This is a genomic window from Carboxylicivirga marina, assembly GCF_016612505.1.
Classification (GTDB): Bacteria; Bacteroidota; Bacteroidia; order Bacteroidales; family Marinilabiliaceae; genus Carboxylicivirga; species Carboxylicivirga marina.
This window is the reverse complement of record NZ_JAENRR010000016.1, coordinates 1-93,564: the sequence shown is the minus strand read 5'-3', so window position 1 is coordinate 93,564 and position 93,564 is coordinate 1. Positions and strand designations below refer to the sequence as shown.

Annotated in this window: 80 protein-coding genes; 36 read left to right on the top strand and 44 right to left on the bottom strand. The window is 38.6% G+C overall.

Going from position 1 to position 93,564, the window contains the following annotated elements:
- Window positions 1-65: 65 nt before the first annotated feature.
- The 7 genes from JIV24_RS22405 (at window position 66) to JIV24_RS09080 (ending at window position 7,523) form a co-directional block, all read left to right on the top strand.
- Window positions 66-170, top strand: coding sequence for a DUF4162 domain-containing protein (locus tag JIV24_RS22405; protein WP_234445766.1), 105 nt, complete (start codon window positions 66-68; stop codon window positions 168-170).
- Between the two features lie 6 nt (window positions 171-176).
- Complete coding sequence (locus JIV24_RS09105) at window positions 177-1,526, top strand: ABC transporter permease (RefSeq protein ID WP_200464721.1); 1,350 nt, start codon at window positions 177-179, stop codon at window positions 1,524-1,526.
- Window positions 1,527-1,635: 109 nt separating this feature from the next.
- The gene (locus JIV24_RS09100; RefSeq protein ID WP_200464720.1) at window positions 1,636-2,565 is read left to right on the top strand and encodes a Ppx/GppA phosphatase family protein; all 930 of its coding nucleotides are present in this window, start codon (window positions 1,636-1,638) and stop codon (window positions 2,563-2,565) included.
- A gap of 9 nt (window positions 2,566-2,574) precedes the next feature.
- Window positions 2,575-3,738 (top strand): sigma-54-dependent transcriptional regulator, encoded by a 1,164-nt coding sequence (locus JIV24_RS09095; protein ID WP_200464719.1) that lies wholly within the window; start codon window positions 2,575-2,577, stop codon window positions 3,736-3,738.
- A 4-nt stretch (window positions 3,739-3,742) separates the two neighbouring features.
- Complete coding sequence (locus JIV24_RS09090; protein WP_200464718.1) at window positions 3,743-5,212, top strand: lyase family protein; 1,470 nt, start codon at window positions 3,743-3,745, stop codon at window positions 5,210-5,212.
- An 81-nt stretch (window positions 5,213-5,293) separates the two neighbouring features.
- Complete coding sequence (locus JIV24_RS09085) at window positions 5,294-5,893, top strand: hypothetical protein (RefSeq protein WP_200464717.1); 600 nt, start codon at window positions 5,294-5,296, stop codon at window positions 5,891-5,893.
- A 91-nt stretch (window positions 5,894-5,984) separates the two neighbouring features.
- Window positions 5,985-7,523 (top strand): PAS domain-containing hybrid sensor histidine kinase/response regulator, encoded by a 1,539-nt coding sequence (locus tag JIV24_RS09080; RefSeq protein WP_200464716.1) that lies wholly within the window; start codon window positions 5,985-5,987, stop codon window positions 7,521-7,523.
- Between the two features lies 1 nt (window position 7,524).
- On the opposite strand, the gene JIV24_RS09075 is transcribed toward JIV24_RS09080, so the two are convergent.
- The 11 genes from JIV24_RS09075 to JIV24_RS09025 all read right to left on the bottom strand — a co-directional run bounded on the left by JIV24_RS09075 (window position 7,525) and on the right by JIV24_RS09025 (window position 22,443).
- The gene (locus JIV24_RS09075) at window positions 7,525-9,996 is read right to left on the bottom strand and encodes an AMP-binding protein (RefSeq protein WP_200464715.1); all 2,472 of its coding nucleotides are present in this window, start codon (window positions 9,994-9,996) and stop codon (window positions 7,525-7,527) included.
- A 103-nt stretch (window positions 9,997-10,099) separates the two neighbouring features.
- Complete coding sequence (gene hydF / locus JIV24_RS09070) at window positions 10,100-11,323, bottom strand: [FeFe] hydrogenase H-cluster maturation GTPase HydF (protein ID WP_200464714.1); 1,224 nt, start codon at window positions 11,321-11,323, stop codon at window positions 10,100-10,102.
- A 403-nt stretch (window positions 11,324-11,726) separates the two neighbouring features.
- Entirely contained in the window at window positions 11,727-12,074 is a 348-nt protein-coding gene (locus tag JIV24_RS09065; RefSeq protein WP_200464713.1) for a VHS/ENTH/ANTH domain-containing protein, read from the bottom strand.
- 136 nt (window positions 12,075-12,210) lie between these two features.
- Window positions 12,211-15,411: a two-component regulator propeller domain-containing protein gene (locus tag JIV24_RS09060; RefSeq protein ID WP_200464712.1), complete on the bottom strand. Its 3,201-nt coding sequence runs from the start codon at window positions 15,409-15,411 to the stop codon at window positions 12,211-12,213.
- An 80-nt stretch (window positions 15,412-15,491) separates the two neighbouring features.
- Complete coding sequence (locus JIV24_RS09055; protein ID WP_200464711.1) at window positions 15,492-16,460, bottom strand: hypothetical protein; 969 nt, start codon at window positions 16,458-16,460, stop codon at window positions 15,492-15,494.
- 2 nt (window positions 16,461-16,462) lie between these two features.
- The gene (locus JIV24_RS09050) at window positions 16,463-17,845 is read right to left on the bottom strand and encodes a PKD domain-containing protein (protein ID WP_200464710.1); all 1,383 of its coding nucleotides are present in this window, start codon (window positions 17,843-17,845) and stop codon (window positions 16,463-16,465) included.
- Between the two features lie 9 nt (window positions 17,846-17,854).
- Window positions 17,855-18,796 carry a PorP/SprF family type IX secretion system membrane protein gene (locus JIV24_RS09045; RefSeq protein ID WP_200464709.1) on the bottom strand — a complete coding sequence of 314 codons (942 nt, stop codon included), beginning with the start codon at window positions 18,794-18,796 and terminating at the stop codon, window positions 17,855-17,857.
- Window positions 18,793-20,529, bottom strand: coding sequence for a T9SS type B sorting domain-containing protein (locus tag JIV24_RS09040; protein WP_200464708.1), 1,737 nt, complete (start codon window positions 20,527-20,529; stop codon window positions 18,793-18,795). Before JIV24_RS09040 ends, JIV24_RS09045 begins: the two co-directional genes overlap by 4 nt.
- Before the next feature lie 371 nt (window positions 20,530-20,900).
- Window positions 20,901-21,293, bottom strand: a complete 393-nt coding sequence (locus tag JIV24_RS09035; RefSeq protein ID WP_200464707.1) for an HIT family protein — start codon at window positions 21,291-21,293, stop codon at window positions 20,901-20,903.
- Window positions 21,294-21,303: 10 nt separating this feature from the next.
- Complete coding sequence (gene greA / locus JIV24_RS09030) at window positions 21,304-21,768, bottom strand: transcription elongation factor GreA (protein ID WP_200464706.1); 465 nt, start codon at window positions 21,766-21,768, stop codon at window positions 21,304-21,306.
- A 255-nt stretch (window positions 21,769-22,023) separates the two neighbouring features.
- Window positions 22,024-22,443: a hypothetical protein gene (locus tag JIV24_RS09025; protein WP_200464705.1), complete on the bottom strand. Its 420-nt coding sequence runs from the start codon at window positions 22,441-22,443 to the stop codon at window positions 22,024-22,026.
- Between the two features lie 182 nt (window positions 22,444-22,625).
- Between JIV24_RS09025 and JIV24_RS09020 the strand changes: the two genes are divergently transcribed.
- Complete coding sequence (locus tag JIV24_RS09020) at window positions 22,626-23,063, top strand: Rieske (2Fe-2S) protein (protein WP_200464704.1); 438 nt, start codon at window positions 22,626-22,628, stop codon at window positions 23,061-23,063.
- 167 nt (window positions 23,064-23,230) lie between these two features.
- Here JIV24_RS09020 and JIV24_RS09015 read toward each other — a convergent pair whose 3' ends face one another.
- The 20 genes from JIV24_RS09015 to argR all read right to left on the bottom strand — a co-directional run bounded on the left by JIV24_RS09015 (window position 23,231) and on the right by argR (window position 43,457).
- Window positions 23,231-24,175: a pyridoxal-phosphate dependent enzyme gene (locus tag JIV24_RS09015; RefSeq protein WP_200464703.1), complete on the bottom strand. Its 945-nt coding sequence runs from the start codon at window positions 24,173-24,175 to the stop codon at window positions 23,231-23,233.
- 5 nt (window positions 24,176-24,180) lie between these two features.
- On the bottom strand, window positions 24,181-24,411 hold the full coding sequence (locus JIV24_RS09010; RefSeq protein WP_200464702.1) for a putative signal transducing protein: 231 nt from the start codon (window positions 24,409-24,411) through the stop codon (window positions 24,181-24,183).
- Window positions 24,412-24,706: 295 nt separating this feature from the next.
- Complete coding sequence (locus JIV24_RS09005) at window positions 24,707-25,135, bottom strand: AraC family transcriptional regulator (protein WP_200464701.1); 429 nt, start codon at window positions 25,133-25,135, stop codon at window positions 24,707-24,709.
- Window positions 25,136-25,633: a helix-turn-helix domain-containing protein gene (locus JIV24_RS09000; protein WP_200464700.1), complete on the bottom strand. Its 498-nt coding sequence runs from the start codon at window positions 25,631-25,633 to the stop codon at window positions 25,136-25,138.
- A 12-nt stretch (window positions 25,634-25,645) separates the two neighbouring features.
- Window positions 25,646-27,559 carry a TonB family protein gene (locus tag JIV24_RS08995; RefSeq protein WP_200464699.1) on the bottom strand — a complete coding sequence of 638 codons (1,914 nt, stop codon included), beginning with the start codon at window positions 27,557-27,559 and terminating at the stop codon, window positions 25,646-25,648.
- A gap of 80 nt (window positions 27,560-27,639) precedes the next feature.
- Window positions 27,640-28,719: a glutamine-hydrolyzing carbamoyl-phosphate synthase small subunit gene (carA, locus tag JIV24_RS08990; protein WP_200464698.1), complete on the bottom strand. Its 1,080-nt coding sequence runs from the start codon at window positions 28,717-28,719 to the stop codon at window positions 27,640-27,642.
- Between the two features lie 476 nt (window positions 28,720-29,195).
- Complete coding sequence (locus tag JIV24_RS08985; RefSeq protein ID WP_200464697.1) at window positions 29,196-30,536, bottom strand: citrate/2-methylcitrate synthase; 1,341 nt, start codon at window positions 30,534-30,536, stop codon at window positions 29,196-29,198.
- Window positions 30,537-30,543: 7 nt separating this feature from the next.
- Window positions 30,544-31,875, bottom strand: coding sequence for an argininosuccinate lyase (gene argH, locus JIV24_RS08980; protein ID WP_200464696.1), 1,332 nt, complete (start codon window positions 31,873-31,875; stop codon window positions 30,544-30,546).
- 190 nt (window positions 31,876-32,065) lie between these two features.
- Window positions 32,066-33,136, bottom strand: a complete 1,071-nt coding sequence (locus JIV24_RS08975; protein WP_200464695.1) for a M20 family metallo-hydrolase — start codon at window positions 33,134-33,136, stop codon at window positions 32,066-32,068.
- 4 nt (window positions 33,137-33,140) lie between these two features.
- Complete coding sequence (argB, locus tag JIV24_RS08970) at window positions 33,141-33,923, bottom strand: acetylglutamate kinase (RefSeq protein ID WP_200464694.1); 783 nt, start codon at window positions 33,921-33,923, stop codon at window positions 33,141-33,143.
- 4 nt (window positions 33,924-33,927) lie between these two features.
- Window positions 33,928-34,878 carry an N-acetylornithine carbamoyltransferase gene (locus tag JIV24_RS08965; protein ID WP_200464693.1) on the bottom strand — a complete coding sequence of 317 codons (951 nt, stop codon included), beginning with the start codon at window positions 34,876-34,878 and terminating at the stop codon, window positions 33,928-33,930.
- A gap of 48 nt (window positions 34,879-34,926) precedes the next feature.
- Complete coding sequence (locus JIV24_RS08960) at window positions 34,927-36,174, bottom strand: glutamate-5-semialdehyde dehydrogenase (RefSeq protein WP_200464692.1); 1,248 nt, start codon at window positions 36,172-36,174, stop codon at window positions 34,927-34,929.
- 18 nt (window positions 36,175-36,192) lie between these two features.
- Window positions 36,193-37,281, bottom strand: coding sequence for a glutamate 5-kinase (proB, locus tag JIV24_RS08955; protein ID WP_200464691.1), 1,089 nt, complete (start codon window positions 37,279-37,281; stop codon window positions 36,193-36,195).
- A 5-nt stretch (window positions 37,282-37,286) separates the two neighbouring features.
- Window positions 37,287-38,087, bottom strand: a complete 801-nt coding sequence (gene proC / locus JIV24_RS08950) for a pyrroline-5-carboxylate reductase (protein ID WP_200464690.1) — start codon at window positions 38,085-38,087, stop codon at window positions 37,287-37,289.
- 102 nt (window positions 38,088-38,189) lie between these two features.
- Window positions 38,190-38,777: an HNH endonuclease gene (locus JIV24_RS08945; RefSeq protein ID WP_200464689.1), complete on the bottom strand. Its 588-nt coding sequence runs from the start codon at window positions 38,775-38,777 to the stop codon at window positions 38,190-38,192.
- A gap of 12 nt (window positions 38,778-38,789) precedes the next feature.
- On the bottom strand, window positions 38,790-39,920 hold the full coding sequence (locus JIV24_RS08940; protein ID WP_200464688.1) for an aspartate aminotransferase family protein: 1,131 nt from the start codon (window positions 39,918-39,920) through the stop codon (window positions 38,790-38,792).
- A gap of 159 nt (window positions 39,921-40,079) precedes the next feature.
- Window positions 40,080-41,042: an N-acetyl-gamma-glutamyl-phosphate reductase gene (gene argC, locus JIV24_RS08935; protein WP_200464687.1), complete on the bottom strand. Its 963-nt coding sequence runs from the start codon at window positions 41,040-41,042 to the stop codon at window positions 40,080-40,082.
- A complete protein-coding gene (locus tag JIV24_RS08930; protein WP_200464686.1) occupies window positions 41,035-42,252 on the bottom strand; it encodes an argininosuccinate synthase in 1,218 nt (405 codons plus the stop codon). Before JIV24_RS08930 ends, argC begins: the two co-directional genes overlap by 8 nt.
- 24 nt (window positions 42,253-42,276) lie before the next feature.
- On the bottom strand, window positions 42,277-42,927 hold the full coding sequence (locus tag JIV24_RS08925; protein WP_200464685.1) for a GNAT family N-acetyltransferase: 651 nt from the start codon (window positions 42,925-42,927) through the stop codon (window positions 42,277-42,279).
- A gap of 50 nt (window positions 42,928-42,977) precedes the next feature.
- A complete protein-coding gene (gene argR / locus JIV24_RS08920; RefSeq protein WP_200464684.1) occupies window positions 42,978-43,457 on the bottom strand; it encodes an arginine repressor in 480 nt (159 codons plus the stop codon).
- A gap of 485 nt (window positions 43,458-43,942) precedes the next feature.
- Here argR and carB point away from each other — a divergent pair, with 485 nt between their 5' ends.
- From carB to JIV24_RS08900, 4 genes are all read left to right on the top strand, one after another.
- Window positions 43,943-47,158, top strand: a complete 3,216-nt coding sequence (gene carB / locus JIV24_RS08915) for a carbamoyl-phosphate synthase (glutamine-hydrolyzing) large subunit (RefSeq protein WP_200464683.1) — start codon at window positions 43,943-43,945, stop codon at window positions 47,156-47,158.
- 236 nt (window positions 47,159-47,394) lie between these two features.
- On the top strand, window positions 47,395-47,790 hold the full coding sequence (locus JIV24_RS08910; protein ID WP_200464682.1) for a hypothetical protein: 396 nt from the start codon (window positions 47,395-47,397) through the stop codon (window positions 47,788-47,790).
- A 213-nt stretch (window positions 47,791-48,003) separates the two neighbouring features.
- On the top strand, window positions 48,004-48,678 hold the full coding sequence (locus tag JIV24_RS08905; protein WP_200464681.1) for a hypothetical protein: 675 nt from the start codon (window positions 48,004-48,006) through the stop codon (window positions 48,676-48,678).
- Window positions 48,679-48,800: 122 nt separating this feature from the next.
- A complete protein-coding gene (locus tag JIV24_RS08900; RefSeq protein ID WP_200464680.1) occupies window positions 48,801-49,592 on the top strand; it encodes a hypothetical protein in 792 nt (263 codons plus the stop codon).
- A 549-nt stretch (window positions 49,593-50,141) separates the two neighbouring features.
- On the opposite strand, the gene JIV24_RS08895 is transcribed toward JIV24_RS08900, so the two are convergent.
- Both JIV24_RS08895 and JIV24_RS08890 read right to left on the bottom strand, forming a co-directional pair.
- Window positions 50,142-52,010, bottom strand: a complete 1,869-nt coding sequence (locus JIV24_RS08895; RefSeq protein WP_200464679.1) for a glycoside hydrolase family 13 protein — start codon at window positions 52,008-52,010, stop codon at window positions 50,142-50,144.
- 24 nt (window positions 52,011-52,034) lie between these two features.
- Window positions 52,035-52,931 (bottom strand): alpha/beta hydrolase, encoded by an 897-nt coding sequence (locus JIV24_RS08890; protein ID WP_200464678.1) that lies wholly within the window; start codon window positions 52,929-52,931, stop codon window positions 52,035-52,037.
- Window positions 52,932-53,250: 319 nt separating this feature from the next.
- Here JIV24_RS08890 and JIV24_RS08885 point away from each other — a divergent pair, with 319 nt between their 5' ends.
- The gene (locus JIV24_RS08885) at window positions 53,251-54,318 is read left to right on the top strand and encodes a sensor histidine kinase (protein WP_200464677.1); all 1,068 of its coding nucleotides are present in this window, start codon (window positions 53,251-53,253) and stop codon (window positions 54,316-54,318) included.
- Window positions 54,315-55,040, top strand: coding sequence for a LytR/AlgR family response regulator transcription factor (locus JIV24_RS08880; protein WP_200464676.1), 726 nt, complete (start codon window positions 54,315-54,317; stop codon window positions 55,038-55,040). The genes JIV24_RS08885 and JIV24_RS08880 overlap by 4 nt, the downstream gene beginning before the upstream one ends.
- A 3-nt stretch (window positions 55,041-55,043) precedes the next feature.
- On the opposite strand, the gene JIV24_RS08875 is transcribed toward JIV24_RS08880, so the two are convergent.
- Window positions 55,044-55,613, bottom strand: a complete 570-nt coding sequence (locus tag JIV24_RS08875) for a FecR family protein (protein WP_200464675.1) — start codon at window positions 55,611-55,613, stop codon at window positions 55,044-55,046.
- A 78-nt stretch (window positions 55,614-55,691) separates the two neighbouring features.
- On the opposite strand from JIV24_RS08875, the gene JIV24_RS08870 reads away from it, so the two are divergent.
- From JIV24_RS08870 to JIV24_RS08820, 11 genes are all read left to right on the top strand, one after another.
- Window positions 55,692-57,035, top strand: a complete 1,344-nt coding sequence (locus JIV24_RS08870; RefSeq protein ID WP_200464674.1) for a DUF1800 domain-containing protein — start codon at window positions 55,692-55,694, stop codon at window positions 57,033-57,035.
- A 17-nt stretch (window positions 57,036-57,052) separates the two neighbouring features.
- Window positions 57,053-58,228 (top strand): DUF1501 domain-containing protein, encoded by a 1,176-nt coding sequence (locus tag JIV24_RS08865; protein ID WP_200464673.1) that lies wholly within the window; start codon window positions 57,053-57,055, stop codon window positions 58,226-58,228.
- Window positions 58,229-58,296: 68 nt separating this feature from the next.
- Complete coding sequence (locus JIV24_RS08860; RefSeq protein ID WP_200464672.1) at window positions 58,297-59,295, top strand: bifunctional heptose 7-phosphate kinase/heptose 1-phosphate adenyltransferase; 999 nt, start codon at window positions 58,297-58,299, stop codon at window positions 59,293-59,295.
- A 137-nt stretch (window positions 59,296-59,432) separates the two neighbouring features.
- Window positions 59,433-60,212, top strand: coding sequence for a ParA family protein (locus JIV24_RS08855; protein WP_200464671.1), 780 nt, complete (start codon window positions 59,433-59,435; stop codon window positions 60,210-60,212).
- Between the two features lie 51 nt (window positions 60,213-60,263).
- Window positions 60,264-61,148 carry a ParB/RepB/Spo0J family partition protein gene (locus tag JIV24_RS08850; protein WP_200464670.1) on the top strand — a complete coding sequence of 295 codons (885 nt, stop codon included), beginning with the start codon at window positions 60,264-60,266 and terminating at the stop codon, window positions 61,146-61,148.
- Window positions 61,149-61,180: 32 nt separating this feature from the next.
- Window positions 61,181-61,837 carry a DUF5683 domain-containing protein gene (locus tag JIV24_RS08845; protein ID WP_200464669.1) on the top strand — a complete coding sequence of 219 codons (657 nt, stop codon included), beginning with the start codon at window positions 61,181-61,183 and terminating at the stop codon, window positions 61,835-61,837.
- A 7-nt stretch (window positions 61,838-61,844) separates the two neighbouring features.
- A complete protein-coding gene (locus JIV24_RS08840; RefSeq protein WP_200464668.1) occupies window positions 61,845-63,386 on the top strand; it encodes a lytic transglycosylase domain-containing protein in 1,542 nt (513 codons plus the stop codon).
- A 111-nt stretch (window positions 63,387-63,497) separates the two neighbouring features.
- On the top strand, window positions 63,498-64,895 hold the full coding sequence (locus JIV24_RS08835; RefSeq protein WP_200464667.1) for a GDSL-type esterase/lipase family protein: 1,398 nt from the start codon (window positions 63,498-63,500) through the stop codon (window positions 64,893-64,895).
- Complete coding sequence (locus JIV24_RS08830) at window positions 64,892-66,394, top strand: MBOAT family O-acyltransferase (RefSeq protein ID WP_234445765.1); 1,503 nt, start codon at window positions 64,892-64,894, stop codon at window positions 66,392-66,394. The genes JIV24_RS08835 and JIV24_RS08830 overlap by 4 nt, the downstream gene beginning before the upstream one ends.
- A 110-nt stretch (window positions 66,395-66,504) precedes the next feature.
- Window positions 66,505-70,290, top strand: coding sequence for a sensor histidine kinase (locus JIV24_RS08825; RefSeq protein WP_200464666.1), 3,786 nt, complete (start codon window positions 66,505-66,507; stop codon window positions 70,288-70,290).
- 45 nt (window positions 70,291-70,335) lie between these two features.
- Entirely contained in the window at window positions 70,336-71,043 is a 708-nt protein-coding gene (locus JIV24_RS08820; protein ID WP_200464665.1) for a zinc metallopeptidase, read from the top strand.
- A 53-nt stretch (window positions 71,044-71,096) separates the two neighbouring features.
- Here JIV24_RS08820 and JIV24_RS08815 read toward each other — a convergent pair whose 3' ends face one another.
- Window positions 71,097-71,822, bottom strand: a complete 726-nt coding sequence (locus JIV24_RS08815) for an RDD family protein (protein WP_200464664.1) — start codon at window positions 71,820-71,822, stop codon at window positions 71,097-71,099.
- A 110-nt stretch (window positions 71,823-71,932) separates the two neighbouring features.
- Between JIV24_RS08815 and JIV24_RS08810 the strand changes: the two genes are divergently transcribed.
- The 9 genes from JIV24_RS08810 to JIV24_RS08770 all read left to right on the top strand — a co-directional run bounded on the left by JIV24_RS08810 (window position 71,933) and on the right by JIV24_RS08770 (window position 81,149).
- Window positions 71,933-72,907 carry a stage II sporulation protein M gene (locus JIV24_RS08810; RefSeq protein WP_200464663.1) on the top strand — a complete coding sequence of 325 codons (975 nt, stop codon included), beginning with the start codon at window positions 71,933-71,935 and terminating at the stop codon, window positions 72,905-72,907.
- 2 nt (window positions 72,908-72,909) lie between these two features.
- The gene (locus JIV24_RS08805; RefSeq protein WP_200464662.1) at window positions 72,910-73,782 is read left to right on the top strand and encodes a hypothetical protein; all 873 of its coding nucleotides are present in this window, start codon (window positions 72,910-72,912) and stop codon (window positions 73,780-73,782) included.
- 3 nt (window positions 73,783-73,785) lie between these two features.
- On the top strand, window positions 73,786-74,520 hold the full coding sequence (locus JIV24_RS08800; RefSeq protein ID WP_200464661.1) for a DUF4129 domain-containing protein: 735 nt from the start codon (window positions 73,786-73,788) through the stop codon (window positions 74,518-74,520).
- Window positions 74,520-75,710 carry a DUF4350 domain-containing protein gene (locus tag JIV24_RS08795; protein ID WP_200464660.1) on the top strand — a complete coding sequence of 397 codons (1,191 nt, stop codon included), beginning with the start codon at window positions 74,520-74,522 and terminating at the stop codon, window positions 75,708-75,710. Before JIV24_RS08800 ends, JIV24_RS08795 begins: the two co-directional genes overlap by 1 nt.
- Window positions 75,711-75,721: 11 nt before the next feature.
- Entirely contained in the window at window positions 75,722-76,708 is a 987-nt protein-coding gene (locus tag JIV24_RS08790; protein WP_200464659.1) for an AAA family ATPase, read from the top strand.
- A gap of 14 nt (window positions 76,709-76,722) precedes the next feature.
- Window positions 76,723-78,063, top strand: a complete 1,341-nt coding sequence (locus JIV24_RS08785; protein WP_200464658.1) for a DUF58 domain-containing protein — start codon at window positions 76,723-76,725, stop codon at window positions 78,061-78,063.
- Between the two features lie 331 nt (window positions 78,064-78,394).
- Entirely contained in the window at window positions 78,395-79,081 is a 687-nt protein-coding gene (locus tag JIV24_RS08780; RefSeq protein WP_200464657.1) for a hypothetical protein, read from the top strand.
- A 175-nt stretch (window positions 79,082-79,256) separates the two neighbouring features.
- Window positions 79,257-80,099, top strand: a complete 843-nt coding sequence (locus tag JIV24_RS08775) for a UDP-2,3-diacylglucosamine diphosphatase (RefSeq protein ID WP_200464656.1) — start codon at window positions 79,257-79,259, stop codon at window positions 80,097-80,099.
- Between the two features lie 33 nt (window positions 80,100-80,132).
- Window positions 80,133-81,149, top strand: a complete 1,017-nt coding sequence (locus tag JIV24_RS08770) for a glycosyltransferase family protein (protein ID WP_200464655.1) — start codon at window positions 80,133-80,135, stop codon at window positions 81,147-81,149.
- A 36-nt stretch (window positions 81,150-81,185) separates the two neighbouring features.
- Here the strand turns inward: JIV24_RS08770 and JIV24_RS08765 are convergent, their stop codons facing one another.
- From JIV24_RS08765 to JIV24_RS08730, 8 genes are all read right to left on the bottom strand, one after another.
- A complete protein-coding gene (locus tag JIV24_RS08765) occupies window positions 81,186-81,677 on the bottom strand; it encodes a dihydrofolate reductase (RefSeq protein WP_200464654.1) in 492 nt (163 codons plus the stop codon).
- 81 nt (window positions 81,678-81,758) lie between these two features.
- Window positions 81,759-82,553: a thymidylate synthase gene (locus JIV24_RS08760; protein WP_200464653.1), complete on the bottom strand. Its 795-nt coding sequence runs from the start codon at window positions 82,551-82,553 to the stop codon at window positions 81,759-81,761.
- A 356-nt stretch (window positions 82,554-82,909) separates the two neighbouring features.
- Complete coding sequence (locus JIV24_RS08755) at window positions 82,910-84,019, bottom strand: endonuclease/exonuclease/phosphatase family protein (protein ID WP_200464652.1); 1,110 nt, start codon at window positions 84,017-84,019, stop codon at window positions 82,910-82,912.
- A gap of 6 nt (window positions 84,020-84,025) precedes the next feature.
- On the bottom strand, window positions 84,026-84,913 hold the full coding sequence (locus tag JIV24_RS08750) for a rhomboid family protein (protein WP_200464651.1): 888 nt from the start codon (window positions 84,911-84,913) through the stop codon (window positions 84,026-84,028).
- A gap of 93 nt (window positions 84,914-85,006) precedes the next feature.
- Window positions 85,007-85,744, bottom strand: a complete 738-nt coding sequence (locus JIV24_RS08745; RefSeq protein WP_200464650.1) for a rhomboid family intramembrane serine protease — start codon at window positions 85,742-85,744, stop codon at window positions 85,007-85,009.
- A gap of 128 nt (window positions 85,745-85,872) precedes the next feature.
- Window positions 85,873-87,786 (bottom strand): DNA mismatch repair endonuclease MutL, encoded by a 1,914-nt coding sequence (gene mutL, locus JIV24_RS08740; RefSeq protein ID WP_200464649.1) that lies wholly within the window; start codon window positions 87,784-87,786, stop codon window positions 85,873-85,875.
- Between the two features lie 55 nt (window positions 87,787-87,841).
- On the bottom strand, window positions 87,842-88,171 hold the full coding sequence (locus JIV24_RS08735; RefSeq protein WP_200464648.1) for a hypothetical protein: 330 nt from the start codon (window positions 88,169-88,171) through the stop codon (window positions 87,842-87,844).
- 232 nt (window positions 88,172-88,403) lie between these two features.
- A complete protein-coding gene (locus JIV24_RS08730) occupies window positions 88,404-89,210 on the bottom strand; it encodes an ion transporter (protein ID WP_200464647.1) in 807 nt (268 codons plus the stop codon).
- A 101-nt stretch (window positions 89,211-89,311) separates the two neighbouring features.
- Here JIV24_RS08730 and lpcA point away from each other — a divergent pair, with 101 nt between their 5' ends.
- Window positions 89,312-89,890, top strand: a complete 579-nt coding sequence (gene lpcA / locus JIV24_RS08725; RefSeq protein WP_200464646.1) for a D-sedoheptulose 7-phosphate isomerase — start codon at window positions 89,312-89,314, stop codon at window positions 89,888-89,890.
- Window positions 89,891-89,947: 57 nt separating this feature from the next.
- Here the strand turns inward: lpcA and priA are convergent, their stop codons facing one another.
- Window positions 89,948-92,419 (bottom strand): replication restart helicase PriA, encoded by a 2,472-nt coding sequence (priA, locus tag JIV24_RS08720; protein ID WP_200464645.1) that lies wholly within the window; start codon window positions 92,417-92,419, stop codon window positions 89,948-89,950.
- Window positions 92,420-92,537: 118 nt separating this feature from the next.
- Between priA and JIV24_RS08715 the strand changes: the two genes are divergently transcribed.
- The gene (locus JIV24_RS08715) at window positions 92,538-93,356 is read left to right on the top strand and encodes an MBL fold metallo-hydrolase (protein ID WP_200464644.1); all 819 of its coding nucleotides are present in this window, start codon (window positions 92,538-92,540) and stop codon (window positions 93,354-93,356) included.
- Window positions 93,357-93,564: the final 208 nt, after the last annotated feature.

Below are 93,564 nucleotides of genomic sequence, written 5' to 3'. Positions count from 1 at the left end.
TCTACACCTTAATGCAGCTAATAATAATGAAGCTGTTTGCTTAATCTAGAAGAATACAATAGTACGTGAGTAGTTACGAAATACATGGATTGCAAGAAGTATTGCCAACCATGAATGACATCTTCATTAAAGTAGTTGAACAAAGCAATCTGTCTAATCCTGAAAAATAAGCCCTTATGAGTAAGATTTCACTTATTATACAACGCGAATACACCACAAGAGTTAAAAAGAAGAGCTTTATTGTAATGACCATTATTGGTCCTATTTTATTTGGTGCCATGATGGTATTGCCAGGCTGGTTCGCTTCAATGGAAAACACGGGTGAAAAAACAATTGCCATTGTTGACCAAACTTCTAAATATACCAACCAAGTAAAAGACACCGAATATTTGAAGTTTCATTGGTTAGATAATTCAAACTCTGAAGCCATTGGTTCATCATTCAAAGATGATGGCTACGATGCCTATGTCATGATAGAAGATGATTTGTTAGCCAATCCGGATGCTATCAAGATATATTCAGACAAACAAGTAACCATTGATGTAAAAGAATATATATCCCGAAACCTCGAAAGGCATCTGGAGAAAGAAAAACTCAATAGTTATGAAATAGATGGGCTTGACAACATTATCCAAACCATTCATGATGTGCGCGTTAACATTAAGATGATTAAGATAGGAAAAGATGGAGAAGAGAAAGAAAGCTCTGAAATTGTCGTTATGATTGCGGCCATCTTTTTTGCGATGCTCATCTATATGTTCGTTTTAGTATACGGCATGCAAGTTATGCGAGGCGTAATGGAAGAGAAGACTAACCGCATTGTGGAAGTTATCGTTTCTTCTGTCAAACCTTTTCAGTTGATGATGGGTAAAATAATAGGTATAGCACTTGTTGCATTAACCCAGTTTATGCTTTGGGTTATTTTAACACTTATGATAGCTACTGGAATAAATGCAATATTCTCGGGCTCGTCAAACCAAAACAATTCTCAATCAGCAATTGGCATAGAACAGACTATAGGTGATCAACAAATGGCCGATGATAGAGTGGCAGAGATAGGAGAAAGTATCAATAATATTTTTGATAAAATACTAACCCTGGACCTTTGGGCTAATTTATTATCCTTTGTCTTTTATTTCCTTGGCGGATACCTGCTGTATGCCAGCCTGTTCGCCGCACTGGGTGCTGCTTTAGACAATGAGGCAGATAGTCAGCAATTTGTGATGCCTGTAATGATGCCACTTATTTTATCTATTTATGTGGCAATGGCCGCCTTTCGCAGCCCCGATGGCGACCTCGCATTTTGGTTTTCAATGATTCCATTTACATCACCAGTTGTTATGATGGCAAGAATACCTTTCGATCCACCCGTATGGCAACTCATTTTATCGATGATAATTTTAGTTGGCACCTTTGTATTCACTACATGGTTTGCTGGCCGAATTTATCGCACTGGCATACTTATGTACGGTAAAAAAGTGTCATATAAAGAGCTTTGGAAATGGTTCCGCTATTCTGGTAAATAAAAGAACTAAACATATACTCTAGGAGGTTGTTTCTTATATTTTGAAACAACCTCTTTTCGTTTGTGCTGCCTATTTTATGTAATTTAGGCCTCCCAAAGAAACGCAATTTATGAGAATAGCCATTATAGACTTAGGAACCAACACTTTTAACCTGCTTATTGCCGAACAAAAAGATGATAGCTACACGATATTAACAGAGAATAAATACCCGGCCAAGTTGGGCAAAGGAGGCATCAACGATAAAAGAATTCTGCCTGAAGCCATGGAGCGAGGCATAAAAGCCCTCGAAACCCATTTGACAACCATCAAACAATACAATGCAGATAAAGTCATTTGCATGGCCACAGCTGCCATACGTAGCGCCAAAAATGGTCAGGAATTTGTTGAAAAAGTTAAGCACGAACTTGAGCTTGACATTAATGTGATTGACGGTCAAAAAGAGGCTGAACTAATTTTTGATGGCGTAAAACAAGTTATCCCAATAGGCAATGAACGAGTAATTATTTTGGATATTGGCGGTGGTTCCAATGAGTTTATAATAGCCAATAAAGATGGCGTTCTCTGGAAACATAGTTTTGACCTCGGTATAGCCCGACTTCTGGATCGTTTTCAGCCATCAGATCCAATAACTGATGAAGAGATAAAAGAAGTTGAGGAGTACATCAAATCAGAGCTTACATTGCTTTACAAAGCAATAGAAAGATATCCAACGAAAACACTCATCGGTTCATCTGGTTCATTTGACACGATTTCAGGTATGATTGCGGCTGAGCACCACCCTCATTTAGATATGAAAAAGGTAATGAGTTACTTCATTCCGCTTTCCTATGCTGAAAAAATGCACAAGCTCTTCTTAAAATCTAATGCAAAGCAACGTAAAGAAATGAAGCGCATGGATTTACATCGTGTAGAAATGATTGTTTTAGCCAGTATTTTTATTAACTTCATCGTTAAAGAATTTGACATTAAAGAAATATGGCAATGTGCCTTTGCATTAAAGGAAGGCACCATTTTACAGATTATAAAAAACCAACTATAACTCATAATCATGGCAAAAATATTAGTAATTGATGACCAACGGAGCATCAGAAATACGCTTAAAGATATACTCGAATACGAAAATCACTCAGTTGATTTAGCCGAGGACGGAGAACTTGGACTGGAACAATTTAAGGCTGACAAATATGACATTGTACTTTGCGATATAAAAATGCCAAATATGGATGGCATGGAAGTACTCGACAAATTACATCAACTAAACCCGGATACACCAGTCATCATGATTTCTGGTCATGGCAATATTGATACTGCTGTTGAAGCCATTAAAAAAGGCGCATACGATTTTATTGAAAAACCACTCGACCTAAATCGCATGTTGGTAACGATTCGTAATGCCAATGAAAAGAAAGATTTGGTTACCGAAACTAAGGTATTAAAACGGAAAGTGAGCAAGACCTTTGACATGATTGGCGAATCGGAGCCCATTGCGAAAGTGAAGGAAATGATTGACAAAGTAGCACTAACCGATGCCCGTGTACTAATAACTGGTGAAAACGGAACCGGCAAAGAGTTAGTTGCTCGTTGGTTACATGAAAAAAGCAATCGGGCCGGACAACCTTTTATTGAGGTCAACTGTGCCGCCATCCCATCCGAACTAATTGAAAGTGAATTGTTTGGACACGAAAAAGGTGCTTTTACATCGGCACATAAACAACGCAAAGGTAAGTTCGAACAAGCCAACGGTGGTACCATCTTTTTAGATGAAATTGGCGACATGAGCCTTCCGGCACAGGCTAAAGTATTACGCGCTTTGCAAGAAAACATCGTGAGCCGTGTGGGTAGCGATAAAGATATAAAAGTAGATGTAAGAGTATTAGCAGCAACTAACAAAAGCTTAAAGGAAGAAATTGCCAATAGCAATTTCCGTGAGGATTTATACCATCGATTAAGTGTTATTCTTATACATGTACCAGCCCTTAATGATCGTAAAGAGGATATTCCTTTACTAACCGAACATTTTAAAAATATTATCTGCGATGAACTTGGCATGGGCATTAAAACTTTTACCGAAGATGCCATTGACGAACTTAAGACCATCAACTGGACTGGCAACATCCGTGAGTTCAGAAATGTAATTGAACGCCTGATTATTCTTAGTCAGGAAACAATTACCAAAGATGATGTATTGGCCTATGCGCGCCCGATGAACTGATAGAATGAGAATAGAGAAAGACTTTATAGGAGAACAATCTCTTCCGGATGAAGCAATGTATGGTATTCATTCGGTGCGGGCAGTTGAGAATTTTCCAAACAACACAGCCTTTTCTGTTGAATGGTACAAAGCCGTTGGCACTGTTAAACTGGCTTGCTACAAGACTTACCAAAAGTTTAAATTGGCTGCCAATGACAAATTTGAAATGGAAAGTTTGCCAATAAAGTTTATCGATGATAATATTATTGGTGCATTAACTGCGAGTGCACTTGAGGTAGATGCTGGCAAATATTTTGAGCATTTCATTGTTCCGGCTATCCAAGGCGGTGCCGGAACTTCAATTAACATGAATGTAAATGAGATAATCGCCAATGCTTCTCTCAAGAAATTAGAGCGTCCATTAGGTAATTATGAGATCATTGACCCGTTTGAGCATGCTAACATCTATCAGTCTACCAATGATGTAATTCCAACTGCCCTCACGGTTGCAGCTATGCAGTTACTCAATACGTTAGAAGATTCAATAAATAACCTTCGCCATGAAGTAGAACGTCAGGAAAGCTCCTGTAGAAATACGATTCGCCAAGGATATACACAAATGCAAGCTGCTGTACCAAGCACTTACGATAAATTGTTTAGCAATTACAACAATGCCCTTTCACGCGATTGGTGGCGCGTATCAAAATGCCAGGAACGAATCAAAGAAGTGAACATGGGTGGTGGCGCCATAGGTACAGGTATCAGCATTCCCCGTTATTTCATAATGCAGGTGGTAAATGAGCTTCAGCAACTCACTAGCTTGCCAATTACGCGCAGTGAAAACCTAAGTGATGCAACATCAAACCTCGACAGGTTTGTTGAAGTACATGCAACCCTAAAAGCGCACGCCGTCAACCTGGAGAAAATGGTTAACGACCTGAGGTTATTAAGTTCTGATTTATTTGTTAATAAAGAACTATCGATTCCACAACGGCAAGTAGGAAGTTCGATAATGCCCGGAAAAATCAATCCAGTCATTCCCGAGTTTGTCATCAGTGCTGTCCATAAAATATATGCTAACGATCAGCTTATTTCTTCGCTATGCGGTCAGGGCTGTCTGGATTTAAACGCCTACCTGCCAAGTATCGGACATGCATTATTGGATTCGTTAAAACTATTAATTTCATGCAATAATTCTTTGCATAAGAACCTCATTCAGAACATCAAACTAAACAGCGAGTCGAACAAGGTGCACCAAACCTACTTTAATCCTTCGGTTACCACAGCACTTACACCATACATTGGATACCACAAAGCTTCGGAGTTAGCTGCATATATGAAAAAAACAAACACTTCCGTTTATGAAGCAAACAAGCAACTTAAATATATCGACAATAAGGAATTGAATGAACTCATGAAACCAGAAGCTTTAATTCGTCAGGGATATAGTCTGAATGACCTTAAACATCTGTCTATAAGTCAAAAAAAGAAATAATTTAGTCTAACTATCAAACATCTTTCATATATTTAAGCTGATTATAAACAAAACCAAACGCTTAAACACCCATTTCAGATCGTGAATCCCAGAGCAACAGAGGATGGTAAGCATTTATTTGATGATAATACTGATATGAAGTTTCCTTTTCATTTCACATATAATCTAGTTGCAGTAGGATTGGCCGAAGGAGCCATTACAGCCAATGATCAGAAGGTTAATTTTAGACTCACCAACAACAGCAACCCTCTTCATGATTTATTAAAAGGCATGATTAATCTGGTATTTGAGCCTTCTCACATTTGGGGTGAAGATAACGTCAGCTGGGTTGATTGGTATGAAGAAAATGGGGCACTAAAATGGGTACTTTCAACAGAAGACGGACATACTGTTCACGTAAAGGTTATTCGTTTTGAGGATTTCTTTGATGAAACATCAGGAAAACTAGTTTTAGAAACAGCCATTGGATTGTTGGATTTTTACTATGCCATAATTCATCAATTAGACATCATGCTCAAAAAAGACGGTCTATTAAATTATGAACAGAAATGGCAAAAAGATGAATTTCCATTTACATACTTCTTACTACTTAAGAAGCACCTGATCGAAAAAGGACACTGGATTCCGACTAAAGAACGACTTGGTACCCTGAGCGACGAGATAGACTTTCTACTCACATAGTATGAACAATATCACTGAGAGTAAGCACTAACTTATTATACCTTATTTTTTTTTACTATATTGATTAAACCAATGACTAGTTTAATCGCCAATGCAGAATCAGCCATCATATAATGATTTACTTAACCGCATAAAAGAGCTTGAGGATATACTTGAGCGCAATGCCTCGAAAGAATACAATCAGGAAATTAAAGATAGTGAAGAACGATTCAGAGCTTTATCAGAAGCAGCCAACGAAGGTATCTTTATTACTGAAAAAGGAATATGCATGGAAGCTAACAAGAGTGGTTGTGAGCTTTTTGGTTATACGCGTGAAGAATTAATTGGTCAATTTGCGACACTTGTTTTTGATGAGTCATCGCATGAGTTGGTGAAATCTAATATTCGTACAGAATTTCATGGAAAATACGAAGCCATTGGAAAGCGAAAAGATGGCACGAAGTTTATTGCGGAAATTCAAGGGCAGAACTACACTTATCGCAATAAGAATGTTAGAATAACTTCAGTAAGGGATATTACGGAGTACAAAAAGGCCCAGCAGGCACTTGTTTCCAACGAAGAAAAATACCGGGAGGTTGTTGAAAATGCAGGAGATGGGATACTCATTGGCAATCTTAAAGGCGAAATAATTGAGGTCAATCAGGCATTTTTAAACATGACTGGCTTCAATAGTGAAGACATACTTAACAAACACATTAAATGCATTTTTAACCCGGAAACCATTAAAGAAAAACCACTTCGCTTCGATTTAATTAACGAAGGGCAATCGGTTCTAATAGAGCGTGATATCCAAGGAAAAAACGGGCAACTTATACCTGTTGAAATGAACTCTAAGCGTCCGCATGCCAATTACTATTTGGCCATTATAAGAGACCTAAGAGAGCGAAAAAAAGTTGAAAAGATTCTTATCAAGACCAATCAAGAATTAAGATTAGCAAAAGAAAAGGCGGAAGAAAGCGATCGTCTAAAGTCTGCTTTTTTGGCCAATATGAGTCATGAAATTCGTACACCAATGAATGGAATCATTGGCTTTGCTGAACTTATAAAATCAGATATTGAAAAAAATGGAAAGCAAGATGACTATCTGGATATCATCATTAATAGCGGACATCAGTTATTAAACATCATTAATGATGTCCTTGAAATTTCACGCATTGAAACCGGGCAGGTAAAACTTAACTGTCAGCATTTTAACGCGAATCATTTAGTTCAGGAGCTTCAAAACTTTTTCTCACATGCTGCTAACATTCAACACAACACAATACAGGTACAAGTACCAGATAAAGAGGTATTCCTATATAACGATGAAGCAAAAATTCGGCAGATATTAACCAACCTGATCAACAACGCTATTAAATTCACTCAAAATGGAACAATCTCCATTGCATTACAAGCTCACAAAAACACTGTGCAATTATCAGTAAGCGACACAGGAATAGGTATCCCTGCGGAGTTTCAAGATAAAATATTTGATCGATTCCTTCAGGCAGAAAATAAAGGCCAGATGCATAATGGCACTGGCCTGGGATTATCAATCTGTAAAAAGTATATAGAAATAATGAAAGGCGAAATCAGTGTTGAATCCAGAGTTAATATTGGCTCAACTTTCAGCTTTTCATTGCCAATATAAATTATGCTTTCAAAGGCTCCTGATTCACAGAAATACTTTTATAAACTATTTCTGACAAAGCCTCATATGATTCACCACTTGGATAAACAGGCTTTAAAAATTCAACACTCACCTTTTTAAATGGTCGCGGAAATTTCGAGCCACGCGGCAATGCATTTATGGCTCCTTTAATTGAAACCGGTACAATTGGCACATTTAGCTCACGACTTAATATGGCGAATGTCTTTTTAAACTCCCCTAAAGTACCATCAAAAGAACGGGTACCTTCCGGGAAAATGATTAACTTTTTCTTCTTCTTTAATGCTTCGCCCATCTTTTGAATTGATTCTTTCAAATCCTTATTCAAATCCATGATAATGATGTGATGACGATTGGCAAAATATTTCATAAAGCGCGACTTAATGTGCTTTTCTTTGGCATAAAAATAAGTTTCCCTGATGTTCTTATTCTTCAACCATGAAGCCACGAAGAGTCCATCGAAATAGCTCTGGTGGTTAGGGGCAATAATACACGGACCATCAGGAATATTATTAGACCCTTTGCCTCTGAAACGGAAATACAATTGAAAAAACAGTTTTGATATCTTCAAAAACACAGCACCAGTAAACCATGTTCGTGGTAATTGCAAGCTTACTTTTTCCTTAAGAATCTTTGACCAATTGATTTTCTCAACCGCCATTTTCGTGCGTTTCTCTGCAATATATTCACTTAACTGTAAAACTGATGAGAAACCAACCAGTTGCTCAACCTCCATTTCAATACCAAAAGTAGATTGAATAAACACCAATAAACCAACTTTATCAAGTGAGTCTAAAGCCAAATCATATTCAATATGGTTACTGGGTCGTACATTGCAATTCTTTTCACTTGAAATAAAATCAGCTACGATATTATATTCTTCCAAACTAATATCCTCAAGCTCTTCAACCTGATCCTCCTTAACAGCAGCGAACTCAGCTAATTTGAATCGTTGCAATTTACCTAACCGCGTTCGTGGCAATTCGGTATTGGTTACCGAAAAATCCATTATCTTTTTGTAAGGTGAAACCGACTGATTATAAACATCAATCACTTCCCAGCGGAGTTTTTCAGTAATCTGTCCATCATTTAAACCAATAAAATCAGGTTTATTTGGTACTACAATCGCTTTTAGTTGATCTCTATCTGCATAAATACCAACTTCTGCCACGCAAGCAGCTCTATTTTCAATTTTGGCTTCTATCTCCGAAGGGTTGATATTCTTACCATTCGAAAGCACAATAATTTCTTTCTTTCTGCCGGTGATATACAAATAACCATCATCATCTAATCGACCTAGATCGCCGGTATATAACCATCCATCTTTTAAAACTTCAGCTGTTTCTTCAGGCCGGTTAAAATACCCCTGCATCACATTAGGACCTTTTACTACAATTTCACCCTCCCTTATTTCAACTTGAGCCGTAGGCAATACTTCACCCGGACTACCAATACGAACACGCCCCGGGCGAGTAAATGTAATCATAGGTGCCGCCTCGGTCATTCCAAAGCCCTCAAGCACTTCAAAGCCAAGCGTATCAAAATCACCACCCACTTCTGGGTCGAGTGCAGCACCACCACATACCATGTATTTTACCGCACCACCAAACTTTTGATGGGCCGATTTAAAAATCTTTTTGGAAAAACTTCGTGAATTAATCGTCTTTGCTAGTTTAAATAAGAGACGAGCAATTGCACTGCTATCAATTTTAGTCCGGATACCTTTGCGAATAGCTGAATATAAGCGTGGTACACCAATAACAATTGATACTCTATTTTCTTGCAACGTTTTAATAATATCCTCCGACGCCATTGATGGCGATAAAGCAATGGTACCTCCAACAAACAAAGGCGCAATCATAGTACCCATCAACGGAAAAATATGATGCATTGGCAATAGCATCATTACGACATCATCTTTGGTATAAATATTTATCTGATTTGAAACTGCATCTACATTAGCCATCAGGTTTTTAAACGAAAGCATCACCCCTTTAGGGCTACCTGTTGTACCTGAGGTATAAATGATGACAGCCGTTTTTTCCTCATCGTCATTAATTTCCTGTTGCAGTTCTTCTCCTTGAATCTCCAGCTCATCGCATTCTTCAATTACAAAGATTTTTGTTTGAATACCTGCCTTTGCTATCGAAGCCTCTAATAATTCTTTCTTCTCATTAGAAGTAAAAACCACCTCCGGAAAACAATCTTGAAGAATGTAAGCTACTTCATCTTCTGATGACATAAAATCAATTGGAACCACTGTGGCATTATTATACCAGCCGGCATAGAATGAATAAATCCATCCTACTTGATTTTCAGAAAAGATAGCGACTCGATTTATCGATAAATCTTTAAGCAACCCTGAATAGATCGCAATATGTTGTTTAAGAGAATTGTAGCTTATTTTTTTATCACCGCACGAAACTGCCGTTTTTTCACCAGCATTATAAATCATATCCAAATTCTTTGCGTTGTTTTCTATTTGACAAACCTACGTTTTTAATTGTTATAGCACAACTATTAAGCACATAGCACATAAAAGGTTCACCAACTAATACTTATAAATAATCAGGGTTTTCTACTTTTGATTGGTGAACAAATGGAGTAATAGCCCGTGAATAAATGCCCTGCACATAGGCAATTGCCATACCATAATTGGTAATAGCCACTTTTTTCGATTTGGCTGGTCCTAACCGGTTATGTAATTGCTTGCGTGTAATCATACAACCTCCACATTGTATTACAAGCGCGTAGTCATCAATCGGACGCTCAACCTTATCCAAGCCTGCTATTACATCAAACTCCAACTTCTGCCCTGTATAGGAAGCTATCCATCTTGGAATCTTCACTCGTCCAATATCATCACAAGCCACATGATGTGAGCACGATTCAAGCATTAAAACACGGTCGCCATCAGTTAACTCGTCTATTTTAACAGTTCCCTTCAAATAGTTATCAAAATCACCCTTAAAGTGTGCCAATAGAATACTAAAACTTGTTAATGGAATATCCTTAGGAATAGAAGCATCAGCTTTTAAAAATATTTGGCTATCTGTTATAGCCAAGGCAGGCTTTATTTTTGTTTTCTTCAGGAAGGCATCAACTTCTCGCTCTTTTAACACAATGCAAATTGCATCATTATCCAGTATATCACGAATCGCTTGAACTTGGGGTAAAATTAAACGTCCTTCAGGTGCTTCAATATCAATGGGAGTAATCAATAAAACGATGTCACCATAATTGATTAAATCACCTACCAATGAAGGTGTTGTATATGCTGATTCAGGAATGGTTTGTTTGATGGAATCAACAATAGCTTCAGTATTACCATTGATATAGTTATATGGCAACACAAAAGGGCTACCAGCCTTTTTATATAATTCTAAAGTCTTTGGTTGTAATGTAGATTTATCTGATTTATTATGAATAACAATAAAAGGGGTTTCCTGCTCCTTAAACTTTGCAATGAGCGAACGCTCTTCTTCATCAAACTGATTATTGATAATTACCAGAATGGCGAGGTCAACCAACTTGATTGCACCAATGGTTTTTTGAATGCGTTTTTGCCCTAACTCACCTACATCGTCAATTCCTGCGGTATCAATTAACACTACCGGACCGAAACCTGTTATTTCAAACGACTTTTTCACGGGGTCGGTTGTGGTTCCTGCAAAATCAGAAACTATTGCAATATCCTGATTAGCTAAACAGTTAATTATAGTGCTTTTACCATTATTTCTTCTTCCGAAAAGACCTATATGAGGTGTTCTTTCTCTTCCCATCACATCGTATTTGTGTGATGCAAATTTATAATAAATAATTTCAATTCAACACTCCTATAAACGACTGTTATGACACCTCTTAAATCCTATCTAATAAAGTAATTTCAAAAAAAGATAACACTTTTGTCACCCCTTTCTATAAATAAAGTGTCTATATAGGTGAATGCGAAAGCGTATTTAGCTATTGGCGTAAGTGAATAGTTTCTCATGGGTTTAGAAAGGGCTGTGGTTTTCAATTAAGTTTACTTTCATAATACCAAAGGTTTAAGCAGATACTATGATTATCCACAGCCCATTTTTGTATTTGAAATATTAAAGTTTAGTCTGATAGTTAAAATGAAATTTCATTTTAACCCTTAAACAATTAACCACACAGGGTTTCCATTTTTGGAAACCCTTTTTTTTAGCCAACAAATCCCATCATATTCTGATTCATAAAGATGCGATAGGTTAAGGCATCAATTTGCTTAAATGGAAGGATAGCAATATTGTCAAATTTCAGATGATGCTCAAAAGGTTTTATGATTTCATCTATAGCGTGAGCATAGGCTGGGTAAAGCTCTTTTAATCGACGACATGTTTGTCTGACGATTTCAATTTTCACATTATTCTCCTCTTGCGGGGTTGCAATGGTCTCTAAACGCTTCTTTACTGTTTTTAAAGCATTAACTTTTAGCTCCTTTTCTGATTCAATATCGCTCCAAATAGTAGTCGCTTTTTTAACAAGCTTATCTAAAATCATGTTTTTCATGCCATGTCTGGTTATTAGGTTTCTATACTAGTTAATAGCAAAAAGTTAAAAACGTAACACATTTAGGCAGTAAAATGGTATAAAAAAAGCCACATCACACTGAGCAGCTTTACTTTACGTTATTTATCGTAATATATTATAGTTTTATCCCCATAAACAATACATCATCAATTTGATCGAGATCTCCACGCCAGTTTTCAAAATTGTTTTTAACCTGGTTAAATTGTTCTTCGGCGGATTTAACATGCATTTCTTCAATCAGGTTTTGAACACCAATCTTCATGAACTTTTTACCTAGTGGACCACCAAACTGGTCAGGATAACCATCTGAGAACATATAGATTTGGTCACCTTGCTTACAATTGTACTCGACATTAACATATGGACTTAATTGTTCTTCATAACTATCTCCTATACTTCTTCGGCTTCCTTTATAAGTTGTCATCTCATCATTTATAATAAGATAAACAGGACGCTTAGCCGATGCTAATCGCACTTTACGCGTAGGAATATGTACTTCAACAACCGAAATATCCATCCCATCCATACTTTCGTTTCCTTCATTCTTTTGCAGAAGTTTCTTCACTTCTTCATCCAAACGTTCAAGCATAGCAGCAGGAGAATCAATTTGAGGTAATCGGAAAATATCATTAAGAATGGTGGTTCCAATCATTGACATAAATGCGCCAGGAACACCATGTCCGGTACAATCGGCACAACAAGCAATGAAATAGTCTTTAGTTCGGTTAAACCAATAAAAGTCACCACTTACAATATCGCGCGGCATAAAATACACGAATGAGCCAGGTAGAACATCCATTAAATCATCCATCGAAGGCAATATTGACGATTGAATCTTTTTGGCATAGTTGATACTATCTGTAATATCTCTGTTCTTACGCTCAATTTCAGCCTTTTGTTCGCGTAATACCACGGTTTGAGTTGCTACTTCCCTCTGAAGTTTTTGCTTCTGAATAACGAGGGCTCGCTCTCTGTATTTTATAAATCCATAAAATAAAGCAATGAGAAAGCATCCGACAACTAAATAAAACCACAGTGCGCGCCAAAAGGGTTTATCAATTTGCACAACCAAGGTTCTTAGAAGGCTTGTTTCCTTGCCGTCAGCGTTAAAGGCTCTTATCTTAATTTTATAATTACCATAAGCTAAATAATCAATCTCCTTATGACTAATATTTCCAAGTTCAGCCCACTTAGTCGCCTCTTTTTCCTCTCCTTCTTCTTCGATTTTTACCTGATAGGTAACGCCTTCAGGATTTTTAAAACTAATAGCCCTAAAATCAATTCTTAATTTGTAAGAATCCTTACCATACGGATATTTTAACTTTAATTTATGATTAATATCTATAGGTTCATCGTTAATAGCTAAAGCTGTAATATTAAGTATCGGAGCCACATTATTAGGTCGATCATTTTCAGGTAGATAACTTACAACTCCTTTGTTTGATGCAAACCAAACACCACCTTCATCATCATGCGTTACCTGAAAAAATTCATCCCCAAGTTCATCATTATGCCCATAAGGCTTCACATATCCTTTGACGATGTTTAGTCGGGATAAACCACCATCATGACAAATCCAAAGTTTGTCTTTTATATCTTTAAGTATGTCATAACAAAAGTCTTTCTTGAGCCCATCAACAGTTGTAACCTGCCTGACAACAGCTTCATTTGCATAACAAACTACACCCTCTCCCTTCGTACTCAACCAAAATTGTCCGTTTTTATCTTCAGACATACCCGTTACATCAACAGCCACATTATCTTTTATCGGATGTCGCTCAATACGATTAAGATCAGGATTAATTTTACACAACCCTCCATCCTTTGGCCCAACCCAAATACTATTTTTAGAGTCGACAAAAACAAAATTGATATTGTTATGTGACAATCCGTCTTTTATCTCATAGTTTTTGATCTCATCACTCTTCAGATCAATGATTACCAAACCACGTTGTGTGGCTAATAAAAGCATATTTTCAAAGCCAGTGATAGCATTAATTCGAAGAGCTAACTGATCATTGTAGTAATGTTTCTTTTGAAACTTCTCAGCATTCTTTTTCTTATAATACAAGCCACTTTTTGCTGTAGCAATCCAGATGGTTTCATCCGCTGTTTTATAGAAGTCGACAACCTCATCATTTGGTACACCTCCATATTGGGCATCAAAATACCTGACATCAAAACACATTGGATCTGTCTGAATTAATCCTCTATCAAGGCCAATCCATAGTTCGTCCTTATCCTTATAAACAGAGCGTGCTTTGTACCTAAAGCCGATTTCATCCAGATTATAAAAAACGAAATATTGATTAACCAGCAACGAAACGCCACCACCCTTCGTACCAAACCAATAGTTTCCTTCACGATCGCACAGTATATCCTGAACATCATTATTACTTAGCCCATTATGATTGGAGTACTTAAATGAGTCATTAAATTGGCCGTTAACAGGATCGTAAATCAATCGAATGACACCACTGCCCACCGTTGAGACAAGCACATGACCTTCTGCCTCTTCATAAATATCAGTTACCTCTTCATCTTCGATATTAAATTTTCGACAAAGGTTATTATCTGATATATGGCTTACACCTTGGTTATTTTCAGTGGCACGATATGAGAAGAAACCTTTTCCTCTTGTACCGATCCAATATTTGTCTTCCTTTTTACTTTTAACAATAGTGTTTATCCAACTATTAGGAATACCCTCGACCTTAGTGATAGTTGCATTTGCAAAATCATCCTGAAAATCGAAAACGAACAATCCTTTACGCGCAGTTCCAATAAGTAATTTTGTTGATGAAAGTACCTTTAAGGCGGTATAATTTTTTCGACCAAAAAGTTTTCTGTCAAAGAACGTTGTGATGCTACCTTCACGATCAATTCTTATTATTCCTTGTTTTTGATCTATAGCCCAAATATTGCCATCATCATCACCATCGATATCAGATATTAATTGAGAAGCTCCTTCGACCTCGATCTTATAAAACTGCCCATTCTCTTTATAGCTTATTAAGCCATTTTTATGGCCAATCCACAGGCGGTCAAACTTATCGAAATGCAAGCAATTTATGTAATTATGTGCTAATGAGTCCGATACGGTATAAACCTGATAATCGATACCATCGTATCGAATTAATCCTTCATCAGTTGCCATCCACACGTAGTCATTTTTGTCTTGAACAAGCGCAATGATGTCGTTATCTGCCAAGCCCTCTGAAGTATTATATATTTTAAAATCGAAGGACTGAGAAAAACTGGTAATCGGTGCTATTATTGATAAAATCAACATTAGCAATATAATCGTTTTATTCATCATTGTCTTGTTTGCATTTAGTCAGATATACGCTATAATAGAGAGATTAGTTATATATATAAATATACAAATCAACTTTATTATAACTCCTCAGCTCCTGGATTCCCCTTGTACTTAGGTACACCTCCAATTGGCACACTGTAAGATTTAAGCAACTCACCATACTGGTTTTCGAAATATATAACCACGTTATTATTTCGATAGTCACCCGTTCGATTTTTGTGCATTTGAATATCGAGAGAGGTATTGTACTCATCAGGCTTAATATCGTACATACTTGTGGCCCACTCATCATCACCTGATATTTTCATCGGTTTATAAGCGGTGGCTACCGAGCGAACAATAATTCGTCCATCGTTATCCCAATCGAAATTCGTTTGCTTAATGGATACGATGCTTGAGTCATTTACATAGGGGTAAATGTGAGATATTTCTCGCGGGTTATCATGCAGGCGAACTGTGTATTTGTAATAAAAAGCATAACCTCCTTCTACTTCATCCTCACTATCCTTTTTGGTACTCATAAACAGCTGATACATATTGCCGTCATCACCATCGACGCCTTCGATGATAATTTTGAACACATGCCCTCCTTCATCGGGCAAATACTCACCCTCTGATGGATTTATAGGTCCAAATGTGTACCATTTCATATCGTGCTCGCTATCGTTTCCAAAGGTTTGAGATGCGAGTAAAGTACCTTCATCATAATTCCCATCCAAATTCAATTTTTTGGCATCCTCACTTGAGCAACTACCTTGTCCGCCATAAATACTAAACGATGTCTGGGTATTCCATTCACCTTGCAACTCATCGTTTTCACCACCACAATCGGGGTCAAAAACCTTTATATAAATAGGTGCATTATGTCCTTCAGGAACGGTAAAAAAGATGATTTGGCAAAAGTTGGCATCTCCCCATGAAGTTTCAGCATTGGCTCCAAAAGTTATCAGATTCGGAATGTTTTCATCTGCACCTGGAACTGGTTGTGCTTTAACCATTGTTCCGACCAACAATAAAATAAATGATAGCTTAAGTAGTTTGGACATAATTATTCGATTACGTTAATTTCTTTGTAGGTACACATTTTTTTGTTTCGGTCATTCTTACAAATGGTTCCGCATTTAACAATGTGTTTTCCTTTTGTTCGAAAAATATACTGAATAGTTTCACCTTTTTGTTTTGTTCCATCAGGCAATTCCCAGTAAAAGCCATTAGGCTCGAAGTCACCAAGGTTCGACTCTAAGGCATCAAGTGTTTGTAATTCACCTAACTTAACCTCATCAGGCATATTAATATAAACCTGTATTTTTTTCTTCACATCCTGGTAAAAATCGTTCAACACAAATAGTTCAACATTGTCAATTGTATCAACTAGAACCGATTGTACATGGTAAGTATCTGGTTGTTTAAACTGATGAATAACCGTATCACCCTCAGCAGTATTTCCATCTCCAAAAAACCAGCGGTATTTAAGCGGACCATCACCTTTACCGTTCATACGATCGTAAAAACGATAGGTATAGGTATTTTCTTTTTGCTTGGTTCCAGGGCCAAAGGTGGGAAAAGAATAAGTGAACTCAAATAAATCGTCATCACCATAGCGGTCAGAAGCAAAATAACCATGCTGCTCACTTGGGTCGATGTAACAGCTAAACTCATTGGCTGGCGTATTAATCCCTTCTTCCATTGCAACAGGCTGCGCCCAACCATCATCGGTTCTATAGGTATAAAAAATGTCGTAACCTCCTTGTCCTCCCAGGCTGTCAGATGCAAAATAGAGCTTACCACTCTCGTGATAGAATGGAAATACCTCCATACCGGTTGTATTTACCTTCGAACCTATATTTTGTGCAGGTCCCCATTCTGTTCCTGTTCGCACTGAAACGTATATATCAGTCTGACCATAACCCCCTGCCAAATCAGATATAAAAAACAGATACTTTCCATCAGGTGAAATACTTGGGTGAGCTGTATTGTAGCGCCTTGAATTAAAAGGACTTCTACGTGCACTGCGATACTTATCTCCTTTTTTCTTGGCCATTTTTATTCCGTAAGAACTTTGTTTTCTATCTTGCACTTGCAACTCTGTAAAATAAACCTCATTGCTATCCGGCAAAGAACAAATTGATTTAATATCCAAACCCGAGAAATAGGAAGGGAGATACTGTTTCACTTTTGTCCAGCTGGAATCCTCTCGTTGATGGACCATCATTAGATTAAAGAGTTTATTCCCATTCTGATCTAACTCTTTGCTAAACGCACTAACATTTTTATCAGAACTGAAAAGCAACAAAGAATCCTGTATGAACGGAGCCCTCTCATTTTCATACTTCTTTGAAAACTCCAATTTATTAACGATTAGGTCCTGAGCGGTCATCAGCTGATAACTACTTAAAAGTATAAAACTGAAGATAATTATTAATTGACGCATACTGGAGGTTTAAAAGAATTTCAGATTAGGAGTATGGACTTTACGTCCAAAATCAAATTGAATGGCCACTTCATGTGTACCATCGTTGTACGAACCTATATCGCCCATGCCGTAATCATAACTGTATGAAAATCGCAATTGAGGTGAAATTTGAAAGGCGACCATCGCCACTAAATCACTATTGGTTCGATAAGCCGTTCCTAACCACAACATGTTGTTATAAATAATACTCGCATTAATATCAACAGTTGAGTCAAACTCCGGGTTAATGCGTGCCATAAAACTTGGCTGTAAATGCCAGCGCTTTGACAAGGTAAAAAGATAACCGCCAGTCACCAGATAATTGGCTTTGTTTAATGCAAATTCATTGGAACCTCCTTCTACATACGGATCATAGTAAAAAAAGTTAGGTACCGAAAAGCCTACAAAATACTTACTGGAATACCAGGCTGTACCAAAACCAACTGCCGGTGCAAAATTAGATTCGTTGACTGCAAACACATCATCAAGCACTCCTGCTCCTCCATTTCCATCGAAGGTATTAACATCGGACCAGTTGGCATTGTAAAAACCACCACCTCCGTTGATACTAAACGCCAGTTTTCTGTTTCCCGACATTTTAACTCGGTAAGTATATGATAAAGCAAAACCCGTTTGCTTATTAACGCCATACTGCTGGTTATAAACTTCAAGTCCCACGGCGACATTCTCATTTTTTAAAGGCGAATGCATGCTAAACAACATTGAACCCGGCGCTCCATCAATACCAGACCACTTTTGTCGGTAACCACCATACAAGGATAACACTTCACGATTACCCGCAAAAGCCGTATTTAATGCATATCGATTATGCATATACTGGCTCATCACTAGTTCCTTTTGAGCACTTAGCGGGATTATAGTCACAAACAATAGCGCTGCTAAAACAGTATTTCTTAATACATTTTTCATTGCTTGCTCCCTTTAATAATTAAGTAACTTTTGATTGGGTCGATACCCTCTCCTTCAAAAATATAGTAGTAAGTACCATCTTCTGTATTGCCATCATTCTTTTGACCGTTCCAGCCTATTTCTTTATCATCTTTTGGGTGACAGAAATTGTTTTCCTGGTAAACAATTTTTCCTGTTACGTCAAAAACAGTTAGTTTATTCTTGGCAACGTTTTTAGCACCGCCAATTATAAAGATTTCATTAGTTCCATCGCCATTAGGTGAGAAGCCAGTAGTCTTGTAAATTCCTTTATTAGAAATGGATATCTCATCTGGAGTTTCATAATCAGCACAGAATTCCCCATTTGAGACTGTCCATTTAAAAGTATATTCACCAATAATCAGATTATTAACCTTTGTATATGAACTATCTGCATCAACAAATAAAGGCTTCTGAGATGGTTCTTCTATCACTTCCCATAGCCCTTTCATACCTTTCAATGGCTCCTCTGCTTGCAGATCTAAATTTCGAGCTAGGTAAAACTCTACGGTATCCTTTATAATGTTACTCTCTGGTATTTTGTAAAACGTTACGCTTAGGTCAGAAGTGTCATAACAATCAGTATTATCCTCATTTTCTTCTGTCCATTGTAAATCGTACATCTCTTCTGCAAACTGTACATCTGAATCTAGTGATATTTCATTGCCATCAAATTCAAGACCTGAACCTCCATTATCATCAATTAATGTCCAATAACCACTACTATTTAGTCCTTCGGTCAGAATAGGTTCAAGCACTGCCTCAAATCCACATATCGGACTATCTATCGTCCCAGCATTGGCATTGGGCATTTTATCAACATGTACATCCACATCATCGTTAATAACTGTTTCGCAGCCATTAATAGATGTTAGTTTATAAACCTGATACGTTTCATTTGAAGTTAACTCTCGGGTTAATATTTGATGGGTGTCAAACTCATAAATATCAATGCCTTCAACATTATCAGTATATGAAACTGTAATTGGGAACTCACCCACTAAATTCAAATCAATTGTTGCTTGTTCGCCTGCACAAATTGTTTCAGAATCTCTGATTACACCACCAGATGGACTAGGAGTATTGATAACTTCATAGTTGGAATAAGCAATCTCATCACTCATGCATCCGTCATTATCTTCTGTAAAAAAGAAAGTGTAGATTCCTTCACTTGCAGCTGTAAAAATTGGATTGGTAATGTTTTCGTCACTCAATGTACCATCACTTGAGTTTTCAAGTCGCCATGAGCATGTACTGCTTTCAAATTCTTTAGTTGCACTAAGGTTCACATCTAAATCACAAGTGCGTAGTGGAGCATTGATAGTTGGTTTAGGCTTATTATTGACAATGATATCAATACGTCCATCTACAATAGGATCCCCATTTTCATCAAGTATGCTCCCCGGATTTCCATTAGTATCTGAAAAATCATAAAATCTCAAATATCCAGTTTTAGTAAACTCTGTTGTAAATTCAAAGGTGTAACTATTGTACGCAGTAGTTACAAATCCTTGATCAATTATTCCACTATTTATCCAATATTTAAAATCGAAAGGTGCATCTCCAGTAAATTCAACAATCATTTTTATGTTTCCTGATTCACAGAGTCGAAACTGATCGACAGTAACCGTTGCTGTCGGAGTCTGCCCAAATAATATATTATCTACTCCAGTCCATACCAGAAGTAAAATAATCACTAGTAGATATTTTTTCATCCCCATTAATATTGTTAACAAACGTATTGTCCCCAAACCGCTCAACAACTAAGCATTATACGCCTGATAATTAATAAAGTTCCATCACTTACAAACATAATTAAAAATTGACGAACCACGTTTATTTTCGCCATCAGTCCGGAGCGATTGACGGCCCAAAACAGTTCATTCGTCAAAATAATGTAAGCCCATCAGGATGTAAACGACGGTATGTGGTAATTGTTTTGTGAGCTGCGTATGTAATTTGTCACTGACAATCTATTGTAAATTATACATACTTTTCAAACGACACAGTATTAACGAACTAGGTCTATGAAACAAAAAAAAAGAGCTACGAATGCAGCTCTTTCTGTATATTATAATGTTTCTGATTACAGTGCTTTTCGAATAGCATCTGCAATAGATTCAAACTCCTCTTTTTCCAATTTCAATTTCGGATTCCTGAAATTCACGTCTGCCTCACTATTCATCGGAATGAGATGTATGTGTGCATGAGGCACTTCTAATCCCAATACAGCCACTCCAACTCGTTTACAATCTATTACTTTCTTTTGTGCAATGGCAATTTTCTTGGCAAACACATTCATATCAGCCAATAAATTATCTTCCAAATCAAATAAATAGTCTGTTTCCTGCTTAGGGATAACCAAGGTATGCCCTTTAGCTAAAGGATTAATATCCAGAAATGCAAAGAAGCGGTCATCTTCAGCAATTTTGTAACATGGAATTTCTCCTTTGACGATTTTGGTAAAAATGGTAGACATGGCTTATTTCTTAAATTGATATTTCAACAATTTCAAAAGTCATTAAACCATTTGGCACCTGAATCTCCACCTGGTCACCAACTTCTTTACCCAATAAACCTTTGGCGATTGGTGTAGAAATAGATATTTTGCCTTCTTTAAGATTCGCCTCACTTTCAGGCACTAAAGTATAAGTCATGCTTGCCTTATTCTTTAGGTTTTTAATTTTCACCTTGTTTAGCAATTGTACTTTTGACGTATCAATGCGCGATTCATCAATGATTCGGCTATTGGCAACTGTGTCTTGCAATTTAGCAATACGCATCTCCAGTAAGCCCTGAGCTTCTTTTGCGGCATCGTACTCTGCATTTTCTGATAAATCACCTTTATCACGTGCCTCAGCAATTTGCTTCGAAATAGATGGACGTTCAAAAGTCTCTAATTGATGCAATTCTTCTTTAAGCTTCTTTAAGCCAGCTTCGGTTATATATTTCATGTCTCTAAATTTAATGTAGTTAAGCTCTCATACTTCTTGTGCAATTTTCATTCGAACGTTTAATATTTCGAATCTCTTATGACTTCGTACGACATCTCTTACTTCTATCTTACTATAATTCTGTACCGTTATATAAAAAAAATAAAGAATCCCGATTTCCCAGAACTCTTTGTTACAAATATACAAAAGTTATCATTAAGTTCAAAAAAGCAACCGCTCACACTCACCATAAACAACTAGTGCAATGGCAGTTGATTACACATATGGCCGTTTCAAAATCTCTGAGTAAATGACAGCTTGCCTTAAGTCTATTTGCTCTTTATCAAACTCAAACCCTTCATTATCATCTTCAAGCTCTCCTACTTTAACATGCTCTTTTTTAGATGTCATCGCACGCTTTGTTTCTTTCTTTTTAGCTTGCATGTACAAGGGCACATCCTTCGCTACTTTTTTTACCTTTTCCTCTTTCACAACTTCTTGCTGAGGCTTTTGAAACAGCTCCCTTAACTCACCTAATATATCTTCCTCCGGCTCTTGCATTGGATCATGCTCAGGCCGGCTTTCATTTTCGGGCATCGGTCTTGGCTTTTTGGCTTGTTTCTGCTTTTTAATTGCGCTAAAAACCAATGCTGCCAGCATAGCAAGTATATACAGTATGTTACCAATATCGTCCATGACTTTCTTATTTAATACTGAGCCAAATTACCATTTTTTAAACGAAGAATAGCAAACTTCGATTAGTAATACGTCATTTTCGTTTAAATTGTTTGCAAACATCAAGGCATTTGACTGAATCGCATTTACTATTTTTGCAATAAAGGAAAAACAAAAACGTTACTGTAGATAAATAGATTTCAATGAAGAAGCTCATTACGCTACTATTAATACCATTTTTCACATTAGCTTGTCAAAAAGATAGTGTAGAAATTATACCTAATATTCGTTTTACCGCAGAGATAAACCTTGACAATCCTCAATACTCCGGAAGCAATCCTTTTATAGTAATGCCGGGAGGCACTAACCGCTATGTCGGAATCAATGGGGTTGTGGTATTTGAAGTTACACCAACTGAGTTTTATGCATTTGATTTGATGTGTACACACCAACACGATAAGACTGGTTCATTCTTTGTGGAAGAGGTTAACAAGGGTGATGTTGTTTTAAAGTGTCCTGAATGCGGTTCTGAATTTAATGTAGCAGCCGAATATGGCAGCATTGTTAAAGGCCCGGCCAAATGGCCACTTAAACGCTACCAAACATCAGTAAGCGGAAGCATTCTTCGCATCTGGAATTAAAACTATTTACATTAACACAAATAGACTCCAACGATAGACTTTGGCACATATATTGTAAATCATTGATCACCTATCAGTAATTCAACATACTGTAGTTGAGCAAATTTAATTGCTTGTTACGTTCCCCAAAAATGCCTCGATATCATTGCGAGGCATTTTTCTTTTATCTAAAAGGGAAGATTCTGTAAATCAACATTCCCACCCGTTATAACTATTCCAATCTTTTGATTTTTGAATAAAGCCTGATTCTCAAGAACCGCAGCTAATGGCACAGCCGACGATGGCTCAACTATAAGTTTCATGCGCTCCCATATTAGTCGCATGGCCTGTATTATACTCTCTTCTGACACCAGATAAATGTCATCGACTTTTTTCTTGATTATTTCGAACGTTAGTGAACCTAATGAGGTACGCAGACCATCAGCAATAGTATCCGGATTGACAACAGGCTGAAAAACGCCCTTCCTGAAGGACTGATAGGCATCATCTGCATTTGCTGGCTCACCCGCAATTACTTTCAGCTGAGGAAAAACTTCTTTTACATATGTAGCAGTACCACTCAGCAAACCTCCTCCACCAACAGGAGTCATGATGATATCTAAATCTTTATTATCCTGCAATAATTCTAATGATGCCGTTCCTTGTCCGCAAATCACTTCCCATTGATTGTAAGGATGAACCATAACAGCACCAGTTTGACGAATCACTTCTTCCAAAGTACTCTCACGTGCCGCTAATGTTGGTTGACAAAAAGTAATCTGCGCACCATAACCTGCCACAGCTTTCTTCTTAATCTCAGGTGCATTTTCCGGCATCACAATATGTGCTTTCACGCCATTAATTTTCGCGGCTAAAGCTAATGCTGCTGCGTGGTTTCCAGATGAGTGAGTAGCAACGCCATGCTTCTTTTGTTCGTCAGATAAAGACAAAACAGCATTGGTAGCTCCGCGATATTTAAAAGCACCCACCTTTTGCAGATTTTCACATTTAAAAAAAAGTTCCGCTCCACATATTTCATTAATACTCTTACAAGTCAGAACAGGCGTTTGATGTACAAATGGTTTAATCTGTTCGTAAGCCTTTTCAATATCAGCGGCAAGAGGTAAATTCATTCGAATTACTTTTTAAGTTCGCTTACAAATTTATCAACAATTGGCTGGGCTATATCTGCATCTTTACTAAAGATATATAAATCAACGGAGGTTTGAGTTCCAGCCACGAAACCAGCAGATACGCCAGACTCATAATCGTTTTTTATCATCGATTCGATACCATTATCAGCTAAAGCATTTTTAAGATGAGCAACAGTAAGTTCGGTATCTGAGTAGATGTTAATTAAATCTTCCATAACATTAATGTTTAGATTAAAATAGAGTTAAAGCAGCCGGTTTTTTTAAAGATATTAAAATTACATCAGACTAAAAATAGAGCAGCATCCTCAGCATAGCTACATGGCACCAAATAGGTACCTTCTTCGGATCAACCTCGCTGGGAGCGTAGTTATACCCTTGTTGGTACGAACAAGCCCCGAAGCTCCACCGAAGTAGGCATATGTTCATCTGAACAAACTGACAAAGGTCAAAAGGTTATTCACTCAATTACATGACTGTTCTGACAGCTTTGCTTGAATTATAAATCACAATTTACATAGACCGAACCGGCACACATATATCTACTAAAAACGTTTCGTCTTTCGGTTCTTCCGTATACATTTCAAAGCATGGTTTATCATCAGGCTGGTAAGCACTTTCAGGAATCCAACTGGCATAAATCCAGTTCCAGGCATCAGCGAATTGATGCGCCTGCACCTCAAATTTTACCACAACATATTGCCCACCTTCAATCTGCATCTTACCTATTTCGCCATCAACTTTAGTATCTTCAGGTACTGTAATGCAAATGCTGATTCGCAACTTCATCTCTTCCGCAATGTTCGGGTCATCATGATAAACAGCTAAAGACCTCAAGTCTGATTGTGCCATTAATCCACGGGATCCTGCCCATGTCATAATATTCTGCCATAGGCCTCTAAACAATTCTTCATTGCCTTTGTAAGGCCCAATATGACGCACCTAAGCAACTGTCATATTCGGCAACTCTTTAATTTCGATACTCTTGTTAAGATCCATATTCGTATTCCATTTTAGTGATTTTGTATACGAACAAAAGTAGACGCTTAACTCCTCCTTGACTTTCTCAAGATTGCTATTGCTTTGACTCAAATTGCTTTTTTGACGCATCTGATATAACCAAGCAGTTGGCGATTGACCAAAGTGCTGTTTGAAATTTCTGGAAAAGATTGAAATATCAGTAAAACCACACTGAAAAGCCACTTCACCAACCCTTAGGTTATGGTTCATCACTAATAAGGTGGCAGCTCGTTGCAATCGTAATCGAGTAATAAACTGAAACGGTGTTTCATTCATCACACCCATAAATATGCGATGGAAATGATACTTGGAGAAATTAGCTACAGCTGCTAACTCATCCAGAGAAAACTGCTGGTCGAGGTTTGATTCAATATAATCAAGCGTTTTATTAACACGTGCTGTATATTCTGCGACTTCCATCTATCAACAACCTTATAAATTAGTAACATATTCGAATCGATAATTATCCAACATATTACTATAGGTTGAACGTCTTATTTTAGGATCCAACTCCAACTTCGATGCCTTCAAAATTTCACCAGGAACCAGAAAGCTGGGTTTAATCTGAGCAATTTTTAAAGGCACAGTCTTTCCGTTTTCAGTATATTCTCCAGATATATATTTACCCTTTTTATATTTCTCAACTAGTTTAAAGTTATCTGAAAGCTTAAGCTCCCACTCTCCAACCCATAACATATTTTGCAATTCACCAGTCACATTTAAAGTATCTGAATGATTATAAATTGGCACTTGATACTCCCAATTGCCGGTACTCTTCTCAACGGTTTGACACCCATCTTCATTAAAAGAGCTTATAACATTGAAGGAATGATCTTTTATTTCTACCAAATGCTTTGATTTACCATCATCGAAATAAAACTTCCATAAACCTAACGGTATATCATTATCGAATAGGTATTCGCTTTTTAACTGTCCGTTTGGATAAAAAAACTGAAAAGCGCCATCTTTTTTACCATAGTTAAGTTCACCAGATGAATATAAGCTTCCATCCATTAAAAAATCACGATAAGCACCCTCAATCCTTAAACCATTTTCTAGTTGAGCAAGACGATAATAACAAGCATATTTAGGGCTTGTAAGTTCCCATTCTTCATTGAAGTACAACTTAGCACACTTACTATAACTTATAATTTCAGTATGTAAAAATGTTGATGATGAACGTAATTTCTTATAGATGCTTTTGTAATTCTTTTGATCATTAAGCCCAAGTGCCATTAGGGCCTCCTGCCTCTTTAAAAATACATCATAAGCAAAAGGATTAATCAATAGATAATCCGCGCAGCTTTGAATGATTTTTTTATTATCAGAGACATCATCTCCCTTCAAACGCTCCAGCAAACTCTGTTCGGTAAAGTTTAATTGTTCAATTCTAAAGCTGATTGGCAAAACATGGGATGAGCGTATGGCGTTCCCATTCTTCGTAGCAGGTTTGACCCATTTGCCACTTGTTAAATTAACCAAACGAATGGCTTCTGCATCCAGTTCAGGCGTTACAGAATGTAATACTTTGATATTTTCAAGTTGCGCATCCTCTGAGATATCAAATTGAACTAACACCATACCTTCCTCTTCATTAAACAGCGCCTTTAGAGGATAATTAAGTTCTAAACTGATAAAGTTAACCACACTTGAATCGACTCCAACAACACAAACCGGCATTTCAATATTCTCAATGGGGAACTTTGGATGAGTAATCGGTCTCAAATCCTCGTTGTTACATTTATAGAAGAAGTAATTTTTACATGACTTATTGTGCTCCTTTGCATACAACCAATCCAGACAAGCTTCGCGTTTCATTTTAAGATTAAACTTTGCTGCACCACGGCTAAAGTAAAGACTATACTTTTTAGGATCACGAGCTAAAACAAAATTATAATCCGTAATAGCACTCTTAAAATGTTGGGATTCCAAATGAATGTTTCCCCGGTAATTTCGATAACGGGCGTTATTTGGCTCCATACTTATTAACAAGTCAAAGTAGAATAATGCCTTATCAAACTCTTCATTTTTATCAAGAAACTGCCCTTTCATATAAAAATACTGAGAGTCGAGAGGCTTATAAACATAGGCCTTCTCTAATTCCAACAAAGCATCTTTATAATTTTTCAGATGGTAATTGGCATAACTTTTCCGGACATAAGTATTCCCATAATAAGGATTCTCTTTTTCAATTTTTGAAAAATAATTAAGGGCTGCTGCATACTGTTTATTCTGATACAACGATTCGGCTTCATTCCATACTTCCCAGTTTATTTGGGCAATAGAAGAGTGTATGGATACAAAACTCAGTACAATCAATAAAGGTCTTAGGTAGTGATTTTTCATTAGCTATTTTTTTCACACCTAAAATAATAAAAAAGAGCAACCACTTGGCTGCTCTTTCATATAATATAGCTATTATACAATTACTTACTTTCTTCAATCCTTGCAATCAACTCATCGAATAAGAATTCTGTATCCGTTGGTCCACTTGATGCTTCCGGATGAAATTGTGTTGAGAAAAAAGGTTTAGTTTTATGCTTAACCCCTTCGTTAGTCTTATCATTAATATTTACAAAAAACGGTTCCCACTCATCACCAAGTGTTTCATTATCGATGGCAAAACCATGATTTTGACTGGTGATATAACAGGTATCTGTTCCTACTTTGATCACCGGGTGATTATGTGCGCGGTGGCCATATTTGAGTTTATAAGTAGATGCACCTGATGCAATACCCAATAACTGGTTACCTAAACAAATTCCAAATATCGGTTTACCTATTTCAATAGCTTTTTGAATGTGCTTAATGGTTACTTCACACATTTGCGGATCTCCAGGTCCATTTGATAACATGATACCATCATAGTCATCTTGTGTAAAGTCATAATCCCAAGGAACACGAATAACTGTTGTATCGCGCTTAAGTAAACAACGAAGAATGTTGTTTTTAGCTCCGGTATCGACCAATACGACTTTGTGTTTCCCGTTACCGTATACCTTCTTTTCTTTAACACTAACCTTGGCAACTAAATTCTCTTTATTAGGATCTACGAAATCAATCTCTTCCCCCTCAATTTCAATCTTACCAAGCATCGAACCTTTTTCGCGTAAAATCATGGTTAAAGCACGCGTATCGATACCAAAGATACCAGGTACTTTATTCTGAATCAACCACTCACGGAGGCTATTTTCCGCATTCCAGTGACTATATTCAAAAGAGTAATCAGAGATTATTAATCCTGAAATATGGATACGATCCGATTCGTGAAATTTAGGAATACCATTCTCAGTATCGTTTTTTGGCACACCATAGTTACCAATAAGAGGGTAGGTAGAAACAAGTATTTGCCCTTCATATGATGGGTCGGTCAAACTTTCAGGATAACCAGTCATGGCGGTATTAAACACTACTTCTCCGGCCACCGACTTATGGTATCCAAATGATTTTCCTTCGAAGACAGTTCCGTCTTCCAACACTAATTTAATCTTCTGTACTTCAGGCATACCTATCAATACTTTTTACAATATTATCTACACAAAAAATGCACCTATTCGCTGTTAAGAATAAATGCATGCACAAGGCTTCCCTTATGCGGCACAAATGTAATAATTATTTATATCCCAAGCGAATTTTTAAGCTTTGTTTGCATATTTATTACATATATTTTAATCCGCTGTATATGTATGCACGTTTTTAGTGTTTTTTGAGAAGTTGCTGAGTTGAAAAGTTGAATGATTGTCTAAAATCATTCGGAACATGTATCGGTTTTCAGATTTGCACTAAACATTGTACGAAACCCTCATCGGTTTACAGATCTGTCCTTAAGCATCATCCGGAATTCTCATCAATTTTCAGATGAGCCTTTAACTTTTCCAAAATTCACAACCAGGAAAAAGATTATAACAACAAAAAAGAGGGACCATGCAAATCTCCCCCATGCAACGGTCCCTCATACCCAATCAACAAAAACTCTTAATATCTATCTATTGTCTAATGCTATATAATCGTGTCTTTCTGATACATTTTTATAGGCTGGACGAATAATACGTTTACTCGAAAAAGTAACTTCTTCGATGCGATGCGCACACCATCCTGCTATACGCGAAACCGCGAAAATAGGTGTGTAAATCTCTTTCGGAATCTGTAAGCACTCATATACAAATCCACTGTAAAAATCGACATTGGCACAAATCACTTTGGCATTAGCACCTTTAAAATCATAAAATACCTGAGGCGCCAATCGCTCAATAGCGGCATATAGATGAAATTCATCAACACGCCCTTTTTCGACGGCCAAAGCTTCGGCTTTTTCTTTTAATAATACAGCACGAGGATCCGAATTAGTATAAATAGCGTGACCAATTCCGTATATCTTACCTGTATTATCAAACGCCTCTTTATTTAAAAGCTTAAGTAAATACGCTTTAATTTCTTTCTCATCGCGCCAATCTTTCACATTGACCTTAATATTCTCCATCATGTCCATCACTTTCAGGTTGGCACCTCCGTGAAGACCTCCTTTAAGTGAACCTAATGCTGCCGCAATGGCTGAGTAAGTATCGGTTTGTGCCGAACTAACCACACGTGTTGTAAACGATGAATTATTACCACCTCCATGCTCGGCATGTATCACTAATGATAAATCCAGCAAATCGGCTTCTAACTGCGTGTAATTATCACCTTTGAGCATATACAAGAAGTTCTCGGCTGTACTCAAATGCGGTTGTGGGTGACGAATAACCAATGATTTCTTTTGGTACGAATGACGCATTCCGAAATAGGAGTAAGCCACAATCACGGGAAACTTAGCAATCAAACTTATCGACTGCTGAATCAAATTTTCAGGCGATAAATCCTCAGCTTTTTCGTCAGCAGTATAAAGTCCCAGAACCGAACGTGCCAGCATATTCATAATATCTCTCCCACGAAGCGAAAGAATCATATTTTTTGAAAAGAATGGCGGCAAATGACGCTCCAGCTCTAACTCAGCTGTAAATGCATTTAGTTCTTCGACACTTGGCAATTGTCCAGACAAGAGCAAATATGCTGTTTCTTCGAATCCATGTCGCCCGGCCGATTGAAAGCCTTTGGCCAAATCCTTAAGCTCTACACCCCGGTAAAACAGCTTTCCGTCTTTTGGGACAAGCTTTCCATCTACTTTGTCATAACCCTCTACATCACCGATGGTTGTTAAGCCTACTAGTACTCCAGAAAAATCGGCATTACGCAATCCTCGCTTCACACTGTATTCATCAAACAATGTCTTATCAATATCACTGGATACCACTGCATCCTTTGCCAATTTCTCAAATATTGCCATATGTTGTTTATTTTAATAAGTTTTGAATGACCTCAGTCACCTTTTCAAAACCAAATTCCTTAATTATCTTATTCTTTTTTCGTTCAATCTTATCATTACACAAATTACCGACAGAACCTTCATGCGTGTGATTAACCTGGTAATCTGTTTCAAACTGGCCTGCTTCAATTGCTAAACCAACTTGCTTATAGGCATCCCTAAATGGCACACCACTTAATACCAACTTATTTACTTCTTCAACACTGAATGCCAATTTATACTTGTTATCCTCCATCACATCCGTTTTCACATCGATATTTTCAATGGCAAAAGTGGCAATCTCCAAACAGTCGAGTAATTCATCAAATGCAGGCATAAACACCTCTTTTATCAACTGCAAGTCCCTGAAATACCCCGTTGGTAAATTGGCTGTAATCATGCCAATGGATTCTGGTAATGCCTGCAACTTATTGCAATGTGCCCGAAGTAATTCAAACACATCTGGATTCTTTTTATGGGGCATAATACTCGAACCAGTTGTTAACTCATCTGGCAACTTTAAAAATCCAAAGTTCTGACTTGTAAATAAACATCCATCAACTGCTAATTTCCCTATCGTTTGCGCTACAGATGACATGGCATAAGCAACAGTTCGTTCCATCTTACCGCGTGCCATTTGTGCATAACCAACGTTATAATTCAAATCCTCAAAGCCCAACAACTCCGTCGTCATTGTTCTATTTAATGGAAATGAAGAGCCATAACCAGCTGCAGTACCCAAAGGGTTTTGATTGGCTGTCCGCCAGGCTGCCTGCATCAATAACAAGTCATCGGCCAAACTTTCGGCAAAGGCACCAAACCAAACACCAAAGGATGATGGCATAGCCACTTGAAGGTGTGTATAACCTGGAATCAAAACCGACTTTTGTTCTTCACTCTTTTGTTGAAGCACAATAAACAGTTTATCGATGGCTTTAACCAACTCCTCAATACGATGACGAGTATACAATTTCAGGTCGAGAAGTACCTGATCGTTACGTGAACGACCACTGTGTACTTTTTTTCCTACATCTCCCAATTTGCGGGTTAGCATTAGTTCAACCTGCGAGTGCACATCCTCAATACCGTCCTCAATTTTGAAGTTTTCTCCAAGTGAATTCTTATATAAAGACTTTAATTCTAGCAAAAGAACATCCAGTTCACTCTTCTCTAAAAGACCAACACTTTCAAGCATGGTAATGTGCGCCATGGTTCCCAAAATGTCGAAAGGCGCCAGAAAAACATCCAGCTCACGGTCGCGTCCGACGGTGAATTCCTCAATTCGTTTATCAACGGAAGTTCCTTTATCCCATAACTTCATACCTTAACTCTTTAATTGTTAACAATCTTAATCACCAACCAAGGAGAGTTACTATCTGAAAGAAATAAAAACCTCCATCTTTCGAATTGGCAAATATATTCACTTTTTATTTATAATTATACACTTTTATCAACTTTACATGACTTTTGTCATTATTTTGATTGTATATAAACAACTTATATCCTTAAAACTATCTAATATCTAAGTCCTTTAGAAGTTTCAGATAAATATCTATTCCCTCCCTTATTTCAGACAGGAGAATATACTCATCGGGGGTGTGTGAACGAGCTGAATCGCCACAACCCATTTTTATGCTTGTAAAATCCATCACTGCCTGATCGGATGTTGTTGGAGAACCATAGTGCGATAATCCTAGTTCAATTCCACGTTTAACCAAAGGGTGTTCCATTGGAATAAATGAACTATTCAAGCGAAAAGAGCGTGGATTCACATCGCAATCGACATTACTTTCAATGACTTGATGAAGCTCTTTATTACTATAACACTCATTTAGGCGCACATCCACAACAAAACGACATGAATCAGGCACCACATTATGCTGACTGCCGCACTCTACTTGTGTAACTGTCATTTTAACAGCACCTAGATGTGGCGACACCTTATCAAACTTGTATGAACGAAACCACTCAATATCCTGCATGGCTTTGTACAAAGCATTTTCTCCTTCATTTCGTGCTGCATGCCCCGTTTTGCCGTGCGATTCACAATCCAGCACCATCAAACCTTTCTCTGCGACAGCCATCTGCATTTGAGTCGGTTCACCTACAATACCCAAATCAACCTTTCCCAATTCAGACAATATCGATGCAACACCATTGGCTCCGGAGATCTCTTCTTCTGCCGTAGCGGCAAAAACCAGGTTATATGGTAAATCTTCATCCTTCAAACATAAAAAAGTTGCCATCAGAGCAACCAAAGGACCGCCTGCATCATTGCTACCCAATCCGGTTAATTTATCACCTTCTACAGTGGCTCCAAAAGGATCATAGGTCCATTTTGAAGATGGCCTAACAGTGTCTAAATGTGAGTTAAACAGAATTGTTGGCTTGTTATTATCCTTTTCCTTAGCCCAACACCACACATTATTGCCCTGACGCTGCACGCTTAATCCATTATGCGTGAGGTAATCAGCCATTGCGTTCGCCACATCATTTTCTTCGCGACTAAAAGATTGTATTTGTATTAGCCGAACGAGCAATTCAATAGCTTCGTTGGTATATTTAATTTGCTTTTCTTCCATGATTTTAATCTAACGACAACAGTGTTCCGGATGACAAACCACTGCTCAATCCTTTTATATTTGTTATAAACACCTCCGAAACGCCACGTTTTAATGCCGCAAATCCATTATCCAACTTTGGCACCATGCCATCGTTGATAACACCAGACTCTTTGTATTCATCAAACATTTCGTATGATAGATTTGCGATAAGCGAATCATCGTCTGCAGGATTCGACAGCACCCCTTTCTTTTCGAAACAATACACCAATGACACCCTAAAAACGGAAGCAAAAGCCTTAGCCAGCTCTGCTGCCATTGTATCAGCATTGGTATTTAACATCTGCCCCTTACCATCGTGCGTTAGTGGCGCTACAACAGGAATCACCCCATTCTTAATGAGATCTTCTATTTGCTCAGTATTGACTCCAGTTACGTCTCCAGCATAACCATAATCAATATCTTTCACCGGTCGCTTAACAGCTCTAACCAAATCTAAATCAGCACCAGTTAGACCCACAGCTTGCTTATTTAAGGCCTGTAACTGAGCCACAATATTTTTATTGACCAACCCGCCATAAACCATCACAACAACATCCAGCATGTTCTGATCGGTAATGCGTCGACCTTCAACCATTTTTGTTTCCAAACCCAATTGCTGAGCTATTGCAGTAGCCGAACGACCACCTCCGTGCACCAATATTTTTTGCCCGGCAATACTGGCAAAATCTTTAATAAAAGCCTTTAAAGAATCAAGTTCTTCAACTACTTTACCACCAACCTTTACAATTGTTAATCTATCGTGCATAGCTTTATTTTAAAGATTCTAACATACGTTTAATCACAAGCTGAGCTGATACCACCCTATTGGCAGCTTCATCTATCACAATGCTATTTTCACTATCAATTACCGCATCGCTCACAATCATGTTACGACGAACGGGCAAGCAATGCATAAACCTGGCATTATTAGTTAAGTCCATTTTCTCCTCATCAACCGTCCAGCTTTTATCCTGACTCAAAATTTGTCCATAGTCAGAATAAGATGCCCAGTTTTTAGCATAGATAAAATCTGCATTCTCAAAAGCTTTTTTCTGATTGTACTCAACAGTGACACCATCAGAAAATTCTGGTGCTAACTCGTATCCTTCAGGGTGTGTCACCACCAAATCCACATTAGCTTCTTTCATCCACTCTACAAAGGAATTAGGGACCGCCTGAGGCAATGCACGGGGATGTGGTGCCCATGTCAATACCACTTTTGGTCGTTCTTTATTCTTGTGTTCTTCAATCGTGAATAAATCGGCAAAAGCTTGTAATGGATGACGTGTAGCTGACTCCATACTGATTACCGGAACACCTGCAAATTCAATAAACTGAGACAAAATCTGCTCTTCGTAATCAGCTTTTTTATCTTCAAAAGAAGCAAAAGAACGCACGGCAATTATATCACAATAGCGACCTATAACCGGCACTGCTTCGCGCAAATGCTCAGGTTTATCACCATCCATAATGACACCAAACTCCGTTTCCAACTTCCAGCCATCCTTATTAACATCCAGAACAATCACATTCATGCCCAGGTTCATAGCTGCTTTTTGCGTACTCAAACGCGTGCGAAGGCTCGAATTGAAAAATATTAATATGATGGTTTTGTTTTTACCCAAAGCATCAAAAGCATATGGATTTTTCTTGACCTCAGCCGCCTCTTTGAGAGCAACATCTAAATCGCCAATATCGTTTACTGTTAAGAATCGTTTCATTTTATTCGTTTCAAGTAATCAGTTATGGAACAATGCAGTTATTCAATTCTAAGCAGGACGTACCTGTCCCTGACCTTTAATTATCCATTTATATGAAGTTAACTCCCGTAAGCCCATTGGCCCGCGAGCATGTAGCTTTTGGGTGCTTATTCCAATTTCAGCACCTAAACCAAACTGTGCGCCATCGGTAAAAGCAGTGCTTGCATTAACATAAACAGCTGCTGCATCCACTTCATTAAGGTATCGCTCAATTACAGCAGCATCTTCAGCAATAATTGCCTCACTGTGCTTTGAACTATATTGGTAAATATGGTTAAGTGCCGATTCAAAATCTTCAACCGTTTTAATTGATAGTTTTAAGGATAGAAATTCCGTTCCGAAATCTTCAGCTGTGGCTTGATGTAATAATTCATCAGGATATAATCCTTTTAATTTCTGATAAGCTTTATCATCGGCAAATACTTCAACATGCTCCTTAGCCATAGCATGAATTAGCACTGGCAAATCACTCAATCGACTCTGGTGAAGTACCAGACAATCCAAGGCATTACAAACACTCACCCGCCTTGTTTTTGCGTTTAACACAACCTGCTGTCCAATATCAAGATCTCCAGATACATCAAAATAAGTATGCACAATACCAGCACCTGTTTCAATAACCGGAAGTTTAGCATTATCGCGCACGGCATTAATTAATCCCTGTGAACCACGTGGAATCAATACATCCACATAAGCAACTGCATTCATTAATTCATCAGTCGCCTTCCTATCTGCAGGTAATAACTGTACAACATCAACACTCACCTGATGCTTTTCTAAAACATTTCGAATAATATCCACCAATACAGCATTGCTGTTTTCAGCATCACTTCCGCCTTTGAGTACACAGGCATTACCCGAACGCAAACACAATGAAAATACATCAATGGTCACATTGGGGCGCGCTTCATAAATAACACCTACAACACCAAGTGCCACACGCCTTTTCTCCAATTCAAGACCATTTGATAATGTTTTTTTCTCCAACACTTCCCCAACAGGGCAAGGCAGAGTTGCTACGTTTTCAACATCATCAGCTATAGCCTCTATGCGTTCTTTTGTTAATTTCAGTCGATCATATTTAGGATCTTCGACTGACATACGTTCTAAATCAATCTTATTGGCGTCTATTATTGAATCTTTTGCAAGACAAAGCTCCTTGGCTAGTGATTTAAGAATGGAAGACACCTGCTCATCACGCAATCGTAACAGACCACGAGAAGCTTCCTTTACTTTTTGAAAATAGGATTCATACATGATGATAGGATTTGCTTATTAACTCAAAAACTCTGGGAAAACATATAGGTAATCATAATGAATCAAGGGTTTATATTTACTGTCACTCAGGTGCTTTTCAGCCTTCGTCTTACCATATGCAGCCCGACCAATCCCAATGACACGTTTATCTGAATCCATTATTTTTAGTAAATCTCCTTTTTCAAAGTCAGTTGGCAAACTTGTAACACCGGCCAAGAGCAGACTAACAGCTTTATTGGAACACAGCGCAGTTAACGCGCCTGCATTAATAACTACTTCTGCTTTGGCAAAACCTTCAGAATAGGCAATCCATTGTTTAACGGCCGGATAACCTTCACCAGCCTTAAAGTGCGTATGTTCTACTACTTGTTCTTGTTCCATTAAACGAGTAATGATACCCTCTTTTTGTCCATTAGCAATGTGCACATTAATACCCGACATGGCTGATTTTTGTGCTACACGACACTTGGTTAACATGCCGCCTCTACCAAAATCTGATTTAGCGGCCGAAATAAATTGTTCGAGATCTTTTTCCTCAGCACTAATCTCAGGGATAACAGAAACGCCAGCATCATTCGGATGTCCATTATAAATACCATCGACATTAGAGAGTATAAGTAAGCCCTGACACCCCATCATTGAGGCCATCATGCCACTTAGCTCATCATTATCGGTGAACATCAGAGCTGTAACCGAAACCGCATCGTTTTCATTGACGATAGGCAAAACGCCATTTTCCCACAAGGCATTGACGCAATTTTTCATATTAAGGTAATGCTCACGAGTGCTAAAATCCTGTTTTGTTACCAACACCTGGGCAATTTGAATATCGTGCAAATCAAACAGCTGAGCATATAAATTCATTAGCTTAACCTGCCCCACAGAAGACAAAAGCTGACGCTGAGAAACACGATCTGTTTTTTTATCGGGCACAACAATACCACGGGCAGACGCCACAGCTCCTGACGAAACCAACACGACCTTCTTTCCCTGCTGATGCAGGCGTGCAATTTGCATCACCAATTCATTTATGCGACTTTTATTAAGCCCTCCTTCTGAATTGGCCAATACATTTGAACCTATTTTAATACAAATCTTATCGTACATGGCTGCTATTTCCCGTTTTCTATCTTATTAAAAGACGTCAGCAAGCCCTTAATTAAGGATGAGCTAAAACCCTGATGCTCCATCTCATTAAGACCGGAAATAGTGACACCACGAGGCGTGGTAACTTTATCAATTTCATCTTCGGGATGCGTGCCTTTTTGAATTAATAAATCAGCAGCTCCCTTAATGGTTTGAGCAGAAATTTGCAGCGCCAGTTTCGATCCGAAACCAATTTCTATCCCTCCTTGTGTAGCAGCACGTATAAAACGCATGGCATAAGCAATTCCGCAAGCTGCCAAAACGGTAGATGCTGCCATTAACTCTTCAGGAATTATTAAAGCCTGTCCCATCTCTGAAAACAGTTTTAAGACTTTCTCTTCCTGCTCTTCTGTCGCATTATATGCCGAAATACACGTCATCGATTCCCCAATTTCAATGGCTGTATTTGGCATAGCTCTGAATATTGGCAAACTAAGTCCGCAATACGATTGAATTAGTTCAGATGAAACACCTGTAGCTAAAGAAATTAACAATGTATTCTCAGCCAACTCTGTTGTAATTTCTTTTACAACCTCTTCTAACTGATATGGTTTTATACCCAAAAAGACAATATCGGCCCCTTTGGCAGCAGCTTTATTGTCTTTAGTAACAACAACTCCTTTATCGGCAAAATCAGCCAATAAAGAAGTACGACGCCTGGTAATGGTAATTTGTGATGGTTTTAATAAACCATTTGACAATAACCCCTTTGCGATGGCAGTACCTAAGTTACCACCACCAATTATAGCTATTTTATTAACTTTCATGCTATCATTTTTTGTGTTGCCCTCGTGTCAACCTATAAGAAAAAGAATGCTTGTACTTACAAACCTACACAAAAACAAACAAAAAGTCCTGCAGAAAGCCTACTAACTCTCTTCGTTCGGAGCTTCTACTTTCACATGAGACCAGTTCTCACCAGATTTAATACGATAAAGTTGCATTTCGCTAATCCCAAATTCCCTAGCTATTAACTTTAATCTTGTTTTGCGATTCGGATCATTAATCTTCATCTTTAATCGCATCACCTGGGTAGCAGTAAGTTTATGGCCTTGCTGTGTTTTGCGTCCTTTTTGTTTCTCCCGAGCTTCTAATACCGAAGGATTATTTTGCTGATGTGCAAACATTTCCTTTTTATTAGCCCACTGAAGGTTCTCAATAAAGTTGTTTGATTTATTGTAATCCAGATGAATTACAAACTCTTGATCAGGAGAAGTTTTGGGTAAAAATAATTCAGCAACCAACTTGTGTACATAGAAGGTTTTTGATTTACCGAAAGGCCTCAACGGCAAGGTTGGATAACCTCTTAATTTACCGCCTCTGATATAATCTCCAGCTTCAATTTTGTCGGTGTAACTAATAATTCTACCGTAGCTTGAAATTGCATATCTTTTCTTCAATGCACCTTTTTCAAACTCTACTTCTTTCCATTCTTCGTTCCAGTACGATCTTACCATCTTATTATGATATTAACCACTATCAACAGCAGCCTCAAGACTGGATATAAAACAGTCTATATGGCTCTCATTGAGAGTCATTGGAGGCAGTAACCTCATTGTATATGTGCCGGAAACGCCGGTAAAAATATAACTTTTAAACAATAATTCCTGTCTTATGCCAGCTATTTTTTCATACCCTTCAATTGCCAACATTAAGCCCATCCCTCGTATATCCTTGATATCAATGCTTTTACGCAATTTGCTTAAAAGGTATTTTTCACTTTTATTAACATTTGCAATCAAGTTCTCATCCTGCATTATCTCTAATACAGCTAAACCTGCAGCGCATGCCAGATAATTGCCACCGAAGGTCGTTCCTAATAATCCTTTGGAAGGCTTTATGTGAGGAGCTACAAGAACACCACCGATCGGAAATCCATTGCCCATCCCCTTAGCCATCGTTACCATATCAGGCTCTATATCTGCATATTGAAAGGCAAAAAACTTTCCACTTCTTCCGTAACCTGACTGAATCTCATCCAATATTAATAAGGTCCCCGTATCGCGACACAACTTTTGTAATGCCATGAGAAAATCAGGTGAAGGCACATAAATACCACCAATTCCTTGAATACCTTCAATAATAACGGCTGCAACACCTTTAGATGCCACGGATTTTTCAACAGCTTCAATATCTTCCCATGGAACAATCTCAACCTCATGCCCAGCATTGAATGGAGCAATTATTTTCTCGTTATCTGTAATGGCTACTGCCCCTGAGGTACGGCCATGAAACCCTCTCTCAAAGGCCAGAATTTTTTTTCGACCTGTATGAAAAGATGCCAATTTTAAAGCATTTTCGTTTGCTTCAGCACCAGAATTACATAAGAACAATTGGTAATCATCCATTCCGCATAGCTGCCCCAATTTATCAGCTAACTCTTGTTGCATAGGGTTTTCTACAGAATTACTATAAAACCCTATTTTTTGGAGTTGCGAGTTTATTCTATCGACATAATGCGGATGACTATGCCCTACTGAAATGACGGCATGACCACCATACAAATCGAGGTACTTATTGCCTTCATTATCCCACACATAACAGTCTTCACCACGAACTGGTGTAATATCAAACAGTGAGTATACATCAAATAGTTCCATAACAATGGCCCTTTCTATATAAAATAAAAGTAAGATTCAATCGAAAAACAGGATGAAGTACCATGAGCTAAAGCCCATGGTACTCAAAGCAGTTGGCCTTCATCCAAAGAAGAATGAACACCTAAATTTAAACCAAATAATCTGTGGGATAATAACATTCTAAAATGCCACAGATTTTAAATGAAGACCCTCTGCTTCATCCAAACCAAATAAAAGATTCATATTTTGCACAGCCTGACCAGATGCTCCTTTGAGCAAATTATCTATCACACTGACTATATGAAGTTTTGTTCCATATTTCTTAACACTAACAAGAGCCTTATTGGTATTAACCACTTGCTTCACATCTGGATTTTCATTTACCACAAAAGTGAAAGGATGCCCCTGATAGAATATTTCAAAAAGTGATTTTGCAGCTTCTTCTGACAACTCACTTTCAATATATACTGATGCTAAAATACCGCGAGGATAATTCCCTCGAATAGGTACAAAATTGATATCCTCACTAAAGTCTGGCTGCAATTGCAGCATCGACTCTCCAATTTCACCAAGATGCTGATGTTCGAACGACTTATAAACAGATGCATTATTATTACGCCAGCTAAAATGCGTGGTAGACGAGCATGCCTGACCGGCTCCGGTCGAACCCGTTATCGCATGAATATGTACCTCATTTAACTGCTCAGCATCAGCCAAGGGCAGCAGTGCAATTTGTATGGCGGTAGCAAAGCATCCGGGATTGGCAATTTTATCACTCTGCTTAATAAGCTCATGATTAAGCTCTGGCAGACCATAAATAAAGCCTTCAGCAGAATCTTTCAAGCGATAGTCGTTACTCAGGTCGATTATTTTACCATTAAACGAAGCTGGAATGGCTTCCACAAAGCTGCGCGAACGCCCGTGACCCATGCATAGAAACAGCACATCTACTGAGTAATTGACCTCATCGACAAATACCAGAGTGGTTTCACCGATCAAATCTCTATGAATATCAGTAACTGGCAGACCTGCCTGACTCGTACTCTGCACAAATGCAATTTCGGCTTGCGAATGATTTAATAAGATCCGGATAAGCTCACCAGCGGTATAACCTGCTCCACCAATTATTCCAACTTTAATCATTGCCATCCTTTAAATCGAGTTGCCCCTTGTTAACTGCATTAAAAATCTTCATTGGCGTGGCCATAATCGTTGTAAAACCTTCTACATCTTGTGCCGTCCATGCCTTATTCATTTCGCCATACTCACCAAAGGCACTACTCATTAAATCATGATCTGACTCAATTCCTACCACATCGAAACGATAAGGCTTTAACTTAATGATAACCTTACCAGTTACATTTTGCTGCGAACTCTCAAGGAACTTCTCAATATCGCGCATAACCGGCTCCAGATATTGCGATTCATGTAAAAACATGCCATACCAATTTGACAATTGCTCTTTCCAATGCATTTGCCACTTGGTTAACACATGCTTCTCCAAAACATGGTGAGCATTAATGATTATAAGTGGTGCAGCTGCTTCAAAGCCAACTCTACCTTTAATTCCTATGATGGTATCACCTACGTGCATATCACGCCCAATGGCATAAGCAGCACCCAGAGTTTCTATTTCTTTAATTGCTTCAATCGGATCGTCAAAGGCCGCATTGTTCACAGTTGCCAATTCACCTTTTACAAATCCAAGCTCTACCGTTTCCTCATCTTCTTTCTTCAGTTGACTAGGGTATGCACCTTCAGGTAAAGTCAAATTAGAAGTCAATGTTTCCTTTCCTCCAACGCTGGTTCCCCATAGTCCTTTATTAATGGAATATTCCATTTTGGTCCAGTCTCGAACCACGCCACGCTCTTTCAGGTAATCAATCTCAGCTTCGCGCGACAGTTTTAAATCACGAATTGGTGCAATCACTTTAATTTCTGGTGCTAAGACCTGAAAAGTCAGATCAAAACGAATTTGATCGTTACCTGCACCGGTACTTCCGTGAGCAATGTATTTTGCTCCAACCGAACGTGCATAATCAACAATTGCTAAAGCCTGAAAAATACGCTCTGAGCTAACTGAAAGCGGATAAGTATTATTTTTTAATACGTTTCCAAAAATCATATAACGAATACAGCGTCGGTAGTAGCGCTCTGTGACATCAAGTGTCGCATGCTTTGCAACGCCCAATTCGTAAGCTTTTGTCTCAATATCGTTTAGTTCATCATCACTAAACCCACCGGTATTGGCTATTGCTGAGTAAATCTCCAGACTCTTCTCCTCAGCTAAGTACTTCACACAAAATGAAGTATCTAAACCACCGCTGTACGCTAAAACTACCTTTTCCTTCATCGTTATATATTTATCAATATCTACTTAAAACAATGCCGTTATTGCTTTTAAAGTCTTTCCTATTTTACCATCCTTTTTAGTGACAGCTTTTTTTATTCGGGACAATACATTGTTTGACTTCTTACCTTTTACCGAATGATTGTTGCGATCAGGATCGAACAACATACCGGTACATAAACAATGCTTTCTTTCGGTTCGAACTAATATATCATAGTTAACACAGCTCTGACAACCTTTCCAGAACTGTTCGTCATCGGTTAACTCAGAAAATGTCACAGGGCGATATCCCAGGTCAGAATTTATCTTCATCACCGCCAAACCAGTGGTTAAACCAAATATTTTAGCGTGTGGAAATTTTTCGCGTGACAATTCAAAAGCCTTCGTTTTAATAGCTTTGGCTAAACCGTGACCTCTAAACTTATCAACCACAATTAACCCAGAGTTGGCCACAAAATTGTCGTGCCCCCAAGTTTCGATGTAACAAAACCCGGCAAATTCATCACCTTGCAATGCCAATACAGCCTTCCCCTCTTCAATCTTCTTTTGAAGATATTCAGGACTTCGCTTGGCAATACCCGTTCCTCGCACCTTAGCAGCTTCTGCTATGGTATCCAACACCACATCTACATAATTGAGATGTTCTTTCGCTGCGACAAATATGTTAAACTTACTCATGTTAATTATTCTGTTAGTCCAAATTGATTTACATACCGAAAATCAATTCCCTACAAGGTCTTTTCTTTCAATCCCGGCATAAACAATGATAAAGCGTTGATGACATCAGATTTGGAAACCCCCTCACGACTGATTAATAATATTGTATCGTCGCCTGCAATGGTTCCTAAAATCTCATACGGCCCATGGCTATCAATTACCGAAGCAATGCCATTGGCAAAGCCTGGGCGAGTTTTCATGATGGCCAGATGACCTGAAAACTCAATTGATTCAACACCACTCACCGGAAACTCTTCATGCTTGGCCGGTTCATCATTTTTTTGTGCTGTTTCAGGTACAATGTATTTATACCCCGTTTCAGCATCTGGCACTTTTGCCACTTTCAGGTATTTTAAATCACGCGACAAGGTAGCCTGCGTAATCTTATACCCTTCGGCTTCAAGCATAACCACCAGCTCCTCTTGTGAACTTACCTTTCGGGAACTAATAATTTGCTTGATTGCTAATAATCGTTGTGCTTTAATCTTCATTTGGTTCTTCTTCTTTGTTGAATGTATATTTATACATCGACGATGCAAATTTATTCAATAATTATTAATTTCAAAGTGGTTTTTTGCAAAAAATATGTATTTTTGCACGACAATAATTTATAAAACGCATAAAACAGCAGTCAACGGGTGACTAAATTTGGTCTGTACATACACTTATCTGACTACACTCTACAAGGGGTATCCCCACTGTTTTTCTTTCATTTTCCTATTATCTCAAACCTAATAACTCACTTTAACAGGGCGAGCGTATTAGCATGCATAAAAATGAAAGATTTTGTAGAAAAAGAAGGTAACATATGTCATCATGCTACAAATAATTGCATAATTATAGACAAAAGATGTTAAAAAAACCGGTTGATTTATGCACTTATAAGGTTGTTTATTGTCTTAGATGTTTGGAACTTGCTTGTTGGTTTAAGCAGGTTTTATTGTAAAAGAAGAAACAATAATAATTATAGAATAAGATGAAGAAGAACGTCAAAAAGGTCGTAGTTCTGGGGTCGGGCGCGCTGAAAATTGGTGAAGCGGGTGAATTTGATTATTCAGGTTCCCAAGCCTTAAAAGCTCTTAAAGAAGAAGGCATTGAAACGGTTTTAATCAACCCGAACATTGCTACTGTTCAAACATCAGAAGGCATTGCCGATAAGATTTACTATCTGCCGGTAACCCCTTACTTCGTTGAAGAGGTGTTTAAGAAAGAAAAGCCAGAAGGTATCCTGTTGGCATTTGGTGGTCAAACAGCTCTTAACTGCGGTACTGCACTATATCAGGCAGGAACTTTAGAGAAGTACAATGTTGAAGTATTAGGAACTCCTGTTCAGGCCATCATCAACACCGAAGACCGTGAGATTTTTGCCAACCAGCTTCGAAAAATTGACGTTAAAACACCGGTCAGCATAGCCGTAACAACAGTTGACGAAGCTGTTGAAGCTTCTAAAAAGATTGGTTTCCCAATCATTGTTCGTGCTGCCTACACACTAGGAGGCATGGGTTCTGGCTTCTGCCACTCTACCGAAGAGCTGATTGAACGGGCTGAAAATGCCTTTTCTTATTCGAACCAGATATTGGTTGAAGAATCACTAAAAGGCTGGAAAGAGGTAGAGTACGAAGTGGTGCGTGATGCTTACAACAACTGTATCACCGTTTGTAACATGGAAAACTTCGACCCGCTGGGAATTCATACCGGTGAGTCCATCGTAGTAGCTCCATCACAAACATTGTCTAACGCTGAATACCATAAATTACGTGAGTTAGCCATTAAAATTATACGCGACATTGGTATTGTGGGTGAGTGTAACGTACAATATGCATTAGACCCTTACTCAGAAGATTACCGTGTGATTGAGGTGAATGCCCGTTTATCGCGCTCATCGGCACTAGCATCAAAAGCAACCGGTTATCCATTGGCATTTATCGCTGCTAAGCTTGGATTAGGTTATAGCTTACACGAGTTGAAGAACTCAGTAACCAAAACAACCACTGCGTTCTTTGAGCCGGCATTAGACTACATCGTCTGTAAAATTCCTCGTTGGGATTTGGGTAAGTTTACCGGTGTATCGAAAGAGATTGGTTCGAGCATGAAGTCGGTGGGTGAGATTATGGCCATTGGTCGTAATTTTGAAGAGGCCATTCAGAAAGGATTGCGAATGGTAGGACAAGGCATGCACGGCTTTGTGGGTAACCAACCATTCGCCCAAGACGTGAAGAAAGAGCTGGAAGAACCAACCGACCAGCGTGTATTTGCCATTGCACAAGCCTTTGAAGAAGGCGCCAGTGTTGATGAAATCCATGAATTGACACGTATCGACAAATGGTTCCTTGAGAAACTAAAGAATATATCGGACCACGCCAACTTACTTGGCAAGCACGATGCATTAGATAAATTACCGGAAGAGGCTCTTTTAGATGCCAAAAAGATGGGCTTCTCCGATTTTCAGGTGGCACGATTGGTGTTGAACTCGAAGAACATGGAAGAGGGCTTGTTAAAAGTTCGCGACTTCCGTAAGGCCAATGGCATTACGCCTGTGGTGAAGCAAATTGATACCATGGCCGGTGAGTTTCCGGCACAAATCAATTACCTGTATTTAACCTATAGCGGAGCTACTCATGACATCGACTACGAAAAAGATGGTAAATCTGTTGTGGTACTAGGTTCGGGGGCTTATCGTATTGGTTCGTCGGTAGAGTTTGACTGGTGTAGTGTAAATGCATTGAATACCATTAATAAGCAAGAGAATCATCGCTCGGTGATGATTAACTACAACCCGGAAACGGTGAGTACCGACTATGACATGTGCGACCGCTTGTACTTTGATGAGTTAACACAAGAGCGCGTATTGGATATTATCGACCTGGAAACGCCTAAAGGAGTAATTGTGTCGGTAGGAGGACAGATACCGAATAACCTGGCCATGAAACTTCACCGTCAGCAAGTACCTATTTTAGGAACATCACCAGAAGATATTGACCGCGCTGAGAATCGTCAGAAATTCTCAAGCCTGTTGGATGACCTGGGTGTTGATCAGCCACGTTGGAGCGAACTAACATCCATCGAGGACATCTTTACCTTTGTTGATGAAGTAGGTTTCCCGGTATTGGTTCGACCGTCGTACGTTCTTTCGGGTGCTGCCATGAATGTGGTATCAAACAAAGACGAACTGGAGCATTTCTTAACCTTGGCTGCTAATGTATCGAAGGAATTCCCTGTTGTTGTATCGGAATTTATCGAGCAAGCTAAAGAGATTGAGGTAGATGCAGTAGCTAACAACGGCGAAGTGGTAGGTTACGCCATTAGTGAGCACGTTGAGTTTGCCGGCGTACACTCAGGTGATGCAACTATCGTGTTCCCACCACAGAAATTATATGTGGAAACCATTCGCCGTGTGAAGCGCATTGCTCGCGAGATTGCTAAAGGATTAAATATTACCGGTCCGTTTAACATGCAGCTGCTGGCCAAAGACAATGATATAAAAGTGATTGAGTGTAACCTGCGTGCTTCGCGTAGTTTTCCATTCGTATCGAAGGTATTGAAGGTGAACTTAATTGACATGGCTACTCGTGCCATGCTTGGCTTGCCGGTTGAGAAACTGACCAAAAGCTCGTTCGAACTGGATTACGTAGGTATCAAAGCTCCTCAGTTCTCGTTTGCCCGATTGGCCAAGGCCGACCCTGTATTGGGTGTTGACATGTCATCTACCGGTGAGGTTGGTTGTATTGGCGATAACTATTACGATGCCATCCTTCAATCGATGCTAGCCGTTGGCTACCGTATTCCTGAAAAGAATATTTTGATATCATCAGGTCCGGCACGTTCAAAACTGGAATTGCTACAAAGTGCCAAGATGTTAAAAGAGCGAGGCTACAACCTATTTGCCACAGGAGGTACGCACAAGTTCTTTGCTGAGAATGGCGTAGAAACAACCTTGCTTCACTGGCCAAGCGAGAAAAAGTCGCCAAACACAGTGGAGTATATCCGCGATAAGAAGATTGACTTTGTGATTAACATTCCGAAGAACCTGAGTAAGGATGAGTTGAAGAATGGTTACTCGATTCGTCGTGATGCCATTGACTTTAACATTCCGTTGATTACCAACGCCCGCTTAGCGAGTGCCTTTATCTATTCGTTCTGCAAATGGGGACAGGATAATATTAGCATTAAGCATTGGGATGAATATAAGTAGAAATAAGTCCGAAGCTTGAAGTCCGGAGACCGAAGTTAGTTACAGCTTGGCTTTAAGATAATAGACATAAGACTCAAGACAAAAGCCCTGCATCGTTGGATGTGGGGCTTTGTTTTAGGCAGCTTACTGATAAAAACGGTTAGACTATAGACTGTTAGACATGAACCTTGCTTCTTCGGGTGTAATTTATTATACAAACGCCGAGGCACAGAATTCTCTTTATACAATGTGAATCAATGCTTCCCTGGGGAAGATTTGAATATGTGAGTGCTGACAGGCTTACATATCATTCTGTTGGTCTTACATACGCTGCTGTTGTGATTACATACACTGCTAACGGCCTTACATATCGCTCTGTTAGTCATACATACGACACTATTGAGCTTACATACGCTGCTAATGGTCTTACATATCGCGCTGAGGTTGCTGTATACAATGCTGTTTTGATTACATACAGCACTAAGGTCAATACATATCGTACTGTTGCCTTTGCATACGACGCTGATGCACTTACATACGCGGCTATTGACCATGCATATTTCGCTGTTGGGATTACATTGAATGCTCACAGGCTTACATACGATTCTAATGGCCTTACATACTTCCCTACTACTGTTACATATCGGCCATGAATAATAGCCTATTATACATACTGTTAACTCGAAGTATTTAATTTACTATCCATTAGTCTCTAATAATTATTCATTTACATAAGAAATAAATGCATTCATCACATCTATGTAAAATAACCCATAAAAAGCATGTTACGTTTTTCGTTTTCTGCAATTAACTAATGAGTACTCATTAGTGAGGCTCATTTTTATTAACTAACTAAATGTTAAACTATGAATGCGATACAACGCAACCGATTGGCCATGTTTTTGGCCGTGAGAAATGTGTTTGGCACCTACCCTGCCGAACTAAGCCTGATTAAAGCCCTTGAAAGTTTTATTGTAAAATTTAATGACCTGCTGGCGCAAATTGAAGCCGTACACCAGATTCAACAAGGCAATACCACCGGTGCCAGGCAGTTGAAATTGAAAGAAGAGGCAGAGATGATTGAGGCAACTGTAAAGTTGGCGGCCACCATGTATGTGTATGCACAGGTGAACGACATGCCCGACCTGCAAGCCAAATGCGCTATTTCGGCCTCGCAACTGGAGCGTATGACCGATGGAGAAGTAAAAGTCACGAGCTTAAATGTGTATGATGAAGCGGTAAAACTGGGAGGTGGATTGGTTGATTATGGACAAACAGTGGAAGATGTGACGAAGCTGAAGAAAGAAATTGACGATTTCTCGGCACTTATTGCATCGCCTCGCTCGGCCATAGTCACCCGCTCGCAAGCCACCAGAGAGCTGGATAGCTTGATGCGTGAAGCCAACGACTTATTACGTAACAAAATTGATAAGTTGATGGAATTGTTAAAAGCCAGCCAGCCCAAGGTGTACAATACTTACCTGGCAGCACGGGTTATTGTTGACCTGCGTGCCGGTATGAAAGTGGTGGAAGAAGAGTAAAGACAGGAGTTTAAGGATGCGATCTTTATTGCCATCTCGCAAATAAAGATCGCATCCGATGACGCAACCTAAGAATAATCAATTAATCTTATATTTATTAACTCTATCAAAATGACCAAGTGATGAAAAACGCCTTTAGTTACCTTGTTTTTGCATTGCTATTTATTAATCCACAAAGCATTATTGCATCACCTGTTGCACCTGATTACTTAGTATCAAACAAAGACACATTCGTACTATACAGTACTCCTTTAGACTATTATTTCGACATCAAAGGCGACCGGTTTATTGGCGAAATTGAGTTAAAAAGAAGTGGCCTTATTGATAACAGAGGTTATGTTGCCACATGGAGCATCGAAGAAGGGAAACTCTATCTTTTAAATATACAGCAGGGCAAGAAATCAATCCCACTCGCAGAAGAATTTTTTGAGCATAAAACATTTGCCAATTGGTATACCGGCACTTTATACAGCCCTCAAGGTGAACTTATTCAGTACAATCATCGACCTTTTGCTTCAGTATACGAAACAGATGTTCACTATCAGGTAATTGATGGCAAAATCCAAAAGAAAGAAGTAAACGAGAATGTTACTTTTGATGCTCATAAACTCTTTCCGGCCGAACGTTTTTTAAAAGACACCATTACCTCCATTATTAACGCTAAGCTTGCCAGTAGTGCAGCGCTAAACAATATTCAAAATGGTGAACATGTATTGTTAGGCATTGGTTTCGGCAACGATGGCAAGCTTATTGGCTATGAAGTAAAATATCCGAATGATGAGAATAGCATCTTGCTCAAAGAGGTACAAAAGATTGCCAACAGAGAACTTCCGAAGCTACCTCTTTTAATGAAAGTAAAGCATAAAAATTACGAACCCGCACATGTAGAAATTGCAATTACTAAACCTAAATAACCCCGTTAAGCGTAGCGTCTCGCTACGTCATGATAAACAAGGCCTCCGGCCTGATTCAACTACACATCAATGTAAGTTTTAAAACAAGCATATACAACAAAACCCAACTACTCAGCACCTCTACCTGTAGTTGGGTTTTATTAAGCAATGCTACGTTTAGCATTGTAAACAGTCAAATATTTTAGTTATCACGTATGAAGCCTACAGCCCTTGACCTTCATCATCTAAAACATAGGCCTGCGACCTATGCTATTAACCCGAGTTCGATTAAAATTAAACAGCTCAGATTTTATTAAATGACTGATATACAATATGAATTTTTGGAAGCATAGCGAGCTATGTTGATAAAATTTAGAGAAGTAGATCAGTTATTTAATGAAAAGCCAAGTTTTCCACTTGTAAACAACTGTTTTCTTCGTCATATTTGCTTAGCATAGCCCGCTATGCCTTCGCAAAGATTCCTTGAAAACAATTATCTACAAGCGGTCTGAGCTATTAATTTTATGTCGAACTCGGGTTATTACGTGTCGCTCCTTCAGAGCTATATCTTTACTTCTTAATCTCCACCAACAAAAATGAACGCCCTTCAACTTTAACAGTTTCGCCGGCTAAGGATACATTATTACCCGTAATCACATCTACACCTTCGGTGGCAGCGCCAATTACCTCGACTTTAAACGGCAGGATATTGACATCGTTTGCTTCCGAGTTTTTATTCATCACCAACATCACCACCGATTTATCGTCGTAGCGAAATAGAGTGTATAAACCATTGGCATGATTAGGGGCAAAATGCTTTAAGCAGCCATCATGAACAGCCGAACAACCCTTACGCCAATTTAATAAGATCTTTGTGAAGGTTTGCGCTTCCTTCTGGTCGGCCGTTAGACCTTCGCCTGTAAAAGCATTGGCCGTATGGTCGTCCCAACCACCTGGGTACTCAGCACGAATCTCGCCGTGAGAGTCCGAATTGGGGTTGGTCATCAATATTTCGGTTCCGTAATATATCTGAGGAATACCTCGACAAACAGCCGTAAAAGCCATGCCCATTTTAAACATCCCAAAGTCTTCATTAATCTGCGTATAGAAACGGCTCATATCGTGGTTATCAGGGAAAATAACCAATTGTGTAGGGTCGGCATACAAATGGTCATCGGCCAGCGTGGCATACAATTTCGGTAAGCCCTGTCCCCATTGGCTGTCATCTTCATTTAAGGCTTTTACCAAAGCATCCTGCAAAGGAAAGTCAAACACGCCAGGCATATACGACACATAACCGTCGGCATTTATTTTGTCTTTTTGCCAATACGATACAATGGCGGGGTTTGAGCTCCACTCCTCGCCTACAATATTGAAATTAGGATATTCCTCCATCACTCGACGCGTCCATTCGCTCATAAATGCTTTGTCGGGATAAGGATAAGTATCCATGCGAATGCCATCCAAATCGGCATACTCAATCCACCAAATGGTGTTATAAATCAAGTAATCGGCCATCAATGGGTTGCGCTGATTGAGGTCGGGCATTGACTCCACAAACCAACCATCGGCATGGTTGCGCTTATCGTACTCAGAAGCATATGGATCCATATTGGTCTCGCGCAAGTGAGTGGTAACTTGCCAGCCATCCTGAAAGTTTAACCAATCATCCGTTGGTAAGTCTTCCATCCACCAGTGATGCGAACCACAGTGATTCATAATCATATCAATCACCAGTTTCATATTGCGCTTTTTCAGTTCTTTTGATAACTGCACGTAGTCTTCATTGCTTCCATGGCGGGCATCTGTTTCGTAAAAATCGGTAATGGCATAACCGTGATACGACCCTTCGGGCATATCATTTTCCATCACCGGATTGAGCCATAATGTGGTGTAACCCATGTCTTCGATGTAATCGAGGCTTTGCATAATACCGGCCAAATCGCCACCATGACGACCAAAATCGTCGGCACGATCCAAACCTTCTTTCAAACCCTCAACCTCATCGTTAGACGTATCACCATTCACAAAACGGTCGGGTGTAATCAAATACATTACATCAGAATTATCGTAACCCTGACGACTGGCCGAACCAGCTACGCGCTGCTTAAGCTCATAATTATATTTCACCATGGTTTTGTTATTGCGCTTAAAGAGGATATCGAATGAACCAGCTTTGGCCGATTTATCTACTTTTAGGTATAAAAACAGATAGTTGGGCGATTTCACCTGAACTGTTTGCTCAAGACTCACGCCCGGGTAATCGATACTTGGTCGTAATTCGGAAATACCCTCGCCATAAACCAATATCTGCAGGTTTTCGTTTTCCATACCAGCCCACCAGAATGCAGGCTCAAGGCGGTCAATCTTATAGGCAGCCATTGTCGAAACACTTGATACAAGCATTGCAATGGCAAGAAATAATTTGAATGTTCTCATCATATTATGTTTAAGTTTCTATTCTTATTTAAGCATAAACGCTAAGGGTATATGCAGGCGTTTATTCCAGGCTTCTTCAGTATGTGGTTCTCCTTCAAACTTGTCCGACTTGAAATTTTTTTCCTTTTTATAACCACGCTCCACCATCATTTTATCCACTTTTAACTGATATGGTTCATATAAAGCATCAAGAGTCGCAGTGCCATAATCGAAGTATATTTTGTGGGTATCAGGATTTGGTAAGTTATCTTTTATATACGCAAGCACCACACCATCGGCAGCAGGCCAGTGTGTGCTCATGCAAATAGCACCGCCAAACACGCCTGGATACTCACAAATAGCATAAGCACTTATTAAACCACCCATGCTGGAACCCATAATAAAGGTGTTCGTCTTAGCGGATTTCGTACTGTAGTGGGCATCAATAAACGGCTTTAATTCACGAACAATAAAACGCAGGTAATCATTGGCCAATAAACCATGCTCTGTTCCTGCAGGATTATTTAAAACTTTATCATCACTTAATATTTCTTTTTGTCTTTCTTTTGATTGCATCTCCCATGCCCGTTGTGGAAAATACTCAGCATTACGTTTCCCATCATTATTCCAAATGCCAACAACAATACAATCACGAATGCGCTTAGTTTTCATCAACTCACTCATCACCTCATCAACACCCCATTCTTGTTTATTCCATGTGGATGAGGCATCAAACAACATTTGTCCATCGTGCATATAAATAACAGCATATTGCTTTTCGGCACAATACCCTTCTGGCAACCATACATCCACATTTCGCGCATCAACATATTCCGAATCAAATAATTCATGGCGCACAACTTTACCAGAAGATACCTTTACTTTTTGTGCATGCATACAAGCAAATGTTGATAAGAAGATTAAAAAGAGTACTTGTCTCATAAATTTCTAATTAGCATCGCCAATTGTCTTCCACTAAAGTTCATGACGATAGTTTACATTGTCAAATCAAAACAAACCCAATCATCATTACAAGTATTAAGGACAAACAACAATGATTAAAGGACGAAAGACAAAATAGCTTGTGAGTGTTGGCTGTCAACTTATAAGTTTCGGGTTGTGAGTTTAGAGTACTGTATTTAAGGTTCAACAACTTAAAACGACGAACAGGAAACAGCTGTCCGTCCTTCATCGTTGGTCGTTTGTCCATAAAAAGCGATGTTCAGATAATAATTACCTAAATTGCCAGCAAAACAATCGAATGCAGATAATCAACAACCATAGCCTTTTAGCACGTTTCATCAATAATCGCTGGTTTCAGCATATCAGCTACTGGGTGTTGTTTGTTCTGTTTTTTGCCTTTGCCTGGGGCACTCACGACAATGATTACATACTCACTTTAAAGGTTGAATTAATTAACCTTCCTGTGAAAATCATCTTGGTGTATTTTGTTATTTACTTTCTCTTTCCCAAATATTTATACCAGGAAAAACTATGGACATTTATTCCATTATTCGTATTGAGTTTATTTGTGGCAGCTGCCTTACAGCGCATAACAGACAACCTTATTATTGTTGATGTTTTTTTTCCCGAATGGGGGAAAGTACCAACTTTTAATTTTGTGCAAATAGTAAGAAGTGCTGTTAATACCAGTTCTGTTTTGGCCATTCCAATGACCGTTAAATTGATGGAGTACATTTCGAGCGTGCAACAGCGTCAGCAAATATTAGCTAAGGACAAACTGGAAGCAGAGCTAACCTTTTTAAAAAATCAGGTACAACCACATTTCTTGTTTAATACACTTAACAGCTTATATTCGCTCATTCTTAAAAAGTCAGACCAATCGTTGGAAGTTGTCTTAAAGCTCTCCGACCTGTTGCGCTACATGCTTTACGAAACCAATGCCGCACAAGTGCAGTTACACAAGGAGATTGAAAGCATTAAAAGCTACCTGGAACTTGAGAAAATCCGCTATGGCAAGCGCGTAGAACTGAGTCTTAATATCTGGGGCGAACAAACAGGCCAGGCCATTGCACCCATGCTTATTTTACCATTTTTAGAAAACAGTTTTAAGCATAGTACACGCGGTTTCAATGGGCAAGCCTGGATAACCATTGAAATGGGAATTAAAGAAAATGACTTTGTATTAAAAGTTGAAAACAGCATGCCCGAAGAAATCACCGAATCACCGGCTGCCAGCGGAATTGGTTTGCAAAATGTTAAAAGACGACTTAATTTAATGTATCCTAATAATCATGAGTTGAAAATAGAGTCATCGACAGACTCGCATCAGGTTGTGTTAAAACTAAAATTAAAAGAACAATTATGAAAGCGGTAAAATGCCTTGTTGTTGATGATGAAGCCTTAGCGGTAGATGTTATTTCGGAATACATCAGTCGTCTGGATAACCTGCATCTGGTTACCACCTGCAATAGCGCCGTTGAAGCCATGCACATACTCAACGAACAAGAGATTGACCTGCTTTTTCTTGACATACAAATGCCTGGACTAACAGGTTTACAACTCATTCGCAACTTAAGTCATCGACCCGAAGTGATATTTACCACAGCCTATTCCGAGTATGCTTTAGAAGGTTTTGAATTGGAAGCTCTGGATTATCTTATTAAACCTATCTCATTCGAACGATTTATCAAGGCTGTAAACCGTTATTTCAAAAATCATCAACAAACGGAGATTCCGCAAAGCACATCAAACGACACCTTTAATGAGGCTTTTATCTTTGTGAAATCAGATAAAATGATGGTAAAAGTAGTCCTTCAGGACATCACACATATCGAAAGCCTTCGCAACTACGTTTCTATATACCTTAACGATGGCCGAGAAGTTAAAACCATGAATACCATCAGTAATATCGAGGAAAAATTACCCGAGACTCACTTCCTTCGCGTTCATCGATCGTATCTTATCGCCATCGATAAAATTGAAAGCTATACCAGTGGTAACCTCAACATTTCTGGAGCAAACGTACCCATTGGACGCAACTACAAAGAGCAGGTATTAAGCCTACTCGATAAAAAAAGCATTGAATAAAAATTAGAGCTTTATCTTCAATTCTCTCCTGATATTTTCAATTTCTTTGCCTAGTTGCTTGCCGCCTTTTTCAATTTCCTTATACAACTTATGCATGTCATTCTTAAAGGCATCCGTCCAGATATGATGCTTAAATTCTGCTTGTCCTTTTTTTAGTACTTGCTTCACATCATCATAAAAGAGCTTCTCTCCACGTCGCAGGCGCTTATTACCTTTAACAGTTTCAACATTCACCATACCTTCATCCACCTCCACTCCTAATTCCTCTTCCGATGCCGATACATTAAAAGAGGTGCCAAGAACTTTTATAACGCCAGTTGGTGTATGCACTTCAAAAGGCACATCTAATTTTCTCACCTTAAAAAAAGCTTCACCTTTTAGCACAATAATGCGTTTCTCATCATTGATATTGCATTGTACGGCTGAATGTTTATTCAGTACGACTATCGAACCATCTTTTAATTGGTGTAGTTGCGCTTCATTGTTAGTGCTAAATTGATTAGTGGTACAACTAAGGCACATAATTAAGATACAGCCAATAACAATACTGGCTTTTTTTTGGTATTTTACCATTTAATAGAATTTTATTCGTTTGGGTGTGTATAAATAAAGTACGATAAATATTGATTTTTGTTGTAATCGACTTGCCTTATGAAAATAGAAGAGTATTGTCATTTAATGCGCAGAGCAGGCTTTGGCGTTGATATTAATAGTCTTAGCCAAGCCAAAGAATCTAAACAAAAAATTATTGATCATCTCTTCGTCAATCATAATAAATCAATCCCGCTAAACATCACCTACCCCAAACTTAGCAATCAGGAAATCAGAAATCTCAATGAACAAGAAAAGCGGAAGTATCAAAAGCTAAACCGGGAAAAAATAATTGAATACAATCTGGCATGGTACGAGCGAATGGCTACAAGCCCCAATTTCTTGAGAGAGCGTATGGTTTTCTTTTGGTCCAACCTCTTTGTTGTCTCAAGCAAAAATATCCGATTCACTGAATCCTTTAATAATGTGCTAAGAACAAATGCTCTCGGCCACTTAAAAGATTTAGTCACTGCTATTTCGAAAGAAGCCAGCATGCTTAACTATTTAGACAACAACAAAAACAAGAAACAAAAGCCCAACGAAAACTTTGCACGCGAGCTAATGGAACTATTCACATTAGGGCGCGATGTATTGTATACCGAAGGTGATATAAAAGAAGCGGCCAGGGCATTTACGGGTTGGCGATTCACTCCTGAAGGTGAGTTTATTGAAGCACAACGCCAGCACGATTATGGAAGCAAAAAATTCCTGGGGCAAAAAGGAGATTTCAATGGGGATGATATCATTCGAATTATTTTAGAAAAGAAAGAATGTGCACGATACATCTGCTCACGCGTGTTTAAGCATTTTGTTAGTGATACGCCAAATCAGAAACACATCAATGAACTCACTGAGGTTTTTTACACTGACTACGACATTGAAAAGCTCATGCGCCACTTATTTCAATCAAAATGGTTTTATCATGATGAGTATATGGCCAGTAAAATCAAATCACCCATTGAATTACTGTGTGGTATGCAGTACATCGTTCCTTTTAGCATGGATAAACCAAAACGATTGCTAGCACTGCAACGCATTATGGGGCAAACCTTGCTTCAGCCACCAAACGTAGCAGGCTGGCCTGGTGGAAGAAGCTGGATTGACAGTAATACTTTGATGTTCAGATTGCGATTACCATCACTCTTATTTAATGGTGGTTCAATTGATTCGGAACTACCAATGGAAGAGAATCAAATGACCAAAAAGCGCAAACGTGATTATTTAAAGGCCAACATTGATTGGGAAAGCTTAAACCAGCGGCTTGATTCACTTTCCAAAAAAGAGCTACATATCATTACTATTGGTAAAACACCGGATGCCACAGCGCTACAAATGCTCAATAGCAACAACAAACAAAACTACCTGTTGAAATTAATGTCGTTGCCCGAATACCAAATGTGTTAAGCTGCAAATACAATAAGATGAAAAGAAGAGAATTTTTACATAAAAGTGCGATAGCAGGAACAACACTGATGCTCCCAGGTTTCTTGCAAGCATTTAACAAGCGTTCGCTAAATCTCAATCAAAACAAGCTAATTATTATTCAGCTGGCAGGAGGTAATGATGGGCTCAACACCATCACCCCCTATCGTTCAGATGATTATTATAAAAACAGACCATCCATATCACTGGCAAAGAATAAACTTTTAAAGGTGAATGATGAGACAGGCTTTCACCCATCATTACAGAATCTTGCTCAGATGTTTGAAAAGGGTGAAGTAAGTATTGTTAATCAGGTGGGCTACCCTAATCAAAACAAATCACATTTTAGAGCAAGTGATATTTGGCTAAGCGCCAGCGATTCACAAGAATACTTGCAGCACGGTTGGCTGGGGCGATATCTCGATGCGGAGTGTCAATCACCTCATGATGCTATTCAGTCGGGCACTCAACTCTCATTAGCCTTAAAAGGTGAAAAAAGTCTGGGTATGGCTTTTACCGATGCACGCCAATTATACACCATTAGCAACGAAAGTTTCATACATGAACTAAGTGCATCAACAAACGATAAAACAGGCGAGTTGGCCTATCTATATAAAACATTGACACAAACACAGCAATCTACCGAGTATATTTTCAACACTTCAAAAACCTATTCAACTAAAACAGAGTATCCCAAACACAAATTGGCACAATCGTTAAAAATGATTGCTTCATTAATTGGTTCAAACACTGAAACGCAGATTTATTACACTGAAATGGGTGGATTTGATACCCACACCAATCAAAATACACGACAACAACAATTACTCACACAGTTAGATGAAAGCCTGGCTGCTTTAAAAAAAGACTTACAACAATCCAATTCATGGCACAACACCCTTATCCTTGTATTCTCAGAATTTGGCAGGCGCATCTCTGAGAACGGCAGTAAAGGAACCGACCATGGTAAAGCAAATAATGTATGGTTATTGGGCGGACGATTAGCCAACCCGGGTTTTTACAATCCAATAAGCAATTTACAGCTGAGCGAAGACAACGACCTCCTGCATTCTGTTGATTTCCGCACAATATACTCATCGGTGATACATGACTGGCTGAAAAGCGATTATAAATCAATTGTTGGAACGCAATTCAAGCCCTTAAGCTTGATTTAAAACAAGGCTAATCACAGTTCTTTCATCAAGACTTTCAATTTTCTATCTTTGCTGCAAAATTAAAAGGCATGACAAGAAAGGAGCTGACTCAGGTTTTTGATGCATTTGACGATATGCACATATTAATTATTGGAGATGTAATGGTTGATTCGTACCTATGGGGAGATGTCAATCGCATTTCGCCAGAAGCTCCGGTGCCCATCATTGCCACTACTGGTCGTGAAAACCGACTAGGAGGAGCTGCCAATGTAGCCTTAAACATTCAATCATTAGGAGCCACACCGATTCTATGCTCGGTTATTGCTAACGATGAAGCAGGTGATATTTTTAAAAACTTGTTAGAAGAGAATAATTTACCTTCTCAAGGCATCGTCTCTGCCAGTCAGCGTAAGACAACGGTTAAGACTCGTATTATCAGTCAAAACCAACACTTATTACGTATCGACGAAGAAGAAAACACACCTTTAGATAGTGTTCTAGAAAAGAAACTTCAGGCCCACATTGAAGACTTACTGAATACCTATAAAATAGACGCCATCATCTTTGAAGATTACGACAAAGGGGTATTAACACCTGCTTCAATTCTAAAAACTGTTGAATTAGCACAAAATAAAGGCATCCCAACATTGGTCGATCCTAAAAAACGAAACTTCCTTGACTACAAAGGTGTCACATTCTTCAAACCTAACTTAAAGGAATTTAGAGAGGGAGCAAAAGTTGATGTTAGCAGTGACGATAAAGAAGGCATGCTGAACGCTACCAAACAATTTATTTCAGAACAGGGCATCCGCAATTTTATGGTTACCATGGCTGAAAAAGGTGTGATGATAATCAACAATAAAGAACATCATTTCATACCTGCTGAAGTGCGTGACATAGCTGATGTTTCGGGAGCTGGCGACACTGTTATTAGTGTGAGTGCCCTCTGTTTAGCATCGGCTTTGGAATCTAAACTGGTAGCCGGCATAGCCAATATGGCAGGAGGATTGGTTTGTGAACATCCGGGTGTTGTGCCAATTGACAAACAGGAGTTATTGGAGGAGTGCTTTATTAAGTTGACTAATTGATTACTAGAAAAAAATTGAAACATCAGGTATTTTTCTGCGTAGCTAGCCTATATATTTGAGAAAATTTTAACTTTGGCTTTCAGAAAATAAATAACCATTTTGTAGCCCTTAACTTCAATACTAAAAAACACCATAATATGGCGAAAATCATAGCTCTGGCAAACCAAAAAGGAGGCGTTGGAAAAACAACTACAGCAATTAACCTGGCTGCAAGCTTAGCTGTATTAGAATATAACGTTCTAATCGTTGACGCAGATCCTCAGGCAAATGCCACATCAGGACTTGGTTTTGATTTAAGAGAAGTTGAGAACAGTATATACGAATGTATTATTGATGGCACTGATCCCAGGGAAGCCACTCTTCAGACCGAAATAGAGCATTTGCACGTATTACCATCGCACATTGATTTGGTAGGTGCCGAAATTGAAATGCTTAATCTGCCTGAGAGAGAGAAAGTATTAAGCAAGGTGCTTGAACAAGTGCGCGACCAATATGATTTCATCCTGATTGACTGTTCACCGTCGCTAGGATTGATTACCGTTAACGCACTAACAGCTGCCGACTCGGTTATTATTCCTGTTCAATGTGAGTACTTTGCCTTAGAAGGATTAGGTAAATTATTAAACACTGTAAAAATAATTCAAAGCCGATTAAATCCTGAATTGGAGATTGAAGGTTTCCTATTAACCATGTACGATTCTCGCTTAAACCTGTCGAATCAGGTAGTAGAGGAAGTACAGCGTCATTTCCAGGATATGGTATTTGAAACATTGGTATCACGTAACATTAAGCTAAGTGAGGCGCCAAGTTATGGTAAAGCAGTAGTAATGTACGATGCTACATCAAAAGGTGCGGTTAATTATCTTAACTTAGCACGCGAACTTTTAAAGAAAAACAACCTGTCAGAAAAGAAATAAACTACTTATCAGACAGATAAATAATAGATTAGAACAAACGATAGATAAAAGATGGCAAGAAAAAACGCTTTAGGACGTGGATTGGGTGCATTAATTGAAAATGCTGATGAGGTAACTCAAAAAAGAGAAACCAAACCTGCTGCATCAATTAACGAAATTGATATTGCAAAAATTGAAGTTAACCCATGGCAGCCACGTACCAAATTTGATCAGGAGCGTTTAAATGAGTTATCCGAATCTATTAAGCAAATTGGTATTGTTCAGCCATTAACACTTCGAAGAATTGGTCCGGACAAATACCAGCTAATTGCTGGTGAACGTCGTTACAGAGCATCGAAACTTGCAGGCCTTACAAAGATTCCGGCATATGTAAGAACAGCTGACGATGACACCATGCTGGAGATGGCTTTGGTTGAAAATATTCAGCGTGAAGACCTTGACCCCATCGAAGTAGCGATTAGTTACCAACGCTTAATTGAAGAATGTAAGCTTACCCAGGAAAGTATGTCGGAGCGTGTTGGAAAGAAACGCTCTACAATTGCCAACTACCTGCGCTTACTAAAACTTCCGGCTGAGGTACAATTAGGCCTTGTTGAAAAACAAATTGGCATGGGGCATGCGCGCGCTATTATTAGCGTTGAAGACCCCAAAGCTCAATTGATGATATTTGACGAAACCGTTAAAAATGACCTATCTGTTCGTAAAGTTGAGCAAATGGTACGTGATTTAAACAATGGTGTCGATGAAAAAAAACCTTCCAAATCGAAAAAAAATCTACCTGAAGAATACGAGGCATTGAAATCTCAGTTGTCTACGTTCTTTAGAACGAACATCCAATTCTCTCGCACAGACAATGGGAAAGGAAAAATTGTTATTCCTTTTGGCTCTGACGATGACTTGGAAAAAATTATAAGCATTCTGGATAAAGCTAAATAATAGCTTTTTATTTGCTTAAAAGAAAAGACGATTTGACCACAACAAAACAATATTACAAATGGCTGTGGTGCTTTTTAGTGTTTATGACTTTCTCATTCTCACTCAAAGCACAACAAACAGACGCCTTTATCTCACAGGGTGATACGGCATTAATACAAGGCGAGATTATTGAAACGCCAGTGGTGGAAAAAAAGCATTCGCCGCACAAGGCTTCTTTTTATGCCGCTATATTGCCCGGCTTAGGTCAGGCCTACAATAAAAAATACTGGAAAATACCATTATTATATGCTGGTATTGGTGGTGTTGCATATGGTATTAGCTTCAATACTAAATATTACAACAAGTACAAATCTGCTTACCGCGATTTTATTATTCGGGACCCTGCCAATAAAAGTTATTTAGAATTTATCCCTCCAGGGCTTAGTGAGGAGCAGATATATGGCGAATACGAACAGTGGTTTGAAGAAGCCCTTAACAGCAAAAAGCAATATTACCGTCGTTATCGTGACTTAAGTTACATTGGTATGATAGGTATTTATGTTATACAAATAGTGGATGCCGCAGTAGATGCCCACTTCTACAATTTTGATATTAGTGATGATTTATCAATGGCTGTACAGCCGTCTATGATGGCACCAATGCCCGGAGACTTCGCAGGTGTTGGCCTTCAGTTGAAACTTAAATTTTAGTGATTTTATGCAAAAGGTGAAAGAGCTGGCTTTAATAGCCTGTATGGTAGTTGTTGGATTTGTTACAAATGCACAAAGTGATATTGATTCGCTCCCCGAAATAGATACGCCTCCTTATTTGGAAGAATGCCTTGATAGCCTTGTTAATCAGTGGTACATTAAAAAAACAGCTGATAATATCATTTTGGATTCTATTCCTGAAGGTACAACAGTCGGAAAACTACCCGATTCGGTATATATCAAACGCATTGAAGCCATTAGCTCGCCAATGCCTTACACCTATAACTCAATAGTAAGAGGCCACATCGAATTATATACGATTCGTCGTCGCGAACTGGTTCAAAACATGCTGGGATTATCGGAATATTACTTCCCGATGTTTGAGCAAGAGCTGGATGCGCGCCAAATGCCGATGGAACTTAAATATCTGCCCATCATTGAATCAGCTTTAAACCCTAAAGCCTATTCAAGAGCAGGTGCATCTGGTCTGTGGCAATTTATGTATTACACGGGCAAACAATACGGATTAACCATTAATTCATATGTGGATGAACGACGTGACCCATACAAATCGACCGTAGCTGCCATTGACTTCCTAGATGATTTATATGCGATATACAAAGATTGGTTTCTGGTAATTGCAGCTTATAACTGTGGCCCTGGAAACGTCAACAAAGCTATTCGTCGTTCGGGTGGTCATCGCGATTTCTGGAAGATATACTATCACCTTCCGCGCGAAACACGTGGTTATGTGCCCGCTTTTATCGCTGCTACCTATTCATTTATGTATGCCAAAGAGCATAACTTATATGCAAACCCTAATACACTGCCAGTTGTAACTGATACCATTGCCATTAATCAGCCTTTACACTTCAAGCAGGTAGCCGAGATGCTGGATGTTAAAGTTGATTACTTGCGTACATTAAATCCTCAGTACCGTAAAGATCTTATTCCAGCAGGTACTAATTATGCTTTACGCCTGACCATTAATGATGCATCGGACTTTGCAGCTATTGAGGATAGCATTTATGCACATAAGCGCGACACTTATTTTGTTAATGGTAAGTCAACCGTTAAACCACAATACACCGCCTATTCACCTGATACGCCTAAAAACAAAGCCACTGTATACTATACCGTTAAATCGGGTGATGCAGTTGGACTAATTGCTGATTGGTATGATGTTCGCACTTCTGACCTGAGGTACTGGAACAATGTCAGACGAAATGTGATTCGGGTTGGACAAAAGCTTAAGGTATATGTACCAAAGGACAAAACAGAATATTACAGTGCGATCAATGATATGTCGTATGCTCAAAAACAAAAATTGAGCAGTAAAACAGTAACATCAAACAGTGCTGCTCCCAAAAAGAATGAGCCAATTGATTCGAATTACGAATATTACACAGTTCGCTCTGGTGACAATCTCTGGACTATTGCTAAGAAATACCCTGGCATCTCAAATAAAAATATCATGAGCCTGAATGGCTTAAGTGAGTCATCAAAACTATGGGTTGGGCAGAAATTAAAAATAAGACCAAAATCATAAAGAAGCGTTAAGATAGTAAACCAAGGGGTGAGTATTACACAAGTAATATTCACCCCTTGTTCCGTTTATTATATGAATATTGTTTATTTTACAATTAAATTTCAACAATCTATGAACCAACAGCTTCGCATACTTATCTATTTTGTAATGATAGCAGGGCTGACTTTGGTTTTAACTAAATACGTCACATTCCCTTTTACGCCAGCCCAATGGCAATTACCTACGGCAGATCCTATTGATATTAAAGATGTCGATAGCACAGCTCTCATTTTGGAAGAAAACACTGACACAATAACTATTCCTCCCCAGGTAGAATTGAAAGATACGATCATTACCATCGCACATTTGAATTGCCCAACAGTCTTTCTTCAACAGCTTGATAATTTGCACCAACAACTATTGTCCTCAGCTGAAACAAAGCGAAACATCCGGATATTGCATTATGGCGATTCTCAAATTGAAGGCGACAGAATTACAGCCTATATTCGTGAATCCTTTCAAAGTCGTTTTGGAGGAAGTGGACCTGGTCTTACAACTATATATGACCCACAGCACATTAATCCTTCGGTATGGCTCGACAGTAAAGGTCATTGGAAAATTAATAGCATCTATAACCGTCGGTATCGTCTGCCTAGTAAAACCTATGGTCTAATGGGGCAAACTGCCACACTTCAGGCCAATTCCAATGGCCAATTTAAAATAAGCGCATCCCCATGGGCCGAGAAGCATGCCTCCCACTATCAAAAAGTTCGACTATTTATCGCACCACATGTCGATACTTTAATCATCAAGGGAAACATCAAAAACACAGAGGTCATTAATGATTCTATTGCTCCATCGAAAAATCTGACAGAGATAAACTGGGAATTTGAACAGCTATCGCCCACCTTAAAGTTTGAGCTATTTAGTAATGGCGACACTCATATTCTTGGTTGTGCATTAGATAGTACATCGGGTGTTTCGGTTGATAACATTGCATTGCGTGGGCAAAGTACCCCCTTGCTTCATCGCACTGATGGTGACTTATTCAAAGCAATGGGCGAGCACCTGGATATTGGCATGGTCTTTTTTCAGTTTGGCACCAACATTATCCCAACCGTTGCGCCTAATTATCATTTCTATAAAGTACAAATGGCAAAGCAATTTGACCTGTTAAAAACCTATTTACCAAATACTCCGGTTATCATCATTGGCCTCTCAGATGCAGCGCATGTCAACAATGGTCAACTTGAATCATACGCTCACCTTCATCGTATTAGAGATGCACAGAAAGAGATAGCCTTGGAATATGGCTTTGCATTCTTTGATCTTTATGAAGCGATGGGTGGCAAAGGCTCAATCATTGAATGGAGCCAGAAAAATCCACCATGGGCTTTAACTGATTACATTCACCTATCACGTAAAGGTGGTAAGCAGGCTGCTAATTTATTAACCACTGCACTTTGGAAACAGATGGAGCAGCTACAGTATGTCGATTCTATTTTATTTACTCAAACGCCACAATTATGATTGAGTTTATAAAAGAGTTGCTGGCACAATCCGATATTTTCCTATTTACACACATAGGGTTTTGGCTATTCTTTGGTGCCATTCTGATATTTAACTTTATACTTTACAAAAAAAGAATTGTTCGCATTGCTTTCCTCCTGATGGCCAGCCTATTCTTTTACTATAAGACCGGAGGTTACTTTTTTAGTCTATTAATTATATCTACCATTGTTGATTACAGCATCGGCAGAGCCTTACACTATAATTCAAGAAAAGCAATCCGGCGATTATTAGTAGGAATAAGTTTAATCATCAACTTGGGGGTACTGGGCTATTTCAAATACACCTATTTTCTGATTGATGTTTTTGAACAGTTTTACGCTACCGACATAAAGACCTATGATTTTCTTGCAGCTTTTTCAAATAATCTTTTTGGAACCAGTTTTAATATCGATAAGATAATTCTACCTGTCGGCATCTCATTTTTTACCTTTCAAACCATCAGTTACACCATTGATGTTTATCGCAAAGAGTTAAAACCGGTAACTAACATCGTCGATTTTGGCTTTTACGTATCCTTTTTTCCTCAGTTAATTGCCGGTCCAATTGTAAGAGCCAAACATTTTATCCCTCAGATATACAAACAATTGGTATTATCAGAAAAATGGATTTGGTGGTCAATCCTTTTAATTATAGGCGGCCTATTTAAAAAGATGCTGATTTCCGATTTCCTGTCAGTTAATCTGGTCGACAGAGTTTTTGAGCACCCTATTTCGTATTCAGGTTTTGAAATAATACTTGCCATTTATGCCTATACACTTCAGATCTACTGCGACTTTTCTGGCTATACCGACATTGCTCTTGGTGTAGCATTATTATTAGGCTTCCGCCTGCCCAAAAACTTTAACCACCCTTATAAAGCCATATCATTATCCGACTTCTGGAGGCGCTGGCACATGAGCTTATCAAGTTGGTTGCGCGATTACTTATATATCCCATTAGGAGGAAATCGAAAAGGAAATTTAAGAACTCTTATCAACCTTATGCTAACAATGTTATTAGGTGGGCTATGGCATGGCGCAGCCTTAAAATACATTGTTTGGGGTGGATTGCACGGTTTTGGCTTAATGATGAATCGCCTGATTAACGGATTCATAAAAAAGGATTATCTCCTATTAAAACCCATCGGATGGTTTATCACTTTTAACTTCGTGGCCTTTACATGGATTATTTTCAGGGTTGATTCTTTGCATAACCTGCAGATTATTCTCGATCGTATTCATCGTGCCTTTATGCCTTTTAGCATGTGGGCTGTTCTAAGTTCAATACCATATCTTTTAGCCTTACTTCTGATAGGTTACTTGTTACATTGGTTACCCGAACGTTTCCTTAAGAGAAGTAAAATTCGATTCATTAAGGCCCCCTTGTTAGTTAAAATCATATTTACATCTATCACGCTATATTTAATCTATACGCTTCACCAAAGCACCTTACTGCCTTTTATCTATTTCCGCTTCTAAAGTATTAATTAACAACAATATTGCATTTCCAGGCAATTAATAGCTAATTAATAAAAGTCATTTGTGAAGCTTATAGTAAAACGGTATATTTATCAGGTAATAACAAACCCATGAGACAGTCCTTAATAATCACACTAATATTTTGGCTGGTTTTTCAATTTAGTGAAGCACAACATTTCCACTTTAAGCAGTACTCTTTGGAAGAAGGGTTGCCGCAGTCGGAAGTTGCTTCTATGGCTGAAGACCAGTTTGGCTACTTATGGGTGGGGACAAATGGTGGTGGACTGTGTCGCTTCAACGGTAAAAATTTTGAGGTATATACCAAAAAGGATGGTTTATTTGATAATATCATATTGGGCATCATCCATGATAGTGACTACAACTTATGGGTTGCTAACCCCAAAGGCATTCAACGATACGATGGATTAAAGTTCAATCCTGTTCTTTCATCGGATACTACCATTTTTACCGATAATGTTACTTTTTGCGAAACTCTTGACGGCAGTATCTGGTGTCTTGCCCGGATGATTTCTGGTGAACGACGCCTCTATAAAGTAGAACACTCTAAAGTGATCGATATGACCGAATCACTCAAAGAGCAACTAATCGAAAAAGGTCCCATCTATAAAATATTACCTGACAGTAAAAATGGTTTGTTACTCGCCACATCAAAGCAACTTCTGATATTACAAAACAATACATTAGAACCTTATGACAATGGCCTTATAGCTAAAGATAAGCGCGTATTTCGCTATCCTTTATTTAGAGATAGGAACAACCACCTTTGGCTTTCGCTAATGGGGCCAGGTGATGAGCATCAGTTAATTATTCACATCGATGGCAAAGGCGATAAAGTCATTAAAGTGCCCGATGAAATAGCCCAATCAGTTATTTTTAAAGGCTTTCAAGATAGAGAAGGCACCTATTGGTTCATATTAGAAAATGGAGGAGTTGCCAAATTCAGCAAAAAAGAGGGGTGGCAACATTTCAATAAAAATAACGGCCTGCCAATTAACATGGTATTTAACATCTTGCAAGATGCCGAAGGGAACATTTGGCTCGGTACGCTCGGTGCGGGATTAGTAAGGTATAGTGGTAATTTATTTGTATCGTTAAATCGAAGCAATGGTTTAACCGATGATATTATTCGTTCCATCTATCAGGATTCTAAAGGCACCTATTATTTAGCCGATAGCGAAGGTGGTTTTAACACCTTAAAAAACCAAACGATTAAACAGTACCCAAACAATAAATTACCAGATTTAGCAGCCATCAAAGAATTTTATGAGCTTAGTAATGGCAACATTCTAATGGCGACAATGAATGGCCTGTGGGAATTTAATGGCTCGAAAATGCATCCGGTTAATGAACAATACGGATGGAAAAAGGATCAGCCAATCAGTGATATTGTTGTTCAGAAAGACACTTTCTTTTTTGCCACCTACAAACATGGGATTATTAAAAGCCACAAAGGGAAAGCAACATTCTACAACACCTATAACTCAAATATGCAGGATAATACCATCTTTCATATTTATTCTGATAGTAAAAACCGATTATGGCTTTCATCAGGCAGAGGCATTACATTGTATGACAAGGGAAAGTTTAGTCAATTTACCGAAGGACAACAAATTGCGTCTTCATATATCTTACAAAGTACCGAAGATAAAGCCGGAAACATTTGGTTTGCCACATACACAAACGGCTTAATTAGGTATGATGGAGAAAACTGGAAAGTATTTGATACTGAAAAAGGATTGTCGAGCGACAATATCTATTCAGTCATTTCAGATATAGATGGAAATGTATTTGCCGGTGCTCAAAATGGTATCGATAAAATAAGTATTTCCACTTCTGGAAGTGTTATTGATGTAATCCATTACGACAAGCACGATGGATTTATTGGGATAGAAAATAATGGCACTGCCAATTTGCTTGACAATGAAGGGCATTTATGGTTTGGCACCATAAAAGGGGCAATGCGATACAACCCAATGGAAAAACGCACAAATTTTTTAGCGCCTAATATTTACATCAGAGATATTGAATTGTCATACAAACGTCCTGACTGGCAATCGAAGGAATACACAAGTGCTTTTGACTCTATTGTACCATGGTTTGGCATTCCTGACAGGTTAAACCTCTCAAGTTCTGACAGTAATATCTCATTTACATTTGATGCACTTTGTTATTCTGTTCCTGAAAAGATTAAATACCGATGGCGACTTGAACCAATTGAAACAGAATGGATAGAAGGCTCAAGCAACACAGTAGCTTATCCATCTTTACCTTCAGGCGATTATACCTTTAGAGTAAGTGCTGCCAACAATAGCAATATCTGGAATGAAGAGGGTGCTATTTATGAATTCAGCATCCATCCGGAATGGTATCGAACAACTTCCTTTAGGGCACTCATTATTGTGTTGATAATGGGACTTCTTGCTGCATTAATTATTTCGTGGCAACAGCGAACAAAAGCGCTTCGCTTTGAACTGGAAACGTTAATCAGTTCTAAAACAAAAGAGATTAACCTTCAGAAGAAAGAGATTTCGCTTCAAAATGAGAAGCTAAAACAACAGAATAGTAAAATTGAGAAACAAGCAAAATCCATTTCCAGTTCACTGACTGATTTAGAGAAACTGACAGAGATAGGCAAAATTCTGACTGCCAATTTGTCAACTGACAGTATATTTGATCTGGTATATAAGGCAGCGAGTGAGATTATGGATACCTACTTGTTTGGCGTAGGGCTTTATGTACAAAAGACCAACTCACTTGACTTTAACAATGTTATCTTAAAAGGTGAGCGAATGCCTTTTTTAACCTTCCCGCTTGATGATGTTGAACGGCTGGCGATACATAGCCTAATCAAGGATAAGGAAATATTTATCAACGACTTTGACAATGAGTATAAGAACTATGTGCAAGAGATACGTCCTGTTCCAGGTGATATTAACAGTCAGTCAATAATCTACATTCCTCTTAAAGTCAATGGCGCTCCTTTTGGGGTTATTACTGTTCAAAGCGCTGATAAAAAAGCCTACAGTTCGTATCACCTGAATTTCATGCGCAATATTAGCATATACACCAGTATTGCCTGGGAGAATGCCAATGCTTTCAGCAGATTAGAAGAGCAACAACTATCGCTTGAAGAGATTAACAAGAATGCTTTTGAGCAAAATCAGCTGATACTGAAGCAACAAAGTGATGTTGACCGATTAAATCAGGAAAACAACCACCTAATCTCACTCTTTACAAAGGAGATTGAGCGACCAATTACATCATCTGTAGCCTTAATCAGTAGCCTTAAAAATGAGGACAATATTGAAGAAGCGGAAAAAGATGAAGCATTACAGTATGTGTTTGACGCCTTATGGCAAATTAAAGAAATGGTGAATCAGGTAAGTGAGATTAAGCGACTCGAAAAAAGCACATTTGCCATTAACAAAAGTCAATTTCCAGTATCGAAGCTGATGCAGGAAGTGGCGGCTCAATACACAAATACACTGACCGAAAGAGAAATAAATATCCAATGGGAAATTAGTGAGGTAATCGTAGAGTCTGACTATACGATATTAGAGAAGATATTATCAAACCTTCTTTCAAATGCTATTAAGTTTTCACCAGACGAATCGAATATAACCATTACCATCTCTTCTGAAGATGAGGATGTAAGCATAAGCATCGGTGATGAGGGTCCCGGAATTGAAGAATCCCTTATCCCGGATTTATTTACCAAATACAAAAAAGTACAAGCGAGTAATAAGCCAGGCACAGCATCATCAGGCCTTGGATTGTACATCGTAAAACGTTACCTCGATAACATTAGTGGCTCCATTAATTGTGCAAGCACAGTTGGCGAAGGAACGACGTTTAATGTTCATCTGCCAAAATAATAATTGGCAACATTTTTGTTATGGAAATCGTCTAAATTATAGACTATGTTTTCACCAGTTTTATTAATAATTTTTATTGGCTTTGCACTCCTTAGCTGGATAGTAAGCTCAAGGCTAAAAAATAAATTCAAAAAATACTCGCAAATACCTATTAACCATGGTATGACGGGCAAAGAAGTAGCAGCAAAGATGCTACAACAGAATGGTTTAATGAACGTTCAGATTAATTGTGTTCAAGGTCGCTTAAGTGATCATTACAACCCAGCCTCGCGTACTATTAATCTAAGCCCTGAAGTATACAATGGACGTAGTGTTGCGTCGGCGGCAGTTGCTGCACACGAAACCGGTCACGCCATACAGCACGCGAACAGTTATCCCTTTTTGGAGTTTCGCTCGGCAATGGTACCTATCCAGAATGTTAGTTCGAAGATTTTAAATATCATGTTTTATGCCATGATATTTGGTGTATTTGCCATAGATAGTTTTTTTAGCCCGAATCTGGCTTTACAAATCATCATTGCTTGTTATGGTGTATTTACTCTATTTGCGTTCATCACCTTACCGGTAGAAATTGATGCCAGTAAAAGAGCACTTGCCTGGCTTAATACGGCTGGCATAACAACACATGATACGCACGACAAAGCAAAGGATGCACTTAAATGGGCTGCTTACACTTATGTAGTTGCTGCATTATCGGCATTGGCCACACTGTTATTTTTTGTAATGCAATTTTTAGGAAGTAGCCGAGACTAATTAACGAAGATTTGACATATACGATGCGGTGTTATTCATTTAATACCGCATTTTTATTGATGGTAATAATTATAATCCTTTAATACCGTATTCAAAAACTCTTTAGATGGTTGCTTACTTTTGATCTTCATTTTTTTAATCACCACCTCTTTTGTTTTTAACACCAATGGGTGCGGAGCTCCAATACTGCTGTATGAATTATCTTTCGAAGCAATCAATAATACTTCTTTGATGGTTTGCATATCATTATCAGAAAGCAAGCTTACTTCAGCATATTTGGGCTGATAATCACTTTCTATCTCTACATAAGCCGTTCCTGATAAACTTCCTTTTGGATTAATTTTCAGAACAGTTGTTTTGGCGGCTAAATCACCAACACGCTGTCCTTTACCTCCAATTACTACAGTAAGCAAAGCACAAACACCATAGGTAAAACTAATGTCAACCAGGCGAAAAATCCAACGAATAAAGCAGGCGCCAAAATTCAGCTCACCACCATCAAGCCGTACCACTCTAATTTTCATTAGCATTTTACCAAACGTTTGTCCACTTAAAAACAAGTCACACAGTAAATTATAAAAAACCACCGGTAACATAATTAATCCCAACCACCACTGTGGTTCGCTATCATTTAGTCGAAAAGTGAGTAAGCTTATTACGATGGCATAGCTTGCTTTTATAAATACATCAATGATATTGGCCAGAATTCGATCGCCAACACTTGCCAGTTGATAATCAATATCGACATTTTGCGTAGTAGAGATGCTAAGGTTTTCCATTTCTGATATACGAAATAGTGATTTTGGTAATATTGCTGTTCAAAAGTAGCAAAATAAGTTTTTTATGTGCAGAAAAATTCATTTATTCGCAATGCTCATGCACCTGCCCAATGAAGGAAATTACATTTATTAACCGCAATAAAGCCCGCTGGGAAACTTTTGAACAGCAACTAAAAAAGCCATCAAAGGTTAACCCTGATAGCTTGGCTGATCAATTTATTCAGTTAACTGATGATTTAGCATTTGCACGCACTTTCTACCCCAGAAGTCACACATTAAGATACTTAAATAGCCTTTCGCAAAAAACACACCAGGAAATATATCGAAATAAACGAGAGCGTGGCAGCCGTATTCCTGCATTTATAAAAACAGAACTACCACTTATACTGCGCTCAGCTCGTCCGTACTTTCTTATTTCGCTTGTGGTATTTATGGCGGCCTGGGCACTGGGAGTTGTATCGGCCCTCACCAATGATGACTTTGTACGCATGATAATGGGTGACCAATATGTCAACATGACATTGAATAACATCGAAAAAGGCGACCCGATGGCGGTATACGGACAAATGGCCGAAACACCAATGTTTATTGCCATTACATTCAATAATGTGTTTGTTTCTTTTAATGTATTCCTGTTTGGATTACTCACTCCGCTTGGTTCAATTTTCCAATTATTTAGAAATGGTGTTATGGTGGGTGCTTTTCAAGCCTTCTTTTATCAAAAGAACTTGCTGGGCGTTTCAACATATGCGATTATGATACATGGAACCCTAGAACTTTCAGCGATTGTTCTTGCTGGCGGTGCAGGTATAATATTGGGTAAATACCTCTTATTCCCTGGCACTTTTCCACGGAAAGATTCTTTTGTTTATGGAGTTAAAAAGGGAATTAAAATAATGATAGGCCTCGTTCCTGTTTTTATAGTGGCAGGTTTTATTGAGGGTTTTGTAACCCGCTATTATAATACGATGGAGCATTGGTTAAATATTTTTATCATTCTTGCTTCTTTCGTATTTATTATTTGGTACTTTTTCATCTATCCTGAAATCGTTTATAGAAAATTTAAAGCAGACAAAATAAATTAACAATGGAGCAACAGGAACTCATACTTCGTGAACGACGAGACTTTAGTGATGTATTAAATGCATCTTTCCGTTTTATACGACAGGAATTTAAGCCGCTATTCAGCATGGTATTTTTATACACCATCGTTCCGTTGGTTGGGAGCAGTTTAATGGCAGCATTTCACTCGGTGGATGTTTGGCAAGTATATTTCCAGGGCTTATTAAATAATACGCCTGACTTAGAAGCTCCTAATTTTTGGATTTATGGCTTGATGATGCTCATTGGCCTGATATCAAATGTGTTAATTGTAGGCATCACCTACGAATACATGGCCATGTATCATAAATATGGGCGTGGTAATTTTTCTAATGCAGATGTCATTAAAGCCTTGTGCAAAGATTTCTTTCCAATTATAGGTTATAATATTATTGTAGGCATTGTTTTGCTGTTTGCATTCTTGTTTTTCATTATCCCTGGCATCTACATGGCTGTTCCTTTATCCATGATAATTATTGTAAAAACAGTTGAAAGAAATGGGTTCTCTGTTAACTGGGGGCGATGCTTTAAACTCATCAATAACAACTGGTGGATAACCTTTGGAATAATAATCGTTGCGTATATAATCGTTTCCATGGCATCTATGGTGTTTGGCATGCCAGCAGTAGTATATGGTATTGTTCAAGGCGTTACGACAGCACAAGGTGGCGCTCCTGAAATTAACCATATTTCATTAAGTATCTTCTCCATTATTTCAACGGTAGGCACTTATATGCTTTACATTGTATTGTACACCATTATCGGTTTTCAATACTTTAGCCTTAGTGCAACTGATGGCTCGCAAAGTATCATGGATAAAATAAACCAAATCGGTCAATCGGAAGAAAACCAAGCATAAACAATGAAGATAATCAGGTTGCTATCTATCGTTACTATTCTATTACTTGCATTTAATGTGCAAGCCGATGGAGCAATGCTTGCATCTGATAGTATACAGGCCTGGGATAATAGTGTGGTCAATTACCGATGCCCAAGTGTTGATACTGTTAATTATTACAGAGCATTACCTGAGTATAAATACGATTTGGTCAAAGAACCGGAGTCTATCCTCTCGAAAGTATTAAGATGGGTATCCTCCTTTTTCACTGTTAGTGGTGAAGGTATTACCGTGTTAGGCTGGTTATTAATTATTGCAGCAGTATTAGCATTGCTGGCACTTATTATTAAAATTGCAGGCATCCCAATAAAAGGGCTCTTCGTTTTTTCAAAGTCTACTAAGGTAACACAGCTAAACTTCGGAAAGTCTAAGGCCAATATCGAAGACCAGAAGCTTGATAACATGCTCGAAGTATTTATTAATAATCAGGCGTACCGCGAAGCTACACGGATAATATTCTTACAAATATTGCGTACTCTAAATCGAAAAGGTCTTATTCAATGGAATGCATTCAAAACTGATAGGGATTATTTTTTTGAACTGGATGACAAGTCGATAAAGCAAGAGTTTCTTCAAATCATTCGCCAATACGAATACGTATGGTATGGAAAATTTGAGATTAGCGCTGCTGATTTCGAATTTTTGAAAGCCAATTTTGCCCATTTCACCAATCATCTTGAAAATAGAAAAGCAAGCTAATGGGTAAACGTTCAGGAAATATAACGCTGATTGGCGTACCTCTTTTAGTGGTGCTCGTAGCTTTCGTTTTGGCTTATTCACCAAAAGCCATCGACTGGACATTAAGCTACTCGAAGCAAGATACACAACCTTATGGCAGCAAATTATTATATGAATTATTACCAACTCTTTTTACTGATAAGGATATTAAAACATCGTATGGAGCCATTCATGAATTCTTTAACGATGATGCTGAAAATGCCAACCTTATAATTATAAATAAAGGCTTTTATCCGGAGCCAGCCGACATTGAAAAGCTGGAAGAACTGCTGTTTGAAGGCCATGACGTGTTTATCGCGGCGCAAGATTTTTCGGATAATGTCAAAGAGTGGCTTGACATTGATTATCACCAGAGCCTTAGTTTCAATACTGAGTTTAACGATTCTATCAGTTATAATCTGGCTAACAGGAAACTTAAAACACAACTTGGCTATTGGTACAGAAAAGGCATCACTGATAATTATTTTCTCAATTATGACACCTTGCAAACATCAGTTTTAGGTATTAATAATAATGGGAAAAGCAATTTCATTCGGATAAAACAAGGCGAAGGTTGGTTGTACATCAACCTTAATCCACAGGCTTTTACCAACTACAATTTACTCATCAACGACAATTATGAGTATACGTTTAAATGCCTGTCATACCTACCAAACAAAACCACCGTTTGGGATGAGCATTATAAAATAAAGTATAAACACCTGCCTAAATCAACTTTGAGCTATATTCTGGATCGTACGCCACTGCGTATTGCCTGGTATGTGCTGTTGATAGGTATACTCATTTTCTTTTTGTTTGAATCGGCCAGACGACAGCGTGTTGTGCCAATAGTGAAACCACCACGCAATAGTACGGTTATTTTTATCGAAACCATTGGGCGATTGTATTTCAGTCGTAAGAACCATCTTGATATCGCACAAAAACGCTTTAGTTATCTGAAGGAATTTATCCGTTCAAAATACTACATCAATATATCCGAATTGGATGATGAGCTATTTCAGCAATTGGCGGACAAATCATCTATTCCCGTGAGGGCTATTAAACAATTATTCGAGCTAGGACAGAACCTAAATAACATGCAACGAATCAGCGAAGAAGATTTAGAGCAATTTAACCGACGCATCGAATTCTTTTACGAACAGTGTAAATAAACATTAGAGATATGGACCAACAGACTCCAACACCTTTTGAAAACCGATTACCACTTGAAGAGCTTAACCATTCAGCTTTTCGCATTCGCAACGAAATAAATAAAGTGATTGTGGGCCAGGAAAAAATTCTTGACCTACTGTTAACTGCCGTAATTGCCAATGGCCATGTGTTAATTGAAGGAGTCCCGGGTGTGGCCAAAACAATGATGGCCAAGTTATTAGCTAAATCGTCGTCATCAGATTTCTCGCGAATACAGTTTACACCAGATCTAATGCCATCGGATGTATTAGGAACCATGGTGTTTAACACTGGCAAATCAGCCTTTGAGTTCAATAAAGGACCTATTTTCTCTAACCTTGTTTTAATTGATGAAGTCAACCGTGCACCGGCTAAAACTCAGGCTGCACTGTTTGAAGTGATGGAAGAGCGTCAGGTAACCATCGATGGAACAACACGTAAAATGGCTCCTCCATTTTTAGTTATGGCAACACAAAATCCGGTTGAGCACGAAGGAACCTACCGTTTACCAGAAGCACAGCTTGATCGTTTTCTGTTTAAAATTAAGATCGACTATCCAAATCTTGAACAAGAGATATCTATCCTTTCAAATGCACAAAAGCGGGAAGAAAAGGATGAGTTGAGCGATATTAACGCCGTTATTACAGGAGAAGAGATTGTTAAATATCAGGAGATGGCCGCCAAAGTGATTGTTGAAGATGACCTACTGCGCTACATTGCTCAAATAGTTGAAAAGACCAGAACACATGCAGCTTTGTTTCTTGGTGCAAGCCCACGAGCTTCTTTGGCCATATTAAATGCAGCAAAGGCTTTTGCGTCATTGGAGGGGCGTGATTTTGCCACACCTGACGATATCAAAACAGTCATCGCTCCGGTTCTAAATCATCGTGTGATTTTAACTCCAGAGAAAGAGATGGAAGGTATTAAACCAGAAACAATCATTCAACAAATAGTTGATTCGGTAGAAGTTCCACGTTAAGTCAAACAAATTAGATGAGTATCAGAATACGTAATCATGCCTATTTCTCACCATTGTTTTATTATGCAATGGCCGCTGTTATATTCCTTTTAGCTTTAGGGCAATTCGGAGCTATGTTTTTTCAGCTGGGATTAATGGCGCTTGGCTGTTTTATTCTACTCATTATTATTGAATGCCTGTTACTTTTTATCAAACCTAAAAACAGCTTTGTAGCCAATCGAAAAGTTGATGAACGCTTTTCCAATGGTGATAATAATTCGGTTAGTTTGTCATTATCCAACAACTTTCCATTTCCGGTTACGGTTAAGGTCATTGATGAATTACCAATCCAATTTCAACAACGTGACTTTAAAATGAGTCACAGCATTAAATCGGGCGAAACCGTTACGAATGAATATCAATTGCGACCTGTTGAGAGAGGCGAATATTGGTTTGGTGCATTGAATATTTTTGTCAAATCGCCACTGCGTCTGATTGAACGACGCTTGCAATATGCCAAAAATGAAATGGTAAAGGTCTACCCTGCCTTTAAAGAAATGCGCCAGTTTGAGATGCTGGCTATTTCAAACCGATTAACAGAGGTTGGCATTAAAAAGATAAGGCGCATAGGTCATCAAATGGAATTTGACCAAATACGCGAATATACTAAAGGCGATGATTACCGAACCATTAACTGGAAAGCCACAGCTCGCAAAAGTAGCCTGATGGTTAATCAGTATCAGGATGAGAAATCGCAGCAAGTGATTTCAATTGTTGATTTGGGCCGTACTATGAAAATGCCATTTGAAGGAATGACATTACTTGATTATGCGATTAATTCTTCATTGGTACTCTCAAAAATTGCAATGCTAAAACAGGATAAGGCAGGCTTAATTACCTTCAACAATGAAGTCAGAACCATTGTGCCTCCGCAACGTAACAGCAAGCAAATGCAAATCATTATGGAAGCTTTGTATAATCAAACCACGCAGTTTGAAGAGCAAAGCATACAGGCTTTGTATACTACCTTACGTCGAAAAGTTCATCAACGTAGCTTATTAGTTATTTACACCAACTATGAAAGCCTGAGTGCTGCCAAACGACAATTACCAATGCTTCAGAAATTAGCCAATGACCATATGGTTGTAGTCGTCTTTTTCGAAAACACTGAATTAAAAACACTAACCAATTCTAAAGCGTCGGATATTGAAGGTATATATGTGAAAACCATAGCTGAGAAGTTTGCCTACGATAAAAAGCGCATTGTTTTAGAATTGGAGCGTTACGGAATTCATTCGGTACTAACCCCTCCTGAAGACTTAACCGTTGAAACGATAAACAAGTACCTTGAATTGAAAGCCAGAGGTTATATCTAAGCTTCAAATACCTGATTATAACATTCCGATAATTAATCCCTCGATTTTCCCTTTTCGTCCAATTTAGTTTGTCCAATACTACCATCAAAGTGTATTTTCAAGCTACATTTTGACGAATAGTTGTTTTTTAAAGATTATAACACCAAAAGCTTTGAGCTACGCTTGGGTTTATCTTACACTTTAACAAAAAAAAGCGCCTAACTTTATACGTGTGATATTCACATGGTTTGTCCAATTAATGTAAGATTAACGAAAGGCTAATTTACAATTAACCGGTAAAGCTGAGTAGAGAATATCTTTGTACCTAATACTAACTTATTGAAGCAGCAGTATGATGCGATTAATCAATTCAACACATTACGGTTTTCCCGAGAAAATAGAGCTTGATGACGTTGTTGACAAGGAATTAATCTCGTTAATGACGAAAACAACGATGGATCCTGAGGACTTTTATCTTACAGGCTATGAAACCATCAGTTTCAAACGCACCAGAGAATTTGCCCTTGAAACCGTCATTTCTTCTGTTATTCCATTTGACAAAGACATTTTAATTATTGCTAATAATTCGGATGATTTACACATCCAAAAGCTTTGTAATCTGTACGGTGTAAGCAATTCACTTGTTAACTTACCTGAATCTGAAGATGAGTTAGAGGCGGTTATATCAGCATACAATCAGCAACATATTTACTCACACATTTTAATATCGTGTGATGTTAATACACCAGAATGCAAAGAACGCATTCGTAAGCTGGCCAATGAACTTAGCAAAACATCTATCAAGCTTATTGTTCATTGCCGACGTAGCCCAATGGAATTAAATGAAGTGAGTGAATTAAACATCGCTTTTATGGTCAGTAACGGCATGAGTAGCTTTATAAGTTCAGTGGTGATTGCTCGCCGAAGTCAACTCGTACAAACCGAAGGCATCTCACGAAGTGAGCGTTTAGACCTTTATAATTACTGGCAAAAAACATTATACAGAAGGAAACCGGGCATCAAACCGATGGCCATCTAAAATATATTACTACTAAGTTGAAAGTCGCCTACCACAGGCGGCTTTTTTATTAAATAGCTGTTAGCTAATAGTTAATACATCCATACCTTCAAAAATATCTTCGCGCTAACTTTGCAATCGCATAACACTTAGTTCTTAATCAAAGACTATCATTGTCAATAATAATTAATTGACAATGAGCAATAATTCAAAAAAACAAGTCAGAGAAGTAGAAGCAGTAGTTATTTCTGACACCTACCTTGGCACGTATGGGTGTAAAGCCAATGATATTGTTAATTACCTGCAGAGCATTTCAACTCCAATATTGGTGCTTAACGGTGATATAATTGACATTTGGCAGTTTTCTAAATCCTTTTTCCCTAAGTCCCATCTCAAGGTCATACGCCAGATTATAAAAATGATGGAAAAAGGGACACATGTATACTACTTAACTGGTAATCATGATGAGCATTTGCGCCGCTTTAATGGGCTAAAAGTTGGCAACCTGAGAATTGAGAATAAACTCATACTTGAATTAGATGGAAAGAAAACATGGATTTTTCATGGTGATGTATTTGATGTGTTTATGCATCATTCGAAGTGGCTGGCTAAACTTGGAGTAATCGGCTATGGCATGCTCACCCAGATAAATCGGTTTACCAATTTTGCACTTAGCATCCTTCGGCTTAAAAAAGTATCCCTATCGAATGATATTAAAAAACCTGTTAAGAAAGGAAGAAATGATATCACTTCAAAGTTTGAACTTACGGTATCAAATCTGGCTATTGAGAAACAATACGATTATGCCATTTGCGGCCACATCCATTGGCCGGAGAAGAAATCGCTAAGTAACACGCATGGTCAAATGTGCTATTTAAATCGTGGCGATTGGGTTGAAAACAACACAGCCATTGAATATTATGATGGTGACTGGCATTTATATCACCATAGTAATGAAAAGGTAAATAACACTGCAAGCGAAGAAGAGCAATTAGTGGGCGATGACTTTCTGATTCCCAACCACAAAGTACTTTTTTAAGAATCTGGTTAACGAAATTATCAACAGTTAATTATGAAAATACTATATGCCATTCAAGGAACCGGCAATGGGTACATTGCACGCTCATTTGATGTGATACCTCAATTACGGCGTCATGGCGAGTTAGATATATTGATTAGCGGTACTCAATACGATATAAAACTCCCCTGGAAAGTAAAATATCGCTATCACGGATTGAGTTTTATTTTTGGCAAGAACGGCGGCGTTGACATGAAAGCAACACTGCCCCAACTCAGACCATTCGAACTATTTAAGGAACTGTATTCTGTGCCTGTTCATAAATATGACATGGTGATAAATGACTTTGAACCAGTAACAGCCTGGGCTTGTAGAATTCGAAATATTAAAAGTGTTGGATTGAGTCATCAAAGTGCTGTTTTACATCCGTTTGCACCTAAACCCGCAAAAAAAGATTTGCTAGGTAATGCCATATTAAAGTATTACGCACCAACAAGTGTTTCTCAAGGTTTTCATTTCGAGAAAATGGGTAACACTGTCACAACTCCGGTTATCAGGGACGATATTCGTTGGTCAATTAATACTAATGCCGGACATTACACAGTATATCTACCTTCCTATTCCGATGAGAAAATCATTCGTATTTTATCACGATTTGATTACGTCAGGTGGGAGGTATTCTCAAAACATTCAACGGAAGCTTACACATCAGGCAATGTTAAAATCAAACCGGTAAACAAAGAAAAATTTACAATGAGTCTTGAAAGTTGCAATGGCGTCCTTTGTAACGCCGGTTTTGAAACACCAGCAGAAGCTCTATTCCTTGGAAAAAAGTTGTGCGTTATTCCAATGAAAGGACAATACGAACAGCAATGTAATGCAGCGTATCTGGCATCCATGGGCATTACCAAATTAGATAGCTTCTCAAAAGATATAGACATGCTGGAAACCTGGCTTTGTTCAGATGAACGGCTGCAAATTCAATATCCAGATAATCTAGCTGATATCATTGATGATATCTTTTACAAACACATGCCTCAAACCATATCAGGCCTAACACTTACAACATAAACAATAATGCGTGTACATTGACGAGACTTACAGGCACTATTTACGTCGCAAATTCTGATAGGAATAGGCCAACTGAGTCTTTTCATCGCTGAAGGGACCTTCTTCGTGCTCTACATTCCACTCACCCGGTTCGATTTTCGGAAAGAAAACTGTAGCTTCATCAAAAGCATGATGAATGAGGGTCAAATACAGTTCATCTGTTTTTGGTAAGAAGGTTGAGTATATTTCGCCGCCACCAATCACAAAAACCTTATCGTCATTTTGACATAAAGCAAGAGCCGCATCCAATGAATTGACAACATCTGCACCTGGTGCATTATAACCCGATTGACGTGTTATCACAACATTCCTGCGTTTTGGCAAAGCACCTTTTGGAAGGGCCTCAAAAGTTTTGCGCCCCATTAAAATAGTATGACCGGTTGTAAGTGCTTTAAAACGTTTTAAGTCTGCAGAAATGTAAGCCAGTTGGTCGTCGCCTTTGCCAATCCCATTATTTTGGTCAATGGCCACAATCATTGATAGAATCATAGAAACAGATATTAGATACCAGAATGCTGTGCTTTAAGCCAATAGGCTTTTAGCAACTATTAAAATAATGTAAGAATTGGATTATACCGAGATAGCTCCTTTTATATGTGGATGTGATTCATAATTTACCAGTTCAAAGTCTTCGAACACAAAATCGTCAATATTTTTACGATCAGGGTTAATCTTAAACTGAGGCAAAGCTTTTGGCTCACGCGTTAACTGCAGCTTAACCTGATCCATATGGTTTAAATAAATATGAGCATCGCCTAAAGTATGTACAAAAGTACCTGGTTTTAATCCACAAACTTGTGCCACCATCATTGTTAAAATAGCATATGATGCAATATTAAATGGCACCCCAAGAAAAATGTCTGCACTTCGCTGATACAGCTGACAACTTAACTTTCCATCGGCCACATAAAATTGGAACATTATGTGGCAAGGTGGTAATTGCATATCATCAATAGCTCCAACATTCCAAGCACTCACGATGTGTCGGCGCGAATTTGGATTGCTTTTAATACTCTCTATTACTTCCTTAACCTGGTCGATATGTCCTCCATTATAATCGGGCCATGAACGCCACTGATAACCATAGATAGGCCCCAACTCACCATCTTCCTTAGCCCATTCATTCCAGATGCGAACACCATTATCCTGCAAATACTTAACATTAGTGCTGCCTTTTAAAAACCAAAGCAACTCATGAATGATTGACTTCAGATGCAGTTTCTTAGTAGTCAACAATGGAAAACCTTCGCTTAGGTCAAATCGCATCTGGTGACCAAATACACTAATGGTGCCAGTTCCAGTCCGATCTTCTTTCTTATATCCTTCATCTAACACTCTCTCAAGTAGGTCTAAGTACTGCTTCATTATTTTGTTATTTGATGATAAATATGCTGTTCTTTTGTTGAATAAGTTCCAAAGCTATATTGAAAAGAAACAAGCCATTAATACCGATTACGAATCAAAACGATTGATGAAAAATCAATCTGTGATTCTGTTTCGGCATTAACCCATGTAATAAGCAAAATGCTTTATCAATCATTTTGTTATACATTTGGTATAACATAGCCATCCGCTCCTTAAAAAACGTTTGTAAAAATAGAGAAATTATTAAGAACTATGGGTGTCATAAAAACGAAATAGACCTCAAATAAACAACTCCATTTTATAAAAAGCATAAGCACGTTTTTTAATCACTTTTGTTTTGATAAAACGACAGCTTGTTACTCTTCATTTTGCGGTTCTAATTCAAGGGTAGAGACAATGGGATAATGATCAGACAAATCAACTTTTAAACGCCTGAAATTATATGACTTAAATTTTTTATCGTGAAAAATAAAATCAATTCGAAACGATGGCAAAGGCCCATTGTAAGTACCTCCAAAACCTTGACCAGATTCCACAAAAGCATCTTTTAAACCACCCCGCATCTTACGATAAACATAGGAAACCGGCGTATCGTTAAAATCACCACAAACCACCGTTGAAAATGGTGAATTAGCAATGTATTTACCTATTGTTTCGGCCTGTGAAGCACGATTTTCAAAGGCTAAACTTAACTTACTCGTGATGGCTTTAATTTTTTCATTCCGCTCTTTCTCGTCCTGGTAGTTTAAACTATCAAGAAAATTAAGCTGCTGGCGGCTAAACTTGATAGATTCCAGATGATTATTAAAAATACGAATCCGTTCTTTACCGACTTTTATGTCACTATAAATACTAAAGTTTGAAGTATGTTCAAATTTCAGGCTGTGCTTTTCTACAATCGGATATTTGCTAAAGGTAACAAGGCCGAAATTACGATTCCCTTTTTTCCCCGAACGATACTCGATGTGTTTATAGCGAAACTGATTTAATCGTCTGAGAATATAATGCTCGTTATAAGCTTTGTTGTTTTTCGAAGTAAAAAATTCCTGCAGACACAACACATCCGGATTCTCTTTCCTGATTAAATCAAAAATTTTTTCATTGGTATCATCACCTATCCACTTGTAGTAATCAAACATACGAGCATTAAAACTCATCACTTTTAAAGGCTGTACAAATTCATTCTTATCCTTCACCTGGCCTTTCCATTGAAATGTATGTTGCCAATGCACCCAGGTAATTAAAATGACCAAAAGAGGTATAAGTGATTGCCATCGTCTTTTAACTAACCAAAAGGCAAAGAGTATAAAATTGATGAACCATAATAGTGGAAAAATGTATCCCGTAAAAGCTAAAATAGAAGTATGCTCAGGACTTATATACGCCGTTAATACCGAAAACAGCAACACTCCTGATGCTATCAGGCTGATAATAGTGACTATAGACTTAAAAAATCGGCGTAACAATGTTTTTTATTTACTAGCGTCAAATAATGTTTGCTTTTCATCCTTGCTCAAACTATCGTACCCACTTGCTTTAATTTTATCTAATATACGATCAACTTCTTTTTGTTTATTCACTTTGCGCGAATTAAATTCCATATCAGTCACCGCCCGCTTGTGTGTCACCTTTAATCTTGACTTCCGCTTAAACAAGCTGGCCAAGGCATCCATCATTCGATTAAAACCAATGGTTACATCTTTACCCGATGAAATTTGACCTCCGTAAAAATAACCAAAAGCAGCACCCCCCAAATGTGTCAAATGACCACCGGTATTAGAAAGTGCAGGTATACTAATTAAGTCAATCACCAAAGCAACTAATGCCACATACTTCAATTGAACAGCACCAAAAAACATCAGGTAAATCTTATGATTTGGTGCATATCGGGCAATCGCAAACAAAATGGCCATAACAGAACCTGAGGCACCCATTAATATCGCATAAGGCACCTGTTGTTGAAACAACGGAATTAAATTATAACTAATCAGATAAAAGACAGTTCCCGATAATCCACCCAATATGTAGACGCCTAATAATTGTCGTGGATTTAAAAACTCAAGAAAGATACGCCCAAACCAATACAGGTATATCATATTAAACAAGATGTGCAAAAAATCGTAGTGCACAAACATATAGGTTAGTATGGTCCATGGCTTAAACAATAGTGTAGATAAATCGGCAGGTACCGAAAGCCATTCAAGTAAAGGGTAATCATTTACACTGGCCGAACCGGATGAGAAACTAAAAAACACTTGTAACAAGCGGATGGCAACAAACACCCCAACATTAATATAGATTAACTTGATTAGTGCACCTCCTTGTCGATACGATTGTTTTATCTCATCGAGTATTCCCATTGTACTTATTTAAAACTACCAGTTACTAGTTTCTGGTATATTGCTAATTACAAAAAATCATTTCTAATTCATTCAATCTCACATCCAAGATTCTTAAATTCCTTTCTTATCCCAATATTTGATTAAGATAAAACCAAAAACCATTCCTCCCAAATGTGCCCAATGCGCCACATTGTCAAACGAGAAATTAGCTACGCCCATAAATAATTCAGCCACACCATAAATCATCACAAAATACTTAGCTTTAATTGGTATAGGCGGAAACAACAACATCAGCTCTGTGTTAGGAAATAACATACCAAAAGCCAATAGAATACCAAACACGGCACCTGATGCCCCAACCATTGAACCATTTAGCACAGCATTAAAATGTGCCATATCAGGATTAGTAAAATTCTTGTATTGTCGTAATGCCTGTGCTCCCTGCTCAAAAACAATTGCAACCTGCTCATCAGTCAACAGAGCGATGGCATTATTATAATCAATGTATTTAAATAGTAATTGAATGACTGCAGCTCCTACTCCGGTAATGATGTAATAAAGGAAGAATTTCTTTGGTCCCCAGTACCCTTCTAATACACGACCGAACATAAAGAGCGCAAACATATTGAAGAATAAATGCATAAAATCGGCATGCATAAACATATAAGTCCCAAACTGAGCAGGATGAAAATTCTCAGAAGCAGGATAATATAAGCCTAAAAAATTATTTAGGTCAATACCCAATGAATTACGAAGCACCCATGTTGCCAGTAAAAACAAAGCATTAATTATCAACAGATTTTTAGTTACAGGCGGTAAGCCTGCCAAAGGTGATGGACGATAGTTCATCTGAAATATTTTTAAATTATTGGTCGTTGACCATCAACATCAATGCCAATTTTATTCTCACTCTAAAATAACGCAAAAGCAGCTATGTTTGTTAACTAAGCTGCTTTAATTTCTGCCAATGTGGCACTTTAGGCAAAGCGCTTTAGCATCTCATCCATATCCATGATGGAGATAATGGTTTTACCAGAAGGTGAGAAATTAGGCACCTGACAAGCAAATAGCTGATCAAACAACTCTCCCATTTCGAGGCTTGACAATACTTTACCATATGGTATAGCGGCACGCCTGGCCATTGACATGGCTATTTGTTCAGTCACCTCCTTTTGAAGGTCTACCTCGCCATCTCTAAAATCAGTCAGTATGCCATCAATCAATTGCGCTGCCGATACATTTTCCAAACCGGCTGGTGTTGATAATACCTTAAAGGTTTCTTCATTGGCTTGTTCCAACTCCAATCCTAAGGTCATCAAGTCCTCTTTTAGCTCACCTACCATAGCTACTTCTTCAGGGCCAAAACTCAACTCTTCAGGAAACAAGCTCTTTTGCGATAAAGAGGCACCGCTTTGTAAGGTGCGAATAAAACCCTCGAATACAATTCGCTCATGAGCTCTCTTTTGGTCAATCATCATTAAGCCCGATTTTACCGAAGTGAGAATATATCGATTCTTCAATTGAAAGAAGCGGCTATTTCCAATTGCCTCATCCTTAGAACCTGATGATAAAAAGGTTTGCTGCACTGGCTCCTGCTGTTGCTCTTCAAAAGGTTTTTCTTCCCTATCCATTTCGGCGTTGGCCAATGCTGAAAAATCGGGCAGCTCGTTGCTTTTATTGTCCTCATAAAGATTCTCCCAACCAGCTGCTGAAGCTTTCGATTGAAAGGTAGCTGTTCCGCCACCTCCGCCATTGTAACTTGGGGCCGATTGCTTGCTTTCCTCTTCAAAAGGATTGTAAAAAGGATTGACCTCAACGCTTGGCTCTACCAATTCACCTTCTTTGTGCGATACCGGAATATGCACCTGGTCAGTGGTATCAAAATCAATGGATGGCATCAAATTAAATTTACCCAAGCTTTCGCGTATGGCCGCATTTAATATTTGCCAAATTGCGCGTTCATCCTCAAACTTAATCTCCGTTTTGGTCGGATGAATATTCACATCAATAATTTGTGGATCAACTTCCAGAAAGATAAAATAGGCCGGTATAGTTTCCGGTTGAAGAATATTATCATATGCATCCATCACAGCTCTATGCAAGTATGGATGGCGCATATAACGATTGTTGACAAAGAAAAACTGGTCACCCATGGACTTCTTTGCCGACTCGGGCTTACCAATAAATCCTGATATCTTCACCATTACCGTATCGGTATTAATTGGTATCAGATTATTGCCCATTTGCTTGCCGTTCATATTTACCACACGCTGCTTGTTGTTACCAGCAGGTAGGCTAAACATAGGCACTTCGTTGTGCGTTAATGACAGTGCCACCAATGGATTAGCCAAAGCAACACGCTGAAACTCATTAATGATATGACGCAATTCGGTTGATGTCTTTTTTAAGAATCGACGGCGAGCGGGCACATTAAAAAACAAGTTTTTAATACAGAATTGACTGCCTACTGAGCACTGAACCGGCTCTTGTGATTCAACCTGCGATGCCGAGATATTAATCTGCACTCCTAAATCATCATCGGCACGGCGTGTTTTAAGCTCTACCTGAGCAACGGCTGCAATGGAAGCTAAAGCTTCGCCACGGAAACCCATGGTGCGCAAGTCGAACAAATCACTGGCCTCACTTATTTTTGATGTGGCATGCCTTTCAAAAGCCATCCGGGCATCGGTTTCGGCCATTCCACTTCCGTTGTCAATAACCTGAATCAGGCTTTTACCTGCATCTTTGGTGATAACCTGAATATTTGTGGCACCTGCATCAATGGCGTTTTCCATCAATTCTTTAATAACAGATGCAGGTCGTTGAATTACCTCGCCGGCAGCAATCTGATTAGCTACCGAATCAGGTAACAACTGTATTACATTTGACATGTGTTAAAACTCTTCTCTAGTTCTTTAATTAATAAAAGCGGATGAAGCAATATAGCTATTCTGCAAAGAATGAGTCCATCCAAACCATACCTTCCTGAATCAGGTATACACCCAATATCATTAAGATGATTAAGATAACCACCAATCGAAGATTAGAGCGTCGTTTTTCACTACGCGCTACTTCGTAATGTGATTTCATTCTACGGCGCATGCCTCCTCTAATGCGATCAGCATATCCTTTTTCCTTCTCCTCATCTTCCAACAAGCCAAGTTCTTCTTTAATTCGTCTTTGTCTTGCTTCGTTCTTCTCCTTCTGCTCATCGTAATAAATTGGGTCATGCTGAAAAACCCGATGACGCGATACCTTTGAAAATGTAAATTTCATCTCGTAAAATTTTAGTGCCAAGATTTATGAATAATACATACAAATGCCATCATTCAGCCATCCTGACATTGTGCAACAAGTTAATTGCATCCGCACCTATGCAAAGATAACAAGTAATAGCTAATTATATAAATGAGCTTTTTTGAAGACGATAAAAATGCGCTTAATCACCTTGTAGAGAAGATGAAACGATTTACCAACACCTACTGTGCATATCCTATTAATAACTTTTTTATTGTAGTTTATTGCCACAATATTTACAAAAAGCTGCTTCATAATCATGTCCTTCTTCGAGGCACGATGGACACACACGTGTATTTAACGGACGCCCGCTTTCTTTTACTAACTCACTGGTTACAATACCTGTAGGCACGGCAATAATGGCATAACCCGTTATCATGATTAATCCTGCAACAAATTTACCTAACATAGTTACCGGTGCAATATCGCCATAGCCAACCGTTGTTAAGGTGACAATGGCCCAATAAAGACTCTCGGGAATACTTCTGAAACTTTCGTTATAGGGGTTTTCGATGATATACATAACTGTACCCATAATGGTAACCAGAATAAGCACAACAAATAAGAAAACACCAATTTTATTGCGTGATGTCACCAAAGCACTCCATAAAGCACTGGCTTCCTTGACATATCTGGTTAATTTCAATATACGAAATATCCTTATGAGGCGAAGGGCACGAACGACGATAAGCATTTGCGAACCACCCACAATCAGACCAAGGTATGTTGGTAAAATGGCCAGTAAATCAATTACTCCAAAGAAAGAGAAAATATACTTTCGTGGTTTATCAACTATCCATATCCTTAAAACATATTCAACTGTAAATAATATGGTAACGGCCCATTCGGCTATAACCAGCCATTTATCGGCCTGCGGAATAATGGTGTCATCGCTTTCAATCATTACCACCACAATACTCAGAAGAATAAGAAGGATAAGGAATAGATCAAAACGTTTTCCGGCTTTTGTATCTGCTTCAAATATGAGTTGGTGTAGTCTTCGTTTTACTGGATTCATAAACATGCTTTTGTGCGCTTTTCAAAGATAAGAAGCCTTGATGCTAAAAAAAATTTTAAGTTTAGAAAAGCCATTGTACTTTTACACCGTAAATAAACAGCATGACACGAGAAGATATCATAAAGGAATTTAACGAAGCTCAGGAAGTATTAAACCGCTTTGTAAATGATAAAAGCAACTGGGACAAAATGATGGCTGCCGGTGATTTGATGGCCAATGCCATTAAGCAAGGCGGTAAAGTTCTTTCATGTGGTAACGGTGGTTCTATGAGTGATGCCATGCACTTTGCCGAAGAACTTACAGGACGCTTTCGTGACAATCGACAAGGCTTGGCCGCCGTGGCCATTGCTGACCCAACACACATCACCTGTGTGGGCAACGATTATGGCTTTGATTATATTTTCTCTCGCTATGTGGAGGCTATGGGGCAAAGTGGCGATGTTTTGCTGGCGATCAGCACCAGTGGCAATTCGCCAAACGTACTTAATGCGGCCAAAGCGGCCAAAGACAAAGGCATTAAAGTAGTGGCATTAACCGGTAAATCAGGTGGCGAACTTGCAAAAGTAGCCGATATCGAATTGCGTGCACCACACATGGGCTATTCGGATAGAATACAGGAAATCCATATCAAAATCATTCATGTTTTGATACAGTACATTGAGGCTGAAGTAGTAAAATAGAGCATCAGCGTAAAGGCGATAGGAATAAGACCATTCACTTTGTATTTAAGAGAATCGTTATGCCGGGTCTACATCAATTTGAAAGTTGACGTAACGAAATTCCTGTTGTGCCTGCAAACTAAAAATAGCTTCTCGCATCAGGTGCTTTACTTTCGCTGGTGAAGCCTTTTTCTCCATCTTAATCAATATCTTCTTAATGAAAAGATTCTGGATGCGATTGATAACTGGCGCTTGTGGCCCAAGCACGCGACTTCCAAAAATAACACGCAGTTGCTCAGCCAGCAGATGGGATGCCTTATTGCATACTCGCTGGTCTTTATGCTTTACGGTGATATATATTAAACGATAGAAAGGCGGGTATTTAAACATTTGCCGCTCCTCCAACTGCCCGGAATAATGGTTGATAAAATTATGGTTAATCACATCCATTATCACTGGGTGCTTGGGGTTGGATGTTTGTAATACCACTAATCCTTGCTTACGCTTTCGTCCGGCCCGACCACTTACCTGTGTCATCAATTGGTAACTCCGCTCAAATGCTCTGAAGTCGGGATAGTTAAGCATGTTATCAGCATTCAGAATGCCCACTACACTCACATTATCAAAGTCAAGACCTTTAGAAATCATTTGCGTGCCGATGAGAATATGTACCTCGCCATCTTCAAACTTCTTAATGAGTTTGTCGTAACCCGATTTACTACGCGTAGTATCTAAATCCATGCGTGCTACTTTATGGTCAGGATACAGCAGGCTCATTTCTTCCTCAATCTTTTCAGTACCAAAGCCTCGGGTTTCAATCGCCGGACTATGACAGGCCGGACATACCGTTGGCAGCTGCATGCTATGGTTACAATAGTGACACACCAACTGATTTAGGTGCTTGTGGTAGGTCATTGATACATCACAATTAACACACTTGGCCACATAGGCACACTGCCCACATTCGATAAAAGGGCTAAAGCCACGACGGTTCTGAAACAGGATAACCTGCTCATCATTTTTTAAGGCTTTATCAATCTTTTCCAGCAAAACAGGCGTAAAATGCGAACTCATCTGCTTTTTGCGTTTGGCTTCACGTACATCAACAGCAACAATTTCGGGCATTTCAATGCCTTCAAAACGTTGAGATAATTCCACCAAAGCATATTTACCCTGCTGCGCATTGTAGTAGGACTCAATAGATGGCGTTGCTGTTCCTAACAGCGTTTTCGCCCCAAACGATTTAGCTAGTACAACTGCCGCATCGCGGGCATGATACCTGGGTGCAGGGTCAAACTGTTTATAGGTGTTTTCATGCTCTTCATCAACAATGATTAAGCCCAAATTAGCGAAAGGTAAGAATATGGATGAACGGACACCTACAATCAACTGATAGTTTTTCTGCTGTAAGAGATTACTCCATACTTCCACACGTTCAGCATCGGCAAACTTACTATGGTAGATGCCCATTTTGTTACCAAAATGCTTTTGCAATCGAGAGGTTATCTGAGTGGTTAATGCTATCTCAGGCAGCAAATACAACACTTGCTTCCCTTGTTTTAACTGCTCTTCAATTAAGTGGATGTAAATCTCGGTTTTACCTCCCGAGGTTACACCATGCAACAAGGTCACATCGTGGTTCTCAAAACCCGCCTTTATTTCGTCATACGCTATTTGCTGTACTTCGCTTAGCGCATTAGCTACCTCAACAGCTTTCTCATCAAGATCAAGCCGGTCGATTGACCGCTCTTGCTCAAGCAATATTTCTTTGTTACATAGTTCTTTTAAAGCTGCTGCGCTGGCATTGGCCTTTTTTAACAGCTCAGCTTTTACCACCGACTGATTGGTGATGGCTCCTGTTAATCCACCCACCAACGACAGTAATGTCATTAATAACTCCTGCTGTTTTGGTGCGCGTTCCAGTTTGTCAAATATCTGTTGCAAGGCTTCCTCTGACTGACATTTCGGGTGCAGCGAAATCACCTTTTCCTTTTTAGCTTTATAACTTTCTTTAAGATGCTCGTTAATAAATACTGCGTTGTATTCCAGCAAGCGCTTAATGACTGGCAGACTATTTTTCAGGCCACTCAATTGATTAACATCATTGATGGAGCACACTTTTTTACCAGCGATAATGTCCAACACCTTGTTCTCCTTTTCCGATAAAGGAGACTCAGCGACAAAATCAGTGTTGTAAATAATGCGTGTTTCACTTTCCATCTTTAAGCCCGAAGGCAATGCAGCTTTATAAACCTCCCCTAGCGTACATTGATAATAATCGGCCAGCCAATTCCAGAACTTAAGCTGATAAGCATTAACCACCGGTTCCTCATCCAGTACCGAGATGATATCTTTCGTCTCGTATTCTTCAGGTTTATGATGATGTAGCTGATAAACAATGCCAGAGTAAACTTTCTTTTTACCAAAAGGAATCACCACACGCTTACCTATACTGGTAAGATGCAAAAGCTCATCAGGAACAGCGTAGGTGAATAGCCGTGGCAATGGCACGGGTAAAATTATATCGGCAAAAAGTGGCTTATTAGTCATCCCAGAATTTTGAAGCGTTAAAGATACAATACTTCATTCGTTTTTTTAGATAGTATCCTGCCATCAAAAGACGCAAGTCCAAAACATCTTGCTACATTCGTAATCAAGAATAAGCTTTATGAGATTGACGACCCTTATTGACAACAAGCAAAGCCAGAAGCAATTAAAATGTGAGCATGGTCTTTCGTTTCTCTTACAAACGGATGAACTAAGCATCTTGTTTGACACCGGGCAATCTGATAAATTTCTTTCCAACGCTCAGAAACTAGGCATCGACTTAAGCACTGTAGATTATGTCGTACTAAGCCATGGTCATTACGACCATACCGGAGGATTACCAGCATTTCTGAATCACAATAAAAAAGCAAAAGTCATCATTCATAAAAAAGCATTAAAAGAGCGCTTTTCGAGCTCTACGCAAATGGTGAAACCCAACGGCATTACCTGGGTCAGTGAGCTTTCACAATTTGCTAATAGAGTAATGTTTATTGAGAATGATGTGGCATTAACTGACAGTCTCTTCCTTCTGACAAACATTCAACCTAAAATCGGTTTTGAAATTGTAAATGAACGCTTGGTTGTTAAACATGGCAACAGTTACACACCCGATTGCTTCGATGATGAAATGATACTGGTGGCCAAAAGGCAGCAAAATCCGATTGTTTTATGTGGTTGTGCCCATACCGGCATCGTCAATATTTTGCATGAGATTAAGCAACGCAAAGGTTTTGATACCTTTGATTTAGTTGCTGGTGGCTTGCATTTAAATGGCAATAAACATGAACAAGTTCAATTTGTAATCGATGGGTTAGCACCGTTTAATATCAAGCAATGGGCCCTAAACCACTGCACGGGTGATGTGGCGTTTAATAGTTTTTTAAAGGCTTTTCCTGAACAAGTAATGTACTGTGGCAGTGGAAAAGAAATCCTCATTTAACCTGAATAATTCATGAACCAAATTTAAGAAGAAATGGACTCAATATTTAATTTAAGGAGTCATCTTCAACTGCCATATTGATCATTAATTTGACAAAAGTCCGAATTCAGACCCGTATTTTGCCCTATGCACGTCGCAAGCACACTTACATAAAGTCAATTATTGGGGTTTGGACATATTTTTCCCATACAGCCCGAAGAGTGTTCTG

Coding starts and splice junctions, on each gene's coding strand:
- JIV24_RS09060 (WP_200464712.1), bottom strand. CDS start 15,411: ATGAATAAAACGATTATATTGCTAATGTTGATTTTATCAATAATAGCA.
- JIV24_RS08785 (WP_200464658.1), top strand. CDS start 76,723: ATGAGTATCAGAATACGTAATCATGCCTATTTCTCACCATTGTTTTAT.
- JIV24_RS08715 (WP_200464644.1), top strand. CDS start 92,538: ATGAGATTGACGACCCTTATTGACAACAAGCAAAGCCAGAAGCAATTA.
- JIV24_RS08865 (WP_200464673.1), top strand. CDS start 57,053: ATGAAAAGAAGAGAATTTTTACATAAAAGTGCGATAGCAGGAACAACA.
- JIV24_RS08860 (WP_200464672.1), top strand. CDS start 58,297: ATGACAAGAAAGGAGCTGACTCAGGTTTTTGATGCATTTGACGATATG.
- JIV24_RS08750 (WP_200464651.1), bottom strand. CDS start 84,913: ATGGGAATACTCGATGAGATAAAACAATCGTATCGACAAGGAGGTGCA.
- JIV24_RS08820 (WP_200464665.1), top strand. CDS start 70,336: ATGTTTTCACCAGTTTTATTAATAATTTTTATTGGCTTTGCACTCCTT.
- JIV24_RS09015 (WP_200464703.1), bottom strand. CDS start 24,175: ATGAATTTACCTCTTGCCGCTGATATTGAAAAGGCTTACGAACAGATT.
- JIV24_RS08965 (WP_200464693.1), bottom strand. CDS start 34,878: ATGAAACGATTCTTAACAGTAAACGATATTGGCGATTTAGATGTTGCT.
- JIV24_RS08790 (WP_200464659.1), top strand. CDS start 75,722: ATGGACCAACAGACTCCAACACCTTTTGAAAACCGATTACCACTTGAA.
- hydF (WP_200464714.1), bottom strand. CDS start 11,323: ATGGGAAGAGAAAGAACACCTCATATAGGTCTTTTCGGAAGAAGAAAT.
- JIV24_RS08905 (WP_200464681.1), top strand. CDS start 48,004: ATGAATGCGATACAACGCAACCGATTGGCCATGTTTTTGGCCGTGAGA.
- JIV24_RS08805 (WP_200464662.1), top strand. CDS start 72,910: ATGGAGCAACAGGAACTCATACTTCGTGAACGACGAGACTTTAGTGAT.
- JIV24_RS09025 (WP_200464705.1), bottom strand. CDS start 22,443: ATGGACGATATTGGTAACATACTGTATATACTTGCTATGCTGGCAGCA.
- JIV24_RS08800 (WP_200464661.1), top strand. CDS start 73,786: ATGAAGATAATCAGGTTGCTATCTATCGTTACTATTCTATTACTTGCA.
- JIV24_RS08735 (WP_200464648.1), bottom strand. CDS start 88,171: ATGAAATTTACATTTTCAAAGGTATCGCGTCATCGGGTTTTTCAGCAT.
- mutL (WP_200464649.1), bottom strand. CDS start 87,786: ATGTCAAATGTAATACAGTTGTTACCTGATTCGGTAGCTAATCAGATT.
- JIV24_RS08900 (WP_200464680.1), top strand. CDS start 48,801: ATGAAAAACGCCTTTAGTTACCTTGTTTTTGCATTGCTATTTATTAAT.
- JIV24_RS08995 (WP_200464699.1), bottom strand. CDS start 27,559: ATGAAAAATCACTACCTAAGACCTTTATTGATTGTACTGAGTTTTGTA.
- JIV24_RS08925 (WP_200464685.1), bottom strand. CDS start 42,927: ATGAGTAAGTTTAACATATTTGTCGCAGCGAAAGAACATCTCAATTAT.
- JIV24_RS09050 (WP_200464710.1), bottom strand. CDS start 17,845: ATGCGTCAATTAATAATTATCTTCAGTTTTATACTTTTAAGTAGTTAT.
- priA (WP_200464645.1), bottom strand. CDS start 92,419: ATGACTAATAAGCCACTTTTTGCCGATATAATTTTACCCGTGCCATTG.
- JIV24_RS08850 (WP_200464670.1), top strand. CDS start 60,264: ATGGCAAGAAAAAACGCTTTAGGACGTGGATTGGGTGCATTAATTGAA.
- JIV24_RS08870 (WP_200464674.1), top strand. CDS start 55,692: ATGAAAATAGAAGAGTATTGTCATTTAATGCGCAGAGCAGGCTTTGGC.
- carA (WP_200464698.1), bottom strand. CDS start 28,719: ATGCCTGAAGTACAGAAGATTAAATTAGTGTTGGAAGACGGAACTGTC.
- greA (WP_200464706.1), bottom strand. CDS start 21,768: ATGAAATATATAACCGAAGCTGGCTTAAAGAAGCTTAAAGAAGAATTG.
- argB (WP_200464694.1), bottom strand. CDS start 33,923: ATGCACGATAGATTAACAATTGTAAAGGTTGGTGGTAAAGTAGTTGAA.
- JIV24_RS08930 (WP_200464686.1), bottom strand. CDS start 42,252: ATGAAGGAAAAGGTAGTTTTAGCGTACAGCGGTGGTTTAGATACTTCA.
- JIV24_RS08815 (WP_200464664.1), bottom strand. CDS start 71,822: ATGGAAAACCTTAGCATCTCTACTACGCAAAATGTCGATATTGATTAT.
- JIV24_RS08765 (WP_200464654.1), bottom strand. CDS start 81,677: ATGATTCTATCAATGATTGTGGCCATTGACCAAAATAATGGGATTGGC.
- proC (WP_200464690.1), bottom strand. CDS start 38,087: ATGAAAGTTAATAAAATAGCTATAATTGGTGGTGGTAACTTAGGTACT.
- JIV24_RS08945 (WP_200464689.1), bottom strand. CDS start 38,777: ATGGTAAGATCGTACTGGAACGAAGAATGGAAAGAAGTAGAGTTTGAA.
- proB (WP_200464691.1), bottom strand. CDS start 37,281: ATGTACGATAAGATTTGTATTAAAATAGGTTCAAATGTATTGGCCAAT.
- argR (WP_200464684.1), bottom strand. CDS start 43,457: ATGAAGATTAAAGCACAACGATTATTAGCAATCAAGCAAATTATTAGT.
- JIV24_RS09035 (WP_200464707.1), bottom strand. CDS start 21,293: ATGTCTACCATTTTTACCAAAATCGTCAAAGGAGAAATTCCATGTTAC.
- carB (WP_200464683.1), top strand. CDS start 43,943: ATGAAGAAGAACGTCAAAAAGGTCGTAGTTCTGGGGTCGGGCGCGCTG.
- JIV24_RS08975 (WP_200464695.1), bottom strand. CDS start 33,136: ATGGAAGAAAAGCAAATTAAATATACCAACGAAGCTATTGAATTGCTC.
- JIV24_RS09065 (WP_200464713.1), bottom strand. CDS start 12,074: ATGAAAAACATGATTTTAGATAAGCTTGTTAAAAAAGCGACTACTATT.
- JIV24_RS08875 (WP_200464675.1), bottom strand. CDS start 55,613: ATGGTAAAATACCAAAAAAAAGCCAGTATTGTTATTGGCTGTATCTTA.
- JIV24_RS09020 (WP_200464704.1), top strand. CDS start 22,626: ATGAAGAAGCTCATTACGCTACTATTAATACCATTTTTCACATTAGCT.
- JIV24_RS09095 (WP_200464719.1), top strand. CDS start 2,575: ATGGCAAAAATATTAGTAATTGATGACCAACGGAGCATCAGAAATACG.
- JIV24_RS09080 (WP_200464716.1), top strand. CDS start 5,985: ATGCAGAATCAGCCATCATATAATGATTTACTTAACCGCATAAAAGAG.
- JIV24_RS08825 (WP_200464666.1), top strand. CDS start 66,505: ATGAGACAGTCCTTAATAATCACACTAATATTTTGGCTGGTTTTTCAA.
- JIV24_RS08895 (WP_200464679.1), bottom strand. CDS start 52,010: ATGAGAACATTCAAATTATTTCTTGCCATTGCAATGCTTGTATCAAGT.
- JIV24_RS09045 (WP_200464709.1), bottom strand. CDS start 18,796: ATGAAAAATGTATTAAGAAATACTGTTTTAGCAGCGCTATTGTTTGTG.
- JIV24_RS09000 (WP_200464700.1), bottom strand. CDS start 25,633: ATGGAAGTCGCAGAATATACAGCACGTGTTAATAAAACGCTTGATTAT.
- JIV24_RS08835 (WP_200464667.1), top strand. CDS start 63,498: ATGAACCAACAGCTTCGCATACTTATCTATTTTGTAATGATAGCAGGG.
- JIV24_RS08795 (WP_200464660.1), top strand. CDS start 74,520: ATGGGTAAACGTTCAGGAAATATAACGCTGATTGGCGTACCTCTTTTA.
- JIV24_RS08730 (WP_200464647.1), bottom strand. CDS start 89,210: ATGAATCCAGTAAAACGAAGACTACACCAACTCATATTTGAAGCAGAT.
- JIV24_RS09090 (WP_200464718.1), top strand. CDS start 3,743: ATGAGAATAGAGAAAGACTTTATAGGAGAACAATCTCTTCCGGATGAA.
- argH (WP_200464696.1), bottom strand. CDS start 31,875: ATGAAGTTATGGGATAAAGGAACTTCCGTTGATAAACGAATTGAGGAA.
- JIV24_RS08830 (WP_234445765.1), top strand. CDS start 64,892: ATGATTGAGTTTATAAAAGAGTTGCTGGCACAATCCGATATTTTCCTA.
- lpcA (WP_200464646.1), top strand. CDS start 89,312: ATGACACGAGAAGATATCATAAAGGAATTTAACGAAGCTCAGGAAGTA.
- JIV24_RS08940 (WP_200464688.1), bottom strand. CDS start 39,920: ATGGAACTATTTGATGTATACTCACTGTTTGATATTACACCAGTTCGT.
- JIV24_RS08855 (WP_200464671.1), top strand. CDS start 59,433: ATGGCGAAAATCATAGCTCTGGCAAACCAAAAAGGAGGCGTTGGAAAA.
- JIV24_RS08910 (WP_200464682.1), top strand. CDS start 47,395: ATGCTTCCCTGGGGAAGATTTGAATATGTGAGTGCTGACAGGCTTACA.
- JIV24_RS08890 (WP_200464678.1), bottom strand. CDS start 52,931: ATGAGACAAGTACTCTTTTTAATCTTCTTATCAACATTTGCTTGTATG.
- JIV24_RS09055 (WP_200464711.1), bottom strand. CDS start 16,460: ATGTCCAAACTACTTAAGCTATCATTTATTTTATTGTTGGTCGGAACA.
- JIV24_RS09040 (WP_200464708.1), bottom strand. CDS start 20,529: ATGAAAAAATATCTACTAGTGATTATTTTACTTCTGGTATGGACTGGA.
- JIV24_RS08810 (WP_200464663.1), top strand. CDS start 71,933: ATGAAGGAAATTACATTTATTAACCGCAATAAAGCCCGCTGGGAAACT.
- JIV24_RS08775 (WP_200464656.1), top strand. CDS start 79,257: ATGAGCAATAATTCAAAAAAACAAGTCAGAGAAGTAGAAGCAGTAGTT.
- JIV24_RS09075 (WP_200464715.1), bottom strand. CDS start 9,996: ATGATTTATAATGCTGGTGAAAAAACGGCAGTTTCGTGCGGTGATAAA.
- JIV24_RS08885 (WP_200464677.1), top strand. CDS start 53,251: ATGCAGATAATCAACAACCATAGCCTTTTAGCACGTTTCATCAATAAT.
- JIV24_RS09010 (WP_200464702.1), bottom strand. CDS start 24,411: ATGGAAGATTTAATTAACATCTACTCAGATACCGAACTTACTGTTGCT.
- JIV24_RS08745 (WP_200464650.1), bottom strand. CDS start 85,744: ATGAACTATCGTCCATCACCTTTGGCAGGCTTACCGCCTGTAACTAAA.
- JIV24_RS08960 (WP_200464692.1), bottom strand. CDS start 36,174: ATGTATGAATCCTATTTTCAAAAAGTAAAGGAAGCTTCTCGTGGTCTG.
- JIV24_RS09105 (WP_200464721.1), top strand. CDS start 177: ATGAGTAAGATTTCACTTATTATACAACGCGAATACACCACAAGAGTT.
- JIV24_RS08985 (WP_200464697.1), bottom strand. CDS start 30,536: ATGGCAATATTTGAGAAATTGGCAAAGGATGCAGTGGTATCCAGTGAT.
- argC (WP_200464687.1), bottom strand. CDS start 41,042: ATGATTAAAGTTGGAATAATTGGTGGAGCAGGTTATACCGCTGGTGAG.
- JIV24_RS09100 (WP_200464720.1), top strand. CDS start 1,636: ATGAGAATAGCCATTATAGACTTAGGAACCAACACTTTTAACCTGCTT.
- JIV24_RS08770 (WP_200464655.1), top strand. CDS start 80,133: ATGAAAATACTATATGCCATTCAAGGAACCGGCAATGGGTACATTGCA.
- JIV24_RS08840 (WP_200464668.1), top strand. CDS start 61,845: ATGCAAAAGGTGAAAGAGCTGGCTTTAATAGCCTGTATGGTAGTTGTT.
- JIV24_RS08760 (WP_200464653.1), bottom strand. CDS start 82,553: ATGAAGCAGTACTTAGACCTACTTGAGAGAGTGTTAGATGAAGGATAT.
- JIV24_RS08880 (WP_200464676.1), top strand. CDS start 54,315: ATGAAAGCGGTAAAATGCCTTGTTGTTGATGATGAAGCCTTAGCGGTA.
- JIV24_RS08780 (WP_200464657.1), top strand. CDS start 78,395: ATGATGCGATTAATCAATTCAACACATTACGGTTTTCCCGAGAAAATA.